Below are 115343 nucleotides of genomic sequence, written 5' to 3'. Positions count from 1 at the left end.
CTTCCAAGTCAGGTAGTTCAGCCATAACAACTTTTAAGATTAAACGCTCAAATATTTTTTGATCTCCCTTACCGAACTCCCGTTCAGGACGATCGCTGCTTTCAGATCTTCTCCAGAAATCTGAAACTCCTTCGCCCAACGGACAACAGATCATCTGCATTGATTTCTCTGTGCTCCGAGCCATCATCGAAAGGCTCCAGCGTATCCGAATCATCCTCAATTGGGTGGCATTCGATGATCGGGATATTTTCCCCGAAACCAAAATTATCCTTGTTGTCTTCCATAATCATCTATTATAAACTCTTTTGGTTGTATTTGTCAAGTCCCATAACTAGTTGATTTGCAGAAATGAAACATTGTTCAGGCTCAAAAAGTTTTAGGCCAAATGCTCAGCAAATACTAATAGGTATCCCTAACGATCTGACGCAGCATATTCAGGTTGGCATGCGCCTCTCCCATAGTATTATTGAAGTACACGAATACCTTCTTGCCCTCTGCCAGCCACCCGGTTACATAACTTGCATACTCATACAATACGTCGTCAGAGTAGCTTCCCCTATAGTTCCCTCCCGGACCATGGAACCTGAGGTAGATAAAATCCGGATGGCTTTCCCTTACAGGAGAACTGGCAGGCGACTTATCATGGATCACCATACCAAGCCCAAACTCATCCAAAAGCTCGTATACCTCATCTATGTATAAAGAAGTATGCCGAAATTCCAAAGCGATCTTCCATTTAACAAAAGGATCATTATGCCTAAGCACCGACATTAGAAAGCGTAGCTGCGCAAAATGAGAAATCCTTACGCTTGGGGGGAACTGTACCAAAAGACAACCCTTTTTCTCTTCAACATGCGAAATGACCGAAAAGAACCTGGACACGACCTCTGGATCAAAGGCCAAATCCTTATTATGGGTAATCTCCTTGAAAAGCTTAAAGGTAAAACGAAATTCTCCGGGCACATCCGCCGCCCACTTTTTCATCGTGGAAACCTGCGGCACCTTATAAAAGGAGGAATTAATTTCGATAGAATCCATCAGCGAGGCGTAATAGCACAGCCGGCTCTTTTCCCGGAATTCTTCCGGGTAGTGCAATTTATTGGGAACCGGTAACAGTAGCCCGCTGGTACCCGAGTAATAGTTTTCAAAGGCGATGTCCATATTTTCCCAACAACTGGGACAGAAAATTGTTGAATGGGCAGATCAGAAGAAACAAATCCTGTCCGAATGTTATTTATCCCTCACCTAAAGTAAAACAACATCCTGACAGAACATAATCCGCCCAATCCTGAAAAGGAATAAATTAGAACCAGTCCGGGGATTTGAAGGACATTATACATGAGAAAAGAACAAAAAATCACTGAACAGTTTTAAGCATGCTTACAAATGCAATAATGAATTCTCATTAGGCTATAAAAGTATCGGCTTGTCTTTTCTCCACCCAAAACACCAATCTTTTCCATATTTTATTTTTTACTAACATTAGCATTATGTTTAGTATTAAATTATAAAGCGAATTAAAAAGGTTAATAATTCTAGCAATTAATATGGAGACTAAAAGCGAATTGGTGCATAAACTGCAACAGGATATCATGATGTGGCAGGGCTTTAAGCCTGCTGCTGCCGGTAAGGCGGAGCGGATTGGCCTTGGTGCTATTGAGGATGCTTTTCCCGGTGGTGTATTTCCAAAAGGGGCTATCCACGAGTTTATTACTGTTTTTCCGGAAGATGCTGCTTCTGCCTGGAATAACCTTTTGGAGGAAAAATCGGGCAGATATTTTGCCAGCGTCTTATAGTTCATCGCGAAGAACGGGATAAACAAATTGATATTGAAACGCTTCAACTAATTATCAGACAAATAGGAAATATTAAAAAATGAATAATACCTAAATTAAAAGATATTATTCATTTTTTATTGAGCATTATCGCTTACAGCGATTCAGAATTACCATTTACGAAAATTGTTACTGAATAATCATGTTAATGGTTAACCATCTTCATTGCCCCTTCGCTGTACCGCTCGCCGATTACCGGATATTGCTTAATCAACCCATCAATTGCTACAAGATCTGTGCTGGTGAGGTTAAATTCAACTGCACCAATATTTTCTTCCAGGTATTTCCTTTTCTTGGTTCCCGGAATTGGAATGATATCATTGCCCTGAGCCAAAACCCAGGCCAGGGCAAGTTGGGCAGGCGTGCAACCTTTGTTTTCTGCAAATGCAGTAAATTCTTTAATGAGCTTATTGTTATTGCTTATATTTTCTGGTTGGTAGCGTGGTAATGTTCTCCTGAAATCATCTTCGGAAAGAATATTTACATCAAGTGTATTGGTGACCAAACCCCTTGCCAGCGGAGAATAAGGGATAAGTGAAATCCCGAGTTCGCGGGTAGTTTGCAATATACCGTTCTCTACATCCCTTGTCAGCAGCGAATATTCGCTTTGAAGTGCTGCAATCGGGTGTACGGCATGCGCTTTTCTGATAGATGCCTCCGAAGCCTCGCTCAGACCGAGATAGCGTACTTTGCCTTCTTTAACCAGATCGGCCATTGCCCCCACAGTTTCCTCTATCGGGATATTCGGATCTACCCGGTGAGCATAATACAAATCGATTGTGTCAATTTTAAGCCGCTTCAGGCTCTGTTCAACTGCTACTTTTATCCAGGCGGGAGAACCATCAAAATAGGTGCCCGCGGCACTGCTTGGTCCGGCAACTCCATCTTTAAAACGAAATCCGAATTTAGTTGCAATAAATACCCTGTTCCGGTTAGGCACCAGTATTTTAGAGATCAATTCTTCGTTAGCGCCATTGGCATACATATCCGCCGTATCCCAAAAATTGATGCCCAGGTCAAGTGCTTTTTCCAATGTTGCTAAACTTTCTTTGTCATCTGTAGGGCCATAAGCAAAGCTCATACCCATACAACCCAGACCGAGCGCAGACAGCTGCTCGCCGGTTGTTCCAAGTTTTCTGTATTTCATTATTGTCAGATTTTGTTTCTCAAAGGTATACAGCGAATCTTTAACCAGACTTATAGGTATCAAACAGATCGTTATAATATTCAAACAGTCTGTCGTAATTGAGTTGGCGCCAGGCCGGCGTGCTTTTTAAAAAACAAAGTAAAATAGGAAGGGTATTCAAAGCCCAGGCTGTAGGCAATATCTGAAATGTTCCAGTCCGTATGCTGTAATAAAGCTTTTGCCTCCCTAATGATGCGGGCTGCAATATGAGCGGTTGTGGTCTTGCCGGTCACCTCCTTTACTGAACGGTTAAGGTGATTGATGTGTACAGACAGGGCAGTAGCATAATCCACAGGATTTTTCAGTTTTAGTATAAGCGCAGGAGAATCAATTGGAAACTGCCTTTCCAGCAATTCAAGAAATAGAGCCGAAACCCTTGAAGACGCATTGGCATAAGTATGAAAATTAGTAGTCGGGCTGTTTTTCATGGCCTCATGGATGATCAGATGCAGGTGACTTCGCAAAACGTCATACTTATGGAGATAGGTTGAACACATCTCTTTCTGCATTTTTTGAAATATAGTAGAGAGCTCGTTCAATTGCACCTCATCAGGAAAGAAAATCGGATTACCACCAATGCTAAACAGAGGTGAATCCCGCAGATTGCTCACCCTTTCGCTGTGCTGAATGAAATCTTCGGTAAACAGACAGTACCATCCCGACTGTTCCTCCGACTCAGCTTCCCATGAATAAGGTACAACCGGATTTGAAAACAGCAGTGCCGGGCGGTCGATCTGAATCCACTTATCTGCGTAATATATCTTGCCTTTGCCTATAATCAGGGACACCTTGTAGAAATCCCTGCGGCTGTAGGGACTTACAACGGCGCAGGTTTCTCTGCTGAACACATTGATATGACCAATACCCGCATTGTCCATCGGAACATCGGTAGGCGAATGGCCTGGAAGCCTGCTGTAAAAATCGCTAACACTTTCTGTTTGTTTCACGATGCTAATTTATAAAAATCAAACAAACTGTTTATAAGTCTTCTTTTATAGTTGTGTAAATACTATAAACCAAAAGATAAACTTGTGTATAAAATAATTGGCTCCGATAATTCAGTGCAACAGAGCGATCGCCTTTTTGAAAACCCAAATATTAACTTTTCTACATCCCTACTTTTTGAGCTTTAAAAACGCGACCTTTGCAAACTATGTTTTCTAAAATTTACACCAAGTATAAACCTTATTATAAAGAAAATCTTCATTTGGCACTGCCAATTGTAGGTTCTCAGGTTGGTCATACTTTGGTACACATGGCGGATAGTATTATTGTAGGTCATTTTACGGATACTATTCAATTGGCTGCTGTTTCATTAGTGAACAGTATATTTATGCTTATCCTTGTAATCGGGCTGGGTATTTCTTATGGTTTAACACCATTGATTGCACAGGAAAATGGCCGGCAGAATTATGATGAATGCGGAAAACTTCTATCAAACAGTTTAATAATTAATATCTGTATAGGCATATTTTTATATGTATTGGTTCAATTGGGGATATTTTGTGTCATCGATCGACTTGAACAAACCCCTGAGGTAGTACGTTACGCGAAACCCTATCTGAATCTTTTATCAATTTCAATTATTCCATTATTGATTTTTCAGACCTTTAAACAGTTTGCTGAAGGTTTAGGCTTTACCAAGCAGGCTATGTTCGTTTCGATCTGGGGAAATGCGCTTAATATCATCCTTGGAATTATTTTCGTTAAAGGTATGTTTGGCATTAAATCAATGGGCGTCAGCGGTGTAGGTTTAAGCACCTTGATTGATCGGATTTTAATGGCTACAGTAATGTGTTTTTATGTATTGCGCTCAAGGCATTTTAAAAAATACCTGACCAGTTTCAAAGCCACTTTTTTTGATAAAATAAGGGCTGTTAAAATCGCAAAAATCGGAATGCCGGTTGCTATGCAATATTCTTTTGAAATCAGCGCTTTTAGTGGCGCTGCTGTACTAATCGGCACCATTGGTGCGGTAGAGCAGGCGGCACATCAGATTGCCATCAGTTTAGCTGCCATGACTTATATGATTGCCAGTGGTGTAGCTTCTGCAGCGACCATTAAAACCGGAAACAATTTTGGAAAGAATAATTTTGATGATCTGCGCAAATCAGCCATTGCGAGTTATCATGTGATATTACTGTTCATGTCATTTACTGCGGTTATTTTTGTACTGGCTAACAATATTATGCCTTTTATTTACACCGAAGATGCAGCCGTAATTCCGATTGCAGCGCAACTATTAATTATAGCAGGTTTTTTTCAATTATTTGATGGTACCCAGGTAGTGGGATTAGGTGTTTTACGTGGCATTGGCGATGTTAACATTCCTACCTTTATTACCTTTTTAGCCTATTGGGTAGTTGGAATTCCTATTGGTTATGTATTGGGATTTCATTTTAACTTAGGGGTTAACGGCATTTGGTATGGTTTAACATTAGGATTGTTAACAGCCTCTATCCTATTGTTTTTAAGGTTCCAGAACAAGACAAGGAGTTTAAAAGCCGAGCAGTTTCATCCTTAGATAAATCCGTCATTTCGGCCGCAGTGGAGAACCCGAAGGCTCTGCGAAGCACAAAATCTATTAGACAGAATTTCTTGTAGATAGGTTTCTCCATTTCGCTTCGCTCCAGTGGAAATCACGCTACTTGTATAATACAACGAGAATTCTGGAAATTATTTAATTGTTATGCCGCGCGCGGCGAAGAATCCCTTAACCAAGAACAGTGGACTCTGTGACTTCCGTTAGGCTCAAAAGAAGCGTGAAGTTAATGTTCGCTGCTAAGTCAAAACAGATTCTTCGCTGCGCTCAGAATGACAGCAGGAATTATTTCCCTCCAACATTCACCACAACACCAATGGTGAAGATAGAATTACCAGCTGACATGTATTTGCGGTTCTTCAGGCCAATATTACTACTGGTGGTGTATTGTAACTGGAAAGTTTTGCTAAGTGCCATACGGGTAAAGAAAACCGGCTCAAAGAAAATATTATCTTCTTTAGGCTGCACTACCCCATTTAAAAAGAAACGATCCATTTTAATATGGCTGATTCTTAAAGCAGTTCCGTAGTTGATCGGGAAGTCGGTTCCAAACAAACGCAGGTTGTTTTTCTTTTTCGAACTGTAGTTTACCTGTAAGAATGTTTTTCTGTAATCTACTTCCTGCAGTTCAGAACTGGTAAGAATATCGTTTTTGTAATCACGGAAAGTGATGTCACTCCAACCCTTTCCTACACCTGCGTAAATTTCGATAATCCGGTTATTGTCTGGACCAAAGGTATCAAAATACCCTCCGCCAATTTCAATAAGTTTGTGCCCAAAATCTTTGGTTTTTCTTTCGCTGTTCATTCTTGAACCACTAAACAATAAACCAACATGGTCTGAAACGGCGTAAGCGCCATTCACACTGGCATTGCCTTTTAAAGAAATGTGTGCACCGCCACTAAATTCTCCCTGTTTACTTAACATTGGCGTATTTGGAACGTTTGGCATATAAACTGAAGAACAACTGGCTGCGAAAAGCGCTAAAACTGGGAAGGTAAAACGTAAGTATTTAATCATAGATGTTATATAAACAGATTTCGGTGTTAAAAATTGTGCTAAAGTTCCATTTTCATGAAATCCATCACTCTTTTAAACTCATCATGCAGACCGGCTTTTAAATGAATTTTTTCTTTGGTAACTGGATGAATAAATTCCAACTCAGACGCATGCAGCAACATGGTGGTCATTTCCCATTGCTCCTTGAAAAATTTATTCTGTTTGTTGCAGCCGTGTGTACGATCGCCAATAATCGGATGAAGAATATGACTAAAATGACGCCTCAGCTGGTGCATTCTTCCGGTTTTAGGGGTAGCTTCTACCAATGAGTAACGGGATGTTGGATGTTGGCCAAGAGCTACTTCAACCTCTGCTTTTTGAAGCGTTTTGAACGAGGTGAAAGCATCTTGCATGGTTCCGTTTTCTTTAGCTAATGGATAGTCAATATCCATGGCATCAGGGGTGTAACCACGCAGAATAGCCAGGTATTTTTTATCTGTCTCCGCGTTCATAAATTGTTGATGCATAGCAATTTCAGAAGTTTTATCAAAAGCAAACAATAAGATCCCACTGGTTTTCCGGTCTAACCTGTGCACCGGGCTAACCTGTTTACCCACCTGATCCCTCAGCATCTGTAGGGCAAATTCGGTCGCATCTCTGGCAATTGAAGATTGATGAACCAAAAGGCCATGTGGCTTATTAATTGCAATTAAATTCTCGTCCTGGTAAATAATCTCCAACATATTGCCGCGAAGATAAGGATATTATGTTTTTTGAGAGATGGCTTATGCAAATAAATCAAAGGCCAATCGGTAGGTATTGCAATGCGCATCTACGATGTCTTTAATATCTGCCGAGTATCCCCCGCCCATACTAACCTGTAAAGGCAGGCTTTTATCCTTACAGGCCTGCAATACCATGCTGTCGCGTTCCTTGCATGCCGCTTTAGTTAAAGCCAATTTACCCAGTTTATCGGTAGAGAGCACATCAACTCCTGATAAATAAAATACAAAATCGGGTTTGGCTCTTTCGAAAGCCTTTTTCAAATTGGCATCTAAAGCCGACAGATATGCTTCATCCTGTATGCCATCATCTAAAGGAACATCCAAACTTGAGATTTCTTTTCTGAAAGGAAAATTTTTATCGCCATGTATCGAAAAAGTAAATACCCGTTCCTCATTTTGAAAGATTTCTGCCGTACCATTTCCCTGGTGCACATCTAAATCAATAATTAAGATGCGTTTAGCTAATTTTTTATATAACAAATAATTAGCTGCAATAGCCTGGTCATTTAACAAACAAAAACCTTCGCCCCAGTTACTGCCGGCATGATGTGTACCTCCTGCTACATTAAAAGCAATACCATTCTCCATGGCAAAATAAGCACCATCAATTGTACCTTGCGCAATCCTCAGTTCGCGCGCTACAAGCTGCACATCCAAAGGAAAGCCGATACGCCGCTGATCTTTTGACGAGAGGGTTAAATCCCTTAACTGCTCCCAGTAAGCTTTTTGGTGTGTTAGCAGCACAAACTTTTCACTAAGTGGCTCGGGACTAAATAAGTTATGCCTCTCAATGGTTCCTTCGTGCAAAAGCTGTTCAGGTATCAATTCATATTTCAGCATCGGAAAGCGATGCCCCTCTGGCAAAGGATGTGCATAAATCGGGTGCCAGGCAATTTTGATCATTAGCCTAAAATCTCTCCTACATGTTTTTCGATATTGGTACAGATCTGATCTACAGGAAGATCATTTGCATCATAACCAAAAGGATTCTCTATTTCTTCAGCTATCAGTTCCAAACTCGCTAATACATAGAGGATAAAGGGTACAATCGGCACCACAAAATAACCTAAACTGAATACCCAGCCAAAGGGTAAAGTGATCACATAAACAAAAATAAATTTTTTAATAAATGCGCTGTAAGAAAACGGGATTGGAGTGTTTTTAATCCTTTCGCAGGCGCCACAGATATCAGTAAACTGATTAAAGTCACTGGAAAGAACAATAAACTGTTCCTGCGAAATCGAACCTTTTTCTAACAACCCGTAGAATCTGTTGGTTAAACTACCTGCTATCTGGTTTGGAACATGTTTGCCTTCTTCTACTTCTATCAACAAGCTGTTCTTCCCAAAATACATCTTTTCTCTTAAATGTTCTTTAAGCGCAAAAGCATATTTAGGGATGCCATATTCAAAAAAGCGGACATCCTCATCCGGCAGTTTAAGCGCTTTAATCTTTATAGCCAGGTTACGGCTTACATTGGTTAATGACCCCAGCAGTTTCCTGCCTTCCCACCACCTGTCATAAGCCGTATTAGTTCTGAAAACCAACAAAAGCGACAAAACAAAGCCCAATAGACTATGCATCATACCAATATTGGTTACATTACTAGTTTTAGAAAGCTGAAAGTAATTCAATTCAGCATAAGCAACCAACCCTGAAAATACGGCTACCCCAAGCATTAAGGGCCAAAGCTTTCTAAAAGTGTCACTTTTATCGATATGAAAAATGAAGGTACTCCAGTCTTTAGGGTTGTAGTTAATCATTTTTATTCTTTTCTACATTAAAATATCTTTACTCACTTTTAATAACGCCTGTCCGGCCAGATAAACATCCTCATAGGAATTATAGAGCGGCACGGCACTTAAACGGATTACGTCGGGTTCGCGCCAATCGCCAAGGACATGATTGACCATTAAGCCGTCAAAAATCTCTTTACCATTACGCAGGGCAATAATGGATAACTGCGCACCTCTATCGTCAGGGTTTTTCGGTGTGATAATTTTATATTGCTCGAATCCCAAATCCTTATTTACTTCATTTATAATAAATTCTAGATAGCTGGTTAAAGTAATACTTTTATCTCTCAATGGCGCTATGAAACCTGCTTTTTCAAAAATCTGTAGCGAAGCATGATATAAGGCCATCGGCATTACCTGTGTGCAACTCACCTGCCATCCGTCTGCCCCGACTTCCGGAATAAAGCCTTTTTCCATTTTAAAGCGTTTACTTTCCTGGTAACCCCACCATCCTGCAAAGCGATTCAATTGGGCATTGCTGAAATGTTTTTCGTGAACAAAGATCCCGCTTATTCCTCCTGGACCTGAGTTTTGATATTTATAAGAACACCAGCAGGCAAAATCAACATCCCAATCATGTAATTTTACAGGAACATTGCCTGCGGCATGCGCCAGGTCCCAGCCTACAATTGCACCTATTTCATGCCCGGCCTTGGTAATGGTTTCCATGTCGTACCATTGTCCGGTGTAGTAATTTATCCCGCCAAATAAAACTAAAGCAATTTCATCTGCATTTTCTTTAATTTTAGCTATGATGTCCTCGGTATGGAGTATTTCCTCACCTTCCTTAGGAAAAACCTCTATTATAGCTTCTTTTGGGTTAAAACCATGAAACCTAACCTGGCTTTCTATCGCATATTGATCAGATGGGAATGCTCCGCCTTCCATGATGATTTTGAAGCGTTTGCCTTTGGGCTGATAAAAACTAACCATCAACAGGTGAAGATTTACGGTCAAAGTATTCATCGGACAAACTTCAGATGGTAATGCACCAACAATTGGAGCCATTAACTTTTTAAGCTCCTTATGGTAGAACATCCAGGGTTCGTTTCCTTCAAACCATCCCTCTACCGCATAGTTAGCCCAGTTGTTAAGCTGACCTTTCAAAACTTCGCCAGCTACTTTAGGTTGAAGACCTAATGAATTACCGCACAGATAAATAAAAGCTTTTCCGTTATGGTTTGGAAATAAAAACTGAGACCTAAATTGATGGAGCTGATCGGCTTCATCTTGTAGTTGGGCAAATGATAGGGTGTTTTCGAAATTCATCAGCCAATATTACAAAAAAAGCAGGTATTGTTTCCAATCCTGCTTTTCAATTCTTGAGATTTATTAAAATTTCATTGTATCGTGCTTACCTAAATCGGGTGTATCTCCAGTTACCGCTGCTTTTAATATACTAAATAACACTACAATTTTTGACGCAGATGCATCCCAGTACTCAGCCTCTTCAGGTGTAACTTTTATCAGAATTAATCTCGGATCATCGATGCCATCCGGAAACCAGGCTTTAATAAATGGAGAAAAATACGCCTCTTTACGGACTTTATCATCTATAAGCTCCGCTTTGCCTTTAACAGTTAAATAGGTGTTGTTAGATGGATCGCTGTAGGCCAGCAACACATTATTTTCTTTTGAAATTTCTTTTGATTTAAGAGAATACTCGTTGGTGTAAAACCACAAACTGCCATCGTCTTCTATTTTCGCAGTTCCCATTGGTCTGCTTCCAAATTCATCGCCTGAAGAAAATGTAGTAAACATACAGGTTCTTACACTTTCTGCCATTTCTTTAAGGATCGCTATATTTTTCTCGTTTTTCATGATTTTTAGTATTTGAAAGAAAACAGGAAGCAACCTAAAAGGTTTGCACGAATTAAATCTTATTTGGTTTGCTTACATATTTATTACCTTTTATAAAGAACCTCCAAGGTAGTAAAGCATGCTCTTTTGCATAAGCAATGCCCACACGAGGTGTAGCCGCAATATCCTGTTCATTATATTTTATACCATGATCTTCGATCCAAATATCATTACCAGAAAGATTTTTTGCATTAAAGGTTTTATCGATCCCTAAGGCTTTTGCCGCTGATCCGGGTCCTGCTGAAATAGCACCCTTTGTATGAGGCATATTTCTCCGCTCTTCAATAATTTCTATACCAATCAACGGTTCTATCCCCCTGATCAATACGGCGTGAGGATCATTTTCAACTGAAGTAACCACATTAAAAAGATGATGCATACCATAACAGAGATAAACATAAGCAATGCCACCCTCTCCATACATGGTTTCGGTCCGGTTGGTGCGGCGACCGCCATAAGCATGAGACGCTTTATCTTTTATTCCGAAATAAGCTTCCGTTTCTACAATGATACCGGCAGTGATTTCATTGCCGATTTTCGTATACAAAACTTTTCCAAGCAAATCTTTTGCAAGACCTACCACATCCTCATTCAGGTAATATTCAGGTTTTAATTTCAATATCAGATGTAAATTATCTATTTAACAAAATACCGATAACCTGCTCTAAATAAAGCTGATCCGTCTCGTTAAATCTATTCAACACTTCGCTATCTACATCAAGCACACCAATCACCTCATTGTTAACGATTAAAGGCAGAACGATTTCCGACTTTGAAGCTGACGCACAGGCAATGTGCCCGGGAAATTCCTCCACATCTGGTACGATGATGGTTTTTGCTTCTGCCCAGGAAGATCCACAAACACCTTTTCCTTTTTTAATCCTCGTACAGGCCACAGGCCCCTGGAAAGGCCCAAGTACCAGCTCATCATACTTCACCAAATAAAAACCTACCCAAAACCAACCAAACTGCTCTTTAAGTGCTGCAGCAACGTTTGCCAGGTTAGCGATAAAATCTGTTTCGCCATAAAGTAATGCTTCAATTTGAGGGATGATGGATTGATATTGTTCTTCTTTCGAACTATCTCTGGTAATAACTAAATCTTCGGCCATTTTCTATTTTGTATAATTCAAAGTTAATCATGATTTGTGAGATGTACAGAAACTTTGGTTTTAATGACGAAAATTTGAACGATAAGCTATCTTTAAATTCCTTAGTTTTGGCAAATCAACCACCAATTTATGATTGTAGCGTTAACTATTACCAAATTCCGTGGCTTTACTATCCCTTTTGCCTTTATTGGGATGGCTGTTTTAAGGTTGCCCTTATGGTTAAATAAAAAGTGCAGGTTTTGGAAATTAATGGGAAGTGGAAAAGATACTCAGGTAGATCTTGCACCAGATTATAAACACTGGGCGGTACTTACAGCCTGGGATAACCGTATAGCTTGTGATAATTTTTATCGTGATTCTTTTGTGATAAAATGGTTTGGTTTCTTTGGAATTGAAAGCTTTACCATATTACTAAATCCTTTATCCAGTCATGGCTTATGGTCAAAAAGAGAGCCATTTAAAGTTGAAAAAACAGGCAAAAATTACACTGGAAAGATTGCCGTAATTACCAGAGCTGCGATTAAATTTAACAAGCTAAATGAGTTCAGGCAGAATATTAAAAGGGCGGCTGATGCTATGCGGGTTGCCCCTGGTTTTATCTTATCTGCTGGTGTAGGAGAAAATCCATTTTTTGACCAGGCTACTTTTTCGATATGGGAAAGCGCTGAAAGCATGAAAGCTTACGCTTACCAATCACACGATCATTCAGACGTTATCAAACTCACCAGGGAGCGCAAATGGTATAAAGAAGAGTTGTTTGCCCGGTTCTCCATTGTAGATAGTTGGGGTACGCTTAATGGTGTATCTATTGAATCGTAAAAAAAATATAAAATAAATGAGAGTAGTAGCAGAACTTCCACATCCGGAATGTAAGATTACCATTTTTTCGATGAACCAGAAATTCATCATCAAATTTGAACAAGGTACTTTTGAGCAAAGTTATAAACTTGCTGAACTTGACCTGAGTGGAGGAGGCGTAAATGATGTGTTCGAAATTTTGGATGAAGAATTTATCCAGACTGTTATCGCTAAGTTTAAAACAATGCGTACCGATTTTACAGCAGCTTATAACAGACATCAGTATTAGAAATAATTAACTCAACTGATTGATTTACAGCTTATTAATAAGTTATTCAAAATTATATTCCGAATTTAAGGATCTTATTGATGTTAAAATAATGTTTTATTAATAGTTTTAGTTAAGATATGTTAATATAAGTTATTGATATATTGATTTTTGAATCATTATACAAAATATAATTTTGGCATTTGATTTGGCCAAATAAATGGGAGGTTTAGTGATTTCTGGGATGAAAGTATGCAAAAATCAATCATTGCAAGACACGAAGCAATCTTTAATGCATACGCTACTCGGGATCGTTGTAAAGTTGCTTTGTCTTTCCAGCAATGATGATTCCTCGGCACTTAAACTCAATAAACTCACTTGTTTAATTAATTTATTATTAAAAGAATCCAATAGAGTGTTCGTCATCTCGACCGGAGCAACGCGCAGTGGAGATCTTATTTAGACAGATATTTTTTTTGCGCAGAGCCTTCCAGTTTCCGGCTGTTTTGCACTCCGCTCAAGAGGATGGAGTTGCTGCTTTCTTACGAGTAGGAGAATTGCTATCATTTATATTAACGCTATAAAGTAAAAGATAGCAACTCCAAAGATTTCTCCGTTTCGCTACACTTCAGTCGAAAGGACGCCCCATTTGTACCCGACCTCATAGAGAAACTCCTCTGTTTTTCCAAACCTGACCTCTGTGTATAAGCAAAGTGCGCATCAAATAGAATCTATGTTTATCTGTGCAAATCTGTAGTTAAACGGGTAAATTTATCGGCTGGGACCAAAATAAAGAAATGAAAGTTTAAGCAGAAACTACTGTATCGTGTACTACTACCCTATACCAGTTTTGAGAGAATTTTTCTACAGCATCTAAATGCATTTTATCTTCCTGGTAAGCATTATGATCTGCGATGTTGGCAAATGTAATGGTTAATGAATAGGTAAAAGAGTTATCAGTTACGGGGCGCACTGGTGTATTAGCTGCCAGGCCATAATTTAATGTTTTGATATATTTTATTGGTTTTAAACTTTCGAAGAAGTTGGCAAAATCTGCAATTTCGGTTTTGGTTAGTTGAGGTTTTAACCAGAACATTACGAAGTGTTGGATCTGTCCTTTATCAATGGTAGGAATTTCTGTCATGGGTTATTTTTTCTTTAAATATATTAATCATTTTTTATTAGACATAAAAAAAGTCCTGGTGTAAACCAGGACTTTCCATATCTTTTAAAAAAGATTAGTTTTTAGGCTGCACACGGCCAGATTTTCTGTCTTCGCCTCTACCGATTAAATAACCGCCACCAGCTCCAACTAATCCGCCTATTATAGCACCTCTACCTTTTTTCTTATCGATTAAGGCACCACCAACGGCACCGCCGACACCACCGATTACTGCACCTTTAGCGGCATCGCTCCAGCCTTTTTCTTAGCAGTTGGTTGTGTACCACCGTAAGCACTGCTAGAACTACCGCCAGAGCTTGCATAAGATCTTGATGATCTTGACGACGCTGCTCCTGCCTTTCTGGCTGCTATTAATTCTGCCTGGTGTTTAGCTTCTTTCTCTTGTTCTACTTTTGCAGCGGCAGCTTTATTAAAGCTATCTAACCTTAAACTGTCTTTTACTGCTTTAATTGCTAATTCCTTCTCAGCTTGTTGTTGTTTTAATGCAGCTTCTTCCTTTGCCTTGTTATTACAAGCAAATAAAACTGAAGAACTTAATGCGATTACTACCAATATCTTTTTCATAACTTTTAATTTTTAATATGAAGCTTGTTTCGCTACCTAACCTCGCTAAACAGGTTTCAATGGATTGTGTGATTTAGTTAATTACTAGTACTAAAGAAAAAATGATGCCAAAAAGTTTTGAAAATAGAAAATTATTCCACTAAGTCGATATACCAGAAACCTGAAAATGCTGTGGATGAACATGGTGAATCATCATTTGGTGTGGTTTTGGCAGGTGTATTATAGGTGCGGAATACCTGCTCTCCAATGGTGAATGGTATTTTATTCTTGAAAATCGGCCCTTCAAAAGCAAAGGTATGAAACTCTCCATTTTCGCCACAGGGATCAATTCCTGACGGAAGCCGATCAATCAAATCTTCGCTTATTATTTTTCCACAGATCTCTTTCAAATTCTCCTGTGTACACACAATGATGGTTTTATAGTTCAGATTGATAAATTCGCTGATCAAACCTCTGGTATCTTTATGCCATAGCGGGAATACGGCTTTCAAACCAATTTCAGCCAGTTTATCTTCGCGATATTTACGCAGGTCTTCCAGAAAAATATCACCAAAAATAGAATGCGTAATCCCTTCTGCCTTAAATTTATTCAGGTGTGTATGCATAGTATTGTCGTAAGTTTCCATATCGGGCATTTCGCCTAAACGAATCTGATACAAAGGAATACCAATACTTTCAGCTTGTTTAATCAGTAAAGCTTCCCTTACTCCGTGCATAGAAACACGATTATACTGCTGGGTGACAGTAGTAACCAGATAACGGATTTCGAGCGTTGGATCCTGAAGTGCATAGTGCAATGCAAGAGTACTGTCTTTACCACCACTCCAATTAAAAATGCAGCTTTTTTTATCCATTCAATAATATACTTTTCAGTTGCTCCATTCCATTCACCGCATTTTGTTCAATGGTAATTACATTCTGGTAACGTTTAACATCTGGAGTTTTAGGATCGATAATGTATTTATTCACATTACGAGGAACGAAATCGATAAGTCCAGCTGCAGGATAAACGGCCAAGGAAGTGCCAATCAGCACAAACAAATCGGCCTTTCCGCAAATTTTTGCCGCAACTTCAATCATTGGTACCGCTTCGCCAAACCACACTACATGTGGCCGCAATTGTGAGCCCAACTCGCATAGTTCGCCCATTTTGATTTCCGTTCCATTAATAGAATATGTTAAATTAGGCCTTAAATCGGACTGAGATCTGGTAATCACGCCATGGAGGTGGGTAACTTTAGTAGAACCAGCCCTCTCGTGCAAATCGTCGATATTTTGGGTGATGATTTCAACGTCAAAATCCTTTTCGAGTTCTGCGAGTAACAAGTGTGCCTGATTAGGCTTTGCATCTAAAACCTGCCTTCTTCTTTCATTATAAAACTCCAGTACCAATTCCGGATTTCGTTCCCAGGCTTCGGGTGTAGCTACATCATATATATTGTAACCTTCCCACAAACCATCAGCGTCCCTAAATGTTTTTAACCCGCTTTCGGCACTGATTCCTGCCCCTGTTAACACAACTAATTTCATATAATGATTACACTGATTAAAAGATTACACTGATTGTAGTGATTGTGCGTAATTGATAAACTTCTTAGCCATATTTTTATCTGCTTTAAAAATATCAGGATGGAACATGCAAGCTAAAGCTTCAATACCTTCTACCAAAGTACCGATGCTTGGCTGTGTAAACATATCAAAGTCGGCAATATAAACCTGATTATTTTTTACTGCTTCCAGATTACCCCATCCTGGTTTCGAGGTAAGCAACACCATTTCTTCGAGACTTCTTTTTTGATCAAAGCCACATGGGGCAATTACTAAAACTTCGGGATTATACTTCAGAATCTTTTCCCATGGCGTAACAATCGAATCACCCGCAGGGTTCGAAAGCATATCAACACCACCAGCAGCAACAATCTGAAAAGGAATCCAATGTCCGCAATTATAGATCGGTTCGATCCATTCCATCAGCATGATCCTCTTTAATGGTGCGCGGTTAGCCCTAAGCTGATCTAAAATATAATCTGTTTTCCTTTGCAGGGTTGCAAGGTAATTTAAAGCCACTTCTTCCTTACCCAAAGCTCTGGCAATGGTAATAGCGCATTCGAATACATCCTGTAAGTTATTTGGTGATAAAGGAACCAGCGTAGGTGTTTTGCTTAGCTTCATTACTGCGGTTTCGGTACAAACGGTATCGATGTTGCAAACTTCACATATATCCTGTGTAAAAACCACGTCGGGTGAAATACTCTCTAATAGCTCATCATCTACCCAATACAAACTTTTGCCCTGCGCTTTTGAAGCTGAAAAGATGCGATCGATTTCAATGCTTGAATAATTTTTACCTTCGAGTATACAGCGGACAACTTTTGGTTGATCTGCTGCCTCTTTAGGACATTCGAAGGTTACGCCATGCAGGTATTCTTGCAGGCCCATATCGTAAATCATTTTGGTAGCGGCAGGTAAAAAGGAAACAACTTTCATTGGATGTAAGATGTAATAGGTAAAATGGAATTAATGTTCTAAATTAAAAAAAATCCTCTTTTGAATCGAATCAAAAGAGGATTTCTATGTTGTTTTCACTTATTGGTGTTATACAAAACAATGGATATTTCTAAAACTCTTGTGTTTGCAGTTTTAATACCGGATATTTTGCTTTCAGGATTTCGAAAGCTCCAAAAAGTAATGCAGCGTAAATCACTGTTCCTTCTAAAAATCTAATCTCGAATGGAATGGCTTTAATTAAACAATCTATAAAGCCATTTATGTTTTGTGTATAGAGTGGGTTTTTATACCATGATCCAATGTCACTAACTATCCAATGTATAAACACGATTACAATTGTAGATAATAACAAGCTGGCAATATTTACTTTTTTTAATAAAAAACGACCGGCTAAAACCATTAATGCAATTGCAAGGTATGTCCAAAGTTCCTGAACCAAAAGCATATCTACATACTGTTTGTAAATGGTTGTATAAAGCACTAAATCACTTAAAAATAAACTCAATAACGGAAAAGCGAATGCTTTGAGGTGATCTTTAAAATATGCTCCTCCAAATAAAGCTACCGCTCCTATTGATGAAAAATTGGCAAACTTTAATTCATCAGAGTTGAATGTTACCAGCAAACGTAAAGCCGTTATTGCCAATATCATTAACATCAAAATTAAAGTACGTGGATTAAATTTTAAATGAGACATGCTACTTCTGGTTAATATTTAAGCAAAGTTAAATTTTTATTAGCGGATATTAAAACTTACACCTGTATTAAAGTTAAAGCCAGGCGTATTATAGCCAATAATTTCAGTGTATTTTTTGTTCAGGATATTTTTGGCATCAAAAAATACTTTCACCCGTTTTTTAGCCAGGGCATATTCTATATACGCATTGAACAAATTGTACGATGGCATCTCTTCATTTAAATAAGATATAAAATTGGTATCGAAACGTTTGCCAAAATAACGGAAGTTAACGCTTGCATATAAATTGTCAGTTGCCTGTGAACCTGCATTAATACCGAACGTGTGCTTTGGTCTGCGGATTAAAAAGTTGGTTGTTCCTGTATTTCCTTCAACAAAAGCATAATAACCATTGATATTGAAAACACTAAACTTTGCCGCTGGCTCGACTTCAAAACCTTTGTATTTTTGGTTACCCTCATTTATATAACCTGTTGTGTAAACAATGGCATCAGTTAAATCGCGTTTGAAACCTGCAATGCGCAAAGTAAACGCCTCGTCAGCAATGTTTAAGTTTATACCAGCCTCATAATTTTGAGATCTTTCTGGTTTCAGATCCAGATTGGCACCATATTGACCAAACAACATATTCAGTGTAGGAACTTTGAATGCAGTAGATACTGTTCCAAATAATTTCACTTCTTTAATGATGTTGACGCTTGGGGTAATCGAATAAGTAGAGTTTTCGCCATATTGATCATGTTTGTTGTAACGTCCGCCTACTTCGAGGTTAAAAATGCTTAGATCATGTAAAAACAATGATCCGTAAGCGGCGAAGATATTGGTTGTTGGGTTTTTGGTATCAGTAACCAATTTCATTTTTCTGTTGTCGATACCCACCAATAAATCCAATTTATTACCCAGTTTCTGGTTGTAGAATAGATCAACCACATTAAGTTTACCGAAGTTTAAAAAATTACTTGGAAAACCTGCATAACTAGATTTTACATCATTCGAGTTGCTTTGGTGGCTATAATTTAGCGTTATTTTACCGGTATTGAATTTATATTCGGAGTTAAAGCCAGCACTAAACTGTTTTAAAATAGAATTATTGGAAGGTAAACCATCAGTAAATCCATCCTGATCTATTTTATAATCGCCATAGAAATAACGCAGAAAAGGATTAACGGAGAAATGTTCGTCGAGTTTGATCCCGAAATTCGCGTTTAAACCATCAGTTTTAAAACCATCTTTATCAAATATAGCTGCACTTCCTGGTGGTACTGCAGCTTCAGAAATTCCATCGGTTTTCAAATGGGTATAATTGATGTTGTATGAAAAACCTTCCACACCACCATTTAAGCCGATCGTTCCTTTGTAAGTTTCGAAGCTTCCGGCACTGGCTACGCCGTAAATGGTATTTCCTTTAGGTCCACCTTTTTTAGTTACAATATTGATTACTCCTGCAACGGCATCAGATCCGTAAATGGTAGACTGGCCACCTTTTAAGATTTCGATATGATCAATCTGATCGATTGAGAAAAGACGTAGATCGAACGTTCCGCTAATACTTGCGGGATCGTTCTGTACGATACCATCGATAAGAACCAGGGTGTAACCACTAAGTGCGCCCCTTGTAAATATACTTTTGTCCTTGCCCTGGTTACTATTCCCCCCACTGATAACAATACCAGCCTGCTCGCTCAATAGATCAGGTAATGACTTGCCATTGCTGCGATCTAATACTTCGCGGCTGATAATGGTTACCACTTTACCTGTTTGCGATTGTTTCTGATCGTTTTTGGTTGCAGAAATTACAACATCTTTAAGCTGCAAACTGTCTTGAGTTTGAGCATTAGCCAACTGGCCAATCATTAACTGCGCTAGCCCTAAACTGGCTACAGTTAGCATTCTTTTTTGTTCATTTGATTGTGGTTTTGCCCACAGCCAACAGATAGAAAAGGAAATGAAAATACGAACAACGTTAATATCTCAATCCTAGCTTCAATCCCCGAAAGCTATGAAATTAAATACTAAAGGCAGGTCTTCTGACTTACTCCAGGTTTTTCTGTCTTCCCGCTCAGTAGTTAATTGGGCAGTGACTTAAGAATTGAAAAACGTTACAGAGCTTACAGCTGCGGGACAGTTACAGATTTACACTGTATTCCCTTTTAATCCCGGTGTAAGCCGGGAACCAAAAGTGCCGCAAAGGTAATAAAAAGAGTACAACAAATGTAAAGGATAAAGGCCTGCATCAGGCAGACCTTTATATTGGGATGTTATTTATAGGTAGATAGTTAAAATTTATTTAATCCCTAAATCAACCGCACCTTTAACTTCGGTAGAAATTTCGCCTAAACTACCTGCATCGGCATTTTGTCCGGTGTAAATTTTCACGAAATCGATTGTTTTTAGGTCCACTTTACTTCCATTTTTATCAACCGCCCATGATAAGTCGAAACTGTTATATGAGTTGGTTTTGTAATCATCGCCTGTAGAATAGCTATCGGTATAACCCCATTCAAAAGGAGAACTGATTATAATGCTACCTACTTTACCTGTTGATGGCGATAATAAAGTTCCTTTAAAGGTTATATTTTCCTGATTTGCAGCAAATTCAGGGTAAAAATTATGCTTATGAAAATTGTTAACCTTTACTTCGCCACTATTTCCCTGGTTATCTTTCCAGGTTACATTGGCAAATGCTTTAGGGTTAGTGTAGGTAATTTCATAATTTTTAATGGTGCTCGTTTTGGCATACTCGCTTCCAGCAAGCTCATACCATTCATCGTCGGCAAGGCCATTACCATTGCTATCCTGACTAACCATTACAATGCCAGGCTCTGAAAAATGATATGGTGCACCTGATGGATTACCATAAATGGCCAGATCGTTACCTGTGTTATTCACTACTGAATGATCAAAGCCAAAAATAATGTAGCCACCAAATCCTCCTAAAGAGATCAGATTAGTGGTGCTTCCAATTAATTTCTGTGCCTGTTCTGGTTTACCCAATGTTTCGTTCACAAACTGCCCCGGTGCAGGTAGATAATCTAATATCCGGCTAATAAATTTGCTGCTGGTTGGGGTAATCTCCACCACAGGAACCGGAACAGTAATGGTATAGGTGTGTGTAAATTCGCCAGCCTCGTTGTAACCTTTATATGCTAAAATATAGGTACCAGCTTTAGCGGCCGTAAAGTTAAAGATATATACAGTGCTTACTACTTTACCATCTAATTTCCATTCATGCTGAAAAGCTTTTCCGTTATTTGTACCTGCACTAAAAGTGGTTCCTACGGCTACTTTAGCCTGCACAGCATCTGCCTTAATCAGTAGATTTACATCGGGAGCCATTTGCTTATCTTTTTTGCAACTAAATAGGAACAGGCAGAAAAGCAAGGCGTAACTTATTGATTTTTTCATTTTGTGTGTTTTGTATGTTATTTAAATAAGAATGTAATGTGTGCCGGAATGTCGCCAGTGGTAAATGTAAACTTCTTTTTCCCTGCTTTATCAAAACAGTAAATGGTGCCGGGTGTAACATAATCTCTGGCATCGGTCACAAAAACATCCCCCGAGGTAGGATCTACAGCAATACCGTAAGGAAGCGTAATCGAAGCCTCTGTGCCATCGGCGATAAAATTATTGCTCGCAACCGTTTCATCTTTTACGTTAAGTTTTACGTATGTTGACTTTGAAGTACTGTAGCTGTAAGAAAAAGGTAGGCATCATCTTCATTAATCCAAAAATCGCTTACCGGAATATTGAAGTTCTTTTTAACGGCATCAGTCTTAGTATCGATTACATACAGAGAAGAGGTTACATCTGCATAATCACCTCTTGAGGTTACATAAACATCGCCATATTTATCGGCTTTTAAGTGGTGCAGATTAATGGCTACATCAATCTTCTTTATTTCGGTATTGGTAGTTAAATCAATTACCGATACCGTTCTGTCGTAATTTGGATAGTTATAACCGCCCGAGTTGGCCACATACAATTTATTGCCTACAACCGCCATTTCTTCGGGTTGGTTACCTACCATAATTTTAGTTTTTATGGTACTTAAAGAAGTGGTATCAACCATGGCTACGTAACCATCGTAAGAGGTGATGTAAGCAAAGTTCTTATAGAAGGTTACATATCGTGGGTTATTGATATCCAATTTGGCTACCTGCCTGGCATTGCTGGCGTTCAGGATTTCAACTTTATTACTTCCGTTTACCACCACATACATTTTGGCACCATAAATTTTAACGTCGTTACCAACATCACCAAGTCCTAAAGTAACAGTTGGGTTAGCGGTACCAAATATATTCCTGGTATATTTACCATCATCGTAGCTATAATAATCTAACGATGATTTGTTAGAACCCCAGTTTCCTTCATTTAAAACATATAAGCCTTTTACCATCAATGATGGAGTTTTGGTCCCCTGCTCCGAATCTTCATCTACAGGAGTGTCCTTTCTACAGGCAAATGAAAGGGCAGTTAAAAGCAATAATCCTGTGAGTTTAAAAAATTGTTGTAATTGATGTTTCATATCGTGATATTAAATTGGTTTAAAAATTAGTGGATAAAGTAAAACGGTAGTTTCGTCCCGGCATCGGATAATTCAGTACCACATCGTAATACTGGTTAAAAACATTATTGATTTCAGCATTGAAAAAGAACCTGGTTTGCTGGTACGCGAAATTTGCACCAATGGACACGTCGTGCGTATACCAGGGTTTGACATAGTTAGCCGCGATATTAGCTTTTTGACTATACCTTTCGCCGGTGTAGATGTAGCTATAATTAAACACCAGCTTTTTATAGTCAATGCCAAACCTTGCAGATCCGCTGTGAACAGGAATGTAAGGGATCTGATCACCATACCGAAAAGCTGTTGCACTAATATCTACTGCCTTTTCGAAAGTATAATTAGCACTTGCTTTCAACTTTAGCTGGGCAGCCAAATCCCAAACAGTTTGAACATTCGTTTCGAAACCTTTAATCTGCACGCGATCGAGGTTAACCATCGTCCACCGGCCTAAATTATTACCCGGAATGGCCACAATTTTATCTTTTACCAGATTGTAGTAGGCATCAGCCTGAATAGATAAATAAGCCAAACGTTTACCATTTGATGTATGTCCGTAAGTAAAACCTAAATCGTACTGGTTGGTATATTCTGGTTTGAGTTTGGTATTGCCAATAAATGTATAGTACAGATCGTTAAAAGTTGGCATGCGGAAAATAGATTTGTAAAAACTGCGAATTCTGAAATCTTTGGTTTGAAGAGGTTGCCACGAGGCCATTAAACTCGGTGTATATTCTTGCCTGTTGGCAGACTGATCGCCATTCTTAACTTGCTCTGCAATCAGGGTTGCCAAAATATTGCCCTGAATGATTAAGCTGTTTAAATTTATGGCACTAGCCAACACCACCAAACCAGTATTGCGGCTTGGGTAAGCAAAATCGTATAAATTGGCATTCAGTCTTTGTAAACTGTAGTCTGTGGCGAGGGAAAGCTCCCAGATTTTCGATATTTTATACAGATTGGCTGCAGAAATGTACCATTCGGTTTCGGTATAGCGGTTATCCAAAAAGCCATTTTGTATTTTAAATTCCGGATCGAGGTAACGCATAAAACTGTACGCATATTTCGTGTTGAACATAAAATTGTAGCGTGCACTTTTTTATTTTGGTACGAAGCCTGAACAAAACTATTATCATCACATTGGCGTTGCGTAAAGGTAAACCTGTTCGAAACAATAGCTCCGGGCAGTCCGCGGGCCGAATTGTAGTTATATAGTTTAATGCTCCATTTACTGCTATCAGGTAATAATCCAAACAAAGTAGCTTCTGCTCTTGCCGATTTAACATCGCTATTGTTCCGGATAATGGTCGTATCATAAGCCAGTTCTTTATACCTGAACCTATATTTCCCGTTCGATTCTAAATAGCTCACATCTATAAGGAAGGAGATTTTATTGCTGATTTTTTGTTTATAACTGAGATTGGGATTAATTAATCCAAACGAACCTGTTTTAAAACTAGCGCCAAAACCATACTTTTTCCCGGAACTAAAAATAGGTTGCGCAGTTTTGAGATAAAGTGCACTTGCTGCTGCAAAACCTCTGGCCGGCATCAGTAACTCGGGCTTCTGACCAACGTAAACGGCAATTTCTTCCAGATTATCTAACGAAAATCTGCCTAAATCTACCTGCCCGTTTTGGGCATTACCCAACTGAATACCATCGTAAAATACAGCCGTATGGTTACTGCCCATGCTCCTAATATTAATGGTTTTTAAACCACCAATACCTCCGTAATCTTTTAATTGTACGCCCGCAAAATAACGTATGGCATCAGCAACCGACAGGCTGTTTAAGCGTTTTAATTCCGATCCGATAAGGATTTGTACCGGAGTTGGTGATAAGTTAACCCTTGAATTTTTATATTCAGTTATTTTAACTTCCTGAAGTTGATTGGCCTTTGCAGTATCTATTTGTGCTACCGAAATACCGGGCAAAAAAATGCCAATACTCAATATGAATGCAAAAGCAAAATAAAACCCGATGTTTAATAAAACACCTTTAATTTTAATCATTTGATTGTGAGTTTAACCCACAGCCAACAGATAGAAAAGAAATGAAAATACGAAAAACGTAAGTACCTCACCCCTAGCTTCAATCCCCGAAAGCTATGAAATATAATGCTAAGGCAGGTCTTCTGACTTACTCCCGGTTTTCCTGTCTTCCCATCCCGATGTATCGGGCCAGTGACAAATTGATTGGAAATCCGTTAAGGAGCTTACAGCTGCGGGACAGTTACAGATTTACACTGTATTCCCTTTTAATTCCGGGTGTAGAACCGGAAACCAAAAGCGCTGCAAAAGTAACAAAATTAACCAACATGTAAAATAGATGAATGGAAAACGGTATTTCTAGTATAAAAAGTTAAATTAGAAATAAAATTTTTCGACCATGAAAAGGATTTTAACCCTTGCATTATCAATGATCTGCTTATCTGTTATGGCGCAAAAAACCGATACGCTTTTTCTGAAAAAGCTAATGGAGAGCAAGCCTGAACTTTTTACGGCTGTACTTAACCATCCTGGTAAAAACCAGATTCAGATTCTTTATAGCCAGGTTAACCGCGATGCAAAGAATATACCCACATTTAAAACATTTAGCTATAATTTAGATCCTCACCATTATTTTTACCCGGCCAGTACGGTTAAGCTTGCTGCAGTCATTTTTGCATTAGAGAAAGTAAACCTCCTAAAAAGTAAAGGCTTAACGGCAAAGAGCACGATGATTACTGATAGTTCATTTAAAGGACAAACGAAAGTTTTAACAGACACGAGTGCTAAAAATAGGCTTCCATCAATAGAACACTATATTAAAAAGATTTTGCTCACCAGTGATAATGATGCCTTTAACCGTTTGTTTGAATTTATTGGCCGGGCAGAGATCAACGAAAAATTAAAAGCAAACGGCTTAAACGATAGCCGGATACTTAACCGATTGGCTATTGGCGATGCAGGAGAATCGGCCAAACACAGCAATCCCATTAAGTTTTATAATGGTGACAAATTAGTATATGATCAACCTGCGCAATACGACCCAAAAGAATATGAATTGAAATTGACCAATCTGGTAATGGGTAAAGGCTATTTGGACAGTGCCGATAAACTAGTGAATAAACCATTTAATCTGGCAGGAAAAAATGCCTTTGCCGTAAACGATCAGCAAAAACTAATGCAGAAACTGATCTTTCCTGAAGCTTTTCCAACCAATGAAAGATTTAACCTGACTACAGAAGATTATAAGCTGAATTATACTTACATGAGCAAATATCCAACAGAAAGCGATTATCCTAAATATGATCCTGAAGCATTTTGGACAACTTATGCCAAGATGTTGTATTATGGAAGAGAGCAGGTAACACCAGATTCAAACATCAGGATTTTTAATAAATATGGCGATAGCTATGGCTACATTATCGACAACTCTTATTTTATTGACTTTAAAAACGGAATTGAGTATTTTTTAGCTGCAGTTATACAGAGTAATGAAGATGGCATATTTAACGACAATAAATATGACTACGATACAGTATGTTTTCCCTTTATGAAAAATCTGGGCAAAAGCATTTATGAAGTGGAATTAAACCGAAAGAAAATGCACCAACCAGATCTGAGCAAATTCAAACTCGATTATTCCTACTGAGACCAAAACCTTTCAGCCCTTTTCAGGTTTATAGCGTATTAATTGTATAAAAAACTATACATTAATTAAAAAATAATATATTCGCATTTCAAAAATTAAAGAATACATATCTCTAATGGCTAAATTATTAATAATTGACGATGAGCGTGCGATAAGGAGTACCTTACGCGAAATTCTGGAATATGAAAATTATGATGTTGAAGATATCGACAATGGTATCGACGGCCTCGAAATGATCAAAAAAGGAAATTTCGATTTGGTTCTTTGCGATATCAAGATGAATAAGATGGATGGTATGGAAGTGCTCGAACAGGCACAGCTTATCAAGCCTGACCTACCATTTATTATGATATCTGGACATGGAACCGTTGAAACAGCCATCGAAGCCAGTAAAAAAGGAGCCTTCGATTTTATTTCGAAACCACCTGATTTAAACCGTTTACTGATCACTGTCCGTAATGGTTTAGACCGGGGAAATTTAGTTACGGAAACAAAGGTTTTAAAGCGTAAAGCGAGTAAAACCCGTGAGATTTTAGGCGAATCTGAAAGCATTTCTAAAATTAAAGAAACCATTGAACGTGTTGCGCCTACCGAAGCCCGCGTATTAATTACTGGTGCAAATGGTAGCGGTAAAGAATTGGTAGCACGCTGGTTACACGAGAAATCGAACCGTGCAGACAGTCCTTTAATCGAAGTAAACTGTGCTGCTATTCCGTCAGAACTAATCGAAAGTGAATTGTTTGGTCACGAGAAAGGTTCTTTTACCTCTGCTGTTAAACAACGTATCGGTAAATTTGAACTGGCTAATGGCGGAACTTTATTTTTGGATGAGATTGGCGATATGAGCCTCTCTGCCCAGGCAAAAGTTTTGCGAGCTTTGCAAGAGCATAAAATTTCGCGCGTGGGTGGGGAAAAGGAAATTGAAGTAAACGTTCGTGTTTTAGCCGCAACCAATAAAGATTTATTGAAAGAAATTGAAGATGGTAATTTCCGTATGGACTTGTACCACCGGTTAAATGTGATCAATATTCATGTCCCACATTTAACAGAGCGTACAGATGACATTCCTGTTATTGCCCAGAACTTTTTAGAAAATATCTGTAGCGATTATGGAATGCCGGTTAAGAAAATAAACGAAGGCGGAATGTCTGCACTACAAGCTTTACCATGGACCGGTAACGTACGTGAGTTACACAATATGATTGAGCGTTTGATTATTTTAAGTGATAAGGTGATTACAGAAAATGATGTACGTGCATTTGCTAATCCAGGTGGTGGCACGAACATTGGCGCTGCAACCAGTACACAGATTGCAGGTGCTGGCGGATCTAACCTGGCTTCCTCTTTCGATTCGTTTAATAATTTTCAGGATTACAAAGATTATGCGGAACGCGAATTCATCAAGTTTAAGTTAGAGAAAAACAATTGGAACGTGTCAAAAACAGCAGATGAGATTGATATCCAAAGAAGTCACTTATATAGTAAAATTGAAAAGTTCGGCTTGAAAAGAGCGGAATAAGTTGAACTAATTTACAAATCGTCATCTCGACTAAAGCGTAGCGAAATGGAGAGATCTATTAAATTATTTGCTAATAGATTTCTCCACTGCGTTCGAAATGACAATATCATAGGATTTAGGGGATCAACCCATGTAATCATTTTGCCTCATCAGCAATGCTCTGTATTTATTAAAAATTGCTGTTTTAGAAACAAAACCCAAATATTGGTTTTGCGCAGTTAATACGGGTAAAATCCATACATTATCCTGTTCCATTTTCTCCAATACCATTTTCAGATCATCATTTTCTGTAATTGTATTCGGTGCAGGCTGAACCAAATGAGAAGCCATTAAATTTCCCTTATCCGGATGATTGATCATCTCATTAAATAGTTCTTCAATATAAATAATCCCTTTAAAATCACCCAGTTCATCGATAACTGCACAGATATTTTTATGCGATTGCAAAATTTCATTCATTTTTACCGAAATCAAGTCATTCATCTGTAACTGAGGATAGCTTTTTTCAATCAGGTATTTCAACTTCATCTGATTTAAAACCGTGGTATCTTTGTCCTCATGTGATAACAACTCGCCTTTGTCTGCCAGTGCTTTTGTGTAAATAGAGTGTTTTTGCGAACTTCGGTTAATGGCGTAAGAAATTGCTGTGGTAATCATCAATGGCACCATTAAAATATATCCACCCGTAATTTCAGCAATCAGAAAAATACCCGTTAAAGGGGCATGCATAATCGAACCTAAAGCTGCGGCCATACCAGCTACAATAAAATTAGATACGTTTAGTTGTGCTATACCCGATAAATTTACCACATAAGCAAAGATAAACCCGATTAAACCGCCCATAATTAAACTGGGCGCAAATGTGCCACCATTACCACCAGCACCTAAGGTAACCAGAGTAGCAATCGATTTCATAAAAATGGTGACTACCGTAAATAGCACAACCACGGCCGAAATTGAGCTGTAATCAGCAAAAATACTGTTGTTAATTACGGTGTGATAATCGCCTTTTAATAATCCTTTTATCGTGATATACCCTTCACCATATAAAGTTGGAAATAGAAATACTAAAGCGCCCAACATTAAACCACCTACAATTACTTTGGTGTAGGGATGTTTAATTTTATAGAATAACCCTTTTACCGCGTAATTTGCTTTGGTAAAATAGATGGAGAATAAACCAATAAAACAAGCCAGTATGACATAGTAAAACAAAGCATTAACTTTCCAGCCTTCAGTAACCAAAAAGAAAAGCTGCTGGGTATAAAATAATCTTGCTACTACAGCTGCCGTTGCCGCCGATAACAGCAGTGGAATAAATGCGGGGATGGTAAACTCAGGCAATAGAATTTCGATGGCAAAAACAATTCCCGCTACCGGGCTATTAAATGCTCCTGCTATACCAGCTGCTGCTCCACAAGCCACCAACATGGTAATTTCGCGGTATGATAAACCCAATACACGGCCAAGATTAGAGCCAATGGCTGACCCACTGGTTACAATTGGTGCTTCCAAACCTGTAGAACCACCAAAACCTACCGTGACTGCTGCGGTTATAATCTGCGAATAAATATTGTGTGCTTCTACCTTACTCGATTTTTTTGAAATGGCATAAAGTAAAGGGGTTAAACCCGTTTCGAACTTTGTTTTGCGGATAAAGTATTTGATGTACAGCACCGTTAGGAAAATACCGATCATCGGAAAAATAAAATACAGGTAGTATTTGTATTTCCAATGCCAATCAGACTGTAGAAATTCTTCGATGTGGTGGGTTAAACTTTTTAAAGCAGCGGCAGCTAATCCGGCCAAAATCCCGACAATTACAGCAAGGATAACTAAGAAATTACGGTTTGATATTTTAGATTTCCGGTACTGGTTAATCTTATCAAGGTAATTTACAAATCTGATGTACATTCTATTGTTTTTTAAATAGAGGGCGATGCCCAAAAGTAACAAAAACAAAGGGAGAAGCCAATTTAAAGGCTTATTTTATGCATCAAATTTGTCCAATAATTTAATTAATGTTGCAAAATCTTTTGGGTATGGTGCATCGATCACAATATCCTGATCGTTAAGTCCTTTAAAAACCAAATGGCGGGCATGTAAAGCAAAACGTTTCATGATTGGTTGCTCCTCTTCACCCTTGGTTAATTTATACCCCCTTTTAATCGAAGAAAGAAAAACCGGTTTACCTTTATACATATCATCACCCACAATAGCCGCCCTTTGCGTAGCCAGGTGAATACGGATCTGGTGCATGCGGCCTGTTATTGGCTTACATTCCACCAAAGTATAGTGTTTGTAGTATTTTAATGAGTCGAAAATAGTCTCTGCTCTTTTACCTTCCGCCCTGTCAATAGTTACGTTTTTATTGCCGTCGTTTAAAATAGGCAAGTCAACCGTAAGCTGGTCAAAAATTACATGTCCATCTACTACCGCATGATAAGTTTTATTCACCTTTCTTCTTTCAAACTGCATAGAAGCATGGCGGTAACCTTCAGGATTTTTAGCAATAATTAAAGCGCCAGAAGTTTCTTTATCCAAACGGTGACAAACCTGTGCATCATCACTGTATTGTTTAGCTAAGCGTAATACATTGGTTTCTCCCGATCCACCACGCTCATCAAGCGAGGCTAAAAATGGAGGTTTATTGATCACAATAAAATCGTTGTCTTCGAAAAGAATAAGGTCTTTAAAATTTGGAAATTTCAAACTGTGCTGTAATTAATGAAGCGCAAAAATACGATTTTATTTTTATTGGTTGCGGAATTAACCACAGATAAAATGGATGAACACAGATAACAAGATAAAGAAAACGGCAAGAACTTATGAGGCTGTCTTCCTGAACTTGGTTCAGGATCTATTAACAGGCATAAAAAAACACAGATTAATCATCAGAAGAAAATCTGTGTTAACCTGTGTCTATCTGTGGTAAAAATAATTTTTATGATAGTTCAAACTTATATCCTACCCCTTTTACGGTTGAAACGTAAGTTTCTCCTAATTTTTCTCTTAATTTACGGATGTGCACATCAATGGTTCTATTGGTTACCACTACCGAGTCTTCCCAGATATTTTTCAGGATCGATTCGCGTGTATATACTTTTCCTGGTTTTGAAGCCAGTAAATACAATAGCTCAAATTCTTTTTTAGCCAGTACTACTTTGTTACCACCTTGAAAAACCAGATAAGCTTCACGATCGATTACTAAATCGCCAATTTCCAATTTGTTTTCAGATACTTCTTCAGTCCCTGTATTTCTTCTTAATATCGCGTTAATGCGGCTAACCAGGGCACGTGGTTTAATCGGTTTTGCGATATAATCATCGGCACCAACATTAAAACCTGCTATTTCAGAATATTCTTCACTTCTGGCGGTCAGGAAAACCATAAAAGTGTTCTTAAATTCAGGAATTGCGCGCATTAAACGGCAAGCCTCAATCCCATCCATTTTAGGCATCATAATATCCAGGATAATTAAATCCGGATGAACCTTTTTCGCAACAGTAATTCCTTCCTGGCCATTGGTAGCTGTGAAAACCTGATAACCCTCTTTTTTAGGTTATATTCAATAAGTTCCAGAATATCTGGTTCATCATCAACAATTAATATTTTCTGACCTGCGTTGTTCATAGTTAAATATTTGTTACGAAAGTAGTGTCTATGATGCAATATTTAGTTAAGCCTAAGTTAAGAAATTGTTAATTACTTAAATTAGTTTAACATGGAATTTGTTTTAACGTAACGTTTTGGCTAAAAATGCTTCTAATTCATCACCACGCAGGTTTTTAGCTATAATTTTTCCCGATGGATCAACGAGATAAGAAGTCGGGATAGCCTGTACCTGATATTTTTTTACCGTTTCGCCATTAAAATCTTTTAACTCAGAAACGTGCGTCCAGGTTAATCCGTCTGCTTTTACCGCACCTAACCATGCTGCTTTGTCAGTATCTAATGAAATACCAATGATATCGAAATTTTTGCTTTTATATTTATTGTAAACCTTAACTACGTTCGGGTTCTCCTGGCGGCATGGCTGGCACCAGGATGCCCAAAAATCGATCAGCACATATTTTCCTTTATAATCTGATAAACTTACTGGTTTGTTATCTGCAGTACTAATTGTAAATGCAGGTGCAACCTGCCCCACCTGAACCGCCTTTAAAAGCGCCATCTGTTTTACAAAAGCATCAACAGTAGCATTGCCTTTAATTTCTTCTTTAACCTCATCAGCAAACTGTACAAGCTCTGCTTCAAATTCTTGCGGACTCAAAGTATTCATAGCATAGAAACTGGCGAGTGTACCTTTATTGTCTTTAGCAAATTTTATAATCTGTGTGTTCAATTGATTGATGTACGACTCGTACTGAGGTTTCATCGATTCTAGCACAGCTGCCCTGTTTTGAGGTTGTGTTGCCACTTTTGCTTCAAAATCTGCCTGTAGTTTTTCTACCTGTTTGGCAAAATTATTTCTAATGGCATTTAGTTCTGATAATTTTTCTACCTCATTTGCACCTGAAATTTTATAAGCCATGGTTTTATCGGCCAAATCAGCAGCTAATTTAATTTCATCGCCATTTTTTGCAATTAACATAAACTCATGGTTACCTACTGATACCCTAAAGAAATCAACAGATGGAGTTTTACGGATAAATTTAAATTCACCTTTTTCTGATAAATTAGTTGAATCGATTGCAACCATATTGCTATTTTGCATGCCGTATAAAAATACTTTCTTTTCCTTGCCCGGATTTTGGAAAGTTCCGTCAATGGTAAAGCTATCTTTTGGTTTACATGCTGTGAAAGCAATCGCGATCAGCATGATCAGGCTCAATTGTTTTAGTCTCATTATTTCAGTTTTTCAAGTATTAATTCATTTAATTTTTTAGCATCGGCTTTTCCTTTGGCTAGTTTCATTACCTCGCCAACAAACAAACCTAAAACGCCCTTTTTACCTTTCTTGTACGCTTCTACCTGTTGAGTGTATTTACTTAACACTTCATCAATAAAACCACTTAATTCATCTCCATTTTCGGAAATAAGCAAGTTTAATGATTGCGCTAAGTGTTTCACGTTTGCATTTTCCACCGATTCAACAGCTGGCAATAATTGTTGAATAGCAATCTGTTGAGTAATTTTTTTATCATCAACTAAATTAATTGCCTCAGCCAACTGTTCAGGTTTTACTTTAAAGTCGGTAATGCCAATCCCTTTTTCATTTAAAACAGCCCTTATCGGACCGATTAACCAATTGATCAGGCTTTTTTTATTGTTTACAACCGGTTTGGCTGTATTAAAATAAACCAGAAGATCTAAATCTTCAGCAAAAAGTGCCGCATCGGCTTTACTGATTCCAAATTCGGCAATCATTTGCTCCGAAATTTCGTTTGGCAAAGCAGGCATCAATGATTTAATTTCTGCCAACCAATCATCTGAAATATAAATAGGCTGTAAATCAGGATCAGAAAAATAACGGTAATCATTGGCTTCTTCTTTGGTACGCATTGGAGAAGTAGTCCCTTTATCAGCATCAAAATTCAAAGTACTCTGAATAATCCTTCCACCATTGCTAATCACTTCTACCTGGCGGCCAAATTCAAAATCCATTGCTCTACGTACGTTACGCATCGAGTTTAGGTTTTTTACTTCGCAACGGGTTCCAAATTCAGTAGTGCCCTGCGGACGTATAGAAATATTGGCATCGCAACGCAAACTACCTTCTTCCATATTACCGTCACTTACATTTAAATGCCTTACCAGTTTCCTGATTTCACTCAGCAATACAGAAGCTTCTTCCGAACTGCGAATATCTGGCTCGGTTACGATCTCTATCAAAGGCACGCCGGCACGGTTTAAATCAACCAGCGAATAGTTATCATCCTGATCGTGGATACTTTTTCCAGCGTCCTCTTCCAAATGAATGCGGTTAATTCCGACTTTCTTCTTAGTACCATCAGCAAGCTGAAGCTCCAAAAAGCCATTTACACAGATTGGTTGATTATCCTGCGTAATCTGATATCCTTTTGGCAAATCGGCGTAGAAATAGTTTTTCCGGTCGAAATGGTTAATCTGGTTAATAGTACAGTTTAAAGCTAAACCAATACGGATAGCTTTTGCGACTACTTCTTTGTTTAATTTAGGTAAGGCCCCAGGCAATGCCAACGAAACCGTAGATATATTTTGATTAGGTAAAGCCCCAAACGATGCGCTATCAGCAGAAAATATTTTCGTATTTGTATTTAACTGAACGTGGATTTCTAATCCTGAAACGAGTTCGAAAACAGTCTGGGGGCTTGTTTCTTGTAAAGGCATTTAAAGCTTCTTATTGTTATAAGTTTTATTAACCAAAGGTTACAGTTCGATACAGATTTGATCTATGGTTAAGTATTAATGTGTCAAATATAGTTATTATTTAGTCTTTCGTTAAAAAAGGCTTGACGGAGAAATTTTTAAAAACTCTTGCCATGGCAATCCTCCGGCTCCCACTAAAAGTATTTTATCTGGCTTATACATTTTGCTAAAGGCATCCATGCCGGAAGTGCCTGTAACCAATCCTGTACTTTTAACTTCTATGCCGATTACTTTACCACGTTTTTCTAAGATGAAATCTACTTCATCATTTCTGTGCCGCCAATAAAATACTTTGTAACCTTCTACAAAAGAAGAATTTAACAGATGTGCTCCTATTGAGGATTCGACCATTCTTCCCCATTCAGCTGGTTTTTTCATTATTTCCTCAAAAAGCTCATTTCGCTGAGCACTCACCAAAGCATTATTATGCACCTGGAATTTAGGGCTTGATGAACGTTTACGGATCACATCAGCCGCAAATTTTTCGATGCCCCCCAGTAAACCTGCAGTATCCAGTAACTGTAAATAGTGCGACAATGTTGTCGTATTGCCAGCATCAGAAAGCTGCCCCAGTATTTTAGTAAACGATAATATCTGACTTGAATATAGGCAGCCCAACTCAAATAAACGTTTCATCAATGCGGGTTTATCAACGCGCGTAAGCATTAAAATATCTTTAGAAATGCTGGTTTCTATCAAAGCATTTGAGACATAGTTTTTCCAGCGCAATTCATCTTTAATTAAAACTGCTGAACCGGGATAGCCTCCAAACCATACATATTCTTCGGCGGTGAAGCCAAAAGCATTTTCCATTTCTGCAAAGCCCCAATGTCCTAGATAAGTTAATTCGAAACGACCGGCAAGCGACTCGGTAAGCCCCTGTTGAATGAGCAGTCTGGAAGATCCCAATAAAATTACTTTTAAGTTTACTCCATTTCGCATGTCTTCATCCCATAAGCGCTTCACAATTTCACTCCAGTTGTCAATCTTCTGAATTTCATCAATAACAAGAAGATATTCATTAACTCCAGGTTCTTTTAATAGTTCTCTGGTATTAAACCAAATCAACTCTATCCAGGTTCTATCTGAAGCAGCAACAGCATCTGCAGATTCGAATATGCAAGGCGTATCAATTTCTTTGATCAATTGACTGATCAAGGTTGTTTTGCCTATTTGCCTGGGGCCAACAAGCACCTGAATAAACCTTTTTGGTTCATTCATAACAGCTACAAGCTTTTGTAAATGAGACCTTTGGAACATACACAACAATTTACTCAATAAACTGAGTAAATTTACTCAATACATAAAGTAATTGCAAATCTTAATGTTGCAATTCTGATAATTAAAGATTTAATAGAAGATACTATCAATTTGATTAACTAAAAATTATTACATAAAGCACTAAATATAAATTAGTTATAGGGATTTTAACAATTTACTCAATACATTGAGTAAAATTACTCAGTAAAATTTAATAGTTAAAAAAATGTTAAAGAGGATTCTGTAATTAAACTACCGCCAGGTGCTGTAGTCTATCTAATCAAACACAAAAGAAACCTTAATTAAAATTTATGAAAAAGTTAGTTTTATTTGCTGCAGTACTGATAGTTTCATTATTCGGCATCAACAATGCAAAAGCACAGGTTAGTTTAAATATTAATATTGGCTCACAACCAATTTGGGGCCCAACAGGTTACGATCACGTAGACTATTATTATTTTCCTGATATAGATGCTTATTATTATGTTCCTTCAGGCCAATACATTTATGCAAATGGCGGACGTTGGATTTGGACAAACCGTTTACCTGCCCAATATGGGAACTTTGATTTATACCGTGCTTATAAAGTGGTAATCAACGAACCTAAACCTTATTTGAGAAATAATATTTATGTGACCAGATATAGCAAATATAAAAACTATAGTGGTCGACAAACCATTATCAGGGATAGCAGAGACTCTAAGTACTTTGTTGTAAAAGGACATCCTAACTATAACCAAAGGCCTGTAAGAAATGTTACCGTTATCAATAACCGTCCTAATCGTGTAGTGCAAAAACGTAACAAGACCAGCTCAAAATAATGGCCGTCCACACTTTAACAATGGTCACGATAACCGTCCGGAGAGAGATAAGAGAAAAGGCCGTGATAATGAACGCCGTTAAAATTGATATTTAGCTGTGATTAAAGGAGTTTCGGAAGAGGCTCCTTTTTATTTATCTGTTACAATAGAAGTTTTGGCACAGCGTTTGAATTATTGAAATACACACAAATAAATAGATTATTATGAAAAAGCTATTCATCATTTCCGCGATTTTAGGTATCGTGGCTTTAACATCTAATCCATCCAACGCTCAGGTAAGTATCAACGTAAATATTGGCGCTCAGCCTGCATGGGTTCCTGCGGGTTATCAGAACGTTGATTATTACTATCTCCCTGAGGTACAATCTTATTATTACGTACCGCAAAGGCAGTTTGTTTATTTGAATGGCAACAGATGGACAAGATCCAGATATTTACCAGCAAGGTACAGAGGTTATGACCTGCGTCACGGACGTAAAATTGTAATGCACGGAAACAATCCATATCGTCATTATAACACACATAGAGTAACTTATGTTAGCCGCAACAACTATTACCGTTCATCATACGGTGGTGGTGGCAGGATCAGATATCGCGGACCAAAAAATCATTACAAACCTCATCATATAGACCACAGATATCATGATAGAAGGGTAAATTCGAGTTTATTCTCCAGGGGGCACCGGGAAAAACATGGTCATGGTAGGCATTAAAATAAAAAAAGAGGCTTTTAGCCTCTTTTTTTATGGATACACCTGTAAGATTGCTTCGTTGTTTTTCCTTATAATGACGATCTTAAGGAATAAAACTTTCTGCTTTTTCCAAAACAACCTTTAGCCCGGCTGGATTTTTACCGCCTGCTGTAGCATAGAACGGTTGTCCACCGCCGCCACCCTGAATTTCTTTACCCAATTCGCGAACAATATTTGAAGCATTTAATCCTTTCTTCACCAGGTGATCAGAAAGCATTACGGTTATTCCTGGTTTACCATCAATTTCTGTTGTGAAAACCAAAAACAGGTTATCAACCATATCCTTTAAAGAAAAGGCCAGGTTTTTAACTGCTTCAGCACTTTGCAGATCAATGTGTTTAGCTATCAGGTTAATGCCATTAATTCCTCTTACATGATGTACAATTTCATGTTTCAAAGTATTTACACGCTCTATTGTCGATTTTTCGATCTCCTTTTTCAGTTTTGCATTTTCATCCAGTAAAGCCTGGACAGAAGCTGATAAATCTTTGCTTCCATTCAGTAAAGCTTTTAAATGACCCAATTCTTTTCTTTGATCTAAGAAAAACTGTTCAGCTTTATCGGCTGTAATGGCTTCAATACGGCGAACACCGGCTGCAACTGCACTTTCAGAAATAATCTTGAATGAACCGATCTGTCCTGTAGCTTTTACATGTGTACCACCGCAAAGCTCTTTCGAAAAATGATCGTCAAAAGTAATCATACGGACAAAATCGCCATATTTTTCACCAAATAAAGCCGTTACACCACTTTCAATGGCATCCTGATAAGGAACGTTACGCTGTTCCTTCAATTTAATGTTCTGCCTGATTTTCTGGTTCACGATTACCTCAATCTGAGCCAATTCTTCGTCAGTTACCTTTGCAAAATGAGAAAAGTCGAAACGCAGGTAATCTGCATTCACCAATGAACCTTTCTGGTTAACATGTTTGCCTAAAACCTGTTTAAGCGCTGCATGTAATAAGTGTGTAGCCGAGTGGTTATCTTCTGTTAAAACACGTTTATCTTCATCTACAACTGCCCAGAATTTGCCTTCCAGATTATCGGGTAAAATATCGGTAAAATGAACAGTTAGCCCATTTTCTTTTTGGTATCAGTAATATCTACCCAAAACTGGCGACTATGATCTTCTAAACGGCCTGTATCGCCAACCTGACCACCGCTTTCGGCGTAAAAAGGCGTTTGGCGCAATACAATCTGATATTGTTCTTTCCCTTTAGCTCTAACTTTACGGTATTTTAAAATCTCGGTTTCAATTTCTAAGTCATCGTAACCTACAAATTCGCTTTGATCTTCTGTATTTACAACGATCCAATCACTTGTGTCAATAGCGGTAGCTGCACGGCTATCGTCTTTTTGTTTTTTCAATGCCTGTTCGTAGCCAACCAAATCAACACTCCAACCCTTTTCTCGGGCCATTAATTCTGTTAAATCGATTGGAAAACCAAAAGTATCTGATAATTCGAAAGCAAAAGTTCCTTCAACCACATGATCATTAGCCTGGTATTTTTCGAAACGTTGAATTCCGGTAGATAAAGTTCTTAAGAAAGAAACTTCTTCTTCCAGTACTACTTTCTGAACGAAATCCTGTTGCGAAATCAATTCATCAAATACCCCTTTAAATTGCTCAGCCAATAAAGGAACCAATTGATTTAAGAAAGGCTCTTTAAAGTTTAAAAACGTATAAGCATAACGTACAGCGCGGCGCAAAATCCTGCGGATGACATAACCTGCTTTATTATTAGAAGGTAACTGACCATCGGCAATAACAAAAGAAATGGCACGGATGTGATCGGCCATTACGCGCATGGCAATATCTGTTTTCTCATCAGCACCATATTTAATTCCAGCTTTTTCAGAGATAAATTGAATCATTGGCTGAAAAACATCGGTATCGTAGTTAGAGGTTTTTTCCTGTAAAACACGTACCAGGCGTTCAAAACCCATTCCTGTATCAACGTGTTTAGCGGGTAAACTTTGCAATGAACCATTTTTTAAACGGTTAAACTGCATAAATACATTATTCCAGATTTCAATTACCTGGGGATGATCAGCATTTACCAGGGTAGCACCATCAACTAAAGCTTTTTCTTCATCTGTACGGCAATCTACGTGGATTTCAGAACATGGTCCGCATGGTCCGGTATCACCCATTTCCCAGAAATTGTCTTTTTTATTTCCAGGTAAAATATGGCTTTCATCCACATATTGTTTCCAAAGATCGTAAGCTTCCTGGTCTTTTTCCAGACCTTCTTTCTTATCGCCTTCGAAATAGGTAACATATAATTTTTCTTTCGGGATTTTGTAAACCTCGGTCAATAATTCCCAACTCCAGGCAATGGCTTCTTTTTTGAAATAATCGCCAAAACTCCAATTACCCAACATTTCGAACATGGTATGGTGATAAGTATCAATCCCCACCTCTTCCAGGTCGTTATGCTTACCCGAAACACGTAAACAGCGCTGGGTATCAGTAACACGAGAATATTTTATGGCGGCCTCCCCCAAAAACAGATCTTTAAATTGGTTCATACCCGCATTGGTAAACATTAAAGTTGGGTCGTTTTTAACCACAATCGGTGCTGACGGAACAACATGATGTTGTTTCGATTCAAAAAAACTAAGGAATGCCTGTCTAATCTCTTTTGCTGTCATTTCAATATTATTGGAGGGAACAAAATTAAAATTTTATTGCGTTAATAAGGAAAAATCGAGCTACATTTGAATACTTTAATTAAACGATATAAAACACTCATAATCAACTACAAAATATGCCGTATAAAGAAAGAGACATTAATAAAATGTATTATACCATGGGTGAGGTGACTGAAATGTTTAATGTCAACGCATCACAGATTCGTTTTTACGAGAAAGAATTCGATATCCTTCAACCCAAAAAAAACAAGAAAGGTAACCGTCTTTTCACACCAGAAGACATTGAAAACCTAAAAATCATTTTCAATCTGGTTGATGAAAAAGGTTTTACATTAAAGGGCGCAAAAGACTATTTGAAGAACAATAAAACAGGCGTTAGAGAGAATCAAAAGATTATTGATTCATTAGAAAAGCTGAAAAGTTTTTTAGTAAATCTGGCAGAAGAACTTTAAGCACAACATTCTCATTATACATAGACTTCTATCTATTCATTTAAGTAATTAAAAAAATACATTTTTTGTAGTTTTTAATTATTTCCTATATTAGAATCACCAATACAAAAATCACCCTATTTTTTATTAACCAGTTTAACCTCTGCTTATGAAAATATGGTATGTATTGTTGCCCGCCCCTTTTCCCTGCTTTTTAGTTCCCAAAAAGCATTTGGGTGCCGGTTTATCTGCATTAGTTCGTAATGGATTGCTGCAAGCAAATCCCTTTAGAGATCCCCTGTTCCGTAGCTGGGATATGATCATCTCATGGCTCACTAACCTGTATAATAAATTTCTGATTGGAAGTGGTGATGCATTTAAAATTTTAACTGTTGCCCTTGTAATGATTGGATTTATGGCAAATGCCCAAACCAACACACAGGAAACAGCTATACGTGATATTTTGGAAAGCATGGCTGAAAACCTCCCCGAGGATTACGATATGACCGAGTTGGTTGATATATTGGAGAAATATCGGAAACACCCAATTAACCTGAATCACACTTCGGTAGAAGAATTAAATACTTTGGTATTCCTGTCTCCATTACAGATTGGTAATTTCTTTACACATTTAAAGGAAAATGGTCCGTTTGCAGATGTGCTGGAATTGCAGAGCATTGCTGGCTTTGATGTTAAAACGATTCAAATGCTGCTTCCATTCGTAACATTAACCAATATCACCGAATATCAGCAACTCAATTTTAAAAACCTCGTGCACGCTGGTGAAAATGATCTGATGATGCGTTTAGCGCAAACTTTACAAAAGCAACGAGGTTATACTGATTTACCTGGAAGCAGGTATTTAGGTTCGCCAGAGAGATTTCAGATGCGATACCGGTATCAATACAGTTCAATTTTATCGGCAGCCATAACTTTAGATAAAGATGCCGGAGAAAAATTTATCGGTAGGCCTTTTGATTTTTATTCAGGAAATATCGCGCTCTTCAAACTGGGTAAATTAAAAAAATTGGTTGTTGGCGATTATACACAGCAATTTGGCCAAGGCTTAACCTTATGGTCAGGTTTTTCTTTTGGCAAAGGACCTGATGTAACCAGTGTAGCTAAAAAAGATTTGGGTTTAAGGCCTTATAATTCCACCAACGAATATTCGTTTTTTAGAGGAGTCGCCGCAACAATTAATTTATTTAAAAATGTAGACATCACTCCTTTTATTTCGTTCCGCAATCTTGATGCGAGTCAAAAATTAGATGCTGAAGGAAATTTAGTTCAGTCTACGATTAATCAAACTGGCTTGCATAGAACGCCTACTGAGATTAAGAATAAAGGTGTTTTGGCACAGCGCGTATTTGGTACAACACTTCAATATACCAAAAACGAACTTGCTGTTGGTGCAATTGCTTATCATACCAATTATAAGAGTCGTTTTATTACGCAAACTGCGGCTTACGATCGGTATAGTTTCACAGGAAAATCGTTAACTAATCTGGGTTTATTTTATAATTACACCTATAAAAACATGTACCTCTATGGCGAGGCAGCAAAAGGTTTAGGTGGTGGGTTTGCCTATATTAATGGTGTACTCATTAGTTTGTCGTCATCGGTTTCTACAGCCTTAACCTATCGCAATTATGCTAAAGATTATCACAATTTCTTCAATCAGGCAGTATCAGAATCGAGCGAAGCCGTAAATGAAAGGGGATTGTATGCGGGCTTGAATGTTAACCCAAATAAACATTGGGCCTTTTCTTTCTATGGTGATTTATTTCGGTTCCCCTGGTTAAAATACCGTGTTGATGAACCTTCAAAGGGTTACGAAGTTTTAGCTCAGGCGATTTATATGCCAGGCAAAACCTTTAAAATATTAGTTCGGTTTAAATCAGAAAAAAAACAGCAAAATACCGATCTGGATGTTCCTGTAAATTTTTTAGACCATGTAAAAAGAGATGGTTACCGGGCAGAGGCAAACTGGCAACTGAATAAGAATTGGCATTTTCAAAACCGGATAGAGGTTTCTCAATATAAAAAAGGAAGTGCAAACAGGGAATTTGGATATCTTATTTATCAGGATATTGACTATTCGCCAATGTTCGCTAAGCTAACCGGTAATGTAAGATTTGCCTATTTCAATACGCCAAGTTACAATAGTAGAATTTACGCGTATGAAGATGATGTTTTATACAGTTTTGCTTTTGGAATGTACAATGGAAGAGGTTTTAGAACCTACTTCAACCTAAAATACAACGTAGTTAAAAAATTAAATGTTTGGGTCCGATATGGGGTATTTGTTTATAAGGACGTACAAACAGTTGGTACTTATCTGGACGAAATTAAAGGGAATAAAAAATCGGAAGTTAAAATTCAAGTACGCTATCAATTTTAAACAATGTTTAAGACCGAGTATATTTTCGTCAGGATTTTAGTTCCTTTTATTTTGGGCATCTCTATTTTTTATTTCCTCCCGGCCTTAGCATATATTAAATGGTTGAACTTAACGCTAGTTGTTGTTTTACTGAGCATTTTATTTTTAAACGTTACTTATAAAAGATTCAATATCTATCGTTACAAAGGTGCAGTTGGTATTTTGATTTACATACTTTTTTCAACCTTGGCAGTTTGTTTTGCCTGCTTAATAACGAAAGTTTAAACCAAAATTACTTTGCAAAAACCAATTGCAATTATTTAAAAGTTTGGGTTAATGATGAACCTCAGCAAAACGGCAATATTTTGCGTTTTAAAGCAAAGGTAAGATCTGGATATCTAAAAGGTAAACAGATCGGCTTATCGGGCCAAATGCTGCTTACTGTAAAATTAGATAGCCTTAAACCCATCCAACTAAAATATGGCGACGAAATGATGATTCCGGTTAGCTATACTGAAGTGGAACCGCCATATAATCCGGCAGAATTTGACTTCAAAGCCTGGCTAGGCAGTCAGAATATTTATCATCAGGCATTTATAGATCAGGATCATATAGTAAACACCAAAAATAATGTTGGTAATCCGATTATAAAGATGGCCTTAAACTTAAGGGAAAAGCAAGTAGCAACATACAGAACATTAATTAAAAGTGACGAAGCTTTTGCTGTGGCCTCTACCCTTATTTTAGGTTACCGTGCCGATTTAAGTAAAGAAACTTTATCAGCATATTCCAAAACAGGAACCATTCATGCCTTATCGGTATCAGGTGCACATGTAGCTATTATCTATGTCGTTTTAGATTTTATGTTCTTATTTTTGAATAAGAATCGAACATTGAAAATTGTTAAACTGTTGCTCGTCTGTACTTTGATTTGGGGATATGCTTTACTAACAGGATTATCGCCTTCTGTTGTTCGCTCAGCTATAATGATCAGTATTTTAATAACGGCTAAAGTTTTATCTAAGAAAACCAATAGTTATAATGTTTTAGCCTTTTCTGCATTTTGTCAACTCGTTTACAATCCGTTTTTAATCTGGGATATTGGATTTCAACTTTCTTACCTGGCCGTATTTGGACTAATTTATCTTCAGCCCAAAATCTACAACCTTTTTTTACTGAACACAATTGGATAGATAAATTATGGAGTTTTACATCCATGTCTTTAGCAGCACAAATAGTCACGTTTCCATTAAGTATTTACTATTTCCATCAATTCCCATTTTACTTCCTCTTTGCTAATCTTTTCATCACCCTTCCATTAATATTAATGATGTATTTAGGGATTGTAGTATTGATCCCATCATTCGGGTTTCTGGCGCCGGTTTTAGAATGGATAATAAATTATACAAATGCTGTACTAAAATGGATTGCCGATTTGCCGTATGCAAGCTTTTCTTCAATATGGATTAATCTGCCTGAATTTGCCTTGTTGAGCCTTTCACTAGGCTTGTTTATTTATGCATTAATAAAATTCAACAAACAACTTTTGTTCTCTTCTTTATTTCTGTTTATTTGTTATCAACTTTTGATTGTGCGCGATGATCTAAAGGTTTTTCACCAGAGAAAGATCATTTTCTTTTCCCTAAGAAAAAATTATGCGGCTGCATTTATTAATGGAAAAGAAGCTGTTTTAATTTCAGATTTAAATAGTGAAGATAAAAACTATGTTTTCTCTGTTCAACCAGCATTAGCCCAATTACAATTAAAGAAGATGTATTTTATTAATTTAAAGAAAGATACTGTTTTAAGGCATTTTACATTAAAGAACAACCAGATTACCTTTTTTCAATATAGGATACTCCTGGTTGATGAAAAACTGAACAATAAAAAGATAAATGGAGATGCTACCTTTTCGGGTATATGGCTAAGTGGAAATACTAAATTTAATTTAGCCAAAATAGATGCTGGTATAAAATATAAAACGGCAATAATAGATGCTACCAATAAAGATTACAAAATCCAGATCTTAAAAAAGTATATAGAGAATAATAATATAGATGTACATGTTTTAAAGAAAAATAAAGCATATTTGGTGCAACTAACCCAATAACATGGAAAATTTGGTTTTATATCAGGTTGCTGAAAGAATAGCAACGATAACGATCAACAGACCCGAAAAGAGAAATGCGTTAAACCCTCAACTTATCGCTGAATTAACTGCTGCATTTATAAAAGCAACAGAAGATGACCAGGTAAAAGTGGTTATATTGAATGCAAATGGTGATGCATTTAGTGCTGGTGCTGATTTAGCATATCTTCAGCAATTACAGTACAATACATTCGAAGAAAATGTAGCCGATTCCAATCATTTAAAAAAACTATTTACAACCATTTATTATTTACCAAAGGTGGTTATTGCCCAGGTAGAAGGTCATGCCATTGCAGGTGGCTGTGGTTTAGCTACGATATGTGATATTATTTTTGCTACTCCTGAAAGTAATTTTGGTTATACTGAAGTGAAAATTGGTTTTGCGCCCGCTATAGTTTCCTGTTTTTTAAAACAAAAGGTGAGCGAATCTATTGTTAAGGAAATTTTACTAACCGGAAAAACTTTCTCTGCAGAGCAGGCACTTAAATATAATTTGATAAATTTTGTAACAAATTCATCCGAAATTCATCAAAATGTAAGAGAATTTGCACTAAGTTTGTGTAACGGAAGTTCTGGTAATTCATTAATGATTACGAAACAACTGATTACCCAAACTGTCAATCCGCACTTGGAAAAGAGTTTGGAAATTGCTGTACAGATCAATGCCCGGGTGAGAGAAAGTGAGGATTTTAAAAAAGGGATTTCTTCATTTTTAAAAAAAGAAAAAATTAATTGGTAAATAACTAAAAACTAAAATAAAAACATGTTCAAATCAATCAAAACTAGCGTTGTGGCTTTAATCTTAGTAAGTACTGCTATAATTGCCCATGCACAAAAGAAAGTTGCTGAAGGTACTTTGGTATTTGCTGTAACGGCTAATGGTACAACAACTGACGTTAAAACTAAATTTAATGGTAGCTTAACCAAAATAGAAATTGAAAATGGCCCTGCCATGGTTAATATCATTTCAAATACGGCAGATAAAACCGGATTATTATTAATTGATGTTCCCGTAGCTCAAAAACAGTTTGCAGTAAAAGTGAGCAAAGCAGAAACAGAAGCACAAGAAGCTTTATTACCAAAATATTCCGATTATAAAGCAACTGGCGAAAAACAGACAATCGCTGGATTTAATGCTGAAAAATATACCTATAAAGATGACAAAGGCGGATCGCATGAATTATGGGCAACAAAAGACGTTGACATTGCTGCAATTACCAGTGGCGGTTTCTTTAAAGGCTTAGGTGCGCTTCCTGTAAAATATTCGGCAGTAATTAATGGCGTAAATTCAGACCTTGTTCTAAAATCTCTTTCTGAAGCCAAAGTAGGTGCCATTAACACTGAAATCCCTACAGGTTACGAAGTAGTAACAATGGAAGAATTGAAAGCAATGCAAGGTGGTGGTGAATAATTAGCCAATTCAAGGTAATTTATAGCTTTTTAACTGCAGGCTTTTTATTTAAATTAGCCCAAAAGTTGAAAAGCTTTTTTTATGTCCAAAAATTATATATGATTAAAAGATTATTATTTAGATTATCAGTTGCTTGTATAGCATTTTTTTCACTAATTGATGCAAAGGCTCAAAATATCAATTGGGCAAAAGATGGTAACTCCTACTATCAGATTGCAAGCGGAGAAATTATTTCGGTTTCCCTCCCTAAAAGCGATAAAAAGACAATTATTTCCAGAGCATTATTAACGCCAGCAGGAAAAGATAATGCCATTGCGGTAAGAAGTTTCCAATTGTCGGACGATGGTACAAAAGCACTGATCTACACCAACAGTAAAAAAGTTTGGCGTTATGATACCCGTGGCGATTACTGGCTGGCTGATTTAACCGTTAACAAGATTATCCAGATTGGAAAAGATAAACCGGCATCATCTTTAATGTTTGCTAAATTATCACCAGATGGAAGTAAAGTAGCTTACGTAAGCAAGCACAATTTATATGTAGAAAATATTGACGGAACCGGCGCTAAAGCCTTAACTACTGATGGCACAGACCGAATGATCAACGGTACCTTTGATTGGGTTTATGAAGAGGAATTCGATTGTCGTGATGGTTTTAGGTGGAGTCCTGACGGGAAATCTATTGCATATTGGCAAATTGATGCAACCAGGATCAAAAACTTTTTGATGATCAATAATACTGATTCGATTTATCCTTATACCATCCCGGTTGAGTATCCAAAAGTTGGCGAAAATCCATCTGTTTGCAAAGTTGGTGTGGTTGATATCGCTACTGCTAAAACAAACTGGTTAAACGTTCCGGGCGATAATATCCAGCATTATATTCCACGGATGCAGTGGGTACCAAACAGTAACAACATTATTTTACAACAGCTTAACCGGGAGCAGAACGAAAGTAAGGTATTTATCTGCAATGCCAGTACCGGAGATGCAAAAGCGGTTTATACTGAAAAAGGCAAAAGCCTGGATTGATGCGCAGGATGAATGGAAATGGTTAAACGATAATAAAGAATTTACCATCGTATCCGACAAAGACGGTTGGAACCATTTGTACAGAATCAGTATTGATGGAAAAAAGAGACATTAGTTACAAAAGGTAACTACGATATAATTGATTTGAAGCTGATTGATGTAAAAAACAATACGGTTTATTTCCTTGCATCGCCAACAAATGCCACTCAGAAATATCTTTTTAAAACTAAGTTAGATGGCAAAGGAAAATTAGAGCAGGTTACCCCTTCTATCCTGCCTGGAACGCATAATTACGATATTTCACCTAATGCTGCTTTTGCACGCCATACCTACAACAGTTCAATTGTAAGACCAATTACCGAGTGGATGAATTTTACTACAGGTAATCCATTTACAATGGATGGAAGCATTACTACCCAATTATCAAAACAGGAAGCGGCTAAAAACAAAGTTGAGTTTTTCAAAGTAACCACCGAAGATGGCATTGAAATGGACGGATGGATGAAAAAACCTGATAATTTTAATCCTTCGAAAAAATATCCGGTTGTGTTTTATGTTTATGGTGAACCTGCTTCGCCTACAGCATCAGATACTTATGGCGCCGGAAGAAACTTCTTATATGCTGGCGACATGGCCAAAGATGGTTACATCTACATTTCAATGGATAATAGAGGTGCTCCTGTACCAAAGGGAAGTACCTGGCGTAAAAGCATTTATAAAAACATCGGCATTCTTAACATCCGTGATCAGGCCATGGCAGCTAAAAACTATTGGCTACCAACGCTTTTATGGATAAAGACCGTGTAGCCGTTTGGGGCTGGAGCGGTGGCGGTTCGTCTACCTTAAACCTGATGTTCCAATATCCTGAAATTTACAAAACAGGTATTGCGATTGCAGCAGTTGGCAACCAGTTAACTTACGATAATGTTTATCAGGAACGTTATATGGGTACACCTTTTCCAAGTAAAGAAGCTTATGTAAAGGGTTCTCCTATTACTTATGCCAAAAACTTAAAAGGAAATTTATTGTACATCCATGGTACGGGCGATGATAACGTACATTATCAAAATGCCGAAATGTTGATCAATGAACTGATCAAAAACAGAAAAGTTTTTCAACTGATGAGCTATCCTAACCGTACACACAGTATCTCTGAAGGTGAAGGAACAAGCGAGCATTTATCGTTAACCTACACCAAGTTTTTAAAAGAAAACCGCCCTCCGGGAGCAAAATAGAAAAATTTAAAAAGCAGCTTTCGGGCTGCTTTTTTTATGCAATAAAACTTTGAGTGAGCATAGCGGTTACAATAGCTATCCCGAAGCTTAATAAAGTTCCGATCAGTACATATTCAGTTAGTTTCAGATCGTGTTTTTCTTTCAGATCGCCAAACCTGAATATCGATTTTGCCGCGAGTAAAAAACCAACGGCCTCAAAATGATTGGTAAGTATAAACAGAAAAATTAACGTCCTTTCCAATATTCCAATGTATTTACCCGCATTCTCTAATGATTTTGGACTATCGGGCTGATTATCCGGGATCCATTTAGCAATGATCACTTTCATTACAATTGACGTAGGCATGGTTAAAAACAAAGCGCCTGAAACTAATACCCAGGTATGCGGATCATTTAAAAAACCAATATCCAGGCTTCCTTTGTAGAAAACATGCCATACCGCCACAATCGAGCTAAAATGTAAAACCTGATCAGCAAAAAAGAGTATACGGGCATTTTTATTGGTCTGAAAGATGGATTTCAGCGCATCAATAATCAAATGGATCACACCTATTGTTAATGCCGTTTTCCAAACATCAACACTAAAAAAACAACAAATATCAAAGCCACATGTACCATTACATGCAAATAGAGCTTGGTTGATTTTAATTTTCTCCTTTCTTTATCTTTTACCCAGGCATTTGGCTGCAAAAAGAAATCACCGATTAAATGGGCAATAATAAGCTTGATTAAATAGATATCCATTATTTCAAAATCGTTTGGTTCAATTTTTTACGGTAAAGCCTGTCCATTTCCATTATTTCGGTATAATGTGCGCGTTTTAAAGCTTCGCTTACCGAAGATTGTGTTCTGCCTGAAATGGCTGCAAGTTCGCTTTGTAAGAGGCTTTCATTTTCGAGCGCAAGTTTTACCATTTCTGCAGCTACTACCCCCAGCTGTCCATGGCAATTAACGACAGTTTAATTACCACATTGATTTCCTCGTCAAAATCAGGATAATCTGTTTTAATGGCTAAATTGGTTTTAGCTTGTTTTAAACTGTCAAAGGCTGCCCCCGAGTTAATAAAGGCATCTCCACTTGATTCGGAAAGCTTTTTACGCTTGTTTTTTATCCCACCAATGCCAATGCCCATCCTTACGTCGGCAGGTTTATTTACCCTTATACATGCTTTTAAATAAGCAGCAACCTTAATTGCATTTTCTGGTTCCACCTCAACCTGAAAACTATCTCCACGAAAGATTTCCCACTTACCATGTTGCCCTGAAGTTGCTTTTAATGCTGTTTTTAAGCTTAACAACCAGCTGTCTTTAATCTTTCTAGAACCTACAATATCACCTGTTACAATACAAATCATATTACAATATCGAACTTATTATTCATATTACAAAACTAATATCGGGTAATTAGCCGATATTTCGATTTATCGGGTAATTAACCGATATTTTAAATTATCGGGTATTTACCCGATATCAATTTAAAACTAATCCATAAATTTATTGTTTAGTAGCTATGGCGTTGATCGAATTTACCAAAAGAGGGATTTACTGTAAGCAGGGGGATTTTTATGTAGACCCCTGGTGGCCTGTAGATTATGCCGTAACTACACATGGGCACAGCGATCATGTGCGGTTCGGAAACAAGTATTACCTCTGTCATACTTTAACCAAACCCATCATCAAACGCAGAATTAGTGAAGATTTAAATGTAGAAACACTTGAGTATGGAGAAAGCATTACCCGAAACGGCGTAAACATTTCGTTTTTTCCTGCGGGGCATATTATTGGATCGGCACAGGTACGGCTTGAATATAAAGGCGAAATTTGTGTGATTTCTGGTGATTATAAAATTGAAGATGACGGCATTACCGTGCCATTCGAGCCTGTAAAGTGTCATTCTTTTGTTTCAGAAAGTACTTTTGGTCTGCCTGTTTACAAATGGCAAAAACAGGAAATTGTTTTTAACGGAATCAGGAACTGGGTGAATGACAATATCAATCAACAGAAAACAAGTGTATTGATTGCCTATAGTTTGGGCAAAGCGCAGCGTTTAATTAAAAACCTGGCCGGTGATATTCCTATTTATGTACATAACAGTATTGCCAACCTCAATGAAGTGATTATAGAAGCTGGCGTAAACCTTTCAAAAACCATCAGGATTACCCCCGAAACCACTAAAGATGAATTACAGAAAGGAATTGTAATTGTACCGCCCGCAATGCGGGATAGCCGCTGGATCAAAAATTTATCGCATCCGGTTACCGGTATATGTTCTGGCTGGATGCAGGTACGGGCACACCGCCGCTGGCAAAGTGCAGATGCTGGTTTTGCACTTAGCGATCATGCCGACTGGCCAGGTTTAATGGAAGCCATTACCGCAACAGGTGCTGAAAAAGTGTATGTTACCCATGGTTTTACAGCTGCTTTTAGCCGCTTTTTAAATGATGAAGGTATAGAAGCCGCAGAAGTTTTAACCAGGTTTGGTCAGGAAGATGATGAAGAAAACAAGGTGGATTTAGCTGAGCAAAACGAAAATAAACAGCCATGAAACGTTTTGCAAAACTGATCCAGCAGCTCGAACTGAGCAATAAAACAAACGATAAAATCGCGGCCCTGGTTGATTATTTTAACTACGCCGACGATAAGGATAAAGTATGGGTGATTGCCTTATTTACTGGTAAAAAACCTAAAAGACCAATTAAATCGGCTTTACTAAAATATTGGGCAATAGCCATTACCGAAACGCCAGAATGGTTATTTGCCGAAAGTTATGCAAATGTTGGCGATTTAAGCGAAACCATCGCTTTGTTGTTGCCTCCTGCCGAAAATACTTCGGATCTCCAATTGCATACCTGGATAGAAGAGTTGCACGACCTGGAAGGTAAAGATGATGAAACCAAAAAAGATTTCATTTTAAGCGCCTGGAACCAACTCGAAACCCAGGAACGTTTTATTTTCAACAAACTAATTTCAGGTAATTTCAGGATTGGCGTTTCCAATAAGATGCTGGTAAATGCACTGGCTAAACAAAGCAGTTTAGATAGTGCGCAGATTATGCATAGCATTATGGGCAAATGGAATCCTTACGAAATCACTTTTCATGAACTGATTAATGGCATCCATGTAAATACCGATAACTCCTGGCCTTACCCCTTTTGCCTGGCTTATGCTTTAGAACAGGAACCAGAAAAACTGGGCGATATTTCAGAATGGCAGGCCGAATGGAAATGGGATGGAATCCGCGGACAAATTGTAAAACGGAACGGCGAACTTTTCATCTGGAGCCGTGGCGAAGAACTGGTTACAGAGCAATTTCCAGAACTACACTTCATGATTGATGTTTTGCCCGACGGCGTAGTTTTAGATGGCGAAATTTTGGCTGTACAGGATAAACAGGTGTTGTCATTCAGTACATTACAACAACGTTTAAACCGTAAAACAATTAATAAAAAACAACTGGAAGATGCTCCTATTGGCTTTTTTGTTTATGATATTTTAGAATATGAAGCCAAAGATTTCAGGGAAAAACCTTTAAGCGCGAGACGAAAAATATTGGAGCAATTGATTGGCGGATTAGATGAAAGTCCGGTGATCATATCTCCGGTAATCAATTGTAGTACATGGGAGGAACTAGCCGAATTAAGACAAACTTCGAGATCGATCAATAGCGAAGGGATTATGCTCAAAAAGCTGAGTTCCCATTACCACAGTGGAAGGAAGCGCGGCGATTGGTGGAAATGGAAAATCAATCCATATACCGTTGATGCAGTAATGATCTACGCCCAAAAAGGAAGTGGCAGAAGGGCAAATTTCTTTACCGATTATACTTTTGCTGTTCGCGATGGGGAAAGCCTGGTAACCATTGCAAAAGCCTATTCAGGATTAACAGACAAAGAAATTAAAGAAGTAAACAGTTTTGTAACCCGTAATGCGATTGAGAAATTCGGGCCGGTACGTACGGTAAAACCAGAACTGGTTTTCGAAATTGCTTTTGAAGGAATTGCGGAGAGTAAACGGCATAAAGCAGGTTTAGCTTTACGTTTTCCACGTATATTGCGGTGGCGGAAAGATAAAAAAGCAGATGAAATTAATACACTGGAAGACTTGAGGCAATTGCTGCAATCAACTTTGTAAGGTATTTTAAAACCTGAGAGGTTTTGAAGATGCTCGCTGCTGTCAGGTTTAGCCTATATAGGTTTGCCTGACGATTTTAAACCCGACAGCAGCGATACCCTTTTTTGCTAGACATGATTAACATTACAAGAAGTATCACAAAAAAGATAAAGCGTTTGGCGGGGCTGCTGTAACCGAAGGATTGCTATTATTGCTTTTCAAAACACTAAAACTTATCAATATAAAACCTACAAGGAAATAAATTGCGCATGGACCAAACCAAAACCAAAGGCTATAAAAAGATAAAATCCTGGCTAAAGGCGAATAAACGCAGGCCTTTTCAATTTCAGGAAGATGCCTGGCAATATTATCTTAAAGGCTACAGCGGTTTGGTAAACGCACCTACAGGCTTCGGGAAAACCTTTTCGTTATTTTTAGCGGTGGTAATTGAGGCTTTAAATGCATCAGAAGCCAGTAACAAAAAAGCAAAAGACCGCTTACAGTTGATCTGGATTACCCCACTCCGCTCCCTGGCCAAAGATATTGCGAGAGCCATGCGTGAAACTTTATTAGAACTGGAACTGGATTGGCATGTAGGTGTACGCAATGGCGATACCTCGCAGGCAGAAAAAGTACAGCAGAAAAAATCGATGCCCGAAATTTTATTGATTACCCCTGAAAGCCTGCACCTGTTGCTGGCACAAAAGGGTTCTTCAACCCTGTTCCGGAATCTTAAATGCATTGTGGCTGATGAATGGCATGAACTTTTGGGCAGTAAACGTGGGGTATTGGTGGAGTTAGCCGTTTCGCGGATTAAAGGTTTGCAAAGATTAGAAAAAACCAGTTCTTAAGGATTTGGGGGATTTCGGCGACCATAGGCAATATAGATGAGGCTTTAGATGTATTGGAACCCAATTTAGAAGCTAAACGCATCATTGTTAAAGCCGATCTGGAAAAGAAAATCGTAATTAAATCCATTATACCCGACGATATTGAAACACTGCCCTGGGCAGGGCACTTGGGCTTAAAATTGGCCTATAAACTTTTGCCGATCATCGAAAAAAGTAAAACCACCTTAATTTTTATTAATACCCGGGGGCAATCGGAAATGTGGTACCAGCATTTGCTGAATATTGAACCAGAACTGGCCGGACGCATTGCCATACACCATGGATCGATAGATTTCGAGTTGCGTAACTGGATTGAAGATGCCTTGCATACCGGGCAACTCAAAGCAGTTATTGCAACTTCTTCTCTAGATTTAGGCGTAGACTTTAAACCCGTTGATACGGTTGTTCAGGTAGGTTCGCCAAAGGGAGTAGCCCGTTTTTTGCAAAGGGCGGGGCGCTCTGGTCACTCGCCGCACGAAACTTCAAAAATCTATTTCCTACCCACCCATGCACTTGAACTGGTAGAAGCAGCAGCCATTAAAGAAGCGGCTAAAACAAACAATATAGAAAGCAGAGAGCCTTTTATTATGGTGTTTGATACATTGGTGCAGTACCTGGTTACATTGGCTATAGGCGACGGATTTGATGATAAAATTATTTACGAAGAAATTAAAAATACCCACGCTTTCAAACTTATCCTCCCTGAAGAATGGACCTGGGTAATGCAGTTTATTACCTCTGGAGGAGATAGCTTAAGTGCCTATACCGAATTTAAAAAGGTAATTAAGGATGAAGATGGGCTTTGGAAAGTGAAGAGCAGGCAACTGGCCATGCGGCACCGTTTGCACATTGGTACTATTGTGAGTGATGCGATGCTTAAGGTTAAATTCATTTCAGGTGGATACATTGGTATGGTGGAAGAATATTTTGTTACCCGTTTAAAAGCCGGCGATAATTTCCGTTTGGCAGGGCGGGTTTTAGAATTTATCCAGGTAAAAGACATGACGGTTGTAGTAAGGGTAAGCAAGCAAAAAAATGCCATTTCGCCAAGCTGGAACGGTGGACGCCTACCCTTATCATCCAATTTGGGTTCAGTATTACGTAAAAAATATAATGAAGCTTTAGATAAAACCCATCAGGATGAGGAACTGGATTCTGTTTACCCATTGTTCCTATTGCAGGAGAAAAGATCTCATGTACCTAGAAATGATGAGTTATTGATCGAACTGATCAATAATAAAGAAGGCTTTCATTTATTTGCCTATCCCTTTGAAGGACGTTTGGTACACGAGGTTTTGGCGGCATTGGTCGCCTATCGTTTAAGTAAACTGCTTCCCATCAGTTTTTCTATTGCCATGAACGATTATGGTTTCGAACTGTTAAGTGAAACAGAAATCCCTATGGATGAATCGATTGCCTACGAAGTTTTCTCTCCTAAAAATTTAACCGAAGATATAACGCTAAGTATTAACTCCACTGAAATGGCCAGACGAAAATTTAGGGATATTGCCTGTATTTCAGGACTAGTTTTTCAGGGTTACCCGGGAAAATACGTGGCGAACAAACATCTCCAGTCATCGGCGGGTTTGTTTTTTAATGTTTTTAGCGATTACGATAAACATAATTTACTTTTGCGGCAGGCTTATGATGAAGTTTTTTATCAGCAACTGGAAGAACCCAGGTTAGCAGCCGCTTTAGAAAGGATTCAGAATGGAGCGGTTATCATCACCAATCCGAAAAGTTTTACGCCACTATCTTTTCCAATCAAAGTAGACAGTTTGCGTGAGAATATGAGTTCAGAAGAATTGGAGCAGCGGATTGCCAGAATGAAGGCCGAATCTGAAAAAATTAAATAAATACATCTTCTTGCAGCCCGTCGAAAATTAAAAGATCCTTCGACAAGCTCAGGACGACAATAGCATAAAATAAATGACCATTATAAGCCAGGGTGAAGAACTGATTTTAGATAAAGAAAGGGCTTTATTTTTACCCAAGCATCAACTTTTAGCCATAAGCGATTTACACCTGGGCAAATCGGCACATTTCCGGCAAGCAGGTTTACAAGTGCCTGCAACCATTGCCCAAACCGATTTACAGCGCCTAAATTTACTCATTAAGCATTATCATCCAAAAACATTGTTGATTAATGGTGATATGTTCCATCATGGCTTAAATACAGATATTGATGAATTTGCCGAATGGAGAAAACAATACCAACAGCTAGATTTTTTATTGGTTAAGGGGAATCACGACCGGCTATCCCATGCGAATTATGCTGCAATGGGCATCAATATACACGAGCCCAGTTTTTGCTTAGGTCCATTTTGCTTTATACACGATGCACCCAATTGTGCGGAAGAAGAACTATATCCCATCAGTGGCCATATCCATCCTGGAGTTACCATTGTGGGGAAAGCAAAGCAAAGACTGAAATTTCCCTGCTTTTATTTCGGTACTGATTATGCCGTACTACCAGCTTTTAGTTTGTTTACGGGTCTTTATAATATTTATCCAAAAACAAGTGACCGTATTTTTGCAATTACACCAAAAAGTGTAGTAGAAGTTTAATGTTTAAGCGTGTGCATCAATCACCTGCTTCAGTTGTGATGCTTGTAAAACACCACTTTGTCGCCAAACCTGCTTTCCTTTTTTGAACAGAATTAAAGTAGGAACGCTCTGAACGTTGAAGGAAGAAGCGGCTGGTTGATTTTTATCGATATCTACTTTAATAATCGATACTGAATCTCCCAACTGCGATTTTAATTGTTCCAGGATCGGTTTCATCATTTTACAAGGACCGCACCACTCAGCAAAAAAATCTACCAATACAGGTTTATCACCGTTAATTAAATCTGAAAACTTAGACATGATATTTATCTTTATTTAGAAACAACAAAAAATTGGATTGGTTTTTAACGAAAATTCGTCATTTCGAACGGAGTGCAACGCAGTTGAGAAATCTATAATAGATCTCTCCATTTCGCCGTGCTTCAGTCGAGATGACGAATTTTGGCTAATCATTCAATTGCTTAAGCGCTCACCGGCAACTCTGCAGCTAAGGCAGTAACCCAATTATCAAATAAGTCTGTTTCGATTTTAATTACTTCGGCCGCATGATTTTCCCAATCGTCAGAAAAGTTAACCAATTGGTTCATCATTTCTTCCAAATGGCCTTCTTCTTCCAGGATAATAGATTTTACATTTACCTTACTTTTTGCCTCATCTAGAACTGCTTGGTATATCGGATAAAGTTCGTCAGCACGTACTTCGATAGCATAGGTAACAAATAAATACGCCGCAAATTTTAAATCGTAACCGGATAAATTAAAAACAGCTTTTAAATAACGGCAAACCGCTATATCCAAAGCATGTAAATAGTATTTGGTATGGTTTGGAGAAAGCAGCTCGGCATTGGTATAGGTTTTACAAAGCGCCTCATCAACCTTCGAAATCTGCTTTTTTAAATAATAAGCATGGCGATGTTCTTCTGCTGCGTGTTTAAGAATAATCAGGTTTACATTTTCTTTATGCTCAGAAGCTGAAATCTTCTTTGCACCTGCATTTTCCATATATGACAATGTATTTAACCATTTGGCGTGCAATACATTATCCGAAACTATCGATTTTAAATTTGAAGCTAACATTCTTAATTGCTAAACTGATAAATTGTTGACATCAAGCCAACTGAAAACTTTTAATTGAAAACTGTAAACTGACTAAATCTCCCTGTTCAGGTCCCAGCTTTCTAAATAATCGGCTACCCTGCGCACAAACATCCCACCTAATGAACCATCTACTACCCTGTGATCGTATGATAAAGAAAGGAACATCATGTGCCTGATTGCAATCACGTCACCATGTTCGGTTTCTAGAACAGCCGGTTTCTTTTTAATGGCGCCTACAGCCAGGATCGCAACCTGAGGCTGATTGATAATCGGTGTGCCCATTACATTTCCAAAACTACCTACATTGGTTAATGTAAAGGTTCCACCTTGGGTTTCGTCTGGCTTTAATTTAGAGTTTCTCGCTCTTGTGGCTAAATCGTTCACTGCTTTTGTTAAGCCAACCAAATTTAACTGATCGGCATTTCTGATCACCGGAACAATTAAATTTCCACTTGGTAAGGCAGCCGCCATACCTATATTGATATTGCCCTTTTTGATGATCTGTGTTCCGTTAACCGAAACATTGATCATTGGGAAATCTTTTATGGCTTTTGCAACAGCCTCTACAAATATTGGTGTAAAAGTTATTTTTTCGTTTTCACGTTTCTCGAAACTGTTTTTTACTTTATTGCGCCATAAAACCATATTGGTTACATCGGCTTCTACAAACGAAGTTACATGTGGCGAGGTGGTTTTACTCATTACCATGTGATCGGCAATCAGTTTACGCATCCTGTCCATTTCTATAATTTCGTCGGCACCATTTACACTGGTGGTAGAGGTTTTATTTGAAGATAAACTTTCAGAAACTGGAGCAGATTTATTTACTGTTGTTTCACTTGCAGGAGGTGCAGGTGGGGTTAACGTGACTGTGAGCATCTTAGTTGCAAAGCTTCCTCCATTTTTATTGGCAATATAATCCAGCAGATCATCTTTATTTAAGCGGCCATCAGCACCAGAGCCTTTTATAGCATCCAATTCTGCCAACGAGATATTTTCCTGTGCGGCAATACTTTTCACCAATGGAGAATAAAAACGTTCAGAAGCGCTGAAATCAGTTGCTACAGCTTTGTTTTCAGATGGAAGCTGATCAATACCAGGAATGGTTTCTACTTTTTGTTCCACTTTTGGTGTTTCAGCAACAGGTGTTTCAATAGCGGGATTATCTCCTCCTGCTGTTTCAATAATGGCAATTACATCACCCACCTGGGCAACTTCATCAGCAGCAAATAACTGTTTTACCAATTTACCGGCAACCGGAGACGGAACTTCAGAATCTACCTTATCAGTAGCGATTTCCAGAATGGTATCATCCAAATCAATAGAATCACCTGGTTGTTTTACCCATTTAATCACCGTTGCTTCCGCAACACTTTCACCCATTTTCGGTAACAATAGTTCGTATTGAGCCATATTAAATTACAGTATTTTATATTGGTAATGCTACAAAAATACAGTTTTTATTCTTTCTAAACTGTTTCTTTAAGGAGATTTAATAACATGGTCAGTGCTGATGCAGCAGAACGCTCGATATTTTGAATCCGTTTGTTACTGAAATTAAACAGCTTAGCTACAGTTTTGTGTTTTGAAGAAATTGCAATCCATACTGTACCAACCGGTTTATCTTCTGTTCCACCCCCCGGGCCTGCAATGCCACTAACCGCAATTGCATAATCTGTTTTGAAATGTTTAATGGCGCCTTCTGCCATTTCTGTTACAGTTTGCTCACTTACTGCACCGAAAGTGTTCAAAGTACTTTCTTCTACACCAAGAATAGATTCTTTAAGCTCGTAAGCGTATGCTACTGCCCCGCCCCAATAAACCGAAGAAGACCCAGCGTGTTGCGTAATTAAATGTGCAATGTATCCACCAGTACAACTTTCTGCGGTGGATAAAGTAAGCCCTTTACTTTTCATCAGGTTCAGAATCGCTTTTTCCAGGGGAATATCTTCATCAGATACCACAAACTTATTTACTTTTGAAATAATCTGCCTGGCGTAAACCTCAACCTCTTTATGTAATTCTGCTTCGTTATCGCCTTTGGCTGACAAACGTAAACGTACTTGCCCTAATTTTGGCAGATATGCCAATTTGATGTGCGCCGGTAAGTTATCTTCTATTTCCTCAATCTCTTTGGCCAGAAATGATTCGCCTATGTTTGCCGTGAGTATGGTTTTGTGAACAATAAACGGCAACTTAAATCTGCTTGTAATTCTGGGTAGGATTTCGTCATCCATCAGGTACATCATCTCGTAAGGCACACCTGGCATTGATACAAAAATGGTATTGTTTTGTTCAAACCACATGCAGGGCGCTGTACCATTTTTGTTTACAATAACTTCACAACCATCAGGAACGTCGGCTTGCTGAATATTGATATCCAATAAAGGGCGATTGTATTTTTCAAATATCTGACGAACCATTTCCAATGCAGCTGCATCGTTACGGAAGCCCATATTAAAATACTTTGCCAAAGTTTTTTTGGTAATATCATCTTTGGTCGGACCAAGGCCACCTGTAATTAAGACAATATCTGTGCGTTTTTCAGCAAGCTCGAGTGCTTCTAAAATATGTTGCTCATCATCAGAAACTGAGGTAATCTGCTTCACGGAAACACCTATCAGGTTTAACTGTTTGGCCATCCAGGCAGAATTGGTATCCACAATTTGGCCAATGAGAATCTCATCGCCAATGGTAATAATTTCGGCTAGCATAAATTTATCGGTATGTGCTGTAAAACCCTTGTCTTTTACTCAATTTCAAATCCTGCAATATTGATGCCTTCACTTTGATGGTTACCGAATAACTTTTGTAAGCCCCGTAAGGAACCCAGTTTACACTCATATCCCAACAATGTAAATCGCGGTATATGGCCAGGTTCATCGGCGTTAAACCGTTATTTTTAAAATCGTAACCGGAGTTAAACGTAACCTTCCATTTTGGGGTTAAGTTAACATCACCATTAAAGTTTAAGGTATTTGAAGTTGTAGTGGTATTTCCATCATTAGAATACTGGAAACTATAAGAGAACGAGAAATTCCATGGAATGTTAAAATCAACAAATGCATTCGGATCCCGGCTTATAGCCGCCAATTGTTCAGACTGTATATCGGTCAGGCCTTTTTTCTTGGATGCTTCCCCTAATTTGTCGTTAGCCTCATTCTTCCGTTTTAATGCTTCCGGATTTAAACTGTAATCAAACGAGAAACCAAAGCTGGTTAATCGAGGCAGGAATTGATTCCTTTGGAAAAATAAGCGGTCTTCTCTTATTTTAAGGGTTTGACCGTTAACTGTTGTATCTTTTAAAGCATACGGATCTAATGTTCCGTTATAGTTTATACCTAATTTATCGGTAAACTGCGAACGGCCACTAAAACCAATGGTAGATAATTTATAAGATGGCGCCAGGAAATTATAGGAACCGCTAAAACTCAAACCCTGGATGATTGGAATCTTTTTTGAGCCCGTTCCGGTTGTATCATTCTTATTCCTCACCTTTAGTTCGACTGTATTATCCAGGCCAAAACCAATAGATGCATTGGGGCCGCCAAAAGAGCCAGGCTGAGCCATACCATCAAAAATAGAATATTTTAAAGGTTGCCCACTGACATAAATTTGATTCCCGTTCTGATCTATTGCTGGTCTAAAAGGTCCTGCTCCTGCTTTGGTAAAATCCGGAGAGTAGGAGAAAGATACGTTTGGTGTCATTACATGCCTCAATGCCTGTATTTTACCAGCCGGATTAAAATCTCTTCTTCCGTAAATTTTAGTCGAGATACTTGTTGACAAACTGTAACTACCTGCTCTTTTAAAGCCACTGATGGTATCTTCTCTAAAAGAATAAGTATTATCGGCATAACTGGTATATCTTCTGTTTACATTCTGAAAATTCCAAACTTCGTTGTAGGTACCGCCCAGGCTAAAGTTAAGATATTTCAACGCTGTAAACGACATATTTATAGGAATACTATGCGAAAATCCACTCCTTAAACGTTTTAAACCATCATTTTGAAAAAGCAAACTATCAAAAGTATCAATTCGGTTTGTTCCCTGTAAGCTGTAACCTACCGTAATTTTTTGATACCATTTTTGCTCTCCCACAGCATTTTTGGGACTAAATGGGTTAAATGTAGGTACGTTGAATGTCATTTCAGGTAACCTAAGCGATATTGCTCTTGTACTTAAAGTCTGATCACTTGATGCAGCCAAAGAGAAATTCATACCGTTCGAATAAGCCTTGGCGTAACTAATGCTACTACTTGTTGAGTTGGTGGCAATGGTGTTAATATCGTAAGTTGTACCTGCTGCAGTATTTTTATAGTAGCCTTTTCTTCCTGTTGATACCAATCTTACACTCGCGCTAAATGTAGTACCGGGATTCGCATTGGCATTTTGGCTATGGCTCCAGTTGATACTAAAGTTTTTGGTGGGGTTTTTAAAAGCCTCAGTGCCTTCTAAACCATCTTTAAAACTGGAGTAAGCTAAGTTGATATTGCCGTTGTATTTATATCTTTTGGTATAATTACTCAATACACTTGTTTCATAAGAACCATTGGTATAAATGGAACCTAAAAGTTTAGCATCCCAATAATCGTTTAATCCGAGATAATAACCACCATTTTGCAAGAAAAAACCCCTTGTTGCATCTTCACCTGGCGTAGGAAGGATTACACCAGATGTTCGTTTATTTGGTTTAGGAAAAAATGCAAATGGTAGGCCCAGGAAAGTAGGAATATCTTCAATAATCATGTAGACTGGCCCGGTAATAATCTGTTTCTCCGTTACCACCCCTTTAGAAATCATTAATCCAAAATGCGGATGCGGAAGATTACAGGTACTGTACATTACATTTTTAATGTGCAGTTCATCGTCTATTTGCTTTTTACTTTGTCCACCAGAGAAGAAACCTCCTTCCTGCTCAGAAAAAACACCATATACTTTGGCCCGGGTTGTTTCTGAATTGTAAAAAATAGAATCTGCTATGGCGGTCCCTTCTGCACCTGATTTAAAGATCGGTTTACCGGTATATCTACCAGTTTTTGGATCTTTAACACCCCGGGCGAAAATAGAATTTTGCTTTTTATCATACCTGATATAACCCGCATCTAGCTCAAAATCACCATATACCACCCTTGCGTTTCCATATAAATAGACAATACTTTTATCGGCACTCATTTTTACCGAATCCTCTGCTTTGTATTCTACTTTCTGGTCGATACTACTGTTATTTTTACCTGTCTTTTTAGTCGTATCCTTTTTGGTTGTGTCTTGCTGGATGATTTGTTGCAATGAAAAATGAGAAAATGCGTTAGCTTTACCAACAACAAGTGTTAATAAAATGACAGATATTAGTAAAATAGAGCTCTTAAGGAGTTTCAAATTCGTGTTTGAATGTTATTTTTGCACAGATGTTTAATCAAAAACGTTCAAAATTAGTGAAAAATATACCATTGATGTATCTTAAATCCATTTTAACAATTATTATTTATTTAGTGTTATCAAATTCATTTGATAATCAGGCGTTTGCACAGGAATATAAAATTAAAACAATTGTGATCGATGCTGGTCACGGTGGTAAAGATGGTGCAACTCACGGTGTGTATTCGAAGGAAAAAGATGTCGCACTTAAAACGGCATTAAACCTTGGCCGCGCGCTTCAGGATAGTTTGAAAGACATTAAAGTGATTTACACCCGTGAGTCGGATGTATTTATTCCTTTATATGAGCGTATCAATATTGCAAATAATGCAAAAGCCGATTTATTTATTTCCATTCATTTAAATGATATGCCGGTTAGAGTATCGAGAGTGGTAGATTATTATAAAAAAGTAAGAGGCAGAAAAGTACCTGTTTACAGAACCGTTACCTCTAAGAGTACTTCAACAAGGGGAACAGAAACCTTTGTATCTGGTACGAGACGTTTAGGTGAGCAGGATGAAGTGATCAAACGTGAAAATGCATCGATGTTTCTGGAAGAGAACTATCAGAAAAACTATGAGGGTTTTATTGCGAATACCCCTGAAAGTGACATTATGTTATCTTTAATGAAACAAACCAATAGAGATAGAAGTTTAAAGTTTGCTTCGATGCTTCAGCAAGAATATGTTAATGCTGGCCGTATCAACCGGGGCGTACAGGAGAAAAGCCTTGCCGTTTTGGCCCGTGCAGCAATGCCTGCCGTATTAACAGAAATAGGTTTTGTGAGTAATCCGGAAGAAGAAGACTATATGAACTCTGCTGAAGGACAAAACGAAATTGTGAGTGGCATTATTAAAGCGATTAAGAATTATAAACGGATAGCCGAAACATCATTTTAAGATCCCGCATGCATGAAGATTAAACTTCTGATTACAATACTTTTATTTTCGTTACTGGTTGCTGAAAAAGTATCCGCTCAAGGTTATAAAATCAGAACAATTGTTATTGATCCAGGTCATGGTGGCAGAAAACCCGGAGCCTCAGGTAGTTTTTCGAAAGAAAAAGATATTTCGTTAAAGGTTGCATTGAAATTAGGTGCATTATTAAATGATGAAATGCCTGAAATTAAAGTAATTTTCACGCGTAAAACAGATATAGATGTTGATTTATATAAACGGGCGGAAATAGCGAATGAAGCTAATGCAGATCTTTTTATATCTGTACATTGTAATTCAATGCCTCCGGGTAATAAACATATCAAAGGAGTAGAAACATTGGTTGCAGGATCGCACCGGTTAAAGGAACAAGATGCGGCCATACGTGAGAATGCCGATATTAAACTGGAAAAGAACTACAAAAGTAAGTACGATGGTTACGATCCAGGTAACCCGAGTAGTTTTATTCTTTTATCGCTTTTAAAAAATACCTTTCGAGACAAAAGTATTAAATTTGCCAAACTAATACAGAACAGTTATATCAAACGGGATGAACGTTTTAGCCGTGGTGTTAAAGAACAGGGCGTTTTGGTATTGCAACGCTGTGGCATGCCTGCAGTTTTAACAGAAGTAGGTTTTATCTCAAATACAGAAGAAGAAAAATATATTAATTCGCAGAATGGACAGAACGAGATCGCCAATTCTATTTTGGAAGCAATAAAAACATACAAAAAAAATATTGAAGTTAAATAAGTGGCATTATAAATGATAGTTATTTTAACTTTGAAAAAAATATAAATCGGATACCAAACAAATAGTGCTGCCTTTATGTATTTATAGGGTTTAGCACAATAAAAAAATATGACGCTCTAACAAGTGAAGAAAAAATACTTCAGCACTTGTAGCCATTAAATAAAACACTCATGAAGATTAAGAACGAAACCAAAGTAGGTATTTTAGCTGCATTTGCCATTGCTTTATTAATAATTGGATATAATTTTTTAAAAGGAAATTCAATTTTCTCAAGTGAAACTACATTATATGCAAAATATACCAGGGTTGACGGTTTGACTGTATCAAAACCTATCCTGATTAATGGTTATCAAATTGGCCGCGTGGCCAAATTGGAGCTACAGGGAGATGGCAGTATCATTGCTACATTAAGTGTAAACAGCAAGTACGAAATTCCCGAAAACAGTATTGCGCGCTTAGAAGGTACAGATCTTTTGGGTAGTAAGGCTATTGTAATGTCGTTAGGTAACTCTAAAAAAATGGCAGAGGATGGTTTTACCTTAAACGCTAATGTAGAAAAAGGTTTAATGGAGCAGGTACAGCCCGTTCAAAAGAAAGCGGAATTAATCATCGGTAAAATGGACTCTATTTTAAGTAGTGTTAATTCTATCCTGAACCCTAACTTTCAGAAAAACGTTGATAAAAGCTTTAATAGCATTGCGGGTACATTGGCTTCGTTAGAAACAACATCGAAAAAAGTTGACGGTTTAGTAGGGTCGGAAAGCGCCCGTATCGAAGCCATCTTTAAAAATGTTGAAGGCATTACTGCTAACTTAAATAACAATAACCAAAAAATTAGTGATATTTTAACTAATATTAATACAGTTACTGATAAGTTTGCTGCTGCTAATTTTAAACAGACTTTAGATAATGCAAACAATGCTATTGCCGATTTACAAAGCGTAATTTCTGGAATTAAAGATGGAAAAGGTAGTTTAGGACTATTACTAAACGACGATAAAATGTACCAGAATTTAAATAATGCTTCAAAAAATCTCGATGAATTAATGATCGATTTGAAAGCTAATCCTAAGCGTTATGTACACTTCTCTGTATTTGGTGGTGGCAATAAAAAAGATAAGTAACTAATTTTTATAAATGCGAAAGCCTCACAGTGTAAATGAGGCGAATGAAAAGCAGGCATAAATAATTTATAAGGAGAAAGCGGATGAACATCTTACGACCTGTTCATCCGCTTTTTTTGCATAGTGTCACTTTTCTTTTTTAAACCGCAGGATCTCTAATTTACCTGTGGTCTCCGTCCTTTTGTGGTGGTAAATTGAACGTTTAATGCAAAGTCAACTAAGCGCATTTGTAACAACAGTTATTTAGAATTGTCTAAAACTTTTAACAGTATCAAAATGTTTATTTAAAAAAGAAAAGAACATGGGAATTTTAAGAACAGCAATTATTGGCGCTGCAGTGTACGCAGGCGTAAAATATATCACGAAAAAAGATCCAATTACCGGACAATCGATCGTTGACGAATTATTTGATCGTGCACCGCAGTGGGCCGATAAAGCAAAAGGTTATACAGAAGACCTGAAATCAAGGGTGAGTAACGCCGCTGAAGATTTAGCGAGATGAATACCTTGTAGAAATAAAGAGCCTGAAGAGGCTAAATATCTATTTCTCTGACTCAAAAAAAAACGTCCCGATTTAAAACCGGGACGTTTTTTGTTACAAAGCGATCGTCTTTCCCGCGCAAACGGGAATCTTAAAGCCTGCCGCATTTAAAGACACTTCCTCTTTTTTTACGAATTAGCACTAAAAAGCATCAAACCAAAGCTTAGTGGTTAATAAATCTGCACCTTGGCTGCTCACTGCATTTTTATAATTCTGTCCGTTTAACGATTGTTCAGAGCCTGGATAAATAAAACGTACCGGAATTTTGCCATTCAACACCGTATTAACAGACGCGGTTAATTGCGGATAATCTAATCTTCTCTGCTCGGCCCAGGCTTCTAGCCCCTGACCAAACAAAGCAATCCATTTTTGCTCACCAATTGATTTTTTATAGTTGCCCGCATCATATTGTGCCGCAGCCTGATTAATATAATTATCAACAGCACTTCCACCTATACTGTATTGATCAAATGATGCCCTGATGGCCTGTTTATACAGATCAGCTGCATTTTCAGTGGTATAGCCTCTTGCAGCGGCTTCTGCCCTATCAAAAAGCAGTTCGGCATAACTAAAAATCACTGCCGGTGCTTTTGGTGCTAAAAAGTAAGTTCCTGGTCTGGAAGAATTTGCCAAACCTATTGCACTGGCTTCTGAATTTGTTGAACCATTCGGAATACCTACATACGTTTGAGGTGTTACATTATCAGTTTTGCTTGCATAAACTGGTAGTCTTGGATCATTTAGCGCAAAAAGTTTATCTACGATGGTTTTGCTGATCCGGTAATCATTTCTGGTTTCGAATGAGGCTGCTACCGGATTTTGCTGTGGCGAATCACTGTAGAACAGTTGCGCATTCTCTGATTTGCTATTAATATAAGCGCCACCTTCTGCAAATATTTCATCAATTACCTGTTTAGACTTAGCCGGCTCTTTATCCGCAATGCGTAAAGCGATACGAAGACGTAAAGAATTGGCAAACTTTTTCCATAAAGCAATATTACCACTATAAATCACATCACCGCTTACAACTTTTCCTGAAGCTGGATCTAAAGCCGCCTGTGCAGTCTTTAAATCGTTAAGAATACCGTAATAAACATCCTTTTGCTTGTCGTAAACTGGTGTAACAAACTGTTTAATTTTTCCGGCCTGCGTATATGGTACATCCCCGTAAGCGTCGGTAAGCAATAAAAATACCCACGATCTCAGTACCAGGGCTACACCTTTATAATTTGGATTACCTTGAGCATCGCCCAACTCGATAATTTTATTAAAGCCAGCAATACTTTGTGCGTATCCGGTAGACCATAAAGAGGTAAAGCTACTGTTCGAAAAGATAAACCGATCTTCTTCCGTATACTGAACTTTAGCCCAATGTTGTGCAAAAAGCAGGCTTGAGTTCATATTATTGGTTACCCCCCAATATGCATCAGCTGTAGTTTTAGTGGTGCCCGTAAGTAAATAATCAGGTTGTGGAATTTCTGGAGCATTCGGATTAATATTCACCTCATCGAGCTCTTTATTGCAAGATGAAAATGCAATTGCCAGAATGGCCAGTATATATAATTTTTTATTTTTCATGATGGTAAGATTTAAAATTTAACATTCAGGTTAATACCGTAACTGCGAGTACTTGGGTTAGAAAGGCTTTCCAACCCCTGTCCGTTGCCCGTATTAAAGGCTACTTCGGGATCAATATCTACTGTATTGCGGTGAATAATCCAAAGGTTACGGCCAACAAGTGATACAGAAACGCCTTGCAAACTTAGGGGACGAATCCATTTGGCCGGCAAATTGTAACTAAGCTTAACTTCACGAAGCTTAACGTAAGAGGCATCGAATATATTTGCTTCATCAATATTCCTAAACGATTTATAATATTGTTGGGCAGGTAAAACTTTTTCATTGCGTTTGCCATCTGCGGTTACGCCATCAAAAACAATTCCGTCATCATAAACCGTTACACCTGCCGGAGCGGTTCCGTTTACTCTTACGGTGCCATTTTCCTTTTTATTATCTGGATAATAGTAAGAAATACCACCATATTCTGCTGCTCTTCCCGGAAGCGTAGAAGCCAAAACACCAGTATAAGTACCTGTTGCATAAGTACCGTTATAAATAGAACCACCAATACTCGCATCAACCAATACGCCTAAACTTATACCTTTATACGTAAAGGTATTGTACACACCGCCAATCCAATCTGGTGTATATTTTCCCAATACCTGTTTGGTTGGGTTTGTAGCTGGTGCACCAGTGGCATTTACAATAATATTTCCATTGCCATCTCTTAAAAAGGCTGTTCCGAAAAGTGATCCATAAGGTTGTCCGACGGTAGCAATTACCTGCGCTGAATTGGTTGCTACAATGTAATTCGTTAATAATTTCTCCGCATCGAGTTCAATTACCCTACTCCTGTTTGCAGCGAAATTGAAATCAATATCCCATGTAAAAGTTTTTTTGACTGGGGTGATGCCCAATTGTGCTTCTATACCCTTGTTATTTATTTTTCCGGCATTAAGCAGTTTTGAGCTAAATCCGGTACTTTGACTTACATCGGCAGCCAAAATCTGATTGTAACTATTGGTATTGTATGCACTTAAATCGAAACGTAACCTTTTGTTAAAGAACACCGCCTCAACGCCCAGTTCTGTTGAAGTGGTAGTTTCTGGTTTGAGGTTAGGATTAAGGTCGATATTACTTGTGGTAAGTTGAGGGTTTGCGTTAAATGGCGCACTAAATGCGTAAGTATTGATCAAACGATAAGGATCTGCATCTTTACCTACTTTAGACCAGCCCCCACGTATTTTCAAATAATTAAGTGCTTCACTTTTAATGTCAAATGCTTCGGTTGCTACAAAGCTTCCGTTAAATGACGGGTAAAAATAAGACCTGTTCTGCGCAGGCAAAGTAGACGACCAATCGTTACGTGCCGTGATGTTGGCGAAAAGGTAATTTCTGAAACCGATCTGACCTGATGCATAAACGCTATATGATTTTAAACGCGATAAATTATTGGATGAAATCAAGGGATCACGAGAGTTTTTAAGGGTATAAAGTCCGGCGATGGCCAGTTTAGGTGCACTTTGATCATTCTGCTCAATATATTGCCTGCGGATGTTACCGCCACCCAATAATTCTAAGCTAAAATCATCGTTTAACTGTTTGTTAAAGTTTAAGGTTGCGTCGGTATTATTCTCGCTTACCGTAAAGGCACTTTCGGTGTAAGATCCAAAAGGTGTTCCGTTCGTACCATAAGCGATTCTAACTTTACGCCTATCGTTGTAATAATCCGTACCCGATCTGAAATTGAAATCAAGGCCATCAATAATTTTATAATTAAGGGCTAAACTACCTATAATCCGACTGCGGTTCTGCGAAACTGTATTTTCGTAAGCTACCCAATATGGATTGCTGTAATAGCTATTATTCCAGTTAAACGTTTTTCCATTTTCATCCAAATAGTTTTTTAGCTGGTTAATATCAACCTGACGGCCGAACCAGGTAAACTGCAACATGGTACTGGTTGATCTTGATCCACCCGTTCCTGGTAAATTATCAGAATTAAGTTTGCTGTAATTTGCGTTTGCGGTTAAAGTTAATTTAGGTGTTACTTTTACTGTGGTATTCAATACAAACGAATTTTTGCCCTGTCCGGAGTTTGGTACTATACCTACTTGTTTCAGGTTATTGTACGATAATCGGAAGTCGTATTTTTCGCCAGCATCTGCAACAGATACCCCATTATTTAAGGAATATCCCGTTTGAAAGAAATCGCGTACGTTATCCGGATGGGCTACAAACGGAACAGGCACCCCTTTGGAATAAAACTGCGGAATTAACCTACCATCCAGTTTTGGTCCCCAGCTCTCATCTACCCCATCATTAATACCTTTACCAGCGCCATCCACATAACTGAACTTACCTTCTGATCCCTGACCAAAAGCATTTTGATAAACCGGCAGGGTGAGCAAAGTTTCTAGAACCGCGTTTGAATTAATGGCAATGCCCAATCCTTTTTTCGATTTACCTGTTTTGGTTTTAATGAGGATCACCCCTGCTGCAGCCCTCGAGCCATATAATGCAGCTGCATTTGGTCCTTTTAGGACGCTCATCGATTCGATGTCCTCCGGATTGATATCTGAAATGGTATTGGCGTAATCCCTGGCCCCAGCCGAATTCAACTGCGAGTTATCTACCGGAATTCCATCAACCACAAATAAAGGCTGGTTATTTCCGGCTATAGATGTTTCTCCTCTGATGACTACGCGAGATGATCCCATACTCCCCTGACTGTTCGTTACCCTAACCCCAGCTATTTTTCCAGCCAATGCATTTACCAGGTTAGATTCTTTAGCTTCGGCTACACGGTCTCCTTTCAATTCCTGAACGGCATAACCCAAAGATTTTTTCTCCCTTGAAATACCAAGAGCCGTTACTACCACTTCGTCAAGCGCATTATCGCTGGGTTGAAGAATGACCGAAATTGGGCCAGCATTTTTGTTGATTTGTATTTCCTGAGTTTTGAAGCCAATGTATGAAAATACTAAAATGGCTTGATCAGGCGCACTGATAGAAAAAACGCCCTTACCATCAGAAATAGTGGTTTGTTTGGTTTCTTTGATAAGAATAGAAACGCCTGGCAGTGTTTCGCCATCCGCCGATTTTACCGTTCCGGTAATGGTGACATTTTGAGCAAATACCTGCTGCGTAATAAAGAGCAGTAAGATGAGTGGTATTGATTTAAAAAGTTTGATCATGTGTATGTTTAAAAATTAGTTAAAAGATAAAAATCTGGGCAAAACGACTCCTAAACAGTTAATAAACGTGTTTTATTAAAAATAAAATGGAGTGGTTAGATCAAATGGGCCTGTTAAAACGGAGCAATTTTAACAGGGCGTGCGCATTCGGAAATATGCATTAGGGTTTGCATCAATGGATTTTAACTCGTCTGTTTTTTTCATTTCAATGATTTTCTATAAAACATATTTACTTATCAAAAGCAGCGTCAGGGCAAAAAAATAGCACCCCTTAAATCAGAAGTGCTCCATATATTTTGATAAGGATAATGCAAACAACTGACTTAACTACCCCAGATTCATCAGGGATGGAATTAGCACCATTTCTATAAATTAGATGGTTGCTAAGGCTTCACAGGGCCATTCCCTCCGCCTTTCTTGATAAGTATTTTAAAATAACTGGGGCAAAGGTATAATTAATTCCATTTATCCTATAGTTTTTATAGATTTTTAATGAAATATTTTTTATTTGGTTATTCCGCCCGTATATTTGTCGACTAATTTAGTCGATTAACACACGTCCTGATGAACCTAAAATCCATATTTACCGCCATACTGGCCATATCAACCTCTTTAACCTTTGCGCAACAACAGGCTGTATTGGCCAATCGCCAACAAGCAACAATCAAAGAAAAAAAGCAAAAGCATTTGTTGCGCTGGGCCATTGGCGTGGTATAGCGAAAGTAAAGGAAGGATTAGAAATCCCTTTTAATTTCGAAATCAACGAAAAAAGCGGTCAACAGAAATTATATTTCCGCAATGCCGAAGAAAGTTTCGAAGGTGGTCGGGTAAAACAAACTGCCGATTCACTTTTTGTCAAACTGGATCAGTTTGATAACGAACTTGCATTTGCTATAGTTGGTGATCAACTAACCGGCGCATTAAGAAAACAGGATAAAACTGGCAAACCTTTGATAATTATTGCCGAGCGAAAAAATTATCGTTTCAAAACTGATAAACCTGCCACAGCAGACTATTCTGGAAGTTATGATGTGGTTTTTACATCGACAAATGGTAAGGAAGAAAAAACAGTAGGTTTATTTAAGCAAACAGGAAACAAACTTACCGGCACATTTTTACGTGTAACCGGCGATTCTCGTTATCTTGAAGGCGTGGTAGAAGGCAATGAATTCCAGCTTTCGAGTTTCATCGGCTCCTCTCCTTCTTACTATAAAGGCACCTTTCAGCCAGACGGTACTTTAAGTGGTGAAATTTTGGGTGCAAGGGGAAGTCAGGCTTTTACCGGAACCAAAAACAAAGATGCTGCCCTGCCCGATCCTTACAAACTTACCTACCTGAAAAAAGGATACAAAACGCTTGATTTCAGCTTTCCTGATGTAAACGGCAAAAAGATTTCGTTAAAGGATGAAAAATATAAAAACAAGGTTGTGATTTTAACCATCACAGGTAGCTGGTGCCCTAATTGTGTTGACGAAGTTACTTTTATGGCGCCATGGTACAAAAAGAACAAAAACCGCGGTGTAGAAATTATCGGTTTACATTATGAACGTTCAACGGAGCCTGAATATGCAAAGAAAGTAATGACCCGTTTCAGAGACCGTTTTGGTATCGAATATGACCAGGTATTGGCAGGTACAGCGGACAAACAAGTAGTATCTGAATCATTGCCTGCGCTTGATTCATTTTTATCGTTTCCAACCACGATAATTATTGATAAACAAGGTAATGTAGCACAAATTCATACAGGTTTTAATGGCCCGGCCACCGGTAAATTTTATGATGAATTTTTGAAAGAATTTAATACAGAGATTGATACGCTGTTGAAGAAATAGGCATCATGGTTTTATTCCTTAGTTGTCATTCTAAACGCAGTGAAGAATCTTCTTATCTGTTGGTGTTTTAAAAAAGAAATAAAGCGTTGGCCGGTGAGACACCGGCTAATAGGATGAAAAACTTTAACAGTCGTCCAGACAAGCCGCTCCAAACAATAATGCATAATATATATTTTTTTGGAAAACAGGTACAGCACTCTTAGGTTCAGGCAGTCCTTCTTTCCGCTTCTATCTTTTTGTGAATGAGCTACATAAAACAATTATTTTTACAACAAAAAGGATAGCCGATACAATAAGGTTTATTCAACCAGGGATTGTAGAACGGAATCTACGCCGAACCTAAAGCGAATTCACCGAAAGTAATGCAGGTAATTACGTATGCATCAGGTTCCTTGCAGAAAAAGCGTGTTTAGCCCCGGGCGTAGCGGCATCCCCGAAGCGCAGCGGAGGGATACAGCGAAGCACGGGAAAAACTTCAATAGTTGCACAGACAATGCGCTCCAAAAATGGATTATGTATCGTTTTTGGAAAACAGATGTAGCGCTCTTCGGTTCAGACAGTCCTTCTTTCCGCTTCTATCTTTTTGTGAATGAACTAAATAAACAATTAGTCTTGTAACAAAAAGGATAGCCGCTACAATAAGGTTTATTTAACCAGGGATTGTGGAACGGAATCTACACCGGACCGATCCTAAAGCGAACTCACCGAAAGTAATGCAGGTAATTAGGTTCCTTGCAGAAAAAGCGTGTTTAGCCCCGGGCGTAGCGGCATCCCTAAAGCGCAGCGGAGGGATACAGCGAAGCACGGGAACAAACTTTAACAGTTGCACGGGTAAGCCGCTCCAAATAATAATGCATAATGTATCGCTTTTGTAAAACAGGTGCAGTGCGCTTAGGTTTAGTCAGTTCTTATCGGCCGGAATATATTCTAGGCAATAAATTCACGCATTGGTCGATGAGACACCGACCACTATAAACTCTGTGACTTCTGTGTTTCCGTGGCGACAACTAAGCTACTGAATAGTCTTCAAAACAAATTCTATGATCGTTTTCTTTTGAACCACTATCGTGGTTGTTCTGCTAAACCTCGCGATGTTAATCCCATAAAAACTACCTTCCCAATCAAAAACAGGCGATCCGCAAGCATTTGCTTTAATGGCGGCATCGTGTGTAAAAATAGCATTAAATCCATCTCTTCGTTCTGATTTCCCGCCTTCAAATTTCTCTGCCGGGTGATTGAATACCGATTGCCCCCTTCCATCAAGCTTAAAAGTTTTGTTCATTTTACCAGATGCATTTGTCCATTCAAAAGTGACCTCATCTCCTGCCCAATATTTTAATATTTCGGGTGCAAATTCACTTGCCTTTTTGATGAGTTTTCCGTTAATGCTGATCAGTTCATCGCCAACTTTTATACCTGCTTTTTCTGCCGGGCTGTCCGCTTTAATTAAGGAGAACAGAACCGGACTCGAATTGTATACCACCATCGCACCCAAATAAGGCTGGCTGTTAATTTTCGGCAAATTAAATTGCGTACTGCCTAACACACTGCGTATCACTTTGCCAGCTGGGTCTACGCTATAAAGAAGTTTACCCATATTTATTTTAACGGTATCGGTATCAGCAATATTTAAATCAATCCCACCGTTTATTTGCCGTTCAAGCGCAAATAAAACCAGGTCGTTCTCCTCGTCTTTTGCAATTAGCTTAACCGGCACTGTTGTTCCATTAATATCACATTGCACTTCTTCGCCAACCATGGTATTTTTGCTCAGTAAAAACTGTTTTTGAGCGCCGCTTGGTGTTTTAATATTTAATAAACAGGCATTAATCTTCTGGTTTTGTCCTTTTATTACACTTTTGATGGCAAAACAACTGTTTTTAATCCCTGTTACAACAAAATCCGGATGTAAAGCCTTTTGCTTACTTTCTTTCTGTAATAGCAAAGATAAGGGATCTGTTTTCACACTATCCTTCTTTTCCGGGAAAGCTGTATAAAGTCTTTCGCTGTTTAAAGCCGTCCAATAGCGACGATAAAGGTCAACAGGAATTTCGAAATTCATTTCTTCCGAAACATCAATGGCACTGTGTAACCCAATTACACGGCCATAATAGTCAAATAAAGGCCCGCCAGAATCACCCGGTTCCATTTTGCAGGTTGAGCGGATAAAACCATATTCATTTTTCACTTCTGCAATACTGCCCAATCTTAGGGTTGGTAGGGTTTGGTTCAGACTTTCGGGATAGGAAATACTGATACATGGTTCATTTTTAACCAAACTTGATGAATAACCCATCTCTGCAAATGGATAGGCACCTTTATCTGTAATTTTCATCATGCCTACATCCGGAATACCTGGGGTTCCTTTGTTCTCTATTTTCCCCAGAGCCATTGCAATACATTCACGTCCGTCAGGAAAAAAACCTTATAATTTTTACCCGGCAAAATGGTATGTGCTGCTGTTAAGATGTAACCATCGGCACTTACTACCACGCCACTAAACTGGCCGCTGGTTCTTTGATTTTGCTGTACATCGAAACCCCACATCCGCACACTTGCGGAATATGCTTTTTTACTGCCTGGGCAATGGTGTACTGAAATTTAGCAACCTGCTTTTTCTGCGCGATAGCATTCAGGTTAAACAGCATCACCAAGGTTATTGTTAATACCCTGCTATAGTTATTCATTATTAATTATGATTTTTTGCCAATGTAATCCGCTCAGAAATTTCTTCGAGTGCAGCGGCATCGGTTCCCTTGAAACCCGTTAGTTTAAATATAATTTTGCCTGCTTTATCGATAACGAATTTTGCCGGGATGGCACTTACGCCATAATCTTCAACCGCAGCGTTACGCCCTGCCCCATCTTTCAGATCCATCAGCACCTGAAAATTAAAACCTGATTGTGCGAGGTATTTTTTTACATCTTCAATTGGTGTTTTACTGGTTTCCCAGGTATGGATGAATAAGAACTTTACCGATGGATCATTTTTATAAGCATTAACAGCCAGTTGCATAGCCGGAAAAGATTTTTTACAGGGCACGCACCATGTCGACCAGAAATCGAGCACAATTACCTTTCCTTTGAGGTCTTTTAACGATACTACATTTCCATCGAGGTCTTTTAAGGTAAAATTGGGAGCAGGCACGGCAATCATTTCTGATAAAAGCCTATTGTGCAAGGAATCAACTTTGTTCACAGCGGTTTGTGCCGATACAGAAATACGTGCAAGCACACACAAAGAAGCCAGGAGGCAAAGCCCTAAAAAAGGTTTCATATTTTAAGTTAAAGGTTAGAAAAACGGCAAGGCCATTTTACCGGCCATGCCGAGCGCATAGATAGTTTAAATAAGTATCTCCAATATTTTTTCTTTCGGTGGGTAACATTTGTTATCATCACACACCTGATAGTATAAGCCACATTTAATTTTAGTACCAGCTTTTGCCTTGCTGTAATCGACCATTATCCTAAAGTTTGCCTTTCCTTCAAAAATAAACATGCCCTCATTGCCCGGATAAGGAATAGCTGCTGTTGTTTTCCATTCTTTATCGGCCACTGCACCTTCAGGAAGTTCCAATCTGGTTTCGGTAACCACAAATGGATTATCTTTAGATACATAAGCATAAATATGCCAGCCTTTTAAAATTTTGGCTTCGATAAGTAAACTGTCTTTTTTATCTCCATTACCCGGAATAAACCTGGCTGAAATCGCAACCGGATCGGCTGTGGTAGGTTCATCACTTATAATCGCTTTTGGCAATTGGTAACTTTGTTGCCGGGCAACAGGAATGTTTCTCCCGTAAGTATTGACCATGAATTTAAAACCACCTGATTCGGTATAAAACAGGTTATTACGGTTTTGATTGAGCCATTTTCTCCAATCAGAAGCTGCATTAAACTTTTCGGTTGTATAACGTTCCAATAAGCGTTGCGCCATTGCTACATCTTTGTTTGCTTCCAATAAACTCACACATTTATCTAACAGGGCTACTTTACGGTTAGAGATACCAAGTTTTTGCGCATCGCGATCCAGCTGAAGCGTGTATACACCTGAAGGATAGAAATATTCATAATTTTGACGGTAGTATTTGTGATATAAGTTGATATTAGTGCCATAAATGGCAAACAAACTATCGCCGGCATAACCCTTTACATAATCTTCAAAAGATTGGGTATCATTTGTAACGGGCATTTTCAAAAACATTTCGTTACCATGGCCAATATCTTCTCCTTTTGCCTTTTTGTCTTTTAATTCCTGCTGCATTTTCAGCATCCGTAGATTACCTTCCCGTCTTGAAACAATAGCCTGGTTATAAAGATCTTTGTTCAACCGATAAATTAGTTCATCTACACCGCTACGGGTTTCGATCTGCACTTTTTTAACAATAGCCTGGAGATGATCGAATTTTTTGATGTAACAAATGGTATTCACAAAAACATCCTTAGCTTCGTCCGTCATGTAATCAGGCGATCCTGCAAAACCCCACATAAAGTAATTCCCCTGACGGCCTAAAGCTACTGCTTCGGCATTTTTGAGGCAAACACCACCTGAAATAGTTTCCACATCAGGCGAATCGTTAAATCCTTCTCCGTGCGAAACCATACCGATCAAATAAGGCTCTTTAGCAGAGAATCCCTGTTTTACCACCCGCCACCTATCCATTTGCTTTGGTGTTTCTGCACCCTGATGGCCATTAAAAAAAGAACCTGGAGTTGGCTTTTTTACCATGCTAAGTTTTACGGCATTGGGTGTGTTAAAAATGGGATGCCCGGTTTTTATATTTAAAGCTTCATCATCTAAACACTGGCAATACCAATCGAACTTTAAACCTAAGGGCAAACCTACGTTGGGCGCCATAGCATGCAGTAAAACCATGGGGCGGCTAAAATCTGGCGGCAGTACCACCGGCCCGGCGTCCATTAAAGTTACATCAACCTCATCAGACATTTCTACCTTGTAATCGGCTACATCCACTACCCTAACCCCGATAAAACGCTGTTCCAGAAAGGCTTTAAAATCTGCCATTCTGGTTTTGTATATTTTTTCGAGGATGTTTGGTACTGTAGAATAGTAGACTACATTTTTTGGCATAGGCCTATCGGGATTATAACCCACATACAAAACCTTTAATGCAATTTTATCCTGATGTTTCGCAGTTCCAAATGAGAACAGTGAAAGCAGTATCAGGCATACGGTTAAAATCTTTTTCATCATCCAAGTCAGTTCAGCCAATAATTAATTGAAAATGTCAGCGAGTTTTTTGTTTAATGGTTCACCACGAAGACCATTTCCGATAATTTTGCTCCTGAGCATCTACCAGAAAACTGGCAGGTACAGCACGCACACCATATAAACGGCCTACTTCGTTGTTCCAACCTTTAAGGTCAGATACATGAATCCAATCTAAACCGTCTTTTTCTATCGCTTCTAGCCAACGTTCTTTTACATTATCTAATGAAACTGAGATAATTTCGAAGCCTTTATCTTTATAGGTTTGATATTGTTTTACCAGGTTAGGGTTCTCTGCCCTACATGGGCTGCACCAGCTTGCCCAAAACTCAACAAGCACCACTTTTCCTTTTAAACTGGCTAATGAAACTGGCTTGCCTACCACATTGTTCTGGGTAAAAAGCGGCGCTACATTTCCAACAGCGGTAATACCGCTTGCAGCAATACGCTGCGCCAGTTCTTTGCCCATGTCGGTTTCGCGGTACGCTTTATTTAATGCATTGAAAACAGGCTCAACCTTGCCTACATCCACCTTACTTCCTGCAGCTTCTGAGAGCGCCACCAGGGCGAAGTAAGAATTTGGATGTTCTTTAGCAAATTGAAACTGCTTATCTGTTCTGTTTTGTATATTTCTTCTGAAGCGCAGATCTACTGCTTTCATGTAAGCAGTATCTTTTTGCTGTTCGGGTGTTCCCCTGTTAAAATCGATATTTACAGCTTTGGTTAGCGCCATAATGGTCCCCCCAATGGCTTTGTTATAGGCATCATATTCCTGATACACCTTTGAGCCCGCAAAAACAGCATTTTCTAAAGAATCTTTCGAGCTGATCGTAACTTGCTCTTTCCCGAAATAAAAGTAAATTACATCACCTGTGTAAACTGCCTTCCCTTTACCACCACCAGTATGATCGAGGGCCATGCGGGCATAGGCATTGCCAGAAATATGCCCTGTAAATTTAAAATTTCCGTTAACCAGGGCTACTGAATCTTCATGACTTACACCGTTATCCATGTAATCGATATAAGCCATTGCTGGTGCACCCAAAGAACCTATTTTACCTGTTAAACTAAAATTTGGTGCTTGTGCCCAGGTTAGAACCGGAAATAAAAGAGCCAAAATGGCTAATTTTATGATTTTCATTTGTATGTTTTTTTATGGTTATAATGTCCATGCTTAAACTTTTTAAAAGCCTAAGCATGGACTAAGGTTATTTTCTGATTGCGATATCTACAGGAGCACCTGGAATACCTTCAATCTTGTTGATGAATATACCGTTCATTCCTGTAGCAATATTTAGAAAAGAAACGGTTTCTTCTGTTCCTACCATCAAGGTTTCTTCGTCTTCGCTAAGTTTTAACATAGAAATCGTTTTTCCACTAAAGCTGGTAGCCAGTTCCCTAAGCTCTTCATTTACGGGATTATACCGATAAACTTTACTGCCATTGGCAATATAAATTACTCCATTTTTAGCACCACTCCATTTAGTATTTTCGTTAATTAAGTCCTGACGTATAAAAAGACGTTTATGTTGAGGCGTAAAGGTAAACGGCCCGTTAAACTGAACGTTAAACTTAAGTTCATAAATCTTACCATCTGTTCCTTTGCAATAAGCAAAACAATCTGCGTTATTAAGTTGCTCCAAATGAATAAGATCCATCCCCACATTTAAAGGATCGAAGGCAGTTGTTGTGGTAACGGAGTATTGGGTACCAAAATAAACAGGTGCTCCATAAAGATTGATCCGCACAAATTGCTTTCTGTTTTTGTCGAATCCAATAAAATAAGTAGCTGTTTGCGTAAAGCTCATCACAAAAGAAGGAGCCAGCTCATAATCACCATCAGCAGGTAAGCCGAACATTCCATAAGTAGCTGCCTGGTCCCATGTGCTTGTTGTTCCACCGTAAAATTTGCCATTTACAACGCCCATCATTACCCCTTGAGGATGCGAAATAAATGAACCTACCTCCAAATCATCTGGCGATGTAAAAAAGTTATCTTTAAGGGTGTTAGGATATTTCGGATCTTCCTGCATGGTATTCGGCTCCAACCTGATTCCACCGTTTTTTGTAATGATCCAGTATCCCAATAAGTTATTTGTAAATGTATTTTTTAGCAGAAATAAATTTGTGGGGTTTACAGGCAAATCTTTCCCCTGCATAGCCCTGTACAAACGTGCCTGCACGCTACCATCTGGCTTTACAAATGAAAACTGTGTGATCCCATTTTCAACACTCAATACCGTTGTACCGCTGGCAAATTCGGTACCACCGTCTACGTAAAAATTATGAAAATATTTCATCCCATTTGCTTTGTTATAAACAGTAAGACGGGCTGCATATCTTTTAGCCTGCAAACCAAATATGATCCTCAGAGCTGGTCCGGTATACAGAACATCATTCCCTTCCATTACACTAATTTTCCATTGAAGTTCTACATTGGCAGCATCCACACCTTCTATTTTTGGTTTGATGATCAAACTATCCCCAACACTTGCAGTGTAAACAGAATCCAGGTTGGCCAGTTTAGGCTCAACAGGCATATCGATATCGTAATTACCTAAGTCTTTATGACATGCGGCTAAAGAAACCACACCAGCTATTAATAAAATTAATTTTTTAATGTTCATGTTTCTATATTTAAATAACCTCATTGCCATTTTCGTCTATAAAATAATATTTACCATTCTGCATGTTTTTCCTCAAAAGCGTTTTTTTGGACGGGTTACTCTTGTTATAGAAATAATAGCTATTGGTATTGCTTGCAGTTACCTCTTCGATTACATAACCTTTTGCTGCATTTTTGGCTACCCAATTAAATGGATTATTTAACATCGTGGTTAATAAGCCTATATAATACAGGTTTTTCGGTGCATCAAGTCCGTCGGTAGTCAGGGAGGTTTGCCCGGTTACCAGAATAAATAACTCGTGTTTGGTTCTCGAATAAGGAGGAAGCGGCCAGCTATCCCACCAACCTGGTTTTTCCAATTTGGAGGAGAATACAACTTTTGCCTTGATCAGGTAAGGATTTTCGATGCCCAGATCTGAAGTGCCCGTTAATTTAATCAATATCGAAACCGATCTGTTTTCAAGTTCCTTATCCTTGTTATAAATCACCACAGGAATATAACCTATTCCCCTATTTGGAAGAATGGAATATTGCGGTTTCAAAGCTTCGTAGTGCAGACCAGGAGTGGCAGTTGAGGAATCAGTATCTACCCGCGCACTAAATTTCCTTTCTGCGTCTGTTCTGATTCCGGATAAACGTACCGGTAGCCACACGGTATCCTGAGCACGTGTAGGATTATAGGCAAAGGTTTTTACTATACTGTCTTTATCTCCATTATAAATGTCGAAATAAACATTAGCATTGTGATCAAAACGCATCTCTTCTGCTTTCTTGCAAGAAACAAGGCAAATGATTGCGAATATTAATATGTATATTTTCATAATTTGCTATTAATAAATTTCAAATTGTTTTATCTGCCACCATAAACAACCTCGTCGTTAGGAAGAGGAAGCACGAAAATGTTATCGGAAGCCGGAATAATTACACCTGTTTGTCCTACAATCCCTCTATTTAGCCTTTTATACATATAGAAAAGCTGGCCTTCTGCTAACCATTCTTTACGGGCATCTTTAAGCAGTTCTTTTAATAAATCCTCTTCGTTGTTTATGGTCAAAGGATCACCTATTTGCCTCGCTTCACGAACCTGTGTTAGGTAATTAACTGCGGCCGTGGGATTATTTGCATAGGAACACTCGGCAGCGATGTAATACATCTCACTAAGCCTGATTGCAGGAGCCATGAGGTAATGTAGATTTGCACCAGCCTCGGTACTTAAGGGATTTCTGCGGTATTTAACGATATCGTAAGATCTTGACGATTGACTGGAGGTAGCAGACAACCAGTATTTATAACGGGAATCACTTGCTCCCGCTGTTGCCTTTTCATAGATATAATCTGCGGCATCCTCAATCAAATAAAATCCACTAGTACCATTTCGAAACCAATTGTCTTTTATCTCTTTTGCAGCACCTGGTATATACCATCCAAAAATAAGTTCCTTATAAAGAATACGATCTTTCTTCGAATCTTCGAATGCCTCAAAATCACTTTTTGATGTCCATGGGAATTTTTTTGAGTCGATTACCTCTTTAGCATTTTGTAAGGCTTTAACTTTATCGTTTTTATACAGATAAACCCGGGCAAGCGTGCCACATACTGCATAATAATTTAAACGGTGCCTTCTGTTTTGCAAGAAAAGACTTGAGCTCTTCTCTTCTGTATTTTTCAGCGTATCAGTAACTAAAGGATAATTTACAATATAACCGGCACTCCGAATCGGATCTGCAACCAATAATTGTTTCGATTCTTCCAAATCTTTGATGATCAGATTAATACTTTCTGATACACTGGAAACCGGCGTAATCTCTTTTGTGTATTTGTTAGCGTAAGGAATTCCTTTTGCAGAAGGATTTCTCAGATAAGAAGGAGCAAAAAGACGCAACAGATCGAAATGCAAATAGGCTCTTAAGGCAAGCGCTTCTCCTTTAACGATAGCATAATTGTTGCCATTAAAAATGTTCTTTTTTGCATCTACATTTTCCAGGATCAGGTTACAGTTAACAATTGCATTGTATAAACCAGCCCATATTTTATCCTTGCGTTTGATAAACTCACCATGTTTGTAATTATACAATGAGGTTTGTCTGTAATCCTGTCCGTCTTCACGCATCGAAAAATTTTGGGCAAGTACTTCTGTTGTACCAAACGTAAGCTCTTTACCATACAGATCCGATTCCGTACTGCGGTTATACACACCGTTTATGGCTTCCATAAAACCACTTTCGGTACTGAATAAAATTGGAGCAGCTATTTCTGATTCCGGCTCAACTTCCAGCCATTTCTTGCAGGAACTAAATAATCCTGTTATTAAGATGAGGCAGATTAACAATCTAATCTTCATATTTTTATATTTTAAATTCGTTAAATAATATAGCTTAGAAAGCTGCTCTGACAGAAAAGGTTAAACTCCTGGTAAATGGATAATTAATTCCCCTTTCTTCTTTTACTGATGACCAACGCACCACGTCATTTGCCGTTACCTGAAACATGAGACTCGACATCGATAATTTTGACGCGATTTTTTTATTCATATCATAAGAAAAGTTGACTGATTGAAGGTTGATCAGATTATCAGGCTGGATAAATCGCGAGCTTACATCAGTTTCGCCATTATCTGCTATGTTTTTATAAAAAGACAGGTCGCCTGGTTGCTTCCACTTTTCTTCAAATACACGTTTATCAACGTTATACCTTGGGTCGGCATTTTCAACACGCTCTACCAGGGTCAGGTTGTATTTATCGCCACCGAAAAAAGTCTGAAACTGCACATACAGGCTAAACCTTTTGTAGTTAACCGTTCCACCAAAGTAGCCGCTCACTTTAGGATTAGGATCGCCAATTACAACATAATCTCTCTTATCGTAATCATAGGTAAGTGTACCATCTTTTTTCAGGTATAATTCACGTCCGTTTTCCGGATCTATACCTAACGAACGCACACCATAAATGGCATTAAATGGTTGCCCTTCGCTAAATCTAAGCAAAGGAATTCCCCTGTAGCCACCGTCGCCAGGCTTTAAAGATTGTAATTCGTCTGCCCTGTCATTGTATTTCTTTAAAGCGTTTGAGATCCTTACCACCTTATTTCTGTTGGTAACCATATTCGCATTCAGATTTACCGACCAGTCTTTGCTTCTTAAGGCATCTACTGTTATCCCCAACTCCGCACCTTTGTTTTCCATGTCGCCAAGGTTTTCTTTATAAGATAAAAAGCCTGTTGAAGGAGGTAAAGTGATATCGGCTAAAATATCTTTGGTAAATTTCTTATATATCCTTGGCATAATCATTACCCGATCTTTAAAAAGTCCAATGTCGATACCAATATCGGTCATCCTTGTTTTTTGCCATCCAAGGTTTTCATTTCCATAACTGTTTACACCGGCACCAATACCAGATGAATACCAGTTTCCTGTATTGTACTTATAAATGGTTTTTGATAAATAAGGATCGAACTCTACTGAACCAGTGAGACCCGTAGAGGCTTTTATCCTGAGTTGGCTAATTACAGGATTACCCTTCAGAAATTCCTCCTGATGTACGTTCCATCCTAATCCGAACGACCAAAAAGGAGCCAGTTTATTGTTTACGCCGAATTTTGAAGAACCATCAATACGCACGGTTCCATCCATAAGATACCGGTTTTTATAGGAGTAGTTCATCGAAAAAAACGAACCAAACAAACGAGCTTTTTCTAGCCTGCTTTGCGGTTTTCCATCTTCGGCATATCCTTTGGCAAATCCTATGCTGGTAAAACGATCGTTAGCAAATCCAATAGCGGTAAATTCTTTTTGATCGCGCAGCTCTGTACGGGCATTTACACCTACCAAAGCGTTAAAATAATTGCCACCAATCTGCTTTAACCAGGTTAACCTGATATTACTATCCCAATAGGTTTCTTTCATCTCCCTGTTCGTATATTCTCCCTTTTCATCTATTTTATCTGTTTTGTACAGATAAAATTTGTTTGCCATAGGAGAAGTGAATATGTCATCTGTATTTGCTCGCGTGGTTACACTCATCTGGGCCCTTAACCTCAGGTCTTTTGCCACTTCTAAATCGGCAGAAAGGTTATCAATAATTTCGGTGTATTTAGATTTATTGAAGCTGCTTAAACTGGCATCAAATAATGGATTAAAAACATATTCTTTTGATCGGTCTTGTTTTTCGTATACATCCGAAATCCTCATCGCCATGCCATTGGCATCTTTCAACGGATAATAAGGATTCATTCTTACATAACTGGAAAAATCACCATAAGGAGATTCGGTGGCCCCCATTTGTGTAATGGATAATTCATTTCTGAACTGAAGTTTATTCACATTGTACTGAAAACTCATTCCACCTGAGTATTGATCCCTTTCAGAGCCTTTCATTGCTCCCGGCCTGGTTTGGTATCGAAGGTTTACATTATAGCGGAATGCCTGCGATCCTCCATCAAGATTTATAGCATGCTTATGGCCTATGGTATTGCGTAGTGGTTGCGACAACCAATAGCTGTTAACACCACCAACAACATTAGCTTTTTTGTGGTAATAGATTTCATCAAGCTGATCTTGAGGAACTTGCTGTTTAGAAGAACTGTATAACCCTGCCAAAACTTCATAATCCAGTTTTTCAGCAGCATCTAAAACCTGGTAATCACTTAAATCTGCAGCGGTAAGGTTTAATTCGTAGTTGTATTCTACCCGTAATTTCCCTTCTAAAGGTGTTTTAGTGGTAATCACAATTACACCATTGGCAGCACGCGAACCGTAGATTGCAGTTGCAGCCGCATCTTTTAATGAGGTAACCGATGCAATTCTGTTTACATCCAAATCAAATACTTTCTCGACGCTCACTTCATACCCATCTAGCATAAAAACAGGCCTGTTCGCGTTACCTTGAATATCATCCCTTCTTAACACCTGCCCATCACCGCTTGGTAATGCAGAAGCTCCCCTAACATTGATAGAAGGAATTCTGTTTGGGTTTGAACCTGCAAGATTGTTATCAATCAGTTTAAAGGAAGGATCGAATGTGCCTATACTTTGCAGTAAATTCTGTGGATTTACCCTCCTCAGCTGATCACCGGATATCGTAACCGCATTACCGGTATAGTTATCTTTTTTAATCGTTTGATAACCCGTTACCACCACATCGTTCATTTGGGTCATTTTAGAGGTGAGCTTAACGTTTAACGTTTTAGTACCTATAACCTTGGTTTCAAACAAGTCGTAGCCCACATAACTAAAAACCAAAATGCTTCCTTCGTCAACATTGACTCTGAATTCGCCTTTATCGTTGGTGATGCCTACGCTTGCACCATTTTTAATGGAAACATTAACCCCCGGAAGGGTTTCTCCTGTTGTTTTATCAGCAACAACACCTTTAACCTCAATTTTTACTGCTACACTCGATGCAGCAACTGGTAAATTCTCCTTACGGCTGATCACGATTGTTTTGTTAACAATGTTATAACTCAGGTTTTGATCTTTTAAAAAAGCATTCAAAGCATCTACCAGTGGTACATTATTGAACTCGACCATTACGTCTGGTTTATCCTGTAGCAATTGACCTTTGTAAAAGAAAAAATAGCCCGTTTGCTTTTTTATCTCCTTAAAAACTTGTTTAAGCGAGGTTTTTCTTCGAGAGAGCGTTACTGTTTGGGAAAAGGTGGCTGCCGACAAATGTAAAGCACCGACCAATAGTAAGATTGTAGTCAATTTCATGACCAATAAAATTTTAATCTTTACCCTCCGCATGTCGCACACGGGGTTGTAAAGGGTAGTTAATTTCATACCTTTGTAATGAATGAGGTTAAAAAATAGCAGCTAGGTTTCGAAGCAAGCTGCTTGTCCAAATTTCTACCGGAAGCGTTGCCGCGCTTTCGGTTTTTTTAAAGGTACTTTGCTAAATTTCTGGTAGTTTTTTCATCATAAAGTTTAGTTAGTTGGTAAATTGGTTGGTTGATTTTTGTGGCTGTTTAAAGAAAAGCCGTTCTTGTCTAATTTCCTGTTACGGTTAGTACCCTGCCCTTAGCATCAATATGAACGTGGTTAAATTCTAATATTTTAAAAACCTCTGCCAGGTTGCTGTTTCTTGGTATTTCTCCTTCGTATTTTTCTGATGTAATTTTGCCCTGATAAACTACATCTACATCATACCAACGCGAAATCTGTCGCATAATGCTCTCAAGATCCTCGTTATCGAAAGAGAAAATATTATTTTTCCAGGCCATTTCTTTATCGATATCTACCTGCTCATTGAGCGATAACCTCTCGCTGTTTGCATTGAACTGCGATTGCTCACCTGGGTGCAGATTTACCGATCCGGATTTGGCACTCACTTTTACCGCCCCCTCTAAAAGCGTGGTTTTAATAATAGCTTCATCCCTGTAGGCGTTAATATTGAAATGCGTACCTAAAACTTCAACCGTTTGCGCATCTGTTTTTACCCTGAAAGGACGGATATGATCTTTCGAAACTTCAAAATAGGCTTCTCCATTTAACTCTACCAGCCTTTCATTCTTTGCAAATGCATAAGGATACTTCAAGGTTGTGGCCGCATTAAGCCAAACTTTTGTTCCATCGGGCAGGTTTACCTGATATTGGCCCCCACGTGGCGTGGCAATCGTATTTGAGCCCTTTACTGCTACTTGCGGCATTTCTTTAATGATATATTCTAGCTGACCGTTTTTCGCTTTGCGGATTATGACGCCACTTTGGTTGGCAATCTGACCATTTTTAGCATCGTCCAGGTCAACAACAGTTCCATCGGCCAATGTAAGTACCGCTTTATTTCCGCCCGGGAGAATATTTTTCAATTCGGTTTTGGCGGTTAACGGGGTCGCTTTACGCTGCGCAATAAAATAGAGCCCAACGCTAAAGCATAATACGATACTTGCCGCAATAGCCAGCAGTTTAGCCGCGACCAATTTTAAAGATTTACCACGATGGCTTAGTTGGGTCCAAACTTCTTCTTTACTGGATGCTATAAGTGAATGATGTGGTGCTTGTTTTTCAAAAGGTAATTGCAGGTACCAATCTTCAACAATAACCATCTCTTCGGGTGTACAATTACCCGAAATGTATTTATTCAAAAGCTTTTTAGCATTTTTCTCCATTAAAAAGAAGTTTGTTTGGGTTGATTAATGTATATACGGCTAAGGTATAGCCTTGGGGGTATCAGAAAATTATTTTTTTCAAAATAATTTCAATACACTTTGATTTAAAGAGAAAAAGCTTTGTTTAAGCGCACAAACAGGAATTTAATAATAAGTTCTGAAGAAGAAAGCAACGTAAACAAACACACCCAATCTTGATTTAAGAATTCGAAGCGCTTTTTTAACCTGCGTTTTAACAGTTAACTCTGAAAGACCTAATTCTAATGCAATTTCTTTGTGCGATTTATTTTCTTTTCGACTTAAAATAAAAATTTCCCGCATTTTTAGGTGGCAAAGCATCAATTTCTTGTTCAATTAATTGCGCCATTTGTTTTTCACGCACCATATAATCAGTCAACACATGATCTTGATCTATATAATCCTGCAAAGAATCGACATATTTACTTTCTACTTTTTGATGGGCAAAAACATCCAGCACACGGTTACGTACAGCAGTATATAAGTATGCTGATAAGTTACCGTCAGGCGCTACCTGCAAACGTTTAACCCAAAGCGATTCAAACAACTGGTGTAATACGTCCTTCGCTTCTTCATCATCATTTAAGCGTTTGCTGGCGTGGATGAAAAGCAGTCCGTAAAAACGATTATAAATTTCGGTAAAGGCCAGCTCATCACCTTGAGTTAACAAGTATGCCAATTCGCTATCAGAATATGAACCGTAAACACGCATAGAGATGAAACAAAGATAATAGAAATACAATCGGTTTCATTGCATCACATAGGTACTTATGTTGCTTATACCTTTATCTTTGCATTTATTTTACACAGCATTGGTACATTTAATATATACATAGGTTTGCATCTGTGTGTCGTTATCATCTGTGGTTAAATTATTCTGCTAAATGTAAAGCCCGTGAAATAAATCCTATAGCTATCAGATCAGAGTGACGACATCAAAGAATAATTATGTTTGTAATCGTCCGTTAATGAACGGATAATGTCCGGTAACGGACATCGTCTGATCTCAATTTCTACAAAAGAATGCGTTGACGGCTGTAGTGTATATTTATGGGTATTGGCACAAACTTGGCACCGTTGAAGAAAATTTAAAAATGAAGAAAATAATAACGCTTGTGATTATCGCGATCTCCATCCTATTTAAACCCGGCCAGGCCTGTACTGTAATTTCATGCTCGCTAAAAGGTGAAGTATTTGCTGCAGCCAATGAAGATGATTACATGGGCTTTGCAAGGATGTGGTTTAACCCTAAAACTGCAGAAAGATATGGCTCTGTTTGTTTTGGACTTCCTGATCTGCAAGCACAGGCGGCCATGAATGAATATGGCCTGTTTTACGATTTTACTGCACAAAATATCGATCCTGCAAAATACCATCCTAAAAACATATATAAAGGGGATCTTTTTTTTGAAATTCTTGGCAAATGTAAAACCGTAAAGGAAGCTTTGGTTTATCTGGAAAAATACGATTACGCCATCAGTTCGCAGGTATTAATTGCAGATGCACTTGGAAATTCAATCATCATTAATGCGGGTACTAAATTACCCAAATCAGGGTATTATCAGATCAATACGAATTTTGACATTAGCGCGGTAAAAACTAAAAGCTATTCTTGCCGGAGATATGATATTTCGGAAGAGATGCTAAAAGCGGCAAAAACTATAAACGTTCCCTTTTTTCGAGATATTTTAAACCGTACCCGACAGGAAGGAAAACTATCTACCATTTATAGTAATATCTATGATCTTAAACGCGGAATCATTGCGATATACCACTTTCACGATTTTGAACACCCTTATGTAATTGATTTAAAGAAAGAATTGGCAAAAGGTTACCGATTGGAAAAAATAAGCGATCATTTTCCTCCAAGTTTTGCATACGAACAGTTTTCGATTAGCGATCGGGCCATGTACCGTAAGGAAATGATTTTGGATGAAATTAAGAAAAACGAGCTACAACCCACCCTTAACCATTACTTCGATTTAAGCAGAAATACCGTTAAAAGAGACACTACCATCAATAGTGTACTACTGGAGGTCGGCATTCAATTGATTAAAGATAGTTACAACCAACATGCTAATGGCGGGATATGGGAATATTGGTTTGCAATGCCCGGTGGTTTTAAAATAGAAAATTTTAATGATGAACGTATAAATGCAGCTGCAGAAATATTCGATTATTTAGGTACTGAAAAAGAAATAGATACCAAATTAAAGAATTTTATCTATGAGTTGAGTGCGTATGTTAAGCTTATTCAGGGTAATCAGAATAAGGCGAAAGAATATTATACAATAGCCGCAGCCAGTAGCACTGATACCTGGCCAATATCATTTACACGATCAAAGAAAATGCTAACTATTTTGTAAAAAAATCATTTTAACCCGGAGCCTGTTTAAATTTTTATAACAAATATATAAATGGCCTTTTGCCAGCACAAGAGCGTAGTCGATTGCTTTATTAATGTGTTGAAATGGTCTTCGACTACGCTACCATTGACAGAATCCACTAGTTCGGGTCGTCATCCGATAGCTATCGGATCTCGCGCATGCGGGAATCTTAGTACAAGCGTTTTAAGATTCCCAATCAAGTTGGGAATGACGATTTCTCGAGGGGTATTACCTAATTAAATTTTATCTGTCAATCATATTGATTTTTATATAATAAATTATTCCTCAGAATGACATACGAAATAAATTTTATTTAATTTTAAACAGGCTCTTAATACCTAAGCACTGTGCTTTAATATTTCTGTATTGCATACAGTTAATAAAGAATTTAAGCAAAACGTAATCTGGAAAAAAGAAATCCTATCTAAAAGAACGTGTCTAATTAGATAGGAAGAGGGTTAAATTACATGTTTGATAGGTAGATGTAAATATTAGTTGATGTGCAATTCAGCTAAAAATGCTACAAGGACGAAATTTGGTTTTAATTGATAGCGAAGATCGTATTTGATTTAACTTTTATGATACAGGTTACATAGATCGGTCTGTTTTCATTACAGATAGGTGCAAACGTTAGTCAGATTTTATATCCAACACTATAATATTAGTAGCCTGGCATCCTATCTGTCCATGTTCCAAATTGAAGCGAACCTTAGTTCCTACTACTAAAGCAGGACGATAAATCCCAACTAATTTATTATTATCTGCATAAATCATCTCTTTTCTACCGTCAAGCGCAATAAATCCGAAACCTCTTACCGGATTATACCATTTAATTACCCCTGTATATATCATAAAAACCTTTTTTTACCTTAAATTAGCAACTGCAAAGAAATTTTAAGGCGAAACTGGATAAAACGTTCTATTTTCGTTATAAAAAGGTGTAATTTCGTTATATATACAATGAAGATTGACAAATGATTAAGTGTATAGCCATTGATGACCAACAAAACTCAATTTCGGGTCTTGAAAAATATATAGCGGATGCCCCGAATATGGAACTCCTGGCTAGTTACACCGATCCGATGGCAGCTCTGAATGAACTGAAAAAGATTGACCAGGTAGATGTAATATTTATGGACATTCAAATGCCACATATTTCGGGCATTGAACTTTCTAAAGCAATCCGCTCTAAAACCAGAAAACTGATATTTACTACCTCCCATGAGGAATATGCTTTTGAAGCATTCGAGGCAGAAGCAGATGCTTATCTACTTAAACCTTATGGTTATGCTAAATTTGCCTTAACGGTAAACCGGATGTTTGAAGATGAAACAGAAGATATTGCGCATGAATCTTATTTTTTTGTCAAAAATAAATCTGAAGAACACAAAGCTATTCTGGTACGATATGCAGATATAATAGCTTTTGAAAGTTTCCATAACTACATCAAAATCCATACAAAAGAGAAAGTAATTATTGCGTATTTAAGTCTGAAGGATGTTAAAGAACAGCTGAATATAGAAAAAGGCTTTATTCAACTACATAGGGGTTATATTATTTCCATCAATCATATTTTACATGTTGAAGGCACGAGGATAACGCTTTCTAATCATACCAGCTTTACAGTGGGCGATCTTTACTACAATGATTTCCGTGACTTTTTCACCGACAAACTTATTACCAGTAAACGCAATAAATAAGCATATAATTGGCACAAAGTGTAAAGCCAAAAGCAACAGCTAAAAGAAAGCCCATCTAACTTAGACGGGCTTTCTTTTTAAGCGAAAATAAATTATTTAGCGCTATTTTTTTTATCAGTTACTTCAGCTCTAATTTCTTGGGCTAAAACTTTTAGGTCTTGCATTGCTTTACGTACACGTGTACCTGCTGCAGCATTACCACCATCATAAAATTTCGTTACGTCTGCTTCTACAGAAGAGATTAGATCTTGCACTTTTTTAAATTTGTCCATAATTTTTCTTTTATAGGGATGGTAAACATCCATTAATTAAACAATATTCCTTTCCGCTAACAATAAACGGGCCGCAAAACTATTGCTTTTTATAAATTAAACAAACGTTTATGCCAAATCATTATTGCAAACAGCATAAAATATCAGTGAAATATTTGGGCAAAGGCATCTATGCCACCCTGCTTTTAACAAAATCTGCCTCATTTTTAGCATTTTGCAGATGGCACATTTAATCATAAAAAATTTTACGATTAGGAAAATTAATTTAGCAATTATGTTTTATCTTGGCTGGAAATATGCAATCTTTAAACCTCTTCATTAGTACCAGTTGTTTATTCTTGCTTTTATTCTCCATGCATCTTTTTTTTCAAAAAGGGGAATAAACTGTTAAACATTTTCCTTTCCGTTATATTTTTTGCCCGATTTGGGCAAGTATTAACTTCGTTATTTTTTAAATCAGGCCAGCCCAATATCTTGGCCTTTTTTCATCAAACTTTTACGCCGTTTTATTATGCTGCCCCGGCCTGCTTTTATCTCTACATAACAGGGTTTCTTCAGGATCGTAAAAAATTACAAAAAATAGAATGGCTGCATTTTCTACCTGTTCTACTTGCTATTATTCACATTATTCCCTGGCCGCTCTCTATAAAACTTGATTGGGATATGATCGGAAAGCAGTTGGCTGAAAATGGTTACTTGTCTCTCAGCGCAAAAACTGGATTATTTCCTCCATATTTCCACTATTTATTCAGGCCAATTCTGGTATCGGGTTATTTATGCCTTACCTGGATTGCTGTACTCCGTCTAAAAAACACCCCCGGCAAGTAATCGAAGGTGAAGGCCGAAAATGGATCATCTTTTTTCTTCGGATTGCTACCTTCTTCCAGTTGTTTGGTCTGGTACCTATTGTTTTAAGAAACTTACATATCCCGTATGTTAACACGTCGTTTGTTGTAGCCAATTGTTTAGCCCTGTTATTCATTTTATTATACGCGCTCCACAGGCCTTATATTTTTTATGGCTATCTGCTGGTGGCGGTAGACTGGACTAAAAAACCTGCAGTATTGAAAACAGAAAATGATACAATATTCGTTTCTTTACCTGTAGAAGATGCAAAACCTACAGTTGTACCCATCAAAAAAAATAATCTTTTGGACGCACAACTGTCTGACTATGCCCTTGCCATGACAGAAATGATGGAGCGGGAACAACTTTATCTGCTTCACGATTTTCAGATTATTGATCTGGCAGCAAAACTCAACATTCCAATCCACCACTGCTCGTTCGTAATTAACAAACATATTGGAAAAAATTTCAGAGATTGGATTAACAGTTACCGGGTTGGTCATTTCTTAAAACAGTACCCCTTAAAATCAGATAAAATCACCATCGAAGCTATTGCTTCTGAAGCTGGCTTTAAAAGCGTAGCTACTTTTTATAATGCATTTAAAAAAGAAACAGGCTTAATGCCAACTGCTTATTTTGCACAGGAACTAAGCTATTAACCCGTAAAAAGCCACCTTTTTAGTCTAACGATCGTATCGTTAGAGGTTACAACAGTAATATTTTTAAGTACACAGTAAAATACCAGATACCTTTGGCTCCAGATCACAATATGCATATTGCGTTCCAAAAATAAGTACACTAAAATCTTTTTTTAAACCAGACAAGCCCCTTTAACTATGCCATATAAAACATCATTTTTACGCCCTCTTTTCGATTATCTTGAGCAATTCTATCCTTTATCTAATGCTATTAAAGCCGAGTTTGAAAGGTCTTGCAAACTTACCCGTATAAAAAAACAAACACATTCTCTCTCCAATAGATAGTAATGCTTCTCTGTATTTTTTGGTCAATGGGCTGGTACGTGGTTTTATACGCGATGGTAAACAAGATATCAGTACGTGGTTTAGCTTCGAGAATGAATTAATAGGCGCTATACGCCAACCCAATCAGCACCCCAGTCCTTCTATAAGAATATCTTCAGGCCCTGGAAGATTGCAAACTCATCTGCATTCCATATACCTTAATCGATTTGATGTATACCAAATATCCGGAGGCTAACCTAATTGGCAGAAAGCTATTTGCACTTCATTATTATGCTGCATCAGAAAGAGCTATCCTTGCCCGAATACCCAAAGCAATTGGCAGGTACCGTAAAATACAGGAAAGCGGGTTGGATATCAAAAGGATACCGCAGCGTTACCTGGCCAGTTACCTGGGTGTACGTGTAGAAACCATAAGTAGAATCAGAAATAAAGTTGTACCACTTGATTACCAGTTGTGCTCTTAATGTATCGGTAAATATCTAGTCTTTAATAATCGATCATGCTAATAACTAGTCAAATCTCCATGTTTTCCGTGCATTCGTGGCATTATTTTTTACCATAAAGGTACTTAAGACACTAGGATAAGTTATCATTATCTCGAGCAGAGTGCAGCGTATTCGAGAGATCTATCGAAGCAGATCTCTCCACTCCGCAATGCCCCGGTCGAGATGACGCCCTTTTTTGAACTCTGCTAGTTTGATCATTGAAAATTGGTCATTGATTATTTACCCTCTATCATCCATTTTCCGTTACACCTCTTCCATTAAAGCCCTACCCTAACCATCCTGTCCTTTCCCTGCATATCCTTCTTTAACTCAATATTATTAAACTCTTTATTAGACAGCATATCAACTGTTTCTTTACCTAAATATTCATTGATTTCAAAGAAAAGTTTTCCATTAGGCTTTAAATTTGTTTTTGCAAAATCAGCGATGGCTTTATAAAAAATCAATGGGTTTTCGTCGCTTACAAATAAAGCTAAATGAGGCTCGTGCAAAAGTACATTATTATGCATCTCATTTTTTTCTAAACTCCTGATATAAGGCGGATTACTTACTATGATATCAAATTTTTCTTCAGATTGAAATGTTAAAATATCCGCTGTAATAAAATTGATCTCAACACCAATTTGCAGGGCATTCTGTTTTGCAACTGCTATAGCATCAGCAGATACATCCAATGTAGCTACCTGGGTGTTTGGTAAGTGCTTTTAAGCGTAATCGGAATACAACCAGATCCAGTTCCAATATCAAGTATACTTAGCTTTTTCGGTGATTCAAAACTGTTAACTGAGGATTGTGTATTACAAACTGAAATGATCCATTCTACCAATTCCTCTGTTTCGGGCCTTGGTATCAGTACATTTTCGTTTACTTTAAAAACTAAACCATAAAAATGGGCTTCCTCTAAAATATGTTGAATTGGTTTTCCTATCTGCAGGTCGTTAAGAATGCTCAATAGTTTTTGCATGTTGATAAAACTGACAGTTACATCTTTCTGCATCATTAACTTACTGGGAGACAAAGCTAAAACCTGCTCAGCAGCCAGGCTAAATAATGTTTTCGCCTCATCGCTTTCGTATAAGGGTGCAAGTTCCAGTTTATAATGCTCCTCGAGCGCTCCAATGTTCATGAATAGCAAAATTACTTATTTGAGATGATAACAAATCTGTTTTGATAAGCCCATGACTCTTTTTTACTACTTTTGCCCTAATGAGCGATGAATTCTATATTAAACGCTGTTTGGAGTTAGCCACTTTAAGTATTGGAAACGTAAATCCAAACCCAATGGTAGGCTGTGTTATTGTTTTAAACGATAAAATCCTTGGCGAAGGTTATCATCAGCAATACGGAAAAGCACATGCCGAACCCAATGCGGTTAAAGCTGTATTTGATCAATATGGAGATGAGGCTGAAACCTTGTTAAAACAGGCAACAGCTTATGTGAGTCTAGAGCCCTGTGCACATTTCGGCAAAACCCCTCCCTGTGCCGACCTGTTTGTGAAACACCAGATCAAAAAAGTGGTTATTGGTAATAGAGACCCTTTTTCAAGCGTTGATGGCAAAGGCATCGAAAAGCTTAAAAATGCAGGAATTGAAGTATTAAGTGGGGTTTTAGACGATGAATGCCGTTACCTTAACAGAAGATTTTTCACCAGGATACAACAGCAAAGGCCTTACATCATTTTAAAATGGGCCGAAACTGCCAATGGTTATTTTGCAACTAAAGATGGTCACCAAAAATGGATCAGCGGCGCTTTAGCCAAACGATTGGCGCACCAGTGGCGAACTGAAGAAGACGCCATTTTGATCGGAAAACAAACCGCCATTATGGACAATCCGCAATTAACGTCACGAGAATGGCCGGGTAAAAACCCCATTCGTTTGATAATCGATAAAAACCTTCAGGTGCCGTTATCCAATCACATTTTCAATGCACAAGCCAAAACCATCATATTTAATGAAATTAAAACTGATGTAGTCGACAATATCCATTATATCCAAATGGAAGATATGCATTTTTACCTGGCACAAAAGATTGCGTTTCAGCTTTATTTGATGGACATACAATCGGTAATTATCGAGGGTGGTGCGAATATTCTAAATCAGTTTTTATCCACTAACCTTTGGGATGAAGCGCGTATCATCACCTCATCAAACAGCTGGACGGAAGGTGTTCCTTCTCCTACCATAAACGGAAATCTGAAAGAACAAATTCAGATTGGAAATGATAAACTCTCTATCTACATAAACGACATAAATAAATGATCTATATTATTTTAAGTATTTGTTGTAGCGTTACGGTTGCCATATTATTAAAGTTGGCTCAAGCGGTACCAGATCAGTATCATTCAGGCCGTTACAATTAATTATCTGGCTGCACTAAGTTCATGCTTTGTTTTTTAAGCCGGATGTTAAACTAGTTACATCTACCGCACCATGGCCTGTTTACATTGCGCTGGCTATTCTATTGCCGTCGATATTCTTATTTCTTGCTGCATCAGTAAAGAAACTTGGGATCGTTAAAACCGACATAGCCCAACGCTTATCGTTATTTATTCCCATACTGGCGGCTTATTTTATCTTTAAAGAGGATTTTAACAACTTAAAAATTATAGGCCTTGCGATAGGATTTGTAGCTATTTTCTTAACCTTTCTTCGGAAATCTGATCATCAGGAAGCCAGGAAGGAAAGCCTGCTCTATCCCATTATGGTTTTTGTGGGCTTTGGCGTAATTGATGTTCTTTTTAAACAAATTGCCTTATACAAAGAACTACCTTATACAACTTCGCTTTTCACCGTTTTCTGCCTTTCATTTGTCGTATCGCTGCTCATTGTGATTACTATGGTCATTTCAGGCAAGATAAAACTACAATTGGTTAATGTCGTCTGTGGACTGATTTTGGGCTTTTTAACTTTGGCAACATTCTTTTTTACATGAAGGCGCACAAAGCACTGGCAGAAAATCCATCAACAGTTTTTGCTGCCATGAATTTAGGCGTTATCATTATCGGAACATTAATTGGCATAATTGCTTTTAAAGAAAAATTAAGTAAACTGAATTATGTAGGCATAGTTTTGGCTATCGCTGCTGTTATCTTCATAACCCTATCGCAAAATGCTGTTCGATGATTCCTATAAAACTATCGAAGGTGCCTCGGAAGGCATATTTCGTGATAAAGGCAGCAAATTTATTGCTTATGCCTACCCAATCCGCAATGAAGAAGAAGTAAAACCAATTATTGTGAACCTGCGGGCTGCAAATGCAAAGGCCAATCATTTCTGTTATGCATACCGTTTAACACCCAATCGCTCTGTTTTTAGGGTAAATGATGATGGCGAACCTTCTGGTACTGCAGGAAGGCCAATCCTGAATTGTTTATTATCGGAAGATATTACCAATATATTAATTGTAGTTGTACGTTATTTTGGTGGCACCTTATTGGGTGTTCCAGGTTTAATTAACGCATACAGAAACGCTAGTATAGAAGCTATTAAAGCTTCAAGAATAATTTCGAAAACAGTTAATGATGTGTATGAAGTTCATTTCGAATACCTACAAATGAATGATGTAATGAAATTGAGCAAAGAGGAAAATTTACAGGTTTTAGCACAACAGTTTGATACCAATTGTATATTGAAATTTGAGGTAAGAAAGGCACAACTCAATCAGGTTTTGAGTAAGTTTGATAAAATTGAAGGTGTTAAACTAAAATATCTACACACCATTTAATAGCCACAGACATTAGTTCTGCGTTGATTAGCGAAATCTGCAAGAATAAAAAAATGTACAAAGTGACATGAACGTAATTTAGTAACCACAGATAAAAAGGATCAACAGAGATAAATCTGTTGCCATGAGCGAGATCTGCAAGCAAAACAAACCAATATGAAAATATCCGAAAGCGACTTAATCATCAATCCCGATTGCAGTATATACCATTTAAATCTTCTGCCCGGAGATATTGCCGAAACCGTAATTACTGTTGGCGATCCTGACCGCGTTGGCGAAGTGAGCAAGTATTTCGACCAGATAGAACTTAAAAAAGGGAAACGGGAATTTATTACCCATACCGGTTTTATAGGTAAAAAAGGATAACTGTACTCTCAACAGGTATTGGTACAGATAACATTGATATCGTTTTTAATGAGCTGGATGCACTGGTAAACGTCGATTTTGAAACCCGCGAAGTAAAAAAGAATTAACCTCGCTGAATATTATCCGAGTAGGCACATCAGGAGCTGTGCAGCCAGATATCCCCATGGGAACCATTTTAGCTTCCTCTCATGGTTTGGGCATGGATGCTTTAATGAATTATTACCTACAGCAACTATCTGGCGATGAGCAACTTTTAACAGATGATATCAAGATACATTTTGGTCATTTAAAAAATATAAACCCCTATTTAACAGCTGCAGATGAAGGTCTTTTAAATACCATAGGCAAAGATATGGTTCATGGAATCACCATTACTGCTCCGGGCTTTTATGCCCCTCAAGGGAGGATAGTGAGGGCAAAAAATGCTGTCCCCGATTTCATCGGACTCATTAACAGCTTTCGGAGCAACCAATACCGGATTACCAATTTAGAAATGGAAACTGCGGGGATTTACGCTTTAGCAAAAGTTTTGGGACATAAAGCACTTTCTGTAAATGCTATTTTGGCCAGTCGTATAAAATTCGAATTCAGCAATGAGCCTGATAAAATTATAGAAAAGGCCATTAAAACGGTGTTGGAAAGGATTTAATTAAGGCTGATCAGTCACCAATATAACCTCCAGTGCATTAAGATGTATGAGGTGGTTAAAATAAACCATTAATAACCTATAAAGCACTAAAATTAACAACTTGTCCGAAAAACCGAAAAGTCAGATAGTAACATCTGACTCCACTTAAATAAATCTTCTTAAAAGATCTCTCCACTACGTTCACTTCGGTCGAGATGACGATGGTAGAGGAATAAAAAGGCCCGAAATTTCGGCCTCCATATTTATACTGTTCGTATCTTCTCTTTTATCAGTTCATTTCCCTCAGTATCCAAATACGTACAGGTCATTTCTTCCAGATCAGTTACCCATTTCTCCACGCCAGCATCTGCAGCTTGTTTACAAAAGGTAATATAATCTGTTTCACCTTGTTGATGTACTTTTAAAGCGTGCTCCAACTTTCCGGCAGAAGATTCTTCATTGATAACCAAAGTTGGATATTCGTCAGGACTCACCTGTTGTGCATTATCTTCGTCATCAAAATAAATCGATAAACCATTGCTTAAATAAACATCATTCCGCCTCACACCCAATTCCTTAATTTCTTTTATAAACTGCGGAAAATCTGCACCAGTTTTAATTTTTGATTCTGCTGCCCGGATGTTTTCAATAGTGAACATAATTTATTTATTTAATGAAACTTTGTAAATGGTTGTTTGCGTGTACAAATCTTCTGGTCTTAATATGGTACTTGGAAATTCAGGGATATTTACTGCATTGGGGTGATGCTGTGTTTCCACACAAAAAGCACCGAAGCTGACGTAATCCCTTCCGCCTTTGCCATTTCTCACATCCAAATATTTTGAGGTATAAAGATGTGCTACTGGTTCTGTTGTATATACGCTTAAAACTAAACCACTTTCTTCTTCAATTGTTTTGGTTGCCAGCGATAAATCGCCATAGATTTTATCCAGAACGTAAGTTTGGTCATAACCTTCTTCCTCATCCCAATCCTGCCCAATCGCTTTAGATTTTGTAAAATCCATGTGCGTACCTTCCACAGGAATCAGTTTACCTGTTACTGAATAATTACTGTCCTGCTCAAGGTAATTTGAAGCAAAAATCTGCTGTTTGTGGTTTTTAATATTTCCGCCTTCAGGAGCCAGATTAAAATAACCATGGTGTGTTAAATTGATTGCAGTAGCCTGATCAGTCTCAGCTTCATAACTTAAAATCAATTCATCATTTTCGGTAAGTTCGAAAGTAAGGTCAATGATCAGGTTGCCAGGGAAATTTTCTTCGCCATCCACACTTTCGTACTGTAAGGTAACCGACGATTGTGACCCTTCGCCCACTTCAACAATATCCCAAACTTTTTTATCAAAACCTTCTATACCGCCGTGTAGCGTATCGGTACCCGCATTTTGTGCCAGTTGGTAGTCCTCTCCATCAATGGTGAACCGGCCATTTTTGATGCGGTTGGCATAACGTCCTACAATAGCACCCAGATATGGATACTCAGTTAGGTAATCCGGATTAAGGTATTCCTCGAAAGTGTCAAAGCCCAATACAATATCCTGCATTTCGCCTTTGGCGTTTTTAACGATGAATTTGTTAATGATCGCACCATAATTGAAGATTTTAACATAAGTGCCTTTACTATTGATTAGTTCGATTGCGATAACTTCTTCGCCATCAATAATTTTTCCGGTAGGTATTTGCTGAACGCTCATAAATTGTAACTTAGGGCTTTTGTTTCCTAAACAAACATACTATTATTAATGCTTTTAATAAATATATTTTAGCCAAATGAATATTAACCTTGAGGAAAAATTTGCAGCGCAATATCATAAAAAAGCAGCTGCTCTATATTTTACACCCGGTCGCGTTAACCTCATTGGCGAGCATATTGACTACAATGGCGGTTTAGTAATGCCATGTGCCATTACCCTCGGAACGTGGCTGGCACTTGCGCCTAATAATGATAACAAATTCAGGTTTAAGAGTCTGAATTTCGAGATGGAAACCACTGTTGAAAGCAATGTTTTAAATGAAAAAGACGGAAGCCAATGGACCAATTATCCTGTAGGTGTAATTAATGAAATGATCAAAGATGGAAAAGAGATTACCGGATTGGATTTTCTTTTTTATGGGAATATCCCCATTGGATCAGGACTTTCTTCTTCTGCATCAATTGAGATTGCTACGGCGTATGCCTTAAACAATTATTTTAACCTGGGGTATGACCGATTAGAGCTTGTTAAGATTGCCAAAAGGGTGGAGAATGATTTTATTGGCCTAAACTCAGGCATAATGGATCAGTTTGCGGTTGCTTTTGGCGAAAAAATAAAGCGATTGTTTTAGACTGCGAGACTTTAAAATATAAAATGGTTGATGTTGATCTCGGCAATTATGTGCTGGCCATCATCAATACCAATAAGCCGCGCGAACTGACAGATTCTAAGTACAATGAACGTGTGGCCGAATGTCAAACAGCCTTAAAGCTATTGAACAAAGAAATTACACTTCAATATCTTTGCGAGCTTAATGCAGAAAAATTTGCGTTGCACAGCCATTTAATTACCAGCGAAACCATATTAAACCGCGCTACACATGTAGTGAAAGAGAACGACCGTGTTCATCAGGCTGCAAGGGCTTTAAACAGCGGTAACCTCGAAGAATTTGGCCGGTTAATGTATGCTTCGCATCAATCTTTAAAAAGCTTATACGAAGTAAGTGGAAAAGAGCTGGATACAGTTGTAGATTTCTGTACCGGCTATCAACATGTAATAGGTGCACGAATGACTGGTGCTGGATTTGGCGGCTGTGCCATCGCTTTATTGGAAAAAGGCTTCGAAGAAGATTTTGCCAGGCATTTAACCGATTATTATGTAGCTAAAATTGGTTACCCTGCTACCATTTACGTTAGCGAAATTAGCAATGGCCCACATTTAATAACAGAGACAAATAAGTAAACACAGATCCAAATATGTTAAAATCGGTGTAATTCATCAATCTGTGTAATCCTTTTAAAAATAATGAGAAAATTAAAATTAGACGAGTTAAATCGTCCGGATATTGAGGCGTTTAAGGCACAGGAAAAGTTACCTGTTGTAGTGGTTTTGGATAGTGTACGCAGCATGCACAATGTAGGTTCAATATTCCGTACCGCTGATGGCTTTGCTTTAGAAAAGGTGATTCTTTGTGGCATAACTGCACAACCACCACATCGCGAAATTGAAAAAACGGCTCTGGGTGCTACGCAATCGGTAGATTGGATTCATTATACAGACACTTTACAGGCTGTTGATGCACTAAGGGATTTAGGATACGAAATTATTGCCATTGAACAGGCAGAGAATAGCACAATGCTAAATACTTTCACACCGGATCCCAATAAAAAATATGCGCTTATTTTCGGGAATGAAGTTGATGGTGTTAGCGATGAGGTAATGGCTAAAATTGATGAGTGCATCGAAATTCCGCAATTTGGGACCAAACATTCTTTTAACATCGTAATTTCTGCCGGGATAGTATTTTGGGATTTCTTTGCTAAATTAAGACTTTAGTATCATTATTTCGACTGAAATGCAACAAAATGGAGAAATCTTTAAACAATGTAAAAAGATTTCTCTCCCAAAAGTTCGGGACTGCTCTCCATCTGATCGAAAATGAAGCGCGATTTTTGAAATCTGTTTACAGCTGAAAAGTCCTACCCTCAACCGCTAGCTCAGTATTTTCGAAAACAGACTGTGCTTCTTCTAAAAGCATTTGTAAGGTTTTGTAACGTGAAGAAAAATGGCCGATGAGTAATTTTTTAGCTCCGCTAATTTTTGCTACTTCTGCTGCCTGAAAAGCGGTTGTGTGATGTGTTTCTTTAGCCCTGTCCAGTAGGTCGTGCATAAAGGTAGCTTCGTGGTATAAGGTATCGCAATCTTTTATCGTAGTAAAGTACCTTTCATCAAATAAAGTATCAGAACAATAGGCATAACACCGTGGCGCATCTGCCGGTATGGTGTAATCTTCACTGCGCAAAATATCGCCATTGGGCAATTCTACATCAATCCCTTTTTTTAAGGCTGTATAATAAGCCATGGGCACTTCGTCTGCTTTATCTTTGATTAGTTTGCGCTGCCTTTTCTTTTGTTGAAAAATAAAACCTGTAGTCGGTATACGGTGATTTAAAACAATGGTTTTGACGATCAGGTCACTGTTTTCGAAAATCTGGGTAGATTGATCGGCTTCAATTGGAAAAAACTCAATAGGATACCTTAAAACGGTATCAGAATATTTAAACTGAATTTCTAAGATTTCAAGTAAAGGCTTGGGACCAAATATCTGTATTGGCTTTATCCTGCCGTTTAAATGCAAGCTTGATAATAATCCAATCAACCCAAAATAATGGTCGCCATGTAAATGACTGATAAAAATATAATCTATCCGGGCGGCCTTAAGGTTAAACTTGGCCAGTTGTTGTTGGGTGCCTTCACCACAGTCGATCAAATAGTATTTTTCGTTACAATTTAAAAGCTGTGCCGATGGATTCCTGTTGTATACAGGTGTTGCAGAACTGCTTCCCAAAATGGTAACTTCAAACTTCATCATGATCAGATATAAAAAGCCCCGTAGATTTTTAGAAACTACGAGGCCAGAATGTTATTTAAATATTTTGTTATTTAGCGCCTCTAAACTCTTTTTCCAACTCATCCATAAAGATGAAATCCGTTGCTTCGTCTAATGTATTAACAAACGTTACAGATTGAAATATGTTTGATAATTCAATAATTGATGCAAGCTCGTCGTTAATTCCCGTTACAATAAATAATCCGCCTGCCGATTTGCAAAGCCTGTCGCCAACTAATAAGCAACTTAAATCCTGTGCATCACTACACTCTGTAACATGACTTAAATCAACAATTATATTCTGAAATCCCTCGGCATTAAGCAAATAGAATTCTGCTTTTAAACCGGGAGCATTGTCGTTTGTAAACTTATGTTCTTCTAACTTTAAGGTTACATATTTATCGTGTTTATCTACTGAAAATTTCATCTCTCTAATCTTTATTGCACTAATGTATAAATTTCTTTCGAATTTAAAGTGTTCCCAAAGCCTTTAAAACATTAGTTTCAATGCGGCTGGAAATTGCATCAGCATCAGCTTTTATAAAAGTCTCGCCTACAATTTTTTCATAAAGTTCAATGTAACGTTCTGAAATTGAATTTACGATTTCCGGAGTCATTTCTGGCACAACCTGTCCGTCTTTTCCCTGAAAACCATTTTCAATTAACCATTTTCTAACAAACTCTTTTGAAAGTTGCTTCTGTGGTTCATTGTTATCCTGACGCTCCTGATAACCTTTAGCGTAAAAATATCGTGAAGAATCTGGTGTATGAATTTCATCGATTAAATAGATTACACCATCTGCTGCGCCAAATTCGTATTTTGTATCTACCAGGATCAAGCCGCTTTTTGCCGCAATCTCAGTTCCACGTTGGTACAGTGCGTAAGTATATTCTTCTAATTTTTCATAATCGGTTATCGAAACAATACCTTTTGCCAAAATATCTTCTTTTGAGATATCCTCATCATGACCTACCGAAGCTTTAGTGGTTGGTGTAATAATGGGTTGAGGCAGTTTATCGTTTTCCTTTAAACCTTCAGGTAAAGTAACACCACAAACAGAACGTTTACCAGCGCTGTATTCTCTCCAGGCATGTCCGGCTAAATAACCTCTGATCACCATTTCTACTTTAAACGGTTCGCAGATACGGCCAATAGTAACCATTGGATCTGGAACAGACAAAACCCAGTTGGGAACGATATCCTGTGTAGCTGCTAAAAATTTAGCCGCAATCTGGTTTAATACCTGTCCTTTAAATGGAATCGCTTCAGGCAATACTACATCGAATGCAGAAATACGGTCGGATACGACCATTACCATCGATTGATCGGCAATTGTATATACATCGCGTACTTTACCTTTGTAAAAATTACTTTGATTAGGGAAATTGAAATGGGTTTCTTTAAGTGCTTTCATGAGGCCGTAAAAATAGAGAAAAAGTCCGAAAGTCCGAAGTCTTTAGTCCTAAGTCGATTTTGACTTAAGACTACAGACTCCCCATTTTGGACTTAACTATTGAATATCTCCGTAAGCTTTCAGGATATCTTTTACCAATTTATGCCTCACCACATCTTCTCCACTTAAATAGATAATATCAATTCCTTTAATATCTTCTAAAATCCTCAAGCCATTAAATAAACCCGACATTTGTTTTTTAGGTAAATCTACTTGTGTAACATCACCTGTAACAATAAATTTAGCAGTCGGCCCCATACGCGTTAAAAACATTTTTAACTGCATATCGGTGGCATTCTGGGCTTCATCTAAAATCACAAAGCAATTATCTAAGGTACGGCCCCTCATAAATGCCAATGGTGCAATTTCTATTGTACGGTTTTCAATGTAGAATTTCAATTTCTCGGCAGGGATCATATCATCCAGCGCATCATAAAGCGGACGTAAATATGGATCAATTTTTTCCTTTAAATCACCTGGTAAGAAACCCAGATTCTCTCCAGCTTCAACAGCCGGGCGCGTTAAAATGATCCTTTTAATCTCTTTATTTTTCAATGCTCTTACCGCCAGGGCTACAGCTGTATAGGTTTTACCTGTTCCTGCAGGACCAATGGCAAATAGAATGTCATTTTTAGCAATACTGCTTACCATTTTGCGCTGATTTGCGGTTCTTGCTTTTACCAATAAGCCATTAGTACCGAAAACAATTACTTCTCCGCCACCTCCGGTTGGTTGTTCTGCATCTTTTTTTGCAACGCCCGCTGCCTTTGCACCTAATATTGTTTCTACGTCATTATTGCTTAGTGAGCTATATTTTTCTAGATGCGCAATTAGCTGGTTAAACTTCTCTTCGAAAGCCTTAAGTTCCTGTTCATCACCGAGAACCTTAACATCACTCCCTCTCGCCACCAGTTTTAATTTTGCGAAAGTACCTTTAATCATTTCGTAATTCTCATTGTTCGGCCCCCAAAAGTGAGCAGGATTTACGGTATCCAGGGTTAATTTTAATTCGTTCAAACTATAGTATTTTAAAAAGTTATCGGGGTATATTAATTAAAATTTGAATATTTGCAGGCGCTTAGGCCTGTACACAAGAATAAGCAATAATAATGAATTTTTAATGGGGATAATTACTTTAACAACAGATTTAGGTTCAAAAGATTTTTACCAGAGCGCCCTTAAAGGTAGTCTGTTGAGTCTTATGCCTAATGTTAATTTAGTTGATATTACCCATGAAGTTCCTTCATTCAATATTTCGTACGCTGCTTTCGTTTTAAAAAACGCTTATCCTTACTTTCCGAAGAATACAGTACACCTGATCGGTATCGATTCTGTATATAGCGAAAATACCAAATACATCGCGGTAAAGCACCGTGATCATTATTTTGTGGGTGCAGACAATGGTATTTTCTCGCTTCTGTTTGATGATGTTCCGGAAGACGTGGTAGAATTGAACATTATGCAGGATTTGAAATACCTGCACTTCCCATTGGTTGATATTTTTGTTAAAGCGGCTACGCACCTGGCCAAAGGAGGCAAACTGAAGGATATTGGTTTACCTGTAGCAGAGATTGAACAAAAGATGCTTTTGCACCCTGTAATTGAGCGGGATGTGATTCGCGGGAGTGTGGTGTACATTGATACTTTTTGCAATGTAATTACCAATATTACCAAGGATCTTTTTACCAAAATTCAGAAAAACAGAGACTTTACATTATACTTTAGAAAAAGTGAAACCATTACACAATTAAGCTGGCATTACAACGAAGTGCAGGAAGGTGAAAAACTTTGTCTGTTCGGCATCAGTAACCACCTCGAAATTGCCATTAATAAAGGAAAAGCCAGTGGATTGTTAGGATTGCACCTTGGTGATATTGTAAGGGTTGAGTTTCATTCTTAAAAGCGAAAAGACCAAAGCTAAAAAACTAAAGCGGAAAAATCCATATAGAAATTATAGTCATTTCGACCAAAATGGAGAAATCTATTGCCGAATTTATTTCCAGGTAGATCTCTCCGTTCCCTTGTACTTCAGGGGGATGACGAATATTTTGGGAACTTTGCATTACAAATGAACTAATGACGACTGAACCAACAAAACAACTTCTACCCTTTTCGCGTTTATATCCACATGAAGAAATATTTTTATCTGCTCTCACTGATCTTATTTAGTTTTCAAGCTTTTGCGCAACAGGATACTGCCGCTTATGCAGCACAAAGGATTAAAGTAAATTCTCTGCTTCAGGAGCGAAGTACTAAATTTGGCCAATATGATGAAAGCTTAACGCAGCGTTCAGGCATTTTTGGGTGGCAAACGAAAAAAGACATCAAAAATTCAAATGAAATTCTCCGTCAGGTGGTATTAACCGATAATAATATTTTCAAGGAACTGAAAATTTTAATGGATTATAAAGACCTGCAAAACCAACAAAAGGTGGCCGTTGCAGATAATTCTCAGGAACGGATTGAAGCTTATATGGGTACCATTAAAAAATTACAGGATCAGAATGCGCAGCTTAAAGAAGATTTAGAGAAAAAAATAAAGGAGGTTTATCAACCTATATTATTGTCTTTTTGATTTTAATAATGGCTGGCGGGTTTTATTTTTTCAATAAAAAACTGCATAATTACGAAACCGCTAAAATCAAGCCTTAATTACAATAAGATTTTAGCAGCTTTATGACCTTTAAATCAATAAACAAATTATGAAAAAAGGACTGTTTAAAATGCTGGCAAAGATAAACAAAGTAGTTTTGCCAAGTTTGTATAAAAAGGATCCGAACAAGCTGACCACTTTTCAGAAAGCGATATTAGGCTACCGGTACTGGGTAACTACAAATGCGTTGGACTAGTTTAGAAAAACCTCGCAGGTTTAATTGGTGGATTATTTATGTTTTCAACGGCCCCATTTGAGGGCTGCGCCGTTTAAAAACCCGCGAGGTTTAAAATATTACTATTTCTTAAAATGCTCAATAATTAACGTTGCCAATTCGGTACCAATACGTTCTTGTGCTTCGTTTGTTGAAGCACCTATGTGTGGTGTTAAAGAGATTTTAGGATGGGTTAAAATTTCTGCCAATGGTGTAGGTTCATTATCGAAAACATCTAAACCTGCAAAAGAAACCTTACCAGAGTTTAAAGCTTCAATTAAAGCCGGCTCATCAATTGTTCCACCGCGTGAACAGTTTACAATACCAACACCATTTTTCATTTTAGCAAATTCTTCTGCGCCCAAAATCGGTTTATCGGCAAATGGAGTATGTAAACTAAAGAAATCACTTCCTGTAATTACTTCATCTAAGGAAACCGTTTTAATCGGAATATTGACTGATTTACCACCCTGGAATTCTAAAGTAATTTCAGATTCAGATGGATATAAATCGTAAGCTAAAACATTCATACCTAAACCTAATGCCACTTTTGCAGTTGCACGACCAATACGGCCAAAACCGATAATACCGATGGTTTTACCACTTAATTCGGTTCCTTTAGCATAAGCTTTTTTAAGATTATTGAATTGTGTAGCACCTTCAACAGGCATTTTACGATTAGCATCCTGTAGGAACCTGATACCGGTAAATAAATGTGAAAAAACCAACTCAGCTACCGACAATGAAGATGCAGCTGGTGTATTTACCACTGCAACACCCTGACTGCGTGCATATTCTACATCAATATTATCCATACCAACTCCACCTCTACCAATTAATTTAATATTTGGAACAGCATCAATTAATTCTTTTCTAACTTTTGTTGCGCTACGAACGGTAATGGCATCATAATTTTTTAAAGCTTCAGCTAGTTTATCTTGCGGAATGGTTTCTGTATCCACCTGGAAACCTGCTTTTTCTAATAATTCTTTTCCGATCGGATCAATCCCATCGTTTGCTAATATCTTAATCATTGTTATTTATGATTGCGCAGATTTGATTAAATCGATTAAATAATCGTATAATCATCTGCGGTTATAATTAATTCTTAATTTGCTTTTGCTTGTTGTTCTTCAAAGGATTGCATGGCATCTATCAATGCATGAACACTTGTAATTGGCAAGGCATTGTACATCGAAGCGCGGAAACCACCTACACTTCTGTGGCCTTTAATTCCTACAATACCCTGTTCTTCTGCATATTTCAAAAATGGTTTTTCCAATTCTGTATTTTCCATTACGAAACATATATTCATTCTGGAACGGTCTTCAACAGCGCAGGTTCCTTTAAATAAGGGATTGCGATCGATCTCTCTGTAAAGTGCCTCAGCTTTTTGTTTGTTTTCTTTTTCAATTTCTGCAACACCACCTTTTGATTTTAACCAGCGAAGGTTTAATAATGCAACATAAATGGAGAAAACAGGAGGTGTGTTATACATTGAACCGTTGTCGATATGCGATTGATAGTTTAACATCGATGGAATTTTACGGTCGATTTTACCTAAAATTTCATCTTTAACAATGGCAATGGTTAAACCTGCCGGACCAACATTTTTTTGCGCTCCTGCATAAATTAAATCGAACTGAGAAACATCGATTACACGGCTCATGATATCTGACGACATATCGCAAACTACAGGAACACCGGTTTTAGGTACTTCGAAAAGTTCAGTACCGTAAATGGTATTGTTGGATGTATAGTGGAAATAAGCACTATCGGCAGGGATTTCGAAATCCTTAGGAATGAAGGTGTAGTTTGCATCTTTTGAAGAAGCCACCACGTTTACATTGCCGATCAATTTAGCTTCTTTTAATGCCTTGGTTGCCCAAACACCTGAATCCAAATAGCTTGCAGTTTGTCCATCGCCCAATAAGTTCATCGGTACCATTGCAAACTGTAAACTTGCACCACCTTGTAAAAATAAAACGGAATAACCCGACGGCACATTTAATAATTCTTTTACCAACTTATCAGCTTCAGCAACAACTGCCTCAAATTCGGTTGTTCTGTGCGAAATTTCTAAAATTGATAATCCATCGTTAAAATCTAAAACAGCCTGAGCTGCTTGTTTAAACACTTCTTGAGGTAAAATACAAGGGCCTGCGCCAAAATTATGCTTCATCTTATTATATAATGTTTTATGGGCGTAAATGTAAAATTTTTAAAGCAGTTATGCCCATAAAATCGTTACCTAAAAAATTAAATTTTGTTAAAAAAAGCCATAAACCGATTGATTTATTGCAGTTTTTATAATTAAATCGTTTTATTGAAATTAGCCGAAACAAACCCATCAGCTTACATAAACCTAATAGGGTTAAATACGGCAAATCATCTCAAAATACCAACTCAATAAGATAATACGATCTGAAAACTTGCACTTATAACCTCCCCAGCTTTTTAAAATTTGAAGACTCTTTTGAAACGATAGATTTGCGTTAGGGATTGTAAGGGTTCAGTGCCGATCCTTCATCGGTACCGGAGCAAAGCGTAGCCCTGAAAAGCCCTCCCCCTTTCCCGTTTTTCACGGGATTGGGTAACGCCCAAATCAGTTTGCAGTTGGCGATTCTCAGTTTTCAATCTGCAGTTTTCAGTTTACAATTAACAAGACTTAGTTTTTCAATTTCACAATCAACTTTAAATTAAACTGCCTGCCGGTTAAATAATTTGGAATGGCATATTGCACATTATCCACATCTTTTAGCCATAAGTAAGAAACGGTATTATTGATATTCAGCATATTAAAAACCTCAAAAAATAAAATAACCGAACTGAAATTTTTATCCAGAAATTTAGGTTTGTGCAAAGCTGCATCGTCAAGGAAATCTTTTGAGAAACCGATATCTACACGTTTATACGACGGGATAAAAAACTTATCTAAATACCGTGGTGTTAGCGAAGGACCAATTGGCAAGCGCGAACCGTAAAGTGCATTAAGGTGAACTTTATACGTCGGGCTATTCAACAGCCTGTCTTGAAAAAATATAGAAAAATTTAAGCGCTGATCTGTTGGCCGTTTTAAATAACCGGGATAAATTGTCGCTCCACTTTGAACATAGCTATCACCAATAATATCTTCATTGGCATGCATTACCGACATTCTGAAATAAGAAACAAGATCTTTAACAAACTCGCCACCAATGCTGAAATCAGCTCCGTAAGCGTAACCACGCGATACTTCATTTGCAAGGTATTTAATTCTCAGGTTATCAATTTTGTAAGGAATTAACCTGTCCGAATATTTAAAGTATGCTTCAGAAGTAAACTTCAGCCTCGTTCCTAAAGCATCAAACGCATATTCGTAACCCAATGAGGTATTATAAGAACTTTGCGCTTTTTGTTTGATATTCAATTCACCGGAAAAATCGCGTATGGTACGGTACGATGGTGGTTGTTTATATACCCCTGCAGAAAATCTCAGGATCTTATTGTTCGAATTTGGCCTATAGGCTATCAATATCCTCGGGCTGATCAGTAACTGTTTACTTAAAGAGCTATAAGTTGACCTCGCTCCCAGCTGTAATTCTGCCGAACTGGAAAGTGAATAACTATCCTGGATGTAAGCGCTATAATTGCTGATATCAAGATTGTTTTTTACATTGATTACGTTTTGCAAAACAATATTTTTGGAGTTATTTGGCAAGATAAACCCAGCTGAATCGGTATAATTATATTCATTTAACTGATCCTTATATAAGGATTTATCAAATTTTAAACCCCAGGAAAAAACATGGTTATCAAAATTCTGATCGACCTTAATTTCTGAAGCAAAAATTTGGGTATTTAAACTATTTCTTCCGTAATTATAGTAGCTGCCAATACCCTTGTTTTTACTTACCGGTCCAAAATTCTCTCCCGGAAAGCTATTGTCTACCTCGTCAAAAACATAGCTGCCGTTGATATCAAAACGTTCCCTTTCTATGGTGTTAAAATAGCTATTGACAAACTTGATGACCAAATTTGGTTTTGGAGAGTATGTTGCGGTAACAGCGCTACCTAAGGTTTGGTAATCGTCAATCTCCTGTCCCGTGTAATCTACATTTAACCTTAATGTAGTACTTAAAGAACCAAACTGTGTTTCTCTGTTTGTGGGTACCAGTTTAAACTGCCCAAGGTTAAAACTTCCCAAATAACTGATATTGAATTTCGGCGAAAAATCGTATTGATAAAGCAGCTGGGCATCGGCAAAATTAGGACTATAACTACCTTTCTCATCTTGTTTAATAAGCACGCTCGAATTATTTTTATAGCGTAAACCAGCCAACAAAAAACTATTTTTAAAAACCTTTTTTGCAGTTAAGGAGGTATTTAAAAGACTGGTACTAAAAGTAGTCTGGTTGCTATCAGGCTTATCATATCTGATATCTAAAATAGAAGAAAGTTTATCACTATATTTCGCTTCAAAACCACCGGCGGAGAACTTTGCTTTACTGACCAGATCTGAATTAATAAAGCTAAGCCCCTCCTGCTGTCCGTTACGGATTAATACTGGCCGGTTAATTTCTACATCGTTTATGTAAATCAGATTTTCATCAAAATTGCCTCCCCGAACGCTATATTGGGCACTTAATTCGTTATTTGTAGATACACCGGGCAACGTTTTTAACATGGTTTCGAAATTCCCCGAAAGCAATGGCATGGAGGATACATCTGTAATATTAATGGTAGTGGTGTTACTTAACTGATTCTGTTTATTGGTGATGTTGACCTGCTCTAACTCATTAATATTAGCGATTAAGTCCACTTGTTTAACAATCCGCGCACCCGAACGTTCATTAAATTTGATGGTTTGGGGTTGGTAACCTAAAAGAGAATATTTAATGCTAAATGTTTTCGACTTGGAATAAATGGTATAAACACCAAATTCGTCTGTAACGGTTGATTGCGCCTGTCCCAAAACAATAACAGTAACCTGGGATAATGGTAATTTTTCATCGTTATAAACTATCCCCGAGACCCTAACTAATGGCTGAGCTACAGCAAAACTGCAACCAGCTATTAAAAGGAAAAGGATGAGCCTAAATTTGAGCATTTTACGCGTAGAGATTTGGTTAAAATAGCCACAGATGCACACAGATAAACATGGATGTCATTATTTTTCAAAAAACAGGTAACAGTAGAATCCTGAGACATTCCCGATCTGTGTCCATCCTTTTTATCTGTGGTTAAAAACTTAAATGCTGACTGCGTTCGTTGTCAAGCTTTTCATTTTGGCAATGGTTTCAGTCGGATTATCTGTTGCAAAAATTGCATTTCCGGCTACGAAAGCATTGGCACCTGCGGATACTAATGTAGCAATATTTTGTAAACCAACACCACCATCTACTTCGATAACCAAATCTGCGTTAACACCTTGTATTAAAGTTTTTAGATCCTTTATTTTTTTATAAGTATTGTGAATAAAAGCCTGTCCGCCAAAGCCCGGGTTAACCGACATAATCAATACCAGATCAAGGTCTTCAATCACATCCTGTAGTAAGCTTACCGGAGTATGCGGATTTAAAGCTACACCTGCCTTGCAACCAGAAGCTTTAATTAATTGAATAGTTCTATGTAAATGTGTACAGGCTTCGTAATGCACTGTGATTCGGTCTGCTCCTGCTTTGGCAAAATCTTCGATATATTTATCTGGCTCAATAATCATTAGATGTACATCCAACGGTTTGACTGCATGTTTTTTAACAGCAGCCATTACCGGGAAACCAAAAGAAATATTCGGAACGAAAACGCCATCCATCACGTCAACATGGAACCAATCGGCCTCACTTTGGTTAATCATTTCAATATCGCGCTGTAAATTGCCAAAATCGGCAGAAAGTATGGATGGGGCTATAATGTATTTCATATTTATTATGTTTCGTCATTGTAAGGCAAGAAGCAATCTGATATAACTGCGACGCCAAAAGAGATTGCTTCTTGCCTTGCAACGAGGATTTATATTTTGGATTTTTACTAAGTATGCAAGTTACAAAATCATTTTAAACAAATTAGGTTGCAACAAAAACGATTTCAATCAGACTGAATAATACGATCAGTTCTGCTTTCCAGGAATAGCTTCGTTGAAAAAAATGGTTATTTTAGGGATAAATAAAAACAATATTCTTATGAAAACAAAACAATTAATTTTTGCTGGTCTCGCAATTCTTATCATGAGTGTAGCTTTTGGTTTTACAACGAATAAACCTAAAACAATTCTCAAAGTTAGTATTATTAAAAAGCAGTACGTCCGCCCGGACCAGGTATTCTTATCACTGCAATGGCTGGGAGTGATTATGGTGATTACCATTGTGCAGAGGTTGTGGCTGTTTTTGTAGCTAATTCAACGGATAAAATTATAACTGGTACACCAATTTTTACGAATTCGCATTTAACAACTCCATGGCCTAATGGAATAATAACAAATATTACAACAGGCAATTCTTATTTTGTCATCAATGGAATTGTTATGGGGGCAGCGACTCCTTGTTAAAAAATACATTACCCAACAAAAAAGCCCTTTCAGTTTTTTGCACTGAAAGGGCCTTATTATTTGTGCGTCACTCTGAATTTATTTCAGAGTCTATCAAGCAGATGCTGAATCAAGTTCAGCATGACGTATCGATTATTACGCTTGTGGTGCTGCCGGTTTTTCAGGTCTTGGTAACAAAACTTTACGAGAAAGTTTCATTTTACCTTGTTTATCTATGTCTAACAATTTAACCTCGATTTTATCACCCTCTTTTAATACACCATCCATGGTTTCTAAACGTTCCCATGAGATTTCAGAGATGTGTAATAAACCATCTTTACCTGGCATAACTTCAACAAATGCACCGAAAGGCATAATTGATTTTACTTTACCCTGGTAAACTTCGCCAATTTCTGGTTTAGCCACGATGTTACGGATACGGGTAACCGCTGCATCAATTGATGCTTTATTATCAGCAAATACTTCTACAATACCTTTACCATCAACTTCTTCTATAGAGATTGAAGCGCCGGTTTCGCGTTGCATTTCCTGGATAATTTTACCTCCAGGGCCGATAATTGCACCGATAAATTCTTTATCGATAGTTAAAGATACGATACGTGGAGCGTGTGGCTTGTAATCTTCGTTAGGTGAGCTGATGGTTTTCTTCATCTCGTTTAAGATGTGTAAACGACCTTCTTTAGCCTGTAACAAAGCTTTAGTTAAAACTTCGTAAGATAAACCATTGATTTTCAAGTCCATCTGACAAGCAACGATACCATGTTCTGTACCGGTTACTTTAAAGTCCATATCACCTAAATGATCCTCATCGCCTAAAATATCAGAAAGGATTGCATATTTACCAGTTTTCTCATCGGTAATTAAACCCATGGCGATACCAGAAACCGGAGATTTGATTTTAATACCAGCATCCATTAATGCTAATGTACCAGCACAAACAGTTGCCATTGATGAAGAACCGTTAGATTCTAAAATATCAGAAACGATACGGATGGTATAAGGATTTGCTTCACCTTGAGGCAATACTTTTTTCAACGAACGTTGTGCTAAAGCACCGTGACCAATTTCACGACGGCCTGCGCCTCTGTTTGGTCTAACTTCACCAGTTGAGAAACCAGGGAAATTATAGTGCAATAAGAATTTGTTATAA

107 protein-coding genes, 6 pseudogenes and 3 riboswitches (2 of these 116 running past the window's edge) are annotated in these 115343 nt (G+C 38.0%); of the genes and pseudogenes, 43 read left to right on the top strand and 70 right to left on the bottom strand.

Features of this window, described 5'->3' with window-relative positions:
- From ACQ86H_RS13145 to ACQ86H_RS13130, 4 genes are all read right to left on the bottom strand, one after another.
- Positions 1–25, bottom strand: the 5' end (the start) of a protein-coding gene (locus ACQ86H_RS13145) for a DNA-formamidopyrimidine glycosylase family protein (protein ID WP_431295391.1). 749 nt of this gene lie to the left of the window's left edge; the window shows 25 of its 774 coding nt (coding positions 1–25); its start codon is at positions 23–25; the stop codon falls past the left edge of the window.
- 14 nt (positions 26–39) lie between these two features.
- Complete coding sequence (locus ACQ86H_RS13140; RefSeq protein ID WP_431295390.1) at positions 40–105, bottom strand: hypothetical protein; 66 nt, start codon at positions 103–105, stop codon at positions 40–42.
- The gene (locus ACQ86H_RS13135) at positions 102–284 is read right to left on the bottom strand and encodes a hypothetical protein (RefSeq protein ID WP_138821517.1); all 183 of its coding nucleotides are present in this window, start codon (positions 282–284) and stop codon (positions 102–104) included. The genes ACQ86H_RS13140 and ACQ86H_RS13135 overlap by 4 nt, the downstream gene beginning before the upstream one ends.
- A gap of 115 nt (positions 285–399) precedes the next feature.
- Positions 400–1038, bottom strand: a complete 639-nt coding sequence (locus ACQ86H_RS13130) for a DUF72 domain-containing protein (protein WP_246862792.1) — start codon at positions 1036–1038, stop codon at positions 400–402.
- Between the two features lie 509 nt (positions 1039–1547).
- Between ACQ86H_RS13130 and ACQ86H_RS13125 the strand changes: the two genes are divergently transcribed.
- Complete coding sequence (locus tag ACQ86H_RS13125) at positions 1548–1796, top strand: hypothetical protein (protein ID WP_138821519.1); 249 nt, start codon at positions 1548–1550, stop codon at positions 1794–1796.
- Positions 1797–1980: 184 nt separating this feature from the next.
- Here ACQ86H_RS13125 and ACQ86H_RS13120 read toward each other — a convergent pair whose 3' ends face one another.
- Entirely contained in the window at positions 1981–2982 is a 1002-nt protein-coding gene (locus ACQ86H_RS13120; RefSeq protein WP_138821520.1) for an aldo/keto reductase, read from the bottom strand.
- A gap of 80 nt (positions 2983–3062) precedes the next feature.
- A complete protein-coding gene (locus ACQ86H_RS13115; protein WP_138821521.1) occupies positions 3063–3968 on the bottom strand; it encodes a helix-turn-helix domain-containing protein in 906 nt (301 codons plus the stop codon).
- A gap of 206 nt (positions 3969–4174) precedes the next feature.
- Between ACQ86H_RS13115 and ACQ86H_RS13110 the strand changes: the two genes are divergently transcribed.
- On the top strand, positions 4175–5545 hold the full coding sequence (locus ACQ86H_RS13110; protein ID WP_138822332.1) for an MATE family efflux transporter: 1371 nt from the start codon (positions 4175–4177) through the stop codon (positions 5543–5545).
- Positions 5546–5848: 303 nt separating this feature from the next.
- On the opposite strand, the gene ACQ86H_RS13105 is transcribed toward ACQ86H_RS13110, so the two are convergent.
- From ACQ86H_RS13105 to ACQ86H_RS13070, 8 genes are all read right to left on the bottom strand, one after another.
- Entirely contained in the window at positions 5849–6583 is a 735-nt protein-coding gene (locus ACQ86H_RS13105; RefSeq protein ID WP_138821522.1) for a hypothetical protein, read from the bottom strand.
- Between the two features lie 38 nt (positions 6584–6621).
- A complete protein-coding gene (locus ACQ86H_RS13100) occupies positions 6622–7305 on the bottom strand; it encodes a pseudouridine synthase (RefSeq protein WP_138821523.1) in 684 nt (227 codons plus the stop codon).
- A gap of 42 nt (positions 7306–7347) precedes the next feature.
- A complete protein-coding gene (locus ACQ86H_RS13095; RefSeq protein WP_431295125.1) occupies positions 7348–8250 on the bottom strand; it encodes a histone deacetylase family protein in 903 nt (300 codons plus the stop codon).
- A complete protein-coding gene (locus ACQ86H_RS13090; protein WP_138821525.1) occupies positions 8250–9110 on the bottom strand; it encodes a bestrophin family protein in 861 nt (286 codons plus the stop codon). Before ACQ86H_RS13090 ends, ACQ86H_RS13095 begins: the two co-directional genes overlap by 1 nt.
- A gap of 12 nt (positions 9111–9122) precedes the next feature.
- A complete protein-coding gene (gene kynU / locus ACQ86H_RS13085; protein WP_431295124.1) occupies positions 9123–10412 on the bottom strand; it encodes a kynureninase in 1290 nt (429 codons plus the stop codon).
- Positions 10413–10475: 63 nt separating this feature from the next.
- Positions 10476–10964, bottom strand: coding sequence for a pyridoxamine 5'-phosphate oxidase family protein (locus tag ACQ86H_RS13080; RefSeq protein ID WP_138821527.1), 489 nt, complete (start codon positions 10962–10964; stop codon positions 10476–10478).
- A 52-nt stretch (positions 10965–11016) separates the two neighbouring features.
- On the bottom strand, positions 11017–11622 hold the full coding sequence (locus ACQ86H_RS13075; protein ID WP_431295123.1) for a DNA-3-methyladenine glycosylase: 606 nt from the start codon (positions 11620–11622) through the stop codon (positions 11017–11019).
- Between the two features lie 13 nt (positions 11623–11635).
- Complete coding sequence (locus ACQ86H_RS13070; RefSeq protein WP_431295122.1) at positions 11636–12115, bottom strand: GAF domain-containing protein; 480 nt, start codon at positions 12113–12115, stop codon at positions 11636–11638.
- A gap of 129 nt (positions 12116–12244) precedes the next feature.
- Between ACQ86H_RS13070 and ACQ86H_RS13065 the strand changes: the two genes are divergently transcribed.
- Together ACQ86H_RS13065 and ACQ86H_RS13060 are read left to right on the top strand one after the other, a co-directional pair.
- The gene (locus tag ACQ86H_RS13065; RefSeq protein WP_431295121.1) at positions 12245–12934 is read left to right on the top strand and encodes a DUF3291 domain-containing protein; all 690 of its coding nucleotides are present in this window, start codon (positions 12245–12247) and stop codon (positions 12932–12934) included.
- A 16-nt stretch (positions 12935–12950) separates the two neighbouring features.
- The gene (locus tag ACQ86H_RS13060; RefSeq protein WP_138821531.1) at positions 12951–13202 is read left to right on the top strand and encodes a hypothetical protein; all 252 of its coding nucleotides are present in this window, start codon (positions 12951–12953) and stop codon (positions 13200–13202) included.
- Positions 13203–13986: 784 nt separating this feature from the next.
- Here the strand turns inward: ACQ86H_RS13060 and ACQ86H_RS13055 are convergent.
- The 12 genes from ACQ86H_RS13055 to ACQ86H_RS13000 all read right to left on the bottom strand — a co-directional run bounded on the left by ACQ86H_RS13055 (position 13987) and on the right by ACQ86H_RS13000 (position 24710).
- Positions 13987–14325, bottom strand: coding sequence for a Dabb family protein (locus tag ACQ86H_RS13055; RefSeq protein ID WP_138821532.1), 339 nt, complete (start codon positions 14323–14325; stop codon positions 13987–13989).
- A gap of 94 nt (positions 14326–14419) precedes the next feature.
- Positions 14420–14536 carry a glycine zipper domain-containing protein gene (locus ACQ86H_RS13050; protein WP_431295389.1) on the bottom strand — a complete coding sequence of 39 codons (117 nt, stop codon included), beginning with the start codon at positions 14534–14536 and terminating at the stop codon, positions 14420–14422.
- Between the two features lie 35 nt (positions 14537–14571).
- Entirely contained in the window at positions 14572–14928 is a 357-nt protein-coding gene (locus tag ACQ86H_RS13045; RefSeq protein ID WP_431295120.1) for a hypothetical protein, read from the bottom strand.
- Between the two features lie 131 nt (positions 14929–15059).
- A complete protein-coding gene (locus tag ACQ86H_RS13040; RefSeq protein ID WP_138821534.1) occupies positions 15060–15782 on the bottom strand; it encodes a diphthine--ammonia ligase in 723 nt (240 codons plus the stop codon).
- Positions 15775–16458, bottom strand: a complete 684-nt coding sequence (locus tag ACQ86H_RS13035; protein WP_138821535.1) for an SIR2 family NAD-dependent protein deacylase — start codon at positions 16456–16458, stop codon at positions 15775–15777. The genes ACQ86H_RS13040 and ACQ86H_RS13035 overlap by 8 nt, the downstream gene beginning before the upstream one ends.
- Positions 16459–16482: 24 nt before the next feature.
- Entirely contained in the window at positions 16483–17415 is a 933-nt protein-coding gene (locus tag ACQ86H_RS13030; RefSeq protein WP_431295119.1) for an ABC transporter substrate-binding protein, read from the bottom strand.
- Positions 17416–17545: 130 nt separating this feature from the next.
- The gene (locus ACQ86H_RS13025; RefSeq protein ID WP_138821537.1) at positions 17546–18133 is read right to left on the bottom strand and encodes a DUF6580 family putative transport protein; all 588 of its coding nucleotides are present in this window, start codon (positions 18131–18133) and stop codon (positions 17546–17548) included.
- Between the two features lie 39 nt (positions 18134–18172).
- Positions 18173–20023, bottom strand: coding sequence for a TonB-dependent receptor plug domain-containing protein (locus ACQ86H_RS13020; protein ID WP_431295118.1), 1851 nt, complete (start codon positions 20021–20023; stop codon positions 18173–18175).
- Positions 20024–20133: 110 nt separating this feature from the next.
- Positions 20134–20326, bottom strand: a riboswitch (cobalamin riboswitch).
- A gap of 90 nt (positions 20327–20416) precedes the next feature.
- Positions 20417–21538 (bottom strand): PKD domain-containing protein, encoded by a 1122-nt coding sequence (locus ACQ86H_RS13015; protein ID WP_431295117.1) that lies wholly within the window; start codon positions 21536–21538, stop codon positions 20417–20419.
- Between the two features lie 256 nt (positions 21539–21794).
- Entirely contained in the window at positions 21795–22658 is an 864-nt protein-coding gene (locus ACQ86H_RS13010; RefSeq protein WP_431295116.1) for a YncE family protein, read from the bottom strand.
- Positions 22659–22677: 19 nt separating this feature from the next.
- Entirely contained in the window at positions 22678–23703 is a 1026-nt protein-coding gene (locus tag ACQ86H_RS13005; RefSeq protein WP_431295115.1) for a TonB-dependent receptor domain-containing protein, read from the bottom strand.
- Positions 23592–24710: a TonB-dependent receptor gene (locus ACQ86H_RS13000; RefSeq protein WP_431295114.1), complete on the bottom strand. Its 1119-nt coding sequence runs from the start codon at positions 24708–24710 to the stop codon at positions 23592–23594. Before ACQ86H_RS13000 ends, ACQ86H_RS13005 begins: the two co-directional genes overlap by 112 nt.
- A gap of 95 nt (positions 24711–24805) precedes the next feature.
- Positions 24806–25001, bottom strand: a riboswitch (cobalamin riboswitch).
- A gap of 85 nt (positions 25002–25086) precedes the next feature.
- Between ACQ86H_RS13000 and ACQ86H_RS12995 the strand changes: the two genes are divergently transcribed.
- Positions 25087–26334, top strand: coding sequence for a serine hydrolase (locus tag ACQ86H_RS12995; protein ID WP_431295113.1), 1248 nt, complete (start codon positions 25087–25089; stop codon positions 26332–26334).
- 115 nt (positions 26335–26449) lie between these two features.
- Entirely contained in the window at positions 26450–27853 is a 1404-nt protein-coding gene (locus tag ACQ86H_RS12990; RefSeq protein ID WP_138821543.1) for a sigma-54-dependent transcriptional regulator, read from the top strand.
- Between the two features lie 123 nt (positions 27854–27976).
- On the opposite strand, the gene ACQ86H_RS12985 is transcribed toward ACQ86H_RS12990, so the two are convergent.
- From ACQ86H_RS12985 to ACQ86H_RS12960, 6 genes and pseudogenes are all read right to left on the bottom strand, one after another.
- Positions 27977–29767: a chloride channel protein gene (locus ACQ86H_RS12985; RefSeq protein WP_431295112.1), complete on the bottom strand. Its 1791-nt coding sequence runs from the start codon at positions 29765–29767 to the stop codon at positions 27977–27979.
- 75 nt (positions 29768–29842) lie between these two features.
- Complete coding sequence (locus ACQ86H_RS12980; RefSeq protein ID WP_138821545.1) at positions 29843–30565, bottom strand: RluA family pseudouridine synthase; 723 nt, start codon at positions 30563–30565, stop codon at positions 29843–29845.
- A gap of 232 nt (positions 30566–30797) precedes the next feature.
- Positions 30798–31486, bottom strand: a pseudogene (locus ACQ86H_RS12975) (response regulator transcription factor).
- 103 nt (positions 31487–31589) lie between these two features.
- Complete coding sequence (locus ACQ86H_RS12970) at positions 31590–32702, bottom strand: redoxin domain-containing protein (RefSeq protein ID WP_431295111.1); 1113 nt, start codon at positions 32700–32702, stop codon at positions 31590–31592.
- The gene (gatB, locus tag ACQ86H_RS12965; RefSeq protein WP_138821547.1) at positions 32702–34165 is read right to left on the bottom strand and encodes an Asp-tRNA(Asn)/Glu-tRNA(Gln) amidotransferase subunit GatB; all 1464 of its coding nucleotides are present in this window, start codon (positions 34163–34165) and stop codon (positions 32702–32704) included. Before gatB ends, ACQ86H_RS12970 begins: the two co-directional genes overlap by 1 nt.
- Positions 34166–34276: 111 nt before the next feature.
- Entirely contained in the window at positions 34277–35425 is a 1149-nt protein-coding gene (locus tag ACQ86H_RS12960; RefSeq protein WP_246862793.1) for an ATP-binding protein, read from the bottom strand.
- Positions 35426–35775: 350 nt separating this feature from the next.
- Between ACQ86H_RS12960 and ACQ86H_RS12955 the strand changes: the two genes are divergently transcribed.
- Complete coding sequence (locus ACQ86H_RS12955; protein ID WP_431295110.1) at positions 35776–36285, top strand: hypothetical protein; 510 nt, start codon at positions 35776–35778, stop codon at positions 36283–36285.
- A gap of 203 nt (positions 36286–36488) precedes the next feature.
- A complete protein-coding gene (locus ACQ86H_RS12950) occupies positions 36489–36998 on the top strand; it encodes a hypothetical protein (protein WP_431295109.1) in 510 nt (169 codons plus the stop codon).
- Between the two features lie 82 nt (positions 36999–37080).
- Here ACQ86H_RS12950 and alaS read toward each other — a convergent pair.
- Positions 37081–39692 (bottom strand): annotated as a pseudogene (gene alaS, locus ACQ86H_RS12945) (alanine--tRNA ligase).
- A gap of 116 nt (positions 39693–39808) precedes the next feature.
- Between alaS and ACQ86H_RS12940 the strand changes: the two are divergent.
- The 9 genes and pseudogenes from ACQ86H_RS12940 to ACQ86H_RS12900 all read left to right on the top strand — a co-directional run bounded on the left by ACQ86H_RS12940 (position 39809) and on the right by ACQ86H_RS12900 (position 48329).
- Positions 39809–40144, top strand: coding sequence for a MerR family transcriptional regulator (locus tag ACQ86H_RS12940; protein ID WP_121284799.1), 336 nt, complete (start codon positions 39809–39811; stop codon positions 40142–40144).
- A gap of 148 nt (positions 40145–40292) precedes the next feature.
- The gene (locus tag ACQ86H_RS12935; protein ID WP_431295108.1) at positions 40293–42524 is read left to right on the top strand and encodes a helix-hairpin-helix domain-containing protein; all 2232 of its coding nucleotides are present in this window, start codon (positions 40293–40295) and stop codon (positions 42522–42524) included.
- Positions 42525–42757: 233 nt separating this feature from the next.
- A pseudogene (locus tag ACQ86H_RS12930) lies at positions 42758–44613 on the top strand (ComEC/Rec2 family competence protein).
- Position 44614: 1 nt separating this feature from the next.
- Positions 44615–45391, top strand: coding sequence for an enoyl-CoA hydratase/isomerase family protein (locus ACQ86H_RS12925; RefSeq protein WP_431295107.1), 777 nt, complete (start codon positions 44615–44617; stop codon positions 45389–45391).
- Positions 45392–45442: 51 nt separating this feature from the next.
- Positions 45443–46063: a DUF4412 domain-containing protein gene (locus ACQ86H_RS12920; RefSeq protein WP_431295106.1), complete on the top strand. Its 621-nt coding sequence runs from the start codon at positions 45443–45445 to the stop codon at positions 46061–46063.
- A gap of 98 nt (positions 46064–46161) precedes the next feature.
- Complete coding sequence (locus ACQ86H_RS12915) at positions 46162–47094, top strand: DPP IV N-terminal domain-containing protein (protein ID WP_431295105.1); 933 nt, start codon at positions 46162–46164, stop codon at positions 47092–47094.
- On the top strand, positions 47036–47209 hold the full coding sequence (locus tag ACQ86H_RS12910) for a DPP IV N-terminal domain-containing protein (protein WP_431295104.1): 174 nt from the start codon (positions 47036–47038) through the stop codon (positions 47207–47209). Before ACQ86H_RS12915 ends, ACQ86H_RS12910 begins: the two co-directional genes overlap by 59 nt.
- Positions 47210–47238: 29 nt before the next feature.
- Positions 47239–47901, top strand: coding sequence for an alpha/beta hydrolase family protein (locus tag ACQ86H_RS12905; protein WP_431295103.1), 663 nt, complete (start codon positions 47239–47241; stop codon positions 47899–47901).
- Complete coding sequence (locus tag ACQ86H_RS12900; RefSeq protein WP_431295102.1) at positions 47865–48329, top strand: alpha/beta hydrolase family protein; 465 nt, start codon at positions 47865–47867, stop codon at positions 48327–48329. The genes ACQ86H_RS12905 and ACQ86H_RS12900 overlap by 37 nt, the downstream gene beginning before the upstream one ends.
- 34 nt (positions 48330–48363) lie before the next feature.
- On the opposite strand, the pseudogene ACQ86H_RS12895 reads toward ACQ86H_RS12900, so the two are convergent.
- The 3 genes and pseudogenes from ACQ86H_RS12895 to ACQ86H_RS12885 form a co-directional block, all read right to left on the bottom strand.
- A pseudogene (locus tag ACQ86H_RS12895) lies at positions 48364–49073 on the bottom strand (DUF3307 domain-containing protein).
- The gene (locus ACQ86H_RS12890; RefSeq protein WP_431295101.1) at positions 49073–49243 is read right to left on the bottom strand and encodes a hypothetical protein; all 171 of its coding nucleotides are present in this window, start codon (positions 49241–49243) and stop codon (positions 49073–49075) included. Before ACQ86H_RS12890 ends, ACQ86H_RS12895 begins: the two are co-directional and overlap by 1 nt.
- A gap of 11 nt (positions 49244–49254) precedes the next feature.
- Positions 49255–49683 carry a hypothetical protein gene (locus ACQ86H_RS12885; RefSeq protein ID WP_431295100.1) on the bottom strand — a complete coding sequence of 143 codons (429 nt, stop codon included), beginning with the start codon at positions 49681–49683 and terminating at the stop codon, positions 49255–49257.
- A gap of 155 nt (positions 49684–49838) precedes the next feature.
- Between ACQ86H_RS12885 and ACQ86H_RS12880 the strand changes: the two genes are divergently transcribed.
- From ACQ86H_RS12880 to pdeM, 4 genes and pseudogenes are all read left to right on the top strand, one after another.
- Entirely contained in the window at positions 49839–50873 is a 1035-nt protein-coding gene (locus ACQ86H_RS12880; RefSeq protein WP_431295099.1) for a ligase-associated DNA damage response exonuclease, read from the top strand.
- Positions 50870–52459, top strand: coding sequence for an ATP-dependent DNA ligase (locus ACQ86H_RS12875; RefSeq protein ID WP_431295098.1), 1590 nt, complete (start codon positions 50870–50872; stop codon positions 52457–52459). Before ACQ86H_RS12880 ends, ACQ86H_RS12875 begins: the two co-directional genes overlap by 4 nt.
- 248 nt (positions 52460–52707) lie before the next feature.
- Positions 52708–55184, top strand: a pseudogene (locus tag ACQ86H_RS12870) (ligase-associated DNA damage response DEXH box helicase).
- A gap of 73 nt (positions 55185–55257) precedes the next feature.
- Positions 55258–55896 (top strand): ligase-associated DNA damage response endonuclease PdeM, encoded by a 639-nt coding sequence (gene pdeM / locus ACQ86H_RS12865; RefSeq protein WP_431295097.1) that lies wholly within the window; start codon positions 55258–55260, stop codon positions 55894–55896.
- Positions 55897–55899: 3 nt separating this feature from the next.
- Here pdeM and trxA read toward each other — a convergent pair whose 3' ends face one another.
- From trxA to ACQ86H_RS12840, 5 genes are all read right to left on the bottom strand, one after another.
- A complete protein-coding gene (gene trxA / locus ACQ86H_RS12860; RefSeq protein ID WP_138821562.1) occupies positions 55900–56196 on the bottom strand; it encodes a thioredoxin in 297 nt (98 codons plus the stop codon).
- Positions 56197–56357: 161 nt separating this feature from the next.
- The gene (locus tag ACQ86H_RS12855; RefSeq protein ID WP_431295096.1) at positions 56358–56972 is read right to left on the bottom strand and encodes a hypothetical protein; all 615 of its coding nucleotides are present in this window, start codon (positions 56970–56972) and stop codon (positions 56358–56360) included.
- Between the two features lie 72 nt (positions 56973–57044).
- On the bottom strand, positions 57045–58406 hold the full coding sequence (locus ACQ86H_RS12850; RefSeq protein WP_431295095.1) for a dihydrolipoamide acetyltransferase family protein: 1362 nt from the start codon (positions 58404–58406) through the stop codon (positions 57045–57047).
- Positions 58407–58462: 56 nt separating this feature from the next.
- Positions 58463–59707, bottom strand: a complete 1245-nt coding sequence (locus ACQ86H_RS12845; protein ID WP_431295094.1) for a competence/damage-inducible protein A — start codon at positions 59705–59707, stop codon at positions 58463–58465.
- Between the two features lie 4 nt (positions 59708–59711).
- Positions 59712–62282, bottom strand: coding sequence for a putative LPS assembly protein LptD (locus tag ACQ86H_RS12840; RefSeq protein ID WP_246862795.1), 2571 nt, complete (start codon positions 62280–62282; stop codon positions 59712–59714).
- 164 nt (positions 62283–62446) lie between these two features.
- Between ACQ86H_RS12840 and ACQ86H_RS12835 the strand changes: the two genes are divergently transcribed.
- From ACQ86H_RS12835 to ACQ86H_RS12820, 4 genes are all read left to right on the top strand, one after another.
- Positions 62447–63310: an N-acetylmuramoyl-L-alanine amidase family protein gene (locus ACQ86H_RS12835; RefSeq protein WP_138822336.1), complete on the top strand. Its 864-nt coding sequence runs from the start codon at positions 62447–62449 to the stop codon at positions 63308–63310.
- A gap of 12 nt (positions 63311–63322) precedes the next feature.
- Positions 63323–64099 carry an N-acetylmuramoyl-L-alanine amidase family protein gene (locus ACQ86H_RS12830; RefSeq protein ID WP_431295093.1) on the top strand — a complete coding sequence of 259 codons (777 nt, stop codon included), beginning with the start codon at positions 63323–63325 and terminating at the stop codon, positions 64097–64099.
- Between the two features lie 170 nt (positions 64100–64269).
- Entirely contained in the window at positions 64270–65223 is a 954-nt protein-coding gene (locus ACQ86H_RS12825) for an MlaD family protein (RefSeq protein WP_138821568.1), read from the top strand.
- A gap of 301 nt (positions 65224–65524) precedes the next feature.
- Positions 65525–65725 (top strand): YtxH domain-containing protein, encoded by a 201-nt coding sequence (locus ACQ86H_RS12820; RefSeq protein ID WP_431295092.1) that lies wholly within the window; start codon positions 65525–65527, stop codon positions 65723–65725.
- Positions 65726–65905: 180 nt separating this feature from the next.
- Here ACQ86H_RS12820 and ACQ86H_RS12815 read toward each other — a convergent pair whose 3' ends face one another.
- Both ACQ86H_RS12815 and ACQ86H_RS12810 read right to left on the bottom strand, forming a co-directional pair.
- Positions 65906–67342: a SusD/RagB family nutrient-binding outer membrane lipoprotein gene (locus ACQ86H_RS12815; protein ID WP_431295091.1), complete on the bottom strand. Its 1437-nt coding sequence runs from the start codon at positions 67340–67342 to the stop codon at positions 65906–65908.
- An 11-nt stretch (positions 67343–67353) separates the two neighbouring features.
- Positions 67354–70521, bottom strand: coding sequence for a SusC/RagA family TonB-linked outer membrane protein (locus ACQ86H_RS12810; RefSeq protein ID WP_138821571.1), 3168 nt, complete (start codon positions 70519–70521; stop codon positions 67354–67356).
- 320 nt (positions 70522–70841) lie between these two features.
- Positions 70842–70948, bottom strand: a riboswitch (SAM riboswitch).
- Positions 70949–71085: 137 nt separating this feature from the next.
- Here ACQ86H_RS12810 and ACQ86H_RS12805 point away from each other — a divergent pair.
- Together ACQ86H_RS12805 and ACQ86H_RS12800 are read left to right on the top strand one after the other, a co-directional pair.
- Positions 71086–71238 carry a hypothetical protein gene (locus ACQ86H_RS12805; protein WP_431295090.1) on the top strand — a complete coding sequence of 51 codons (153 nt, stop codon included), beginning with the start codon at positions 71086–71088 and terminating at the stop codon, positions 71236–71238.
- A 233-nt stretch (positions 71239–71471) separates the two neighbouring features.
- Positions 71472–72353, top strand: coding sequence for a peroxiredoxin family protein (locus tag ACQ86H_RS12800; RefSeq protein WP_431295089.1), 882 nt, complete (start codon positions 71472–71474; stop codon positions 72351–72353).
- A 1012-nt stretch (positions 72354–73365) separates the two neighbouring features.
- Here the strand turns inward: ACQ86H_RS12800 and ACQ86H_RS12795 are convergent.
- The 12 genes from ACQ86H_RS12795 to ACQ86H_RS12740 all read right to left on the bottom strand — a co-directional run bounded on the left by ACQ86H_RS12795 (position 73366) and on the right by ACQ86H_RS12740 (position 88041).
- The gene (locus ACQ86H_RS12795) at positions 73366–74745 is read right to left on the bottom strand and encodes a trypsin-like peptidase domain-containing protein (RefSeq protein WP_431295088.1); all 1380 of its coding nucleotides are present in this window, start codon (positions 74743–74745) and stop codon (positions 73366–73368) included.
- A gap of 94 nt (positions 74746–74839) precedes the next feature.
- Entirely contained in the window at positions 74840–75040 is a 201-nt protein-coding gene (locus tag ACQ86H_RS12790) for a hypothetical protein (RefSeq protein ID WP_431295087.1), read from the bottom strand.
- 2 nt (positions 75041–75042) lie between these two features.
- Positions 75043–75630 carry a TlpA family protein disulfide reductase gene (locus ACQ86H_RS12785; RefSeq protein ID WP_138821574.1) on the bottom strand — a complete coding sequence of 196 codons (588 nt, stop codon included), beginning with the start codon at positions 75628–75630 and terminating at the stop codon, positions 75043–75045.
- Between the two features lie 66 nt (positions 75631–75696).
- The gene (locus tag ACQ86H_RS12780; protein ID WP_431295086.1) at positions 75697–77568 is read right to left on the bottom strand and encodes a protein-disulfide reductase DsbD domain-containing protein; all 1872 of its coding nucleotides are present in this window, start codon (positions 77566–77568) and stop codon (positions 75697–75699) included.
- Between the two features lie 58 nt (positions 77569–77626).
- A complete protein-coding gene (locus ACQ86H_RS12775; RefSeq protein ID WP_431295085.1) occupies positions 77627–78724 on the bottom strand; it encodes a redoxin domain-containing protein in 1098 nt (365 codons plus the stop codon).
- Between the two features lie 67 nt (positions 78725–78791).
- Entirely contained in the window at positions 78792–80210 is a 1419-nt protein-coding gene (locus ACQ86H_RS12770) for a PKD-like family lipoprotein (RefSeq protein ID WP_168202456.1), read from the bottom strand.
- Positions 80211–80220: 10 nt separating this feature from the next.
- Positions 80221–81030, bottom strand: a complete 810-nt coding sequence (locus ACQ86H_RS12765) for a DUF4843 domain-containing protein (RefSeq protein ID WP_431295084.1) — start codon at positions 81028–81030, stop codon at positions 80221–80223.
- A gap of 29 nt (positions 81031–81059) precedes the next feature.
- The gene (locus ACQ86H_RS12760; protein WP_431295083.1) at positions 81060–82550 is read right to left on the bottom strand and encodes a RagB/SusD family nutrient uptake outer membrane protein; all 1491 of its coding nucleotides are present in this window, start codon (positions 82548–82550) and stop codon (positions 81060–81062) included.
- Between the two features lie 34 nt (positions 82551–82584).
- Positions 82585–85917, bottom strand: coding sequence for a SusC/RagA family TonB-linked outer membrane protein (locus ACQ86H_RS12755; protein WP_431295082.1), 3333 nt, complete (start codon positions 85915–85917; stop codon positions 82585–82587).
- Between the two features lie 275 nt (positions 85918–86192).
- Positions 86193–87311 (bottom strand): FecR family protein, encoded by a 1119-nt coding sequence (locus ACQ86H_RS12750; protein WP_431295081.1) that lies wholly within the window; start codon positions 87309–87311, stop codon positions 86193–86195.
- A 144-nt stretch (positions 87312–87455) separates the two neighbouring features.
- On the bottom strand, positions 87456–87632 hold the full coding sequence (locus ACQ86H_RS12745; RefSeq protein ID WP_431295080.1) for a sigma factor-like helix-turn-helix DNA-binding protein: 177 nt from the start codon (positions 87630–87632) through the stop codon (positions 87456–87458).
- Positions 87595–88041, bottom strand: coding sequence for an RNA polymerase sigma factor (locus ACQ86H_RS12740; RefSeq protein WP_431295079.1), 447 nt, complete (start codon positions 88039–88041; stop codon positions 87595–87597). The genes ACQ86H_RS12745 and ACQ86H_RS12740 overlap by 38 nt, the downstream gene beginning before the upstream one ends.
- A gap of 382 nt (positions 88042–88423) precedes the next feature.
- Here ACQ86H_RS12740 and ACQ86H_RS12735 point away from each other — a divergent pair, with 382 nt between their 5' ends.
- On the top strand, positions 88424–89695 hold the full coding sequence (locus tag ACQ86H_RS12735) for a hypothetical protein (RefSeq protein WP_431295078.1): 1272 nt from the start codon (positions 88424–88426) through the stop codon (positions 89693–89695).
- A 651-nt stretch (positions 89696–90346) separates the two neighbouring features.
- Here ACQ86H_RS12735 and ACQ86H_RS12730 read toward each other — a convergent pair.
- Positions 90347–90568, bottom strand: coding sequence for a cold-shock protein (locus tag ACQ86H_RS12730; RefSeq protein WP_138821595.1), 222 nt, complete (start codon positions 90566–90568; stop codon positions 90347–90349).
- A gap of 122 nt (positions 90569–90690) precedes the next feature.
- Between ACQ86H_RS12730 and ACQ86H_RS12725 the strand changes: the two genes are divergently transcribed.
- On the top strand, positions 90691–91416 hold the full coding sequence (locus tag ACQ86H_RS12725; protein WP_138821596.1) for a LytR/AlgR family response regulator transcription factor: 726 nt from the start codon (positions 90691–90693) through the stop codon (positions 91414–91416).
- 92 nt (positions 91417–91508) lie between these two features.
- On the opposite strand, the gene ACQ86H_RS12720 is transcribed toward ACQ86H_RS12725, so the two are convergent.
- Positions 91509–91688: a histone H1 gene (locus ACQ86H_RS12720; RefSeq protein ID WP_057933955.1), complete on the bottom strand. Its 180-nt coding sequence runs from the start codon at positions 91686–91688 to the stop codon at positions 91509–91511.
- Between the two features lie 776 nt (positions 91689–92464).
- On the opposite strand from ACQ86H_RS12720, the gene ACQ86H_RS12715 reads away from it, so the two are divergent.
- Positions 92465–93193: a helix-turn-helix domain-containing protein gene (locus ACQ86H_RS12715; protein WP_431295077.1), complete on the top strand. Its 729-nt coding sequence runs from the start codon at positions 92465–92467 to the stop codon at positions 93191–93193.
- A 533-nt stretch (positions 93194–93726) separates the two neighbouring features.
- Positions 93727–93981 (top strand): hypothetical protein, encoded by a 255-nt coding sequence (locus tag ACQ86H_RS12710; protein WP_431295076.1) that lies wholly within the window; start codon positions 93727–93729, stop codon positions 93979–93981.
- A 299-nt stretch (positions 93982–94280) separates the two neighbouring features.
- On the opposite strand, the gene ACQ86H_RS12705 is transcribed toward ACQ86H_RS12710, so the two are convergent.
- The gene (locus ACQ86H_RS12705) at positions 94281–94697 is read right to left on the bottom strand and encodes a N5-glutamine methyltransferase family protein (RefSeq protein WP_431295075.1); all 417 of its coding nucleotides are present in this window, start codon (positions 94695–94697) and stop codon (positions 94281–94283) included.
- A 5-nt stretch (positions 94698–94702) separates the two neighbouring features.
- A complete protein-coding gene (locus tag ACQ86H_RS12700; RefSeq protein ID WP_431295074.1) occupies positions 94703–95149 on the bottom strand; it encodes a hypothetical protein in 447 nt (148 codons plus the stop codon).
- Positions 95150–95229: 80 nt separating this feature from the next.
- Here ACQ86H_RS12700 and ribD point away from each other — a divergent pair, with 80 nt between their 5' ends.
- The 5 genes and pseudogenes from ribD (at position 95230) to ACQ86H_RS12675 (ending at position 98765) form a co-directional block, all read left to right on the top strand.
- Entirely contained in the window at positions 95230–96285 is a 1056-nt protein-coding gene (ribD, locus tag ACQ86H_RS12695) for a bifunctional diaminohydroxyphosphoribosylaminopyrimidine deaminase/5-amino-6-(5-phosphoribosylamino)uracil reductase RibD (protein WP_431295073.1), read from the top strand.
- Between the two features lie 127 nt (positions 96286–96412).
- Positions 96413–96958: a hypothetical protein gene (locus tag ACQ86H_RS12690; RefSeq protein WP_431295072.1), complete on the top strand. Its 546-nt coding sequence runs from the start codon at positions 96413–96415 to the stop codon at positions 96956–96958.
- The gene (locus ACQ86H_RS12685; RefSeq protein WP_431295071.1) at positions 96955–97149 is read left to right on the top strand and encodes a hypothetical protein; all 195 of its coding nucleotides are present in this window, start codon (positions 96955–96957) and stop codon (positions 97147–97149) included. Before ACQ86H_RS12690 ends, ACQ86H_RS12685 begins: the two co-directional genes overlap by 4 nt.
- Positions 97136–97750 (top strand): IMPACT family protein, encoded by a 615-nt coding sequence (locus ACQ86H_RS12680; RefSeq protein WP_431295070.1) that lies wholly within the window; start codon positions 97136–97138, stop codon positions 97748–97750. Before ACQ86H_RS12685 ends, ACQ86H_RS12680 begins: the two co-directional genes overlap by 14 nt.
- A gap of 156 nt (positions 97751–97906) precedes the next feature.
- A pseudogene (locus tag ACQ86H_RS12675) lies at positions 97907–98765 on the top strand (nucleoside phosphorylase).
- Between the two features lie 242 nt (positions 98766–99007).
- Here the strand turns inward: ACQ86H_RS12675 and ACQ86H_RS12670 are convergent.
- Together ACQ86H_RS12670 and ACQ86H_RS12665 are read right to left on the bottom strand one after the other, a co-directional pair.
- Positions 99008–99403 (bottom strand): DUF1398 domain-containing protein, encoded by a 396-nt coding sequence (locus ACQ86H_RS12670; protein ID WP_431295069.1) that lies wholly within the window; start codon positions 99401–99403, stop codon positions 99008–99010.
- 3 nt (positions 99404–99406) lie between these two features.
- Positions 99407–100456 (bottom strand): aldose epimerase family protein, encoded by a 1050-nt coding sequence (locus ACQ86H_RS12665; protein ID WP_431295068.1) that lies wholly within the window; start codon positions 100454–100456, stop codon positions 99407–99409.
- Between the two features lie 76 nt (positions 100457–100532).
- Between ACQ86H_RS12665 and ACQ86H_RS12660 the strand changes: the two genes are divergently transcribed.
- The 3 genes from ACQ86H_RS12660 to ACQ86H_RS12650 all read left to right on the top strand — a co-directional run bounded on the left by ACQ86H_RS12660 (position 100533) and on the right by ACQ86H_RS12650 (position 102292).
- Positions 100533–101087, top strand: coding sequence for a galactokinase (locus tag ACQ86H_RS12660; protein WP_431295067.1), 555 nt, complete (start codon positions 100533–100535; stop codon positions 101085–101087).
- 23 nt (positions 101088–101110) lie between these two features.
- Entirely contained in the window at positions 101111–101698 is a 588-nt protein-coding gene (locus ACQ86H_RS12655; protein ID WP_431295066.1) for a hypothetical protein, read from the top strand.
- Between the two features lie 63 nt (positions 101699–101761).
- Positions 101762–102292, top strand: coding sequence for an RNA methyltransferase (locus ACQ86H_RS12650; protein ID WP_431295065.1), 531 nt, complete (start codon positions 101762–101764; stop codon positions 102290–102292).
- Positions 102293–102419: 127 nt separating this feature from the next.
- Here the strand turns inward: ACQ86H_RS12650 and ACQ86H_RS12645 are convergent, their stop codons facing one another.
- From ACQ86H_RS12645 to ACQ86H_RS12630, 4 genes are all read right to left on the bottom strand, one after another.
- Complete coding sequence (locus tag ACQ86H_RS12645) at positions 102420–103325, bottom strand: ribonuclease Z (protein ID WP_138822341.1); 906 nt, start codon at positions 103323–103325, stop codon at positions 102420–102422.
- A gap of 70 nt (positions 103326–103395) precedes the next feature.
- Positions 103396–103773 (bottom strand): STAS domain-containing protein, encoded by a 378-nt coding sequence (locus tag ACQ86H_RS12640; protein WP_138821607.1) that lies wholly within the window; start codon positions 103771–103773, stop codon positions 103396–103398.
- 43 nt (positions 103774–103816) lie between these two features.
- The gene (locus ACQ86H_RS12635; RefSeq protein ID WP_431295064.1) at positions 103817–104761 is read right to left on the bottom strand and encodes a phosphoribosylaminoimidazolesuccinocarboxamide synthase; all 945 of its coding nucleotides are present in this window, start codon (positions 104759–104761) and stop codon (positions 103817–103819) included.
- A gap of 96 nt (positions 104762–104857) precedes the next feature.
- Positions 104858–105817: a PhoH family protein gene (locus ACQ86H_RS12630; protein ID WP_431295063.1), complete on the bottom strand. Its 960-nt coding sequence runs from the start codon at positions 105815–105817 to the stop codon at positions 104858–104860.
- A 103-nt stretch (positions 105818–105920) separates the two neighbouring features.
- On the opposite strand from ACQ86H_RS12630, the gene ACQ86H_RS12625 reads away from it, so the two are divergent.
- The 3 genes from ACQ86H_RS12625 (at position 105921) to ACQ86H_RS12615 (ending at position 107649) form a co-directional block, all read left to right on the top strand.
- Entirely contained in the window at positions 105921–106700 is a 780-nt protein-coding gene (locus ACQ86H_RS12625; protein WP_138821610.1) for an SAM hydrolase/SAM-dependent halogenase family protein, read from the top strand.
- A gap of 228 nt (positions 106701–106928) precedes the next feature.
- On the top strand, positions 106929–107375 hold the full coding sequence (locus ACQ86H_RS12620) for a hypothetical protein (RefSeq protein ID WP_431295062.1): 447 nt from the start codon (positions 106929–106931) through the stop codon (positions 107373–107375).
- Positions 107376–107502: 127 nt separating this feature from the next.
- On the top strand, positions 107503–107649 hold the full coding sequence (locus tag ACQ86H_RS12615) for a hypothetical protein (protein WP_431295061.1): 147 nt from the start codon (positions 107503–107505) through the stop codon (positions 107647–107649).
- Between the two features lie 101 nt (positions 107650–107750).
- Here ACQ86H_RS12615 and ACQ86H_RS12610 read toward each other — a convergent pair whose 3' ends face one another.
- The 4 genes from ACQ86H_RS12610 to rpe form a co-directional block, all read right to left on the bottom strand.
- A complete protein-coding gene (locus ACQ86H_RS12610) occupies positions 107751–108701 on the bottom strand; it encodes a D-2-hydroxyacid dehydrogenase (RefSeq protein ID WP_431295060.1) in 951 nt (316 codons plus the stop codon).
- Between the two features lie 74 nt (positions 108702–108775).
- On the bottom strand, positions 108776–109849 hold the full coding sequence (gene serC, locus ACQ86H_RS12605) for a 3-phosphoserine/phosphohydroxythreonine transaminase (protein ID WP_138821612.1): 1074 nt from the start codon (positions 109847–109849) through the stop codon (positions 108776–108778).
- Between the two features lie 486 nt (positions 109850–110335).
- Positions 110336–112756 (bottom strand): TonB-dependent receptor, encoded by a 2421-nt coding sequence (locus tag ACQ86H_RS12600; RefSeq protein ID WP_431295059.1) that lies wholly within the window; start codon positions 112754–112756, stop codon positions 110336–110338.
- 141 nt (positions 112757–112897) lie between these two features.
- A complete protein-coding gene (rpe, locus tag ACQ86H_RS12595; protein WP_138821614.1) occupies positions 112898–113569 on the bottom strand; it encodes a ribulose-phosphate 3-epimerase in 672 nt (223 codons plus the stop codon).
- A gap of 259 nt (positions 113570–113828) precedes the next feature.
- Here rpe and ACQ86H_RS12590 point away from each other — a divergent pair, with 259 nt between their 5' ends.
- Entirely contained in the window at positions 113829–114038 is a 210-nt protein-coding gene (locus ACQ86H_RS12590) for a hypothetical protein (protein WP_431295058.1), read from the top strand.
- 290 nt (positions 114039–114328) lie between these two features.
- On the opposite strand, the gene pnp is transcribed toward ACQ86H_RS12590, so the two are convergent.
- A protein-coding gene (pnp, locus tag ACQ86H_RS12585) for a polyribonucleotide nucleotidyltransferase (RefSeq protein WP_431295388.1) crosses the window boundary here: on the bottom strand, positions 114329–115343 show its 3' portion. It continues 851 nt past the right edge of the window; only the last 1015 of its 1866 coding nucleotides appear in the window; its start codon lies off the right edge, out of view; the stop codon is at positions 114329–114331.

Source organism: Pedobacter sp. P26 (assembly GCF_050632135.1).
Classification (GTDB): domain Bacteria; phylum Bacteroidota; class Bacteroidia; order Sphingobacteriales; family Sphingobacteriaceae; genus Pedobacter.
This window is presented reverse-complemented; position numbering and strand designations above follow the sequence as displayed.

What these genes read in the sequence shown, in the direction of transcription:
- ACQ86H_RS13135 (WP_138821517.1), bottom strand. Translation starts at nt 284, where the DNA reads ATGGAAGACAACAAGGATAATTTTGGTTTCGGGGAAAATATCCCGATC.
- ACQ86H_RS13130 (WP_246862792.1), bottom strand. Translation starts at nt 1,038, where the DNA reads ATGGATTCTATCGAAATTAATTCCTCCTTTTATAAGGTGCCGCAGGTT.
- ACQ86H_RS13125 (WP_138821519.1), top strand. Translation starts at nt 1,548, where the DNA reads ATGGAGACTAAAAGCGAATTGGTGCATAAACTGCAACAGGATATCATG.
- ACQ86H_RS13120 (WP_138821520.1), bottom strand. Translation starts at nt 2,982, where the DNA reads ATGAAATACAGAAAACTTGGAACAACCGGCGAGCAGCTGTCTGCGCTC.
- ACQ86H_RS13110 (WP_138822332.1), top strand. Translation starts at nt 4,175, where the DNA reads ATGTTTTCTAAAATTTACACCAAGTATAAACCTTATTATAAAGAAAAT.
- ACQ86H_RS13105 (WP_138821522.1), bottom strand. Translation starts at nt 6,583, where the DNA reads ATGATTAAATACTTACGTTTTACCTTCCCAGTTTTAGCGCTTTTCGCA.
- ACQ86H_RS13100 (WP_138821523.1), bottom strand. Translation starts at nt 7,305, where the DNA reads ATGTTGGAGATTATTTACCAGGACGAGAATTTAATTGCAATTAATAAG.
- ACQ86H_RS13095 (WP_431295125.1), bottom strand. Translation starts at nt 8,250, where the DNA reads ATGATCAAAATTGCCTGGCACCCGATTTATGCACATCCTTTGCCAGAG.
- ACQ86H_RS13090 (WP_138821525.1), bottom strand. Translation starts at nt 9,110, where the DNA reads ATGATTAACTACAACCCTAAAGACTGGAGTACCTTCATTTTTCATATC.
- kynU (WP_431295124.1), bottom strand. Translation starts at nt 10,412, where the DNA reads ATGAATTTCGAAAACACCCTATCATTTGCCCAACTACAAGATGAAGCC.
- ACQ86H_RS13080 (WP_138821527.1), bottom strand. Translation starts at nt 10,964, where the DNA reads ATGAAAAACGAGAAAAATATAGCGATCCTTAAAGAAATGGCAGAAAGT.
- ACQ86H_RS13070 (WP_431295122.1), bottom strand. Translation starts at nt 12,115, where the DNA reads ATGGCCGAAGATTTAGTTATTACCAGAGATAGTTCGAAAGAAGAACAA.
- ACQ86H_RS13065 (WP_431295121.1), top strand. Translation starts at nt 12,245, where the DNA reads ATGATTGTAGCGTTAACTATTACCAAATTCCGTGGCTTTACTATCCCT.
- ACQ86H_RS13060 (WP_138821531.1), top strand. Translation starts at nt 12,951, where the DNA reads ATGAGAGTAGTAGCAGAACTTCCACATCCGGAATGTAAGATTACCATT.
- ACQ86H_RS13055 (WP_138821532.1), bottom strand. Translation starts at nt 14,325, where the DNA reads ATGACAGAAATTCCTACCATTGATAAAGGACAGATCCAACACTTCGTA.
- ACQ86H_RS13045 (WP_431295120.1), bottom strand. Translation starts at nt 14,928, where the DNA reads ATGAAAAAGATATTGGTAGTAATCGCATTAAGTTCTTCAGTTTTATTT.
- ACQ86H_RS13040 (WP_138821534.1), bottom strand. Translation starts at nt 15,782, where the DNA reads ATGGATAAAAAAAGCTGCATTTTTAATTGGAGTGGTGGTAAAGACAGT.
- ACQ86H_RS13035 (WP_138821535.1), bottom strand. Translation starts at nt 16,458, where the DNA reads ATGAAATTAGTTGTGTTAACAGGGGCAGGAATCAGTGCCGAAAGCGGG.
- ACQ86H_RS13030 (WP_431295119.1), bottom strand. Translation starts at nt 17,415, where the DNA reads ATGAAAGTTGTTTCCTTTTTACCTGCCGCTACCAAAATGATTTACGAT.
- ACQ86H_RS13025 (WP_138821537.1), bottom strand. Translation starts at nt 18,133, where the DNA reads ATGTCTCATTTAAAATTTAATCCACGTACTTTAATTTTGATGTTAATG.
- ACQ86H_RS13020 (WP_431295118.1), bottom strand. Translation starts at nt 20,023, where the DNA reads ATGCTAACTGTAGCCAGTTTAGGGCTAGCGCAGTTAATGATTGGCCAG.
- ACQ86H_RS13015 (WP_431295117.1), bottom strand. Translation starts at nt 21,538, where the DNA reads ATGAAAAAATCAATAAGTTACGCCTTGCTTTTCTGCCTGTTCCTATTT.
- ACQ86H_RS13010 (WP_431295116.1), bottom strand. Translation starts at nt 22,658, where the DNA reads ATGAAACATCAATTACAACAATTTTTTAAACTCACAGGATTATTGCTT.
- ACQ86H_RS13000 (WP_431295114.1), bottom strand. Translation starts at nt 24,710, where the DNA reads ATGATTAAAATTAAAGGTGTTTTATTAAACATCGGGTTTTATTTTGCT.
- ACQ86H_RS12995 (WP_431295113.1), top strand. Translation starts at nt 25,087, where the DNA reads ATGAAAAGGATTTTAACCCTTGCATTATCAATGATCTGCTTATCTGTT.
- ACQ86H_RS12990 (WP_138821543.1), top strand. Translation starts at nt 26,450, where the DNA reads ATGGCTAAATTATTAATAATTGACGATGAGCGTGCGATAAGGAGTACC.
- ACQ86H_RS12985 (WP_431295112.1), bottom strand. Translation starts at nt 29,767, where the DNA reads ATGTACATCAGATTTGTAAATTACCTTGATAAGATTAACCAGTACCGG.
- ACQ86H_RS12970 (WP_431295111.1), bottom strand. Translation starts at nt 32,702, where the DNA reads ATGAGACTAAAACAATTGAGCCTGATCATGCTGATCGCGATTGCTTTC.
- gatB (WP_138821547.1), bottom strand. Translation starts at nt 34,165, where the DNA reads ATGCCTTTACAAGAAACAAGCCCCCAGACTGTTTTCGAACTCGTTTCA.
- ACQ86H_RS12960 (WP_246862793.1), bottom strand. Translation starts at nt 35,425, where the DNA reads ATGAATGAACCAAAAAGGTTTATTCAGGTGCTTGTTGGCCCCAGGCAA.
- ACQ86H_RS12955 (WP_431295110.1), top strand. Translation starts at nt 35,776, where the DNA reads ATGAAAAAGTTAGTTTTATTTGCTGCAGTACTGATAGTTTCATTATTC.
- ACQ86H_RS12950 (WP_431295109.1), top strand. Translation starts at nt 36,489, where the DNA reads ATGAAAAAGCTATTCATCATTTCCGCGATTTTAGGTATCGTGGCTTTA.
- ACQ86H_RS12940 (WP_121284799.1), top strand. Translation starts at nt 39,809, where the DNA reads ATGCCGTATAAAGAAAGAGACATTAATAAAATGTATTATACCATGGGT.
- ACQ86H_RS12935 (WP_431295108.1), top strand. Translation starts at nt 40,293, where the DNA reads ATGAAAATATGGTATGTATTGTTGCCCGCCCCTTTTCCCTGCTTTTTA.
- ACQ86H_RS12925 (WP_431295107.1), top strand. Translation starts at nt 44,615, where the DNA reads ATGGAAAATTTGGTTTTATATCAGGTTGCTGAAAGAATAGCAACGATA.
- ACQ86H_RS12915 (WP_431295105.1), top strand. Translation starts at nt 46,162, where the DNA reads ATGATTAAAAGATTATTATTTAGATTATCAGTTGCTTGTATAGCATTT.
- ACQ86H_RS12910 (WP_431295104.1), top strand. Translation starts at nt 47,036, where the DNA reads ATGCCAGTACCGGAGATGCAAAAGCGGTTTATACTGAAAAAGGCAAAA.
- ACQ86H_RS12890 (WP_431295101.1), bottom strand. Translation starts at nt 49,243, where the DNA reads ATGGTAAAACTTGCGCTCGAAAATGAAAGCCTCTTACAAAGCGAACTT.
- ACQ86H_RS12885 (WP_431295100.1), bottom strand. Translation starts at nt 49,683, where the DNA reads ATGATTTGTATTGTAACAGGTGATATTGTAGGTTCTAGAAAGATTAAA.
- ACQ86H_RS12880 (WP_431295099.1), top strand. Translation starts at nt 49,839, where the DNA reads ATGGCGTTGATCGAATTTACCAAAAGAGGGATTTACTGTAAGCAGGGG.
- ACQ86H_RS12875 (WP_431295098.1), top strand. Translation starts at nt 50,870, where the DNA reads ATGAAACGTTTTGCAAAACTGATCCAGCAGCTCGAACTGAGCAATAAA.
- pdeM (WP_431295097.1), top strand. Translation starts at nt 55,258, where the DNA reads ATGACCATTATAAGCCAGGGTGAAGAACTGATTTTAGATAAAGAAAGG.
- trxA (WP_138821562.1), bottom strand. Translation starts at nt 56,196, where the DNA reads ATGTCTAAGTTTTCAGATTTAATTAACGGTGATAAACCTGTATTGGTA.
- ACQ86H_RS12855 (WP_431295096.1), bottom strand. Translation starts at nt 56,972, where the DNA reads ATGTTAGCTTCAAATTTAAAATCGATAGTTTCGGATAATGTATTGCAC.
- ACQ86H_RS12850 (WP_431295095.1), bottom strand. Translation starts at nt 58,406, where the DNA reads ATGGCTCAATACGAACTATTGTTACCGAAAATGGGTGAAAGTGTTGCG.
- ACQ86H_RS12845 (WP_431295094.1), bottom strand. Translation starts at nt 59,707, where the DNA reads ATGCTAGCCGAAATTATTACCATTGGCGATGAGATTCTCATTGGCCAA.
- ACQ86H_RS12835 (WP_138822336.1), top strand. Translation starts at nt 62,447, where the DNA reads ATGTATCTTAAATCCATTTTAACAATTATTATTTATTTAGTGTTATCA.
- ACQ86H_RS12830 (WP_431295093.1), top strand. Translation starts at nt 63,323, where the DNA reads ATGAAGATTAAACTTCTGATTACAATACTTTTATTTTCGTTACTGGTT.
- ACQ86H_RS12825 (WP_138821568.1), top strand. Translation starts at nt 64,270, where the DNA reads ATGAAGATTAAGAACGAAACCAAAGTAGGTATTTTAGCTGCATTTGCC.
- ACQ86H_RS12820 (WP_431295092.1), top strand. Translation starts at nt 65,525, where the DNA reads ATGGGAATTTTAAGAACAGCAATTATTGGCGCTGCAGTGTACGCAGGC.
- ACQ86H_RS12815 (WP_431295091.1), bottom strand. Translation starts at nt 67,342, where the DNA reads ATGAAAAATAAAAAATTATATATACTGGCCATTCTGGCAATTGCATTT.
- ACQ86H_RS12810 (WP_138821571.1), bottom strand. Translation starts at nt 70,521, where the DNA reads ATGATCAAACTTTTTAAATCAATACCACTCATCTTACTGCTCTTTATT.
- ACQ86H_RS12805 (WP_431295090.1), top strand. Translation starts at nt 71,086, where the DNA reads ATGAACCTAAAATCCATATTTACCGCCATACTGGCCATATCAACCTCT.
- ACQ86H_RS12795 (WP_431295088.1), bottom strand. Translation starts at nt 74,745, where the DNA reads ATGGCTCTGGGGAAAATAGAGAACAAAGGAACCCCAGGTATTCCGGAT.
- ACQ86H_RS12790 (WP_431295087.1), bottom strand. Translation starts at nt 75,040, where the DNA reads ATGAATAACTATAGCAGGGTATTAACAATAACCTTGGTGATGCTGTTT.
- ACQ86H_RS12785 (WP_138821574.1), bottom strand. Translation starts at nt 75,630, where the DNA reads ATGAAACCTTTTTTAGGGCTTTGCCTCCTGGCTTCTTTGTGTGTGCTT.
- ACQ86H_RS12780 (WP_431295086.1), bottom strand. Translation starts at nt 77,568, where the DNA reads ATGATGAAAAAGATTTTAACCGTATGCCTGATACTGCTTTCACTGTTC.
- ACQ86H_RS12775 (WP_431295085.1), bottom strand. Translation starts at nt 78,724, where the DNA reads ATGAAAATCATAAAATTAGCCATTTTGGCTCTTTTATTTCCGGTTCTA.
- ACQ86H_RS12770 (WP_168202456.1), bottom strand. Translation starts at nt 80,210, where the DNA reads ATGAACATTAAAAAATTAATTTTATTAATAGCTGGTGTGGTTTCTTTA.
- ACQ86H_RS12765 (WP_431295084.1), bottom strand. Translation starts at nt 81,030, where the DNA reads ATGAAAATATACATATTAATATTCGCAATCATTTGCCTTGTTTCTTGC.
- ACQ86H_RS12760 (WP_431295083.1), bottom strand. Translation starts at nt 82,550, where the DNA reads ATGAAGATTAGATTGTTAATCTGCCTCATCTTAATAACAGGATTATTT.
- ACQ86H_RS12755 (WP_431295082.1), bottom strand. Translation starts at nt 85,917, where the DNA reads ATGAAATTGACTACAATCTTACTATTGGTCGGTGCTTTACATTTGTCG.
- ACQ86H_RS12750 (WP_431295081.1), bottom strand. Translation starts at nt 87,311, where the DNA reads ATGGAGAAAAATGCTAAAAAGCTTTTGAATAAATACATTTCGGGTAAT.
- ACQ86H_RS12745 (WP_431295080.1), bottom strand. Translation starts at nt 87,632, where the DNA reads ATGCGGGAAATTTTTATTTTAAGTCGAAAAGAAAATAAATCGCACAAA.
- ACQ86H_RS12740 (WP_431295079.1), bottom strand. Translation starts at nt 88,041, where the DNA reads ATGCGTGTTTACGGTTCATATTCTGATAGCGAATTGGCATACTTGTTA.
- ACQ86H_RS12735 (WP_431295078.1), top strand. Translation starts at nt 88,424, where the DNA reads ATGAAGAAAATAATAACGCTTGTGATTATCGCGATCTCCATCCTATTT.
- ACQ86H_RS12730 (WP_138821595.1), bottom strand. Translation starts at nt 90,568, where the DNA reads ATGATATATACAGGGGTAATTAAATGGTATAATCCGGTAAGAGGTTTC.
- ACQ86H_RS12725 (WP_138821596.1), top strand. Translation starts at nt 90,691, where the DNA reads ATGATTAAGTGTATAGCCATTGATGACCAACAAAACTCAATTTCGGGT.
- ACQ86H_RS12720 (WP_057933955.1), bottom strand. Translation starts at nt 91,688, where the DNA reads ATGGACAAATTTAAAAAAGTGCAAGATCTAATCTCTTCTGTAGAAGCA.
- ACQ86H_RS12715 (WP_431295077.1), top strand. Translation starts at nt 92,465, where the DNA reads ATGCCTTACCTGGATTGCTGTACTCCGTCTAAAAAACACCCCCGGCAA.
- ACQ86H_RS12710 (WP_431295076.1), top strand. Translation starts at nt 93,727, where the DNA reads ATGTATACCAAATATCCGGAGGCTAACCTAATTGGCAGAAAGCTATTT.
- ACQ86H_RS12700 (WP_431295074.1), bottom strand. Translation starts at nt 95,149, where the DNA reads ATGAACATTGGAGCGCTCGAGGAGCATTATAAACTGGAACTTGCACCC.
- ribD (WP_431295073.1), top strand. Translation starts at nt 95,230, where the DNA reads ATGAGCGATGAATTCTATATTAAACGCTGTTTGGAGTTAGCCACTTTA.
- ACQ86H_RS12685 (WP_431295071.1), top strand. Translation starts at nt 96,955, where the DNA reads ATGAAGGCGCACAAAGCACTGGCAGAAAATCCATCAACAGTTTTTGCT.
- ACQ86H_RS12680 (WP_431295070.1), top strand. Translation starts at nt 97,136, where the DNA reads ATGCTGTTCGATGATTCCTATAAAACTATCGAAGGTGCCTCGGAAGGC.
- ACQ86H_RS12670 (WP_431295069.1), bottom strand. Translation starts at nt 99,403, where the DNA reads ATGTTCACTATTGAAAACATCCGGGCAGCAGAATCAAAAATTAAAACT.
- ACQ86H_RS12665 (WP_431295068.1), bottom strand. Translation starts at nt 100,456, where the DNA reads ATGAGCGTTCAGCAAATACCTACCGGAAAAATTATTGATGGCGAAGAA.
- ACQ86H_RS12660 (WP_431295067.1), top strand. Translation starts at nt 100,533, where the DNA reads ATGAATATTAACCTTGAGGAAAAATTTGCAGCGCAATATCATAAAAAA.
- ACQ86H_RS12655 (WP_431295066.1), top strand. Translation starts at nt 101,111, where the DNA reads ATGGTTGATGTTGATCTCGGCAATTATGTGCTGGCCATCATCAATACC.
- ACQ86H_RS12650 (WP_431295065.1), top strand. Translation starts at nt 101,762, where the DNA reads ATGAGAAAATTAAAATTAGACGAGTTAAATCGTCCGGATATTGAGGCG.
- ACQ86H_RS12645 (WP_138822341.1), bottom strand. Translation starts at nt 103,325, where the DNA reads ATGAAGTTTGAAGTTACCATTTTGGGAAGCAGTTCTGCAACACCTGTA.
- ACQ86H_RS12640 (WP_138821607.1), bottom strand. Translation starts at nt 103,773, where the DNA reads ATGAAATTTTCAGTAGATAAACACGATAAATATGTAACCTTAAAGTTA.
- ACQ86H_RS12635 (WP_431295064.1), bottom strand. Translation starts at nt 104,761, where the DNA reads ATGAAAGCACTTAAAGAAACCCATTTCAATTTCCCTAATCAAAGTAAT.
- ACQ86H_RS12625 (WP_138821610.1), top strand. Translation starts at nt 105,921, where the DNA reads ATGGGGATAATTACTTTAACAACAGATTTAGGTTCAAAAGATTTTTAC.
- ACQ86H_RS12620 (WP_431295062.1), top strand. Translation starts at nt 106,929, where the DNA reads ATGAAGAAATATTTTTATCTGCTCTCACTGATCTTATTTAGTTTTCAA.
- ACQ86H_RS12615 (WP_431295061.1), top strand. Translation starts at nt 107,503, where the DNA reads ATGAAAAAAGGACTGTTTAAAATGCTGGCAAAGATAAACAAAGTAGTT.
- ACQ86H_RS12610 (WP_431295060.1), bottom strand. Translation starts at nt 108,701, where the DNA reads ATGATTAAGATATTAGCAAACGATGGGATTGATCCGATCGGAAAAGAA.
- serC (WP_138821612.1), bottom strand. Translation starts at nt 109,849, where the DNA reads ATGAAGCATAATTTTGGCGCAGGCCCTTGTATTTTACCTCAAGAAGTG.
- ACQ86H_RS12600 (WP_431295059.1), bottom strand. Translation starts at nt 112,756, where the DNA reads ATGCTCAAATTTAGGCTCATCCTTTTCCTTTTAATAGCTGGTTGCAGT.
- rpe (WP_138821614.1), bottom strand. Translation starts at nt 113,569, where the DNA reads ATGAAATACATTATAGCCCCATCCATACTTTCTGCCGATTTTGGCAAT.
- ACQ86H_RS12590 (WP_431295058.1), top strand. Translation starts at nt 113,829, where the DNA reads ATGAAAACAAAACAATTAATTTTTGCTGGTCTCGCAATTCTTATCATG.